This window comes from Exiguobacterium sp. s50, assembly GCF_018618175.1.
Lineage (GTDB): Bacteria > Bacillota > Bacilli > Exiguobacteriales > Exiguobacteriaceae > Exiguobacterium > Exiguobacterium chiriqhucha.
Map to the genome: position 1 here is coordinate 168,011 of NZ_JACSLP010000005.1, position 82,768 is coordinate 250,778.

The 82,768-nt window shown below is 51.8% G+C and carries 77 protein-coding genes and 1 pseudogene (1 of these 78 only partly in view); 33 read left to right on the forward strand and 45 right to left on the reverse strand.

Annotated elements, in window-relative coordinates:
* The 5 genes from KNP68_RS09120 to KNP68_RS09140 form a co-directional block, all read right to left on the reverse strand.
* A protein-coding gene (locus tag KNP68_RS09120; protein WP_214799415.1) for a beta-glucoside-specific PTS transporter subunit IIABC crosses the window boundary here: on the reverse strand, positions 1–1,046 show its 5' portion. It extends 808 nt beyond the left edge of the window; the window shows 1,046 of its 1,854 coding nt (coding positions 1–1,046); it begins with the start codon at positions 1,044–1,046; the stop codon falls past the left edge of the window.
* Between the two features lie 99 nt (positions 1,047–1,145).
* Positions 1,146–1,997 carry a BglG family transcription antiterminator LicT gene (gene licT / locus KNP68_RS09125; RefSeq protein ID WP_021067990.1) on the reverse strand — a complete coding sequence of 284 codons (852 nt, stop codon included), beginning with the start codon at positions 1,995–1,997 and terminating at the stop codon, positions 1,146–1,148.
* A gap of 212 nt (positions 1,998–2,209) precedes the next feature.
* Positions 2,210–2,950, reverse strand: a complete 741-nt coding sequence (locus KNP68_RS09130) for an AAA family ATPase (RefSeq protein WP_029596342.1) — start codon at positions 2,948–2,950, stop codon at positions 2,210–2,212.
* The gene (locus KNP68_RS09135) at positions 2,941–4,209 is read right to left on the reverse strand and encodes a HAMP domain-containing sensor histidine kinase (RefSeq protein ID WP_214799417.1); all 1,269 of its coding nucleotides are present in this window, start codon (positions 4,207–4,209) and stop codon (positions 2,941–2,943) included. Before KNP68_RS09135 ends, KNP68_RS09130 begins: the two co-directional genes overlap by 10 nt.
* Positions 4,206–4,856 (reverse strand): response regulator transcription factor, encoded by a 651-nt coding sequence (locus tag KNP68_RS09140; protein ID WP_131471693.1) that lies wholly within the window; start codon positions 4,854–4,856, stop codon positions 4,206–4,208. The genes KNP68_RS09135 and KNP68_RS09140 overlap by 4 nt, the downstream gene beginning before the upstream one ends.
* Positions 4,857–4,998: 142 nt before the next feature.
* Between KNP68_RS09140 and KNP68_RS09145 the strand changes: the two genes are divergently transcribed.
* Positions 4,999–5,568: a hypothetical protein gene (locus tag KNP68_RS09145; RefSeq protein WP_131471695.1), complete on the forward strand. Its 570-nt coding sequence runs from the start codon at positions 4,999–5,001 to the stop codon at positions 5,566–5,568.
* Between the two features lie 30 nt (positions 5,569–5,598).
* Here KNP68_RS09145 and KNP68_RS09150 read toward each other — a convergent pair whose 3' ends face one another.
* Positions 5,599–6,306, reverse strand: a complete 708-nt coding sequence (locus tag KNP68_RS09150; RefSeq protein ID WP_131471697.1) for a hypothetical protein — start codon at positions 6,304–6,306, stop codon at positions 5,599–5,601.
* A 90-nt stretch (positions 6,307–6,396) separates the two neighbouring features.
* Entirely contained in the window at positions 6,397–8,307 is a 1,911-nt protein-coding gene (locus KNP68_RS09155; protein ID WP_214799419.1) for an endonuclease MutS2, read from the reverse strand.
* Between the two features lie 459 nt (positions 8,308–8,766).
* On the opposite strand from KNP68_RS09155, the gene KNP68_RS09160 reads away from it, so the two are divergent.
* From KNP68_RS09160 to nagE, 3 genes are read left to right on the forward strand one after another with little or no spacing between them, the layout of a single operon-like run.
* Complete coding sequence (locus KNP68_RS09160) at positions 8,767–9,255, forward strand: PTS sugar transporter subunit IIA (RefSeq protein WP_214756441.1); 489 nt, start codon at positions 8,767–8,769, stop codon at positions 9,253–9,255.
* Positions 9,256–9,274: 19 nt separating this feature from the next.
* Positions 9,275–10,123 (forward strand): PRD domain-containing protein, encoded by an 849-nt coding sequence (locus tag KNP68_RS09165; RefSeq protein ID WP_029596349.1) that lies wholly within the window; start codon positions 9,275–9,277, stop codon positions 10,121–10,123.
* Positions 10,120–11,607, forward strand: a complete 1,488-nt coding sequence (gene nagE / locus KNP68_RS09170) for an N-acetylglucosamine-specific PTS transporter subunit IIBC (RefSeq protein ID WP_029596350.1) — start codon at positions 10,120–10,122, stop codon at positions 11,605–11,607. Before KNP68_RS09165 ends, nagE begins: the two co-directional genes overlap by 4 nt.
* Positions 11,608–11,910: 303 nt before the next feature.
* Here the strand turns inward: nagE and htpX are convergent, their stop codons facing one another.
* Positions 11,911–12,792, reverse strand: coding sequence for a zinc metalloprotease HtpX (htpX, locus tag KNP68_RS09175; protein ID WP_034780909.1), 882 nt, complete (start codon positions 12,790–12,792; stop codon positions 11,911–11,913).
* Positions 12,793–12,813: 21 nt separating this feature from the next.
* Positions 12,814–13,362 (reverse strand): LemA family protein, encoded by a 549-nt coding sequence (locus KNP68_RS09180; protein WP_034780526.1) that lies wholly within the window; start codon positions 13,360–13,362, stop codon positions 12,814–12,816.
* A 138-nt stretch (positions 13,363–13,500) separates the two neighbouring features.
* Here KNP68_RS09180 and KNP68_RS09185 point away from each other — a divergent pair, with 138 nt between their 5' ends.
* Both KNP68_RS09185 and KNP68_RS09190 read left to right on the forward strand, forming a co-directional pair.
* Entirely contained in the window at positions 13,501–13,953 is a 453-nt protein-coding gene (locus KNP68_RS09185; protein WP_131471703.1) for an NUDIX hydrolase, read from the forward strand.
* A complete protein-coding gene (locus tag KNP68_RS09190; protein WP_052090255.1) occupies positions 13,944–15,128 on the forward strand; it encodes a M20 metallopeptidase family protein in 1,185 nt (394 codons plus the stop codon). Before KNP68_RS09185 ends, KNP68_RS09190 begins: the two co-directional genes overlap by 10 nt.
* Positions 15,129–15,138: 10 nt before the next feature.
* On the opposite strand, the gene KNP68_RS09195 is transcribed toward KNP68_RS09190, so the two are convergent.
* The 5 genes from KNP68_RS09195 to KNP68_RS09215 all read right to left on the reverse strand — a co-directional run bounded on the left by KNP68_RS09195 (position 15,139) and on the right by KNP68_RS09215 (position 18,917).
* On the reverse strand, positions 15,139–16,464 hold the full coding sequence (locus tag KNP68_RS09195; protein ID WP_131471705.1) for a hemolysin family protein: 1,326 nt from the start codon (positions 16,462–16,464) through the stop codon (positions 15,139–15,141).
* An 87-nt stretch (positions 16,465–16,551) separates the two neighbouring features.
* The gene (locus KNP68_RS09200) at positions 16,552–17,028 is read right to left on the reverse strand and encodes a DMT family transporter (protein ID WP_131471707.1); all 477 of its coding nucleotides are present in this window, start codon (positions 17,026–17,028) and stop codon (positions 16,552–16,554) included.
* 11 nt (positions 17,029–17,039) lie between these two features.
* Positions 17,040–17,711 (reverse strand): Crp/Fnr family transcriptional regulator, encoded by a 672-nt coding sequence (locus tag KNP68_RS09205; RefSeq protein WP_114164987.1) that lies wholly within the window; start codon positions 17,709–17,711, stop codon positions 17,040–17,042.
* An 11-nt stretch (positions 17,712–17,722) separates the two neighbouring features.
* Positions 17,723–18,148 (reverse strand): DMT family transporter, encoded by a 426-nt coding sequence (locus KNP68_RS09210; RefSeq protein WP_131471709.1) that lies wholly within the window; start codon positions 18,146–18,148, stop codon positions 17,723–17,725.
* Between the two features lie 109 nt (positions 18,149–18,257).
* Complete coding sequence (locus KNP68_RS09215; protein ID WP_131471711.1) at positions 18,258–18,917, reverse strand: type 1 glutamine amidotransferase domain-containing protein; 660 nt, start codon at positions 18,915–18,917, stop codon at positions 18,258–18,260.
* A gap of 373 nt (positions 18,918–19,290) precedes the next feature.
* Here KNP68_RS09215 and KNP68_RS09220 point away from each other — a divergent pair, with 373 nt between their 5' ends.
* Positions 19,291–20,397 carry a glycerol dehydrogenase gene (locus KNP68_RS09220; RefSeq protein WP_131471713.1) on the forward strand — a complete coding sequence of 369 codons (1,107 nt, stop codon included), beginning with the start codon at positions 19,291–19,293 and terminating at the stop codon, positions 20,395–20,397.
* A 17-nt stretch (positions 20,398–20,414) separates the two neighbouring features.
* Here KNP68_RS09220 and KNP68_RS09225 read toward each other — a convergent pair whose 3' ends face one another.
* A complete protein-coding gene (locus KNP68_RS09225; protein ID WP_034780511.1) occupies positions 20,415–20,885 on the reverse strand; it encodes a hypothetical protein in 471 nt (156 codons plus the stop codon).
* A 61-nt stretch (positions 20,886–20,946) separates the two neighbouring features.
* Positions 20,947–21,165, reverse strand: a complete 219-nt coding sequence (locus tag KNP68_RS09230) for a hypothetical protein (protein WP_034780509.1) — start codon at positions 21,163–21,165, stop codon at positions 20,947–20,949.
* A 200-nt stretch (positions 21,166–21,365) separates the two neighbouring features.
* Between KNP68_RS09230 and KNP68_RS09235 the strand changes: the two genes are divergently transcribed.
* Both KNP68_RS09235 and KNP68_RS09240 read left to right on the forward strand, forming a co-directional pair.
* Positions 21,366–22,205, forward strand: coding sequence for a M15 family metallopeptidase (locus tag KNP68_RS09235; protein WP_034780507.1), 840 nt, complete (start codon positions 21,366–21,368; stop codon positions 22,203–22,205).
* 78 nt (positions 22,206–22,283) lie between these two features.
* On the forward strand, positions 22,284–22,619 hold the full coding sequence (locus tag KNP68_RS09240) for an antibiotic biosynthesis monooxygenase (RefSeq protein WP_034780505.1): 336 nt from the start codon (positions 22,284–22,286) through the stop codon (positions 22,617–22,619).
* Here KNP68_RS09240 and KNP68_RS09245 read toward each other — a convergent pair.
* Complete coding sequence (locus tag KNP68_RS09245; protein ID WP_131471717.1) at positions 22,602–23,303, reverse strand: CBS domain-containing protein; 702 nt, start codon at positions 23,301–23,303, stop codon at positions 22,602–22,604. The genes KNP68_RS09240 and KNP68_RS09245 overlap by 18 nt on opposite strands.
* A gap of 112 nt (positions 23,304–23,415) precedes the next feature.
* Here KNP68_RS09245 and KNP68_RS09250 point away from each other — a divergent pair, with 112 nt between their 5' ends.
* On the forward strand, positions 23,416–24,144 hold the full coding sequence (locus tag KNP68_RS09250) for an AzlC family ABC transporter permease (protein WP_214756446.1): 729 nt from the start codon (positions 23,416–23,418) through the stop codon (positions 24,142–24,144).
* Positions 24,141–24,443: an AzlD domain-containing protein gene (locus tag KNP68_RS09255; RefSeq protein WP_131471719.1), complete on the forward strand. Its 303-nt coding sequence runs from the start codon at positions 24,141–24,143 to the stop codon at positions 24,441–24,443. The genes KNP68_RS09250 and KNP68_RS09255 overlap by 4 nt, the downstream gene beginning before the upstream one ends.
* Before the next feature lie 38 nt (positions 24,444–24,481).
* Here the strand turns inward: KNP68_RS09255 and KNP68_RS09260 are convergent, their stop codons facing one another.
* Together KNP68_RS09260 and KNP68_RS09265 are read right to left on the reverse strand one after the other, a co-directional pair.
* Entirely contained in the window at positions 24,482–25,960 is a 1,479-nt protein-coding gene (locus KNP68_RS09260) for an HD domain-containing phosphohydrolase (protein WP_214708332.1), read from the reverse strand.
* 113 nt (positions 25,961–26,073) lie between these two features.
* Positions 26,074–27,861, reverse strand: a complete 1,788-nt coding sequence (locus tag KNP68_RS09265; RefSeq protein WP_214799421.1) for a mechanosensitive ion channel — start codon at positions 27,859–27,861, stop codon at positions 26,074–26,076.
* 225 nt (positions 27,862–28,086) lie between these two features.
* Here KNP68_RS09265 and mgsA point away from each other — a divergent pair, with 225 nt between their 5' ends.
* The 4 genes from mgsA (at position 28,087) to KNP68_RS09285 (ending at position 30,816) form a co-directional block, all read left to right on the forward strand.
* Positions 28,087–28,500: a methylglyoxal synthase gene (gene mgsA, locus KNP68_RS09270; RefSeq protein ID WP_214799423.1), complete on the forward strand. Its 414-nt coding sequence runs from the start codon at positions 28,087–28,089 to the stop codon at positions 28,498–28,500.
* Positions 28,501–28,590: 90 nt separating this feature from the next.
* Positions 28,591–29,400 (forward strand): hypothetical protein, encoded by an 810-nt coding sequence (locus tag KNP68_RS09275; protein ID WP_251128711.1) that lies wholly within the window; start codon positions 28,591–28,593, stop codon positions 29,398–29,400.
* Positions 29,401–29,513: 113 nt separating this feature from the next.
* Positions 29,514–30,029, forward strand: coding sequence for a YflT domain-containing protein (locus KNP68_RS09280; RefSeq protein ID WP_029596367.1), 516 nt, complete (start codon positions 29,514–29,516; stop codon positions 30,027–30,029).
* Between the two features lie 13 nt (positions 30,030–30,042).
* A complete protein-coding gene (locus tag KNP68_RS09285; protein WP_214799425.1) occupies positions 30,043–30,816 on the forward strand; it encodes a YflT domain-containing protein in 774 nt (257 codons plus the stop codon).
* A gap of 46 nt (positions 30,817–30,862) precedes the next feature.
* On the opposite strand, the gene KNP68_RS09290 is transcribed toward KNP68_RS09285, so the two are convergent.
* The 3 genes from KNP68_RS09290 to KNP68_RS09300 are packed head-to-tail and all read right to left on the reverse strand — an operon-like array spanning position 30,863 to position 34,149.
* Positions 30,863–31,825, reverse strand: a complete 963-nt coding sequence (locus KNP68_RS09290; protein WP_214799427.1) for a 2-hydroxyacid dehydrogenase — start codon at positions 31,823–31,825, stop codon at positions 30,863–30,865.
* A 50-nt stretch (positions 31,826–31,875) separates the two neighbouring features.
* Positions 31,876–33,018, reverse strand: coding sequence for a YcjF family protein (locus KNP68_RS09295; RefSeq protein WP_214799430.1), 1,143 nt, complete (start codon positions 33,016–33,018; stop codon positions 31,876–31,878).
* 12 nt (positions 33,019–33,030) lie between these two features.
* Complete coding sequence (locus KNP68_RS09300; protein ID WP_214799432.1) at positions 33,031–34,149, reverse strand: GTPase; 1,119 nt, start codon at positions 34,147–34,149, stop codon at positions 33,031–33,033.
* Positions 34,150–34,230: 81 nt separating this feature from the next.
* On the opposite strand from KNP68_RS09300, the gene KNP68_RS09305 reads away from it, so the two are divergent.
* Positions 34,231–34,617: a VOC family protein gene (locus tag KNP68_RS09305; RefSeq protein WP_214799434.1), complete on the forward strand. Its 387-nt coding sequence runs from the start codon at positions 34,231–34,233 to the stop codon at positions 34,615–34,617.
* A 96-nt stretch (positions 34,618–34,713) separates the two neighbouring features.
* On the forward strand, positions 34,714–35,514 hold the full coding sequence (locus tag KNP68_RS09310; RefSeq protein WP_214799436.1) for a formate/nitrite transporter family protein: 801 nt from the start codon (positions 34,714–34,716) through the stop codon (positions 35,512–35,514).
* 51 nt (positions 35,515–35,565) lie between these two features.
* Here KNP68_RS09310 and KNP68_RS09315 read toward each other — a convergent pair whose 3' ends face one another.
* From KNP68_RS09315 to KNP68_RS09375, 13 genes are all read right to left on the reverse strand, one after another.
* Positions 35,566–37,029, reverse strand: a complete 1,464-nt coding sequence (locus KNP68_RS09315; RefSeq protein WP_029596374.1) for an alanine/glycine:cation symporter family protein — start codon at positions 37,027–37,029, stop codon at positions 35,566–35,568.
* A 353-nt stretch (positions 37,030–37,382) separates the two neighbouring features.
* Positions 37,383–37,550: a hypothetical protein gene (locus KNP68_RS09320; RefSeq protein ID WP_021067950.1), complete on the reverse strand. Its 168-nt coding sequence runs from the start codon at positions 37,548–37,550 to the stop codon at positions 37,383–37,385.
* Between the two features lies 1 nt (position 37,551).
* On the reverse strand, positions 37,552–37,755 hold the full coding sequence (locus tag KNP68_RS09325; RefSeq protein WP_021067949.1) for a YwbE family protein: 204 nt from the start codon (positions 37,753–37,755) through the stop codon (positions 37,552–37,554).
* Between the two features lie 64 nt (positions 37,756–37,819).
* A complete protein-coding gene (locus tag KNP68_RS09330; protein WP_131471959.1) occupies positions 37,820–38,152 on the reverse strand; it encodes a hypothetical protein in 333 nt (110 codons plus the stop codon).
* Positions 38,153–38,188: 36 nt separating this feature from the next.
* Positions 38,189–38,548, reverse strand: a complete 360-nt coding sequence (mnhG, locus tag KNP68_RS09335) for a monovalent cation/H(+) antiporter subunit G (RefSeq protein ID WP_131471961.1) — start codon at positions 38,546–38,548, stop codon at positions 38,189–38,191.
* Positions 38,535–38,810 carry a Na(+)/H(+) antiporter subunit F1 gene (locus KNP68_RS09340; protein WP_131471963.1) on the reverse strand — a complete coding sequence of 92 codons (276 nt, stop codon included), beginning with the start codon at positions 38,808–38,810 and terminating at the stop codon, positions 38,535–38,537. Before KNP68_RS09340 ends, mnhG begins: the two co-directional genes overlap by 14 nt.
* Positions 38,810–39,286, reverse strand: a complete 477-nt coding sequence (locus KNP68_RS09345) for a Na+/H+ antiporter subunit E (RefSeq protein ID WP_131471966.1) — start codon at positions 39,284–39,286, stop codon at positions 38,810–38,812. The genes KNP68_RS09340 and KNP68_RS09345 overlap by 1 nt, the downstream gene beginning before the upstream one ends.
* Positions 39,283–40,773 (reverse strand): Na+/H+ antiporter subunit D, encoded by a 1,491-nt coding sequence (locus KNP68_RS09350; protein ID WP_131471968.1) that lies wholly within the window; start codon positions 40,771–40,773, stop codon positions 39,283–39,285. Before KNP68_RS09350 ends, KNP68_RS09345 begins: the two co-directional genes overlap by 4 nt.
* Positions 40,766–41,104, reverse strand: coding sequence for a Na(+)/H(+) antiporter subunit C (locus KNP68_RS09355; protein WP_131471970.1), 339 nt, complete (start codon positions 41,102–41,104; stop codon positions 40,766–40,768). Before KNP68_RS09355 ends, KNP68_RS09350 begins: the two co-directional genes overlap by 8 nt.
* Entirely contained in the window at positions 41,104–41,541 is a 438-nt protein-coding gene (locus KNP68_RS09360) for a Na(+)/H(+) antiporter subunit B (protein WP_214756454.1), read from the reverse strand. The genes KNP68_RS09355 and KNP68_RS09360 overlap by 1 nt, the downstream gene beginning before the upstream one ends.
* Positions 41,538–43,946 (reverse strand): Na+/H+ antiporter subunit A, encoded by a 2,409-nt coding sequence (locus KNP68_RS09365; protein ID WP_131471972.1) that lies wholly within the window; start codon positions 43,944–43,946, stop codon positions 41,538–41,540. Before KNP68_RS09365 ends, KNP68_RS09360 begins: the two co-directional genes overlap by 4 nt.
* Before the next feature lie 430 nt (positions 43,947–44,376).
* Complete coding sequence (locus KNP68_RS09370) at positions 44,377–46,077, reverse strand: glycoside hydrolase family 13 protein (RefSeq protein WP_131471974.1); 1,701 nt, start codon at positions 46,075–46,077, stop codon at positions 44,377–44,379.
* 140 nt (positions 46,078–46,217) lie between these two features.
* Entirely contained in the window at positions 46,218–46,973 is a 756-nt protein-coding gene (locus KNP68_RS09375; RefSeq protein ID WP_021067946.1) for an alpha/beta hydrolase, read from the reverse strand.
* A gap of 388 nt (positions 46,974–47,361) precedes the next feature.
* Here KNP68_RS09375 and KNP68_RS09380 point away from each other — a divergent pair, with 388 nt between their 5' ends.
* From KNP68_RS09380 to guaC, 8 genes are all read left to right on the forward strand, one after another.
* Positions 47,362–50,868 carry a chitobiase/beta-hexosaminidase C-terminal domain-containing protein gene (locus KNP68_RS09380; protein ID WP_214799438.1) on the forward strand — a complete coding sequence of 1,169 codons (3,507 nt, stop codon included), beginning with the start codon at positions 47,362–47,364 and terminating at the stop codon, positions 50,866–50,868.
* A gap of 110 nt (positions 50,869–50,978) precedes the next feature.
* Positions 50,979–52,184, forward strand: coding sequence for an NAD(P)/FAD-dependent oxidoreductase (locus KNP68_RS09385; RefSeq protein WP_214799440.1), 1,206 nt, complete (start codon positions 50,979–50,981; stop codon positions 52,182–52,184).
* Between the two features lie 50 nt (positions 52,185–52,234).
* Positions 52,235–52,897: a hypothetical protein gene (locus tag KNP68_RS09390; RefSeq protein WP_214799442.1), complete on the forward strand. Its 663-nt coding sequence runs from the start codon at positions 52,235–52,237 to the stop codon at positions 52,895–52,897.
* Positions 52,898–53,007: 110 nt separating this feature from the next.
* Positions 53,008–55,092: a heparinase II/III family protein gene (locus KNP68_RS09395; protein ID WP_214799444.1), complete on the forward strand. Its 2,085-nt coding sequence runs from the start codon at positions 53,008–53,010 to the stop codon at positions 55,090–55,092.
* Between the two features lie 109 nt (positions 55,093–55,201).
* The gene (locus KNP68_RS09400) at positions 55,202–57,211 is read left to right on the forward strand and encodes a catalase (protein ID WP_131471982.1); all 2,010 of its coding nucleotides are present in this window, start codon (positions 55,202–55,204) and stop codon (positions 57,209–57,211) included.
* Between the two features lie 145 nt (positions 57,212–57,356).
* Positions 57,357–58,541: an MFS transporter gene (locus tag KNP68_RS09405; RefSeq protein WP_131471984.1), complete on the forward strand. Its 1,185-nt coding sequence runs from the start codon at positions 57,357–57,359 to the stop codon at positions 58,539–58,541.
* A gap of 109 nt (positions 58,542–58,650) precedes the next feature.
* The gene (locus KNP68_RS09410) at positions 58,651–60,708 is read left to right on the forward strand and encodes a PAS domain S-box protein (RefSeq protein WP_214799446.1); all 2,058 of its coding nucleotides are present in this window, start codon (positions 58,651–58,653) and stop codon (positions 60,706–60,708) included.
* 201 nt (positions 60,709–60,909) lie between these two features.
* The gene (gene guaC, locus KNP68_RS09415) at positions 60,910–61,893 is read left to right on the forward strand and encodes a GMP reductase (RefSeq protein WP_029596386.1); all 984 of its coding nucleotides are present in this window, start codon (positions 60,910–60,912) and stop codon (positions 61,891–61,893) included.
* A gap of 28 nt (positions 61,894–61,921) precedes the next feature.
* Here the strand turns inward: guaC and KNP68_RS09420 are convergent, their stop codons facing one another.
* The 3 genes from KNP68_RS09420 to KNP68_RS09430 are packed head-to-tail and all read right to left on the reverse strand — an operon-like array spanning position 61,922 to position 66,437.
* Positions 61,922–62,350, reverse strand: a complete 429-nt coding sequence (locus KNP68_RS09420) for a GNAT family N-acetyltransferase (RefSeq protein WP_051627766.1) — start codon at positions 62,348–62,350, stop codon at positions 61,922–61,924.
* Positions 62,350–63,210 carry an MBL fold metallo-hydrolase gene (locus KNP68_RS09425; RefSeq protein ID WP_131471986.1) on the reverse strand — a complete coding sequence of 287 codons (861 nt, stop codon included), beginning with the start codon at positions 63,208–63,210 and terminating at the stop codon, positions 62,350–62,352. Before KNP68_RS09425 ends, KNP68_RS09420 begins: the two co-directional genes overlap by 1 nt.
* A gap of 44 nt (positions 63,211–63,254) precedes the next feature.
* The gene (locus KNP68_RS09430) at positions 63,255–66,437 is read right to left on the reverse strand and encodes a bifunctional diguanylate cyclase/phosphodiesterase (RefSeq protein WP_214799448.1); all 3,183 of its coding nucleotides are present in this window, start codon (positions 66,435–66,437) and stop codon (positions 63,255–63,257) included.
* 153 nt (positions 66,438–66,590) lie between these two features.
* Here KNP68_RS09430 and KNP68_RS09435 point away from each other — a divergent pair, with 153 nt between their 5' ends.
* Complete coding sequence (locus KNP68_RS09435; RefSeq protein WP_214799450.1) at positions 66,591–66,902, forward strand: hypothetical protein; 312 nt, start codon at positions 66,591–66,593, stop codon at positions 66,900–66,902.
* Positions 66,903–66,945: 43 nt separating this feature from the next.
* Here KNP68_RS09435 and KNP68_RS09440 read toward each other — a convergent pair whose 3' ends face one another.
* Complete coding sequence (locus tag KNP68_RS09440) at positions 66,946–67,938, reverse strand: LLM class flavin-dependent oxidoreductase (RefSeq protein WP_214799452.1); 993 nt, start codon at positions 67,936–67,938, stop codon at positions 66,946–66,948.
* A 166-nt stretch (positions 67,939–68,104) separates the two neighbouring features.
* Between KNP68_RS09440 and KNP68_RS09445 the strand changes: the two are divergent.
* Both KNP68_RS09445 and KNP68_RS09450 read left to right on the forward strand, forming a co-directional pair.
* Positions 68,105–68,842, forward strand: a pseudogene (locus tag KNP68_RS09445) (YjiH family protein); the annotation flags it as partial.
* 72 nt (positions 68,843–68,914) lie between these two features.
* On the forward strand, positions 68,915–69,574 hold the full coding sequence (locus tag KNP68_RS09450; RefSeq protein ID WP_214799454.1) for a C39 family peptidase: 660 nt from the start codon (positions 68,915–68,917) through the stop codon (positions 69,572–69,574).
* On the opposite strand, the gene KNP68_RS09455 is transcribed toward KNP68_RS09450, so the two are convergent.
* Positions 69,562–70,371 (reverse strand): hypothetical protein, encoded by an 810-nt coding sequence (locus KNP68_RS09455; RefSeq protein ID WP_214799455.1) that lies wholly within the window; start codon positions 70,369–70,371, stop codon positions 69,562–69,564. The two genes, KNP68_RS09450 and KNP68_RS09455, sit on opposite strands and share 13 nt — an antisense overlap.
* 95 nt (positions 70,372–70,466) lie before the next feature.
* Between KNP68_RS09455 and rluF the strand changes: the two genes are divergently transcribed.
* The gene (gene rluF, locus KNP68_RS09460; protein ID WP_214799457.1) at positions 70,467–71,177 is read left to right on the forward strand and encodes a 23S rRNA pseudouridine(2604) synthase RluF; all 711 of its coding nucleotides are present in this window, start codon (positions 70,467–70,469) and stop codon (positions 71,175–71,177) included.
* A gap of 28 nt (positions 71,178–71,205) precedes the next feature.
* Here the strand turns inward: rluF and KNP68_RS09465 are convergent, their stop codons facing one another.
* Positions 71,206–71,625, reverse strand: coding sequence for a hypothetical protein (locus tag KNP68_RS09465; protein WP_214799459.1), 420 nt, complete (start codon positions 71,623–71,625; stop codon positions 71,206–71,208).
* Positions 71,626–71,740: 115 nt separating this feature from the next.
* On the opposite strand from KNP68_RS09465, the gene KNP68_RS09470 reads away from it, so the two are divergent.
* Positions 71,741–71,956, forward strand: coding sequence for a hypothetical protein (locus tag KNP68_RS09470; protein ID WP_214799461.1), 216 nt, complete (start codon positions 71,741–71,743; stop codon positions 71,954–71,956).
* Positions 71,957–72,116: 160 nt separating this feature from the next.
* Here KNP68_RS09470 and KNP68_RS09475 read toward each other — a convergent pair whose 3' ends face one another.
* Positions 72,117–74,741, reverse strand: coding sequence for a S8 family peptidase (locus tag KNP68_RS09475; RefSeq protein WP_214799463.1), 2,625 nt, complete (start codon positions 74,739–74,741; stop codon positions 72,117–72,119).
* Positions 74,742–74,961: 220 nt separating this feature from the next.
* Positions 74,962–75,711 (reverse strand): SDR family NAD(P)-dependent oxidoreductase, encoded by a 750-nt coding sequence (locus KNP68_RS09480; protein WP_214708272.1) that lies wholly within the window; start codon positions 75,709–75,711, stop codon positions 74,962–74,964.
* 122 nt (positions 75,712–75,833) lie between these two features.
* Here KNP68_RS09480 and KNP68_RS09485 point away from each other — a divergent pair, with 122 nt between their 5' ends.
* Positions 75,834–76,460 carry a TetR/AcrR family transcriptional regulator gene (locus KNP68_RS09485; protein ID WP_214799465.1) on the forward strand — a complete coding sequence of 209 codons (627 nt, stop codon included), beginning with the start codon at positions 75,834–75,836 and terminating at the stop codon, positions 76,458–76,460.
* 26 nt (positions 76,461–76,486) lie between these two features.
* Here KNP68_RS09485 and gloA2 read toward each other — a convergent pair whose 3' ends face one another.
* Positions 76,487–76,867: an SMU1112c/YaeR family gloxylase I-like metalloprotein gene (gloA2, locus tag KNP68_RS09490; protein WP_214708268.1), complete on the reverse strand. Its 381-nt coding sequence runs from the start codon at positions 76,865–76,867 to the stop codon at positions 76,487–76,489.
* A gap of 279 nt (positions 76,868–77,146) precedes the next feature.
* On the opposite strand from gloA2, the gene htpG reads away from it, so the two are divergent.
* A complete protein-coding gene (gene htpG / locus KNP68_RS09495) occupies positions 77,147–79,012 on the forward strand; it encodes a molecular chaperone HtpG (protein WP_214799467.1) in 1,866 nt (621 codons plus the stop codon).
* A 128-nt stretch (positions 79,013–79,140) separates the two neighbouring features.
* Positions 79,141–80,931 carry a DUF262 domain-containing protein gene (locus tag KNP68_RS09500; RefSeq protein WP_214799469.1) on the forward strand — a complete coding sequence of 597 codons (1,791 nt, stop codon included), beginning with the start codon at positions 79,141–79,143 and terminating at the stop codon, positions 80,929–80,931.
* Positions 80,932–81,229: 298 nt separating this feature from the next.
* Here the strand turns inward: KNP68_RS09500 and KNP68_RS09505 are convergent.
* A protein-coding gene (locus KNP68_RS09505; protein WP_214756773.1) for an IS3 family transposase occupies positions 81,230–82,557 on the reverse strand; the annotation gives its coding sequence in 2 pieces (ribosomal slippage) (positions 81,230–82,188 and positions 82,188–82,557; 1,329 coding nt in all).
* Positions 82,558–82,768 lie beyond the last annotated feature (211 nt).

Here is an 82,768-nt window from a genome sequence, read left to right on the forward strand (position 1 = left end):
CCTTTCGTCTTCGGGTCACGCGCCTTCAATGTGATGGCGAGCGTTGCCCCGACTTGACCGAATGTCGCCATGAGGACTCCGACGACGATCGTGTCCATGCCGACGACTGCCAAGTTGTTGATGATAATCGGCACGAGCCCCCAATGGAGACCGAACATGACGAGCACTTGCCAAAATGCACCGATGAAAGCGATGGCGACGACTGGACTGAGTTCATATAAGAACGAGTAGCCGCCGGCGAGACCTTGACTCGCGTATGTTGCGACCGGACCGATGGCGAGGAACGTGAGCGGGACGACAATCAAGAGTGCCATCATCGGGGTCGTGAAGTTACGGACCGCCTCATGCGTGTGTTTGTTGAAGAACGTTTCGACTTTCGATGACACGTACACCGCCAAGATAATCGGGATGACCGAGGACGCGTAGCTCATCAAGACGACTGGCACCGTGAGGAATGAGAGTGACTCGCCCGCACCTTGTATCGCGACGATAGCCGGATAGACGAGCGCACCCCCGATAATCATCCCAATATACGGATTGCCGCCAAACTTCTTCGCTGCCGAATGGCCGAGGATGACCGGTAAGAAGTAGAAGAGCGCGTCGGCCGCTGCGTTCAAGACGATGTATGTGCCCATGTCTTGTGTCAGTAAGCCGAGGGCGACGAGAATGGCGAGCAACCCTTTCAATAGACCACTACCGGCCATCGGACCGAGAATCGGGGTGAAAATCCCCGCAATCACATCAATCAAACGGTTAAAGACGCCCGTTTTTTCCGTATCGTCGTTCGATGACGTCTGGAATCCACCCGCCTCGACCACGTCTTGATAGACGTATGGGACGTTGTTGCCGATGACGACTTGGAATTGACCGCCGCTTTGGACGACCGTGATGACGCCGTCATGATTTTTTAACGCTTCAGGATTGGCTTTCTGTTCATCTTTCAATTTAAAACGTAGCCGTGTTGCACAATGGAACACGCTTTTGACGTTATCTTTCCCGCCGACGTGACGAATGATGTCCGCGGCGAGCGTTTTTGTTTGGCTCATACTGTTCACTCCTTCAATTTGGGTAAAAAGAAAAACCTAAATGAACGCACACGGGAGGTGCCGTCATTTAGGTTTGGCCTGCATCATCAGTAACCATCCTTAGGATCGTCGTTCTTTCATTAAGTTTTCGATATGAATCATCATATACAACCGCTCATCGGTCGAAACCTCGTAATTGTACTTCGTGGCGATTAGACCGGCGATTTTCTCGACACATTCGTAAGCGTCCGGATAGCGCAGCTTCACCATCTCGAACAGCGTCTCGTCGCCCCCCTGCTTAATCTTCTCACCTGAGGCAAGCCGTTGGACGAAATACTTCAAGTGGGTCAAGAATCGTGAATAGGCGTATGATTCTTCATCCAAATCAATTTGAAAGTGGTACGTGATGATGGTGAGGATTGCTTGTGTGGCGCGTGTCATCTCGGTGACGAGATGCAAATTTTCACCTTTGGCGCCCGACATCGTCGCGTTGACGAGATGGAGCGCGATGGCGACCGCCTCGTCTTCGTCTAATTTGACGTCGTGCCGTTCATTGATGAGGGCGACCGCTTCTTTCCCGATGGTGAACTCGGGTCCGTAAAATCGTTTCACTTCCCAAACGAGCGGGTTCCGAATGATGATTCCATCCCGATACCGACTGAGGGCGAAATGGATGTGGTCGGCGAGGGTCACATATAGCGAATCATGGACCGACTTCTCAAGCCGCGTCTCCGCCAACTTGACGATTTCTTTGACCGTATCCATCTCCGCCGCTGGCATCTCATTCAAAAAATGAACGAACCGTTCGTGGCTCTCTTTACTCTCGAGCGTAAAGACTTTTTCGATCCGCGCTTGATCAATCGCATCACCCGGACGTTTTTGAAACGCAATCCCCCGTCCCATGACGACTTGTTCTTGACCGTTCGCTTGAATGGCCACGACGTTATTGTTGAACACTTTTGAAATCTGCATGGAATCAATTCACCTCCGCTCAAGTTCGAGTGAAAAGAAAAAAACCTAAATTCACACCGGTCCGCCCAAATTTGGATGATCGGCATCAATTTAGGTTTTGCCTGCTTGACCAGTAACAATCCCAAAATGGATTTTCTTCTTCTCGCTACTAGCATACTCCCTTGAAATCTTGACGTCAACATAAAAATAAAACGCTTACACCGTGACCGTTTTCACTCGAACAGGATGCGTTGCATCCGTTCTGGTGCCGCTAGAAAGTCACGCATGACACGGACGTGCTCGAGTTCGTCGAACGTCGTCGGCCGGAGTCCCGTCTCGACTTGGAGTATGTCGGCGTCAGGATACGACATGAGGATTGGTGAATGGGTCGCGATGATGAATTGACTGCCCGATTGGACGAGTTCATGCATCCGCGCGAGCATCGTCAACTGCCGCATCGGGGACAAGGCGGCCTCAGGCTCGTCCAATATATAGAGCCCGCCATCCCGGAAACGATGGAGCATGAGCGACAAGAACGCCTCTCCGTGCGATTGCTCATGGAGCGATCGACCGCCGTAAGACGCATAGAACCGTTCCGGGTCGGGCGACGTTCGTGCAATCTCATCCACATAACTCGACAATTGATATGCCGTCTCGGCCCGGAGGAAAAATCCGTCCTTCGGTCGATAGGCACCCCGAATCGGACGGAGCGCCTCGAACAACGGGCTATGCGTTGCCTCGGTCTCAAAACGGAACGTCGTCGCCCCACCTTCCGGATTGAATCCGGCGGCGATGGCCATCCCTTCGACCAACGTCGATTTTCCACTCCCATTCTCGCCGACCAAGAACGTGACCGGCTTCGTCAGCGTCAGTTCATCAAACCCCTCAAAAATCGGTAGCGAGAACGGATAGCCAGGTGTCTCAATCCGGTCCCGTTCCAAGCGCACACCCCGCAAAAATAAGTTTATTCCCATTCGATCCAAAACAGTGCCCCCTCTCTCGACTCAATCCCGTACGACAGCCCTTGTGCCTCGAGTAACAGCTTATTGATAGCCAGACCAAGCCCGTGCCCGTTCGAACGGTCGCCTTTCACATACATGTCCCAGATGTTGGCACGCATCGATTCTGTGATGCCCGGACCCTTATCCTCGATTTCAAGCCGTCGCTCAGTGAGCCTGATTGTAATCACACCGCCAATCGGACTCGCGTGATATGCGTTCTGAAGAAAGTTCGACAGGATGCGCTCCATCGCCAACCGGTCCGCCTGTACTGTCACATCCTCAAGTTCAAGCGTGACCGTCACTTGCTTGTGCCGGAACCATTCCTCCATCCGCGCGACCGTCGCTTCAATCAATTCATTCATGTGAACAGTTTCAATCGTGAGCGCCAGCTTGCCTGCCGATAGCTTCGAGTATTCGAGCATCTGGGTGACGAGCCGGTCGATGCGATCGACTTCTTCGGTCATGCTACGTCCCGTCGCCGCCACGTCTTCTTGTTTGACGACACCGAGTTCAAGCATTTCGGCCTCGTTCCGGACAATGGCAAGCGGGGTCCGGACATCGTGCGTAACCCCTGAGATGAATGTATTTTGCATCCGTTCTTTCTCTTCGAGTGATGTGTTCATCTGACGGACCGCTTCCGTCAAATCGCCAATCTCGTCGTCGGTGACAGGCGGCAGTGTGATGTCATGCCGGCCCAACATGATGGCTGCGGTCGCCTGCTTCAACTCGACGAGCGGGGACGTCAAACGCCGCCCCATCCAATACGTCACACCGACGGCGACGATGAGCGCGAGCAAGAACCCGCTCCCGAGAATGACGTAGATTTGACGAAACTGCGGATTCGACAGCGGGACGGGTGCGTACGTCACGATTTGCACATCCCCTTCTTCCCGAAGGAACGTCAATAACCGCGCCCCGTTCACACTGACCTCATCTCGTTCAGAAAGTGAGTCTGGATCGAGGGCTGGCGACATATGTCGACGCATCCTGCCCCCACGATCAAGATTGACCGCTTCCCCGTCTTGAAACACGAGAACATCGAGTTGACCCGGTATGCCGCGTCCATCCACAAGCGCCTCATACACGATGTCCGCTTCACGCTCGAGTTGGTCATAGCTCTCCGTCTCCGCGAAACGCCCAATCAAGAGTGATGTCAGACCAAATGTGAGCACCGCCATGACGACGAGAGGGAGGATCGCGGTCCAAAGCAACTTCTTCATCAACCGGCTCATCGGACTTCCTCCAATCGATAACCGACGCGATGCACCGTCTTCAAGTACCGCTTCATCGTCGGCAATTTGTCACGCAACTGTTTGACGTGCGTGTCGACCGTGCGCGTGTCCCCGGCGAACGTATAATCCCACACCTCGTCAAGTAGGCGGTTGCGATCGAGCGCTTCTCCACTATGTTTCAAGAAGAAGAGGAGCAACTCGTATTCTTTATTGGTCATCCGAATCGCTTGGCCGTGATCGGTCACCGTACGGGATCGTGCGTCCACCATCATGTCGCCGAACGAGATCTCGTCCGTCTGTTTGACGAGACGTTTCAGGCGAATTTCGAGTTCTTTTAACACGATCGGTTTGACCAAATAATCGTCGGCCCCGAGCTCGAGGCCGAACACACGGTCATCCGCCTCTCCTCGTGCCGTCGCCAAGATGATGGCCGGTCGCGGCTTGAGCGTCTTCAATTTCGGGATGAGCGTCCAACCTTCCCCGTCCGGCAGACGAACATCGAGCAGGACCGCATCGAACGGTTGCTCGAGCTGCCGCTTCGCTTCGGCGAGTGTGCCGACCACACTGACGTGAAACCCCGCGTACGTTAAAAAGCGGGCGAGCCCGTCCGCTAATTTCGGTTCATCTTCGACTACGAGTACGTTCATCTTTATCGCCTCCAACCCCATTATATCGCATCGCGAAACGAACCCATCATTTCCCAAAGACAATTTGCAGAAACCTTGCAATTCCCTCACAACTTTTGATCACCCACGTCCTACACTTGAGGTAGTAAAGGAGGAGATTGACATGAAGACATCTAAATTAGCCATCACCCTGGCCGGCCTACTTGCCGTCTCAGGAACCGGCGTCTATGCCGCCACGAACGACACGACAACGACCGACGGAACGGAAACGACGACCCAATGCGAACGCGGGGAACGAGGCGAGCGGGGTATGTTCGGTAATCGGGCAGCCGGTCAGGCCGCTTTGCTCGAGGCGCTCGGGTTGACCGAAGCCGACGTGGAAGCAGCGCGCGAAGAAGGACAATCGCTTCCTGAACTCGCGGAAGAAACAGGGATCACCATTGAACAGTTCATCGAGGCGATGATCACTTCTCATGAAGCGAAACTTGAGGCAGCCGTTGAATCAGGTGACTTGACGCAAGATGAGGCCGACGCGATTCTCGCCGACCACGAAGAGCGTTTTGCTGACATCACGAGTTACGACGACTTAGGCGACATGCGCGGCTTTGGCGGTGGACGTCACGGAGGCGGGCATGGCCCTCATCACGGTGGTCTATTCGGTGGCCCGAACCAAGATGAGGACACACCTGCGGCCGACGATAACGTAGACAATCAGAGCACCAATTCACTGTAAGCAAAAAGGCAACCACGATCGGTTGCCTTTTCATATGGCCAATAACAGCAGAGCGTATCCGATAAGCCCAACGGCAAAGGCGCGGAAACTGCTGTCCCGCTCTTCTGGCAGCTCTTCTTTCATGACGTTCAAAATAATCCCCCCGGCCAAGAACGCGACAATCATCGACAGCGTCACTTCATGGAGCGCTGAAAATGCGCCGACGCTCCACCCGGCAAGCACGGCCAACGACAACCACAATCGGCCTCGCCTGTCGTACAACTCCTGATGGTGATGCCTCAGACCCTGGTCGACCGTGATGAAATGAATCCCTAATGCGACAAAGTAGAGTGTCATTGCCCACGCCGTATCGAACTCGCTCTCCGCGAGCACATAGCCGATGCTGAAGTTGTAGACGATGAACAACGCCATGTGAATCCAAAAAACGCTGCCGTTGCCACGCCGTTTCATTTGCGTGGCCAACCGTTCCAAGCCATAAAACACTGCCAGACCCAGCATGCTGACGACGAGGATATGATTCTCGATCGAGGCGAATAGCCCACTCTCGAGATGTCCTTCGAGTTCTTGTTGATATTCGTTCAGTTCAGGCAAGAGATGAAGAAACACATAGGCGACGGCGACTCCGCCGGCGAGTGACAGAAACCGGCTCCGCGGCGTCTCGCGCACGTGAATCAACTGTCCTGAAAAGTAGTGAATCAAGGCAAATCCGATGGCGAACAACAAGCTTAACCAAAACATCCAGTCACCTCCGACACGTTACCCGAAAGCCGAACTGTACGTGATGACTCCCGGTCCTTGTTCCTTACCCGAGTGTCTTCCCGGATACACTCATTTGCTTCGTTCGGCACGTTGCCGCGCCCGAATCTCTTTCTCGACGCGACGGAGCGCCTTCTTCGAACCGCGAGCAAAGTCATGGGCTTCTTTCCGGTCCCGGTAATCGATGAATAACGTTTCCAGGTCATAACCAGCTGGATACAAGTCGAGCGCTTTCGCCTCGCGTCGAACTCGGCGGAGCGGTTGCTCACTGAAGACACCGTCGACATAGACGGTGACTTGGCGCAACGATTCGTCCATCGCATAGACAAGACCGACTTGATCCGTCTCGAGCAGGCGGACCCGGTCCCCTTTTGACAGAACTTGATCTGGTTCGATGACGGATGAGACGACTGCTTGCGTCAGACGTGCCGGATCGACGAGCGACTGGTCGTACGTCTTGTCGTGCATATAGCGGGCCGCCTGCTTCAAAATCGATTCGGGCAATTTCATTTTCCGGGCAATGAACAAGGCGTTGCTGTCGCCGGACTGCCCAATCAACAGCCGATACTTCGGTTCGAGCGTTTCCGGGTCGAACTGCATGGCCGCGTTCATGAAGTCCGGATGCGTCTCGGAGTACGCCTTGATTTCGCCGTAATGGGTCGAGGCGACGACGAGACAGCCTCGTTTATATGCTTCTTCTAAAATTGCGATGGCGAGGGCCGCTCCCTCGTTCGGTTCGGTCCCGCTTCCAATCTCATCGAATAACAGTAACGACCGTTTCCCTGCCTTCTGCATGATGTGCGCCACGTTATGCATATGGGCCGAGAACGTGCTGAGCGCCGAACCCATGTCCTGGTTGTCCCCGATGTCGACGAATACGTCGTCAAACGTCGAGATGTCCGTGTCCGGATGGGCCGGGATATGAAGTCCGCTCATCGTCATCAAACTGAGCAGACCAATCGTCTTCAAGACGACCGTCTTCCCGCCGGCGTTCGGTCCGGTGATGATCAGACCGCGGTACGTGTCCCCGAGCGAGAAGTCGAGAGGGACCGCCCGTTCGAGGAGTGGATGGCGGACTTGTTTCAAACGGATTTTCCCGACCGCGTTCACGCGAGGGGCGATGCCATCGATGGCTTGGCTATACTTCCCTTTCGCGAACACCATATCGTATTGGGCGATGACATCAAGCGTCGCCTCGATGGTCGGCAACGCTTCCGCCACCATGCCGGTGAGCGTGGCGAGAACTTGATAGATTTCGACCGCTTCCTCCGTTCGTTTGACGACGAGTTCCGCGTTCAACTTCGCCACCGCCTCTGGTTCGATGAAGACCGTCGTCCCTCGGCTCGACGTGTCGATGATTGTCCCAGCGACTTTATGTTTATATGACGCTTTGATTGGAATCGTGAATCGATCTTGTTTCTTCGTCACAAAGCCGTCTTGAATCGCTTCCCGGTTTGTGGCGCTCTTCAAGAACTTGCTCAACCGCTCCTCGATCCGTCCTTCGAGAATGTCGATTTGTTTGCGGACGCGTTTCAATTCTTTGGACGCCTCGTCGACGACCCGTCCCCCACGAATCGATTGGACGATGTCTTCCTCGATGCTGCGCCACTCGCTCATCTCTCCCGCGTAAAGGGACAAGAGCGGGGCAAAGAACGCCTGCTCGGCCATGAATCGCTTCAGTTTACGGGCCCCGCGGAAAAATTCGGCGACGGCTTCGAGTTCGCTTGCCTCGAGCTGGATGCCACGGCTGATTTTACCGATGAGCGGTTCCATAGCAGACACCCCGATAAAGGGGACGTGTGACGTCGCGTCGAGAATCGCGCGTGCTTCCGATGTCTCTTGAAGCCGTTTTTTCACCGTTTGCAGATGGCTCGTCGGACGCTGGTTTCGTAACAAGTTGCGTCCGAATCCGCTGATGCAGTATCGTTCGACGTGATGAATCAAGTCGTTGTATTGTAGTTTGTCTAATGTTTGTTCATTCATGATGGAGTCTCCTTATTTTGTGATGGAGATACCGCGCAAACAAAAAGCGTCGGCCGATGACGACCAACGCAAAAAGACAGACCGGTGTCTGGCAGTTTATGAATGGCGGTATCTGTAACAGAACATGAAGGCATGACAAAAAGACGCGTCATCCAACATTTTTCAGTTCGTTAGGCAGATACAACCTCACTCATTAACATGCAACACCTTTCCCATTCAGTTTCGCCCTAACTATACAACAGATTTTCGAAGAAGTAAAATTTCTAGAGAACGCTTTCAAATTAGGTCTTGATATCTATACATCGGCGTGCTATCTTGAGGGTGACGAAACGAATAATGATCACATGTGACTGATTCGATCAGGCATGGGGTAAGACGAAAGGCTCACGCCACCCGTCTATACTCCATGCCTGTTTTGTTTTTTCACAATCATTTTTCAAGCGAAAGGATGAATCGAACATGTTATTGAATAAGTGGATGAAGAGACATACACTGACACTTTACGCACCCGTGGAAGGAGACATCATTCCACTTGAGGAAGTGACCGACCCCGTCTTCAGCGAGAAGATGATGGGCGACGGGATTGCCATCATGCCGACGGACGGAACGGTCGTCGCACCGGTAGATGGAACCATCATCCAAGTCGCACCGACGAAGCACGCGATCGGTATCCGTTCGGGAGACGGAGCTGAAATTTTGATTCATGTCGGACTCGATACGGTCGAACTCGCGGGTAGCCCATTCAACGTCCACGTCAAAGTCGGTGACACGGTCACGACCGGACAGCCACTGTTGACGGCCGACTTGGAACAAATCCAGCGAGCCGGTAAAGACACGGTCACTCCGATGGTCATCACAAACGGGAGCACGTTAGAGCACCCGTATTCGTTCCATGCAGGAGGCCCATCGCTTCCCGGGAAAACCGTCGTCGCTCAAGCGGAACAATGACTCCTCGTTAGGAGGACACATGTTAAAAATTAAAAAGATTTTAAACAACAACGCGGTCATCGTCTCGGACGAGGGCGAAGAGAAGATCGCCATCGGACCAGGCGTCGCGTTCAAGAAGGCTCGCAACGATATCGTCAATCCGCATAAGGTGGAAAAGCTGTTCGTCATGTCGGAGAATGATAAGTTTCAACAACTGCTGACACGGATTCCAATTGAGCACTTCACGATTTCAGAAGAAATCATTTCGCATGCGGAAAAACGGCTCGAGACGACGTTCAACGAACACATCCATATCGTGCTCACCGATCATATCTCGTTTGCCATCGAGCGCGAGCAAGAAGGCATCTCGCTCCGCAACAAGCTGTTGAACGAGATTAAGATTTTATATCGCAACGAATACGAGATCGGGTTATGGGCGCTTCACCTCATCGAGGACAAACTCGGCGTGAAGATGCCGAAAGATGAGGCGGCCTTCATCGCGCTGCACATCCATACATTAAAAGTGAAGGGAGGTGATTTACGCAAGACGGTCAAACAGACGACAATCGTACGTGACATGATTCAATCGATTTCGAGACGGCTCGATCTATCTATAGAAGAAGATGACTTATCCTATCAACGCTTATTAACTCATTTACGATTCGTCATGGATCGAGTCAACCATTACGATCACCATACGATCGACGAAGATATGCTTCAGATGATTCAAACGAAGTTCTCGTCTGCCTATGCATGTGCGTCTGACGTCGCAAACGAAATGGAAGACTTATACGGCATCGTCTTGCCCGAATCAGAGCTTGGTTACATCACGCTCCACATTCAACGCTTGCAAGATCAACACCATCAAAAAGGAGGACATTCACAATGATGAACTTTTTACAACGTCTCGGACGTTCCCTCATGTTGCCGGTTGCCGTACTTCCTGCAGCGGCCATTCTCATGGGGATCGGTTACTGGATCGACCCGGTCGGCTGGGGTTCTGAAAACATCGCCGCCGCATTCTTGATCAAAGCCGGTTCAGCGATCATCGATAACATTCCAATTCTCTTCGCAGTCGGGGTCGCCCTCGGGATGGCGAAAAACCGTGACGGCTCAGCCGCTCTAAGCGGACTTGTCGCCTTCCTCACGGTCACGACACTCTTGTCTTCGGCAACGGTCGCCTTGTTCCAAGGTGTCGACGTCGAAGCCGTCAACCCAGCGTTCGGTAAGATTGCCAACGCGTTCGTCGGTATCTTGTCAGGTATCGTCGCCGCTCAAATGTACAACCGCTTCAGTCATGTGAAGCTACCAGATGCACTCGCCTTCTTTAGTGGGAAGCGTCTCGTGCCAATCATGACGGCATTCTCGATGATCCTCGTCTCGGTCGCCCTTTACTTCGTCTGGCCGGTCGTGTACACAGGACTCGTCGGATTTGGGGAAACGATCTCTAAAATGGGTGCAATCGGGGCAGGCCTTTACGGCTTCTTCAACCGTCTGTTAATCCCAACTGGTCTTCACCACGCCTTGAACTCGGTATTCTGGTTCGATGTGGCCGGCATTAACGATATCGGTAACTTCTGGTCAGGTGAAGGTGTGAAAGGGATTACTGGACGCTATCAAGCCGGGTTCTTCCCGATTATGATGTTCGGTCTTCCGGCAGCAGCCCTCGCCATGTACCATACAGCGAAAACAAAACGTAAAAAACAAGCGGCCTCGCTCCTTCTCGCCGCAGCGTTCGCATCGTTCTTCACAGGTGTCACGGAACCGCTCGAATTCTCGTTCATGTTCCTCGCACCAGTTCTCTACCTCGTCCACGCGGTCTTGACAGGGGTTTCCCTCTTCATCGCGGCGACGTTCCAATGGACGGCCGGATTCGGCTTCAGCGCCGGTCTTGTCGACTTTGTCCTCAGCTCACGGTTACCGCTCGCGAACCAGCCGTACATGTTGCTCGTTCAAGGTCTCGTCTTCGGTGCCATCTACTACGTCATCTTCCGCTTCATGATCGTCAAGCTCAACTTGGCAACGCCAGGCCGTGAGTCAGACGAAGCGGTTGACGCAGTCGCAACGGAAACGACTCCTGAAGGCGAAACGAAGACGGCTCCAGTCGCTGCCGGCGGTCAATATTCAGCGATGGCAGTGATGATTTACGATGGTCTCGGTGGCGATCAAAACGTCACAGGCATCGAGTCATGCGTCACACGTCTCCGCGTCGATGTGAAAGACATGGATACGGTCGACCAAGCCCAAATCAAGAAAGCGGGCATCCCTGGTATCAAGGTTGTCAGCCCGAACCACATTCAAGTCATCGTCGGAACGAACGTCCAATTCGTCCTCGAAGAGATTGAAAAACTCCGGAGCCATCGCGCCGGGTAACTGACGAAAGCCACCTCGCGCACGAGGTGGCTTTTTGCCGTCTTGGCTCATATGTTAATAAAATTGTCGTTCACTCAGCTCTTCTTGGCTGACATCAACATGAGCGAAACCGTGATGGAATAAATCAATAAAAATAGGACAATGCCTAACTCGAGTGCCGACTCAAACATGGAATCTCCTCCATTTCATCCTCTTTTTACTATCATTCCCATTTAATATTGATACAAACTGAATTTGCGAATTAAGTTGATCCTATTCACGTACAAAAAAGCCCTCTTCTAAAAAGAGGACCTTCGTTATAGGCTACATGCTGCGAAGTCTGGCAATCCGTTCAGCCGGGTTCGGGTGCGTCGAGAACAGACCGCTCAGCTTTTTCTTAAGCGGGTCTGAAAAGTAGAGCGACGCCGAGGCGCGAGAGGCTTCCTTCACCGGTGTTTGGATATTCGCGATTTTCTCTAGCGCCGACGCGAGCGCATCCGGATTACGCGTCAACTCGGCCCCGCTCGCATCCGCCAAAAACTCGCGATTTCGCGAGATGGCCAAGTTGACGAGCGTGGCGATGAGCGGCGCAAGAATCAATAACACCAGCCCGACGATCATAAAAATCGGGTTTTGGTTGTTGTCGCGGCGGCCACCGACACTTCGGAAGAAGAGCATCCGTGAGCCGATATCGCTCATGATGGCGATGACCGAGACGAGGGCGAGCGTCACCGTCGCCAATCGCACATCGTAATTTTTAATATGGGCGACTTCATGGGCGATGACGCCTTCGACTTCTTCTCGCGTCAACTGATCGAGCAGTCCGGTCGTCACGGCGACGGCCGCTTTCTCTGGTTTCAGGCCGGTCGCGAACGCATTCGGTGACGCATCGTTGATGATAAAGATGCGCGGCATCGGGACACGCGCGACCATGGCCATGTTCTCAACCGTATGCCACAGAAATCGGTGCTGGTCGACCGAGGTGATTTCTTGGGCATGGTTCATCTTCATGACGATGTTCGTGCTCGACATGATGACAATCCCGATATAAAACAACGAGAACACCGGAGTGAAGATGAGGCCTGGGAGCGGATCACCATAGTTCAAATATGAGATGACCACTCCAACGGCCAAGACGAGAAGGACGAATCCGGCCACGATGAACACGGTCTTGATTTTATTTTTACGAATTTGTTCATACAGGATCATCGTCGCCACCCCAATCCATTAGAATGAGACACGCACGTTTTCGCGTTCTTCCTCACGTGCTTCGAGCATGTCGCGTTTTTCGAAATTATGGACGGAGGCGATGATGTTCGTCGGGACCGATTCGACTTTCGTGTTATATTTCATGACCGTATTGTTATATAACTGCCGTGAATAGGCGACTTTATTCTCCGTCTGCGTCAATTCTTCTTGGAGCATCTTAAAATTCTCGTTCGCTTTCAAATCTGGGTATGCCTCCCGGAGTGCGAACAAATTCTTCAATGCGCCGCTCAATTGATCGTTCACTTCCATCTGTTCTTGACGGCTCGTCTTCGAACCGAGTTGATTCCGTAACTCAACAACTTTTGCGAGCGTCTCTTGCTCATGCTTGGCATAGCCCTTCACCGTTTCGACCAAGTTCGGAATCAAATCGTAACGCCGTTTCAGCTGCACATCAATCTGTGCCCATGCCTCGTCGACCCAGTTCCGATATTTGACGAGTCCGTTGTACATCGAAAAATAGATGAACGCCAAGACAACGATGATACCGATTGCGATAATCCAACCCATTTCGACACCTCATTTCATGATTTTCTCCTGTATTAATTCCCTTTTGTCGTATACCATAAGCATAACTTAGGGAATATGTAGAAAATGATTCATATATGCTGTGGGTTCTCTCACGAATTCATACAAAGGAGTGTCATCATGTCCGTTCCTACCATCGTTGTTGCCGTGAAAGCGGTGATTGTGCAAGACGACCACATTCTCATCATCAAACGAGCTGATGATGACGAGGTCAATCCCGGCACGTGGGAACTCGTCGGAGGTAAACTCGACTTTGGCGAGTCGCTCAAACGCGCTCTTGAACGGGAAGTGTTCGAAGAGGCCGGTTTGCATGTGGCGGTCCAGCAATTGTTGTACGCCACGACGTTTTTGACCGCCCCGGATCGTCAAGTCGTCATCATGACGTATTTAGCTCACCCGGTCGCGACGACCGTCACCCTCTCCGAGGAGCACAGTGATGCCAGATGGGTGACGGCTGACGAAGCGCAAACCTTATTACATCGTCCGATTCTCGACGATTTGAATTCACACGACGTATGGACCTTGCTTCAACCAAAAATGATCAACGGACAGGAGTGTAAATCATGCTTGTGACTGACCTCGATTCACGCTTGACGGAGCTATACGACGAGATGGTGACGCTCCGCCGCCACTTCCATCAACATCCCGAACTTTCATTCGAAGAACGAGAGACACCTCGGACGATTGCAGCTTATTTGCGCGACCTCGGCCTCGATGTGCGCGAACATGTCGGTGGCAACGGTGTTGTCGCACGCATTCATGGCGGCGAAGGCCCGACCATCGCGTTTCGGGCAGACTTTGACGCCTTGCCGATTCAAGATTTAAAGGACGTCCCGTACCGCTCGAAAGTGAATGGCTCGATGCACGCTTGCGGTCATGATGCGCATACGGCGACGTTGCTCGTCCTTGCGAAAGCACTCACGGAAATCGACCTTCCGGGAGATGTCGTCCTCATTCACCAGTTCGCGGAAGAACTCGCGCCAGGTGGGGCCAAACCGATGATCGAAGATGGATGTCTTGACGGTGTCGATTATATTTACGGCTCTCATATTTGGACCCCGCTTCCATACGGGACGATTGGTGTGAAGACGGGACCGATCATGGCCGCGGCTGATCGCTTCGAACTGACCGTCAAAGGCAAAGGTGGTCACGGGGCCATCCCGCAACACACGGTCGATGCCGTCATGGTCGGAACCAATATCGTCAGCCAGTTGCAACAAGTAATCAGTCGTCGCATCGACCCGCTCGAACCGGCCGTCTTAACTGTCGGCACGTTCGTTGCCGGTCAGGCATTCAACGTCATCGCCGATGAAGCGAAGCTGTCTGGCACGGTACGGACGTTCACACCAGAGACGCAAACACGCATCATCGCCGAGATGGAGCGGACTATCACCCATATCTGTTCGGCGAGCGAAGCGCACTACGAGCTCGACTATATCCGGGGCTACCCCGCCGTGATCAACCATCCTATCGAGACCGATCACGTCCGTCGCAGCGCCGCTCGCGTCGTTGGCACCGATGGCGTCATCGAAATGTCCCCGCTCATGGTCGGAGAAGATTTTGCCTATTATATGCAACACGTACCGGGCAGCTTCTTCTTCACCGGAGCCGGTAACCCGGAAGTCGGTGCCGTCTTCCCTCATCATCATCCCCGCTTCGATGTGGACGAACGGGCGATGCTTCATACCGCCCGCGTCCTCATGCAGGCGGCATTCGAGACATGGAACGCGCCTAAAAAAGAAGACTGACGCCGCGGCGTCAGTCTTCTTTTGTTTGTTCAGGCAACATCGATACGAGCACTTGGTCAACACGTTTGCCGTCCATATCGACGACCTCGAATCGAAGACCATATGCTTCGACAACGTCTCCCCGTTTTGGGAAATCGCCGAGCGCATAAATAACAAGTCCGGCAAGAGTATGATACGAGTTACGCCCTTCATCAAAACGATTGTCTCGAATTCCGAACGTCCGCTTCAAATCCTCAACCCCGAGCAAACCATCGGCCAAGTACGAACCGTCTTCACGGCGCACGACTTCCGGTGTTTCTTCTTCAATCATCACTTCGCCGACGATTTCTTCTAGAATATCGAACAATGTGACCATCCCGAGGAATCCGCCGTACTCATCGAGCACGAAGGCGATTTCGACGCCATTCTTTTGCATCATCTGCAACACTTGGCTCGCTTCTCGCTGTTTTGGGACGATGAGTGGTTGTTTGATTCGCTTCAAAATTTGTGAGGGCTCCCGAAGCGTCGATAATGTCAAAATGTCACGGACATCGATATAACCGACGAACTCGTCGAGCGTATCGCGCCCGACCGGGAGTTTATTGTGTTTACTCTCATAAATCGATTTCTTGATATCGTCCATATCGTCTTCAAGGTCGACCCATTCCAGCGTCGTCCGCGGTTGCATCAATTCATAAATCAGCTGGTCATGGAACGCAAACACACGCTCGACCTGTTGCACTTCCTCGTGTGCGAATGCCCCTTGCTGGGCTCCTTCGAACAAGAGTTGCTTGATTTCGAGCTCGGTCTCACCACTCGATTGCTCCGCTTTCAAGCCAAGCAATTTGAAAAGGAAAAGTGTCGACTTCGACAAAATCCAAATAAACGGTCGCATCACTTTACTAAATAAGTCGAGTGCCGGAATGATCGCCATCGTGACTTTTTCCGGAGCCACGAGCGCAATCCGTTTCGGCACGAGCTCACCGATGATGAGCGACAAATACGTAATAATCGTGACGACGACGACGTAACCGACGGTCGGTGCGTACTGGGGACTCATGCCAAGATTGGCGAACACATCGGCGAGCGGCGCCGAGAAACGCGCACCCCCGTAAGCCCCGTTGATGATACCGATCAATGTGATTCCGACTTGGACAGTCGATAACAGGTCGGTCGGATCTTTTGAATACTTGAGTGCGATTTCGGCACTGCGTTTACCACGGCTCGCCTCGACTTCAAGTTTGGCCGGTTTGGACGAGATCAGTGCGATTTCCGTCATCGCGAAAATCCCGTTCAACACAATCAAGAATAAAACGATCAGTAAATCGATCACTATGGAAGAATCCACTGTTTTCATCACCTCTGCGTATATTTCGTACTACAATCTCATCATATCAGAGATTTGTTATTCACCTGTACCCGTTTCACTCGAGAAAAAGCCCCTTCAACGTGAAGTGGCTTCGGGTGCGGCTTCCTGATGCAGGGCCGCCGCTTGAGATTGTTTGAAGACGATGACGCCTAAGAGCAACACCATCAACCCGATGACCTGCCCTGGGGACAGTGACAACTGTTGCATCCCGAACGCTCCCGTTAGGTCGACGGCGAGCGCCCATATCAACTGAGATACGAGAATGATGGACACCGATAGCGTCGGTCCGAGCAATTGAATGCTTCGCATCACACAGAAGACGACACCGACCCCGAGCAACCCGCCGAGCGCGTATATCGGCGAGATTTCGAATACGCCGTGAACATTACCACCGAACAAAGCGAGTGGGACAAGCGATCCAAGCAAGCCGACAATGAAGACGAGCACCGTTGTCGCCCATGCCCCCAGATGGGCGTTCATTTTGGCATTGACTGCAGCTTGTACACTAATAAATGCGCCGGCTACCGCCGAACAGATGATTCCTACTATCATGAGTTGCCTCCTTATTCGTACAACATGCCATTGGCACGTTCTTTTAATCGAGTCGCATCTAAAATCGTTACTTTTGTCCGCGTCTTTTCGACGAGTCCTTCATCCGCGAACGATTGTAACGTCCGATTCAAATGACGATAACTCGTCCCGAGCCATTCCGCCACTTCTTTTCGTTTCAACTGACTCATCTCGTCTTGGAACAAGTCGTTCCCTGATTCGCTGAGCGAGACGAGATATCCCGCTAATCGTTCTTCGAGTGTCGACATGAGATGGTTCGACGAGGCATTCGCCTCGATGAACAGTTTCTCAGATACGCCGCGCAGAAGATGCTCCGTGAACTCGATCGTTCGGTTATGCGTGCGGAGAACATCAAACGGCACGCGCAGACAGGTTACTGCCCCGACGGCCTCGACCGTGTGGAGTACGTTGCGTCCGCTGGCGTATTCGATATCCCCAATCAATGTCGGGGCCATCTTCAAACGGAGCAAGCGCAACTTGCCTTCCTCGCTCAACGTATAGATTTTGACACGCCCTTCTAACACGACGAAGAGAGACTCGATCGGGTTATCGTTCGTGCAGAGCATCGCTCCGGACGGATACGTCACAATCGTCGATGCCTCTAATGTTTGTTCCGAGAACAGGTGGACCCACCCGAGTCGTTCTAGTGCTGCCTCTACTTTCATCCGTCTCCCCCTTACGTGAACGTGTAAATGCCAATCCCGGCGACCATCAAGGCAAGTCCTGTGAGCTGACCTTGGTTGAGCGGTTTCCGTTTCACACCAAACCATCCGTTCACATCAATCAAAAACGCCCCGATCAATTGGGCGACGAGCAAGACGCAGATCGCCCAAGTCACACCGAGCTGTTGAATAGCAGTCAGTTCTCCGAAAACGACAAACACCCCAAACAGACCGCCCAAGCTATAGTACCAAGGTACGCGCCGAAACGCCGTCATGTCTGCATCCCGCTTGAACGCATAAATGAGAAGAGCAAGTACAAGGCCAACGAGGTGAACGACCGTGACCGACACCCAAGCACCGACCGCGTAGCCGAGCTTGGCATTAAAAATCCCTTGCAATGCGATGAACGTGCCTGAAAGCACGGCAAATAACAGACCCATCCGATTTCCTCCTATCTCCTCGTCTGACTTTACGTGAGATGAGAAGGCTTGAAAAGGACATATGTCCGAAAAAAAGACAACTTAGGAGTAACCTAAGCTGTCTGTGGGACTATCCGAGCAATTTGACGATTTCTGCCCCGACTTGTTCTGAAGATTGCGGATTTTGTCCGGTAACGAGACGTTCATCGACCGTTACGTTGACAGCCCAGTTGTCTGCGCCATCAAATTTTCCACCGCGCTCGCGCATCGCCGATTCAAGGAGGAAAGGTACCGCTGAGTCAAGCTGCATCTCGCGTTCCTCGGCATCCGTGAATCCTGTAACGCGCTTGTCTTTGACGAGCGGATCTCCGTTGCTCAAATTAACGTTGACGAGTCCAATCGGTCCATGACAGACGGCCGCGACGACGTTTCCGCCTTCATACGTATCACGGATGACACGCTGTAACGTTTCACTGTTCGGGAAATCAACGACCGTACCGTGTCCTCCCGGAAGGAAGACTGCGTCATACGTGTCATTGGCCACTTGATCGAGTCGCGCCGTATCTTTCAACAGGTGTTTCGTATCCAACACCTCTTGCGGCAAATCGCCTTCTAGGCTGTTCGCATCGATTGGCACGTCTCCACCTTCGATGCTCGCTACTGTGACTTTATAACCTTGTTTCTCGAATTGAAGATACGGTGCAGCAAACTCCTCGAGCCAAAGCCCTGTCGCGTGACCGTTCTCCAGTTGATTCGCAGACGTCGTGACAATCAGTACATGTTTAGACATTGCAAATTCCTCCTTCTAAATTAAGCATACGAAAGAGTTGTTCCCGCTGTGAGTTCATTCAAACCTTGTAACCCTTAACGCTACTCTTTTTTTGACCAGGTCCTATTTTTAGAACGGCAGAAATCAATCCACCGTCTATACTGGTCTCATCAGCTGGCAGGAGGGAATGACCGTGATGAAGCATGTACTCGACTGGGGATTTCTTGCCGTCGTCGCTTTGATAGTGTTACTCGTGATTATTGGCGGGTTGTGAAGAAAGCCCAAAGCAGTTTCACCGAGATGTCACATGTAGGACTGTTTGAAGGAGGGGCTGTATCGGGAACAAACCTACTGTTGTCCTGTCGTCACTGTTACTTTAGAAAGGATGTTGAATATGTCAGAACGCGTATTTATCAGTCCGGCCAAGTACGTGCAAGGAAAAAATACAATCGATCGCATCGGGGAGCACGTTAGCCATTTTGGATCACAGGCTCTCTTGATTGCCGATGACATCGTCTGGCGCTTGATTGGGGAACGGGTGACCGATTCACTCAAGTCGAGCGGCGTGAACGCAGAAAAGGCCGATTTTGTCGGGGAAGCGTCCCGTCACGAGATTGAACGGATCGCCAAAACGGCAGCAGAGAGCCATACTGCTTTCGTCATCGGAATGGGCGGCGGAAAAACGCTCGACACGGCGAAAGCTGTCGCCGACGAACTCGATGCCCGCATCGTCATCGTCCCGACCATCGCCTCAACGGATGCCCCGACGAGCGCCTTGTCCGTCATCTATACGGATGAAGGAAACTTTGAAAGCTATCGCTTCTATAAAAAGAACCCGGATTTGGTCCTCGTCGATACGAAATTGATCGCCGAGGCCCCGGCCCGATTCCTCGCCTCGGGGATTGCCGATGCGCTCGCGACATGGGTCGAAGTCCGGAGCGTCCTCGCCTTCGGTGGCAAAACGATGGCGGGTGGTGTCCCGACGATTGCCGCGGAAGCCATCGCCAAACGCTGCGAAGAGGTGCTATTCGATTACGGAATCCCTGCTTATGAATCGGTGAAGGCCAAAGTCGTCACTCCGGCACTCGAGTCCGTCGTCGAGGCGAACACACTTCTAAGTGGTCTCGGTTTTGAAAGCGGCGGGCTCGCAGCGGCCCACGCCATTCATAACGGCTTCACCGCCCTCCACGGAGACATCCACCATTTGACGCACGGGGAAAAAGTCGCGTTCGGCACACTCGTCCAACTTGCGCTCGAAGGCCGAACGCAGGAAGAGTTCGACCGCTACGTCGCCTTGTATATGGCGCTCGAGTTGCCGGTCACACTCGAAGACGTGAAGTTGAAAGACGCTTCCCGTGAAGACATCCTAAAAGTCGGTCAAGCGGCAACGGCGGAAGGTGAGACGATTCATAGTGGGTTCGATGTGACCGCTGAACAAGTGGCCGATGCCATCATCGCGGCCGACCGGTACGCTCGTCTCTATCAAAACAAATTGCAGTGAACAAGAACGAGGAACGGCTAGTTGAGCCGTTCCTCGTTCGTTTGTTTTCGCGTGACGAAGGAAAACGCTACCCCGATTGCCATGCAACTGACCGTCAAGACGAAAAACGTCAATTGGTTCGCATAAATGATGTTCGTGAACTGGTTCCATCCTGAGGCGTACGCCGCATTCTCAGAAGCACGGATTCCAGCCCGGAGCGAAGCCGCTTGACCGGCGTTGATATATAGACCGATTCCCGCCATCACGAGGCTCCCGGCTAAAAGACCGACTCGTCCCAGGCGATGAACCGATTCGACCGCACGCCGAGCAAGCCGAATCGTAATCCAGATGAACAACAGGACGAACGGCCAACCGATGAGCAAGACGAGCACGTAGGGATTCCCTTCACCCGCCGTTTCTGTATAGGCGGCAGTCATCGTCTCGCCGAGTTTGAATAATACAAACGTTATGAGCGTGATGATGAACCACGCCTTGATCAATTTCTCCATGACAACACCTCACCCCCAGTATAACAAAAAAACACCATGCGCTTTCGCACACGGTGTCAGGTCAGGCTTTCGGACGGACTGCATAGTAGATCAAGATGACGAGCCACGTCCAAACGCCGGTGAAGATTCCGATAATCCCGACGATAAAGAACCCGAGCGGCATCATCGATTTCGTCCGATCATAGTCTTTCCACATGTTCGATAACCCTTTGATGTTGAAATACAAAAAGGCGAAGAACAAGACGAGCAACAATAACGGTAAACCAAAAATGAGTTCCATACGTTCACTCCTTTCTAGTCTCAACCATCCTCTTACATTCAGTGTACTACTTCCCGCTCTCCATCACATCGGGCTCGCGCAGTACAGGAAGCAGGTCAAGAGGCGGAGACAGTCCTGTTCACTATTCCCCAATTTCTCTTCTTTTCATCTCCTTAAAAACCGGGAAAAGAAGACTATCCAGCAAAAAGGGGGTCTTTCCTGTGAAGCTCATCCGTGTACTCCTCGTCCTGTTGCTCATCTTCCCCACCACGTCCACCTTTGCCGCGACGCCTTCACCTCAGCCAGGCTATACCATCAAGACGACGAAATTATATTGGCGGGCGATGCAATCGTCTCCGGTCGCCAAGACGCTTTTGACCAATACGCCTGTCCGCTACACGACCTACAACCGAAGCTGGTCGAATGTCTACATCAATGGCACACGCTACTACACTCCGTCTAGTAATTTGAAAGCCGGGATCCCAACACTTACGGCTACAGAACGGCTTCGACTCGTCAATAAACAACACGGACTATCGAGCACGTATCGCTCTCGTCAACTCGTCACGTTGACCATCCCGACCGTCTATACAAAAGGAAGCGAGCGCACCCTCATGGCCGCTGAAGCCGCTCACGCCCTCGCTCGTCTCTATTATGCCGGGCGAAAAGAAGGACATACGCTGTATGCGCTCAGTGCCTATCGCTCCTATGCCACGCAAAAATCGCTTTACACGTATTGGGTCAATACCCGCGGCACGGCATATGCCTCAAAATATGTCGCCCGTCCCGGCCATAGCGAACATCAGACCGGACTCGCCGTCGATATGACGAGTGCACGGATGCGGATGGGGCTCTATGCCTCGTTCGACCAAACCCCTGAAGGAAAATGGATGCTCCAACAGGCACACCGTTACGGGTTCATCGTTCGCTATCCGAAAGGCAAAGAGAAAATCACCGGCTACAATTATGAACCGTGGCATCTTCGTTATGTCGGTGTAAAAGAAGCGACGATAATCAAACAACAAAACTGGACGTTCGAGGACTGGTGGGCGAAACGTTGACGCGAGCATCTCGAGCGATTCATTGAATGCGTTCAAGGTATAATGGACGCGTACGATATCGCAGAGGAGGACATGTGCATGTGGATTGTCATGAACAAACTAGACGTTGAAAAAGGGAAAGTCGCTGCGGTCACGGCCCGTTTCCAGACGACGAAAGGCATCGAGTCGATGGATGGGTTCGTTCGGATGCAAGTGTTGACCGATACGTCGGACGAGACGAAAGATCAAGTCGTCATCATGACGACTTGGCGCGATGCGGCGAGCTTCGAAAATTGGCGTGATAGCGGAGCGTATAAACATGCCCATAAAAAACGGGACGACGGTACTTCTGAAGTGAAGCCCATCGTCCTTGGAAACACGGTCACCCAATATGAGGTCGCCATCGAGCACGGCGCCTCAACCGATGACGTATAAAATATCTTGCGGCCGGATGATCCCGAGCAAAGGTTCATCTTCTTGTCCTGTCTCAGTGATCAACAACGCATCGAGCCGGACCCCGTCTTTCATGTTGATGAAATGATGGTGTGCCTCGATGACCGATGTCTCTTTCGCGATAAACCGATACCGTCGCAGGTGCGGATCGTGATGGAGCACGTGCTTGACTTGAATGCCTTCGAGTGACACATGCGGCCCGTTGACCGTTTCGGCGAGCCAGCTGGTCACTCCTTTTTTTGTCAATAACCCGCGCCATGACCCGTCATGGTTATAGACCGGGAACTGCGAGTAGTTCTTATCTCGAATCTCACCGAGGACGTCGACCAACGAGTCATCGGCGTCGAACGTCGTCACAATTTTACGAAACAGCGGGATGACTTGACGCGGATGAAGGAGTTCTTTCTCCACCTCGAGAATCAAATTAACGAGCGATTCATGCGGTTCCGCGATGATGAAATCTGGCTCGCGCCGCTCGTGGACGATGGCGTTTCGCAATTGGCTCATTTGATGTAAATCTTCTTTGTAACGTTCAATGATTGGGTTATGTTTGGCAAGACGATTGACCATGTTGCTGAAACTGAAATGCTGGCCGTCCCCCATCTCGCGACTCAAATGATCCTCGATCCGGTGATACGATGCGATAAATTCTTCTGCACGACTCATATATTCACACTCCTTATCGCCTATATATACCCTATTTTTTTCGAGTTCGAGCAGGAAAGCGTGACCCAATCTCGAATCCACAACTAATCATCTCTGAAATGGAGGGGGTCTCATGGCAACTCCGGTCTCACAAATGACACCGATCCCGAATAAGGACGCCTTCCGTTCCGGCATGCGGGCCGGTATACCGGTCGCTGTCGGCTATATCCCGATTGCCATCGCTTTCGGGCTGCTTGCGAAATCATTCGATATGCCAAACGTCATCACGCTCGCCATGTCATTATTCATTTTTGCCGGCGCCAGTCAATTTATTGGCGTCCAACTGATCATGGCCGGTTCGATGTATTGGGAGATTATCTTGACGACGTTCATCCTGAACTTACGGCACTTCCTCATGTCGGCGTCGTTGTCCCAACGTCTCGAGACGACCTCGAATCGATTTCTGGCCGCCATCGCGTTCGGCGTGACCGATGAGACGTTCAGTGTCGCCTCGACGCGTGACGAGTCGACGCGCGGTCACTTTGTGCTCGGGCTAAACCTAATCGCCTTCTTAGCTTGGAACGTCGGAACATGGATTGGCGTCTTTCTCGCCTTCGGCTTGCCCGCCTCGGTCCAAGCGAGTATGGGCATCGCCTTGTACGCCATGTTCATCGGCCTACTCGTCCCATCCCTTACCCGCAAACCGGTCATCGTCGTGGCTGCAATCGCCGTCTTGACTCAAGCCATTCTCTACTTCGGCGTCTCTCCATTCATCCCGCTGTCGTCCGGTTTGAGCATCATCTTGGCCACGATGGTCGCAGCCGGCATCGGCGCTTTGGTATACAAGGAGGATGAGGCATGATCAGTCTGTTTTTGCTCGTCCTGGCCATGGCGTTCGTCACATACATCCCGCGGCTCGTTCCGCTGCTTTGGCTCCGGGACATCAAGTTGCCGCCGTTCTTGAAGCGATTTTTACTGTTCACGCCTTATGCGGTGCTCGCCAGTCTCATTTTCCCGGGCATCCTGCAGGCAACGACCAGTCTTACGTCCGCTTTAGCGGGTGGGGTGGTCGCCGCAACGCTCGCATTCCTTCGGGTCAACTTGATGCTCGTCGTCATCGGCGGCATCGTCGGGGTGTATCTCATTGAAACGTTCCTTTAACAAACAGGTCCGCCCAATTGTGGGGCGGACCTGTTTGTTTAAGCAGAGATGGCCTGACGTCGTAACCTAATGAATACATCGACGAACGCCGGATCCCACTGTGTACCGCGACCACTCTCTAAAATCGATAGAGCCTTCTCGACTGGCATCCCGTCCCGATATGGACGGTCAGAGGTCATAGCGTCATATGCGTCGGCGATTGCCATGATACGACCGAAGAGCGGAATCTCCTCTCCGACCAACCGATCCGGATATCCGCGCCCATCAATCCGTTCATGATGGGACCGGACACCTGCCAATATCGGTTGTAACGCAGCCGGTAGGGAAATTTGATTCAAAATATGAATTCCGATGGTCGGGTGTTCTTGAATTTGCGCGAACTCATGATCCGTCAGCTTCCCTTCCTTCAACAACACATCGTCACGGATACCAATCTTCCCGATATCATGGAGTAGCGCCGATTTGCGGAGCAGCTCGATTTGTCCGGCCGGCAACTGGAGCGCCTGTGCCAACTCGACAGAATAGGCGGCGACTCGCTCGGAATGCCCGGCCGTATACGAATCCCGGGCATCGAGTGTTGCAGCGAACAAGACGAACAGACTGTTCAACAGTTGCTCGTTTTCCGCATCTCGATACGTGACGTTCGTGACCATCTGATTAAAGCCCGTGACGAGTTGGGCGAACTCATCCGAGTAAGGGTTATCAATCTGATTCAATCGTCCGGCATCTAACGCGGCGACCCCTTCGGTTAATGCACTGATTGGACGTTTGATGTTGTCATACAGCAAAAAGCTGCTAAACGTCGCGACCCCGATGATAACGACTAAAATCACAGCCGCCCACTGCCAGTATGCATCGACCTGATTGACAGTCGACAGTTGCACCCCGGACGCGAGGATGAACAATGCGACCGGGAACACACCGATGACGAGCATGCTGATCAATAGTTTCGTCCGGACGCTAATGGAGCGATACGTCGCTTGGAGCGGCCGCCCGTACAAGTTTCCGCTCATCTCCTGCAACTGAAGCAACAACGGTTCAACCGAGCGATAGGTCAAAAAGAATTCAATCAACGCATGCAAGATGGCGATTAAAATAGCACCGAACGCCGCCAAGCCAATCAACCGATACGGCAAGTCAATCCACCCTTGTTCGATGGCGAGTGCCGTCATACTCATCGCCGGCACGGACAAACCGAACAAATGCGGACCGAGAATCCGTTTCACCGTCAACGTAGGAAAGTGACTCGTTTGATCGAACGCCTGTTGAAGCTCCTCATACGTTGGTGTCTCTGTTTGAAACACACGACGGATCGGTCGGATGTGACGTCGATAAAGAAGCAGTTCAAGCCCAATCATCATCATCCCGGACAGCCCCATGATAGCCAAGAGGATGAGCATCTCCGTCTTGGATAAATCGAGCGTCTGAAAAATGAACAGCCCCCCGACACCGAACACGGCGATGCCTGAACCCCATATGTAATTCATGATTAATGTGTGTTGAAATCGTTGGTACATCTTCCCCTCACTCCTGCCTTTTCGTCGACCTCTTTCTTATTATATCGACAAAAGTGACACTTTTTTACAGAAATACAAAAACGGGCCCCTTTTTAGGGACCCGTCCTTCACCGTTACGGACGACGTGGACCTTCGTTGTCATCAAGTGAACGATTGTCTTGATCTGGCGTGACGTTTTCATGGAACGGGTTCGGTTCTGGACCGTCCACGTTCGTCACGTCAGATTGTGAGGCTTGCGGACGATTCGTTTCACGTTTCAACTCTTGTTTCGTTTGATCCGCTTCACGCTTCGACTGCTCCATACCTTGTTTCGCCTGTCGCTTCGCAGCCTCGGCTTCTTGGTTCATTTGGGCTTTCTCTTGCTCGAGACCTTCTTTTGACACTTCTGTCTCATCGATTCGCTTCTCAGCTTTCTTCAAGTAGCGAGCTGCTGTCTCACGTCCGCCGAGACCGAAGGCAAGGCCGAAGGCGAGCGCAACTGCACCGAGGATGAGCAAGAATGCCGTATTGACGATCAATGGCGCAATGCCAAGTTGGCTGATGGCCATGAAGAAGGCGATTCCAAGAATCGCGTACTTCGCGACGTGGCGCAAGACGCTCGGTTGGCCAGCTCCATCTACGAGCACACTGCCGACGAGACGCTCTGCCATGTTCGCGAGCCAGAAACCGACCGCCAAGATGACGATGGCTGCGATGACCATTGGCAAGTAAGCAAAGATTGCTGTTGCGAGTGAAGCCATAAAGTCGAGGTTCGCGACTTGAAGTGCTTCCGATACGAACAACAAGATGATGATGATTTGAACGATTGTACCGATGACTTGTGCAATCGATGTCGATGACGTCGAGCGGCCACCTAGACCCATTTTGCTAGCGAGTGAATTGACGCCCAAGTTCTCAAGGAGAGAAACGACGACACCTTTCAACCACTTGGCAATGAATACACCGGCGAGAATCAAGACGATTGCCACGATGATATTCGGAATCATCGCCAAGACATCATTGAGCATCGAGATGGCCGGATCTGAAATTCCACGAACATCAAGTGCTTCAAGCGCTGAAATCGTGACCGGAATCATAATCAAGATGAAGACGATCGTTCCAACCGCTTTTGCGAGACTTGACCCTTTCACGTAATCAGCCAAGTGAAGTTTCTCGGCGAAGCGGTTAAGACCTGCCGCTTCCAAGAACTTCGTCAAAATATCGCGGACGATTTTCGCAACGACATAACCAATCGCGAAGATAAGGGCTGCAGCGACAAGTTTTGGAATGAAGGCAAGGAAACTGTTCAACAAGTCTTCAAACGGACCGCTGATGCCTCGTAACCCAAGCGCATCGAGTACCGCTGGAAGAGCTAACAATAGGACAAGGTAAAAGACGATATTGGCGACCGTGTCAACCCATTTCGTCTGATTGACACTAGTCGACTCTTGGCCTGTCTTCTCCATCAACTTGTTCAAGTTGAGACGATGACCTGCCATTTGAATCCCTTTTTTCAAGAGCGTGGCGATAATCCATGCGACGAGCAGGATGAGACCTGCTTTAATCACGCCTGTGATCAAGCCAGAGAAGCCGGCATAGATTTGACTGAACGGTTGAGCGACAGCTGGTACGTTCAAGAATTCAAAGATAATTAAGAATGCGAGAAGCAGTACGCCGAAGAAGACGACTTTTGCGATGATGCGTTCAGGCGTCCACCGCTTTTCCTCTCTTCCAGGCTTTCCGGGTTCACCTTCTTGTTTTACCCCTACACGGTCGTCAAGACGTGCTTTGCGAAGCGCTTTGCGCGTCACGTTTTCAAGAACTTTCGCCAAAATGAATCCGACGACAAGAATGACCAAGGCAAGCAAAAGCTCAGGCAGCCATGACATGAACGTGTTGAAGTTATAGGTAGTATTGTTCATTTAACATCTTCCTCCAATCTCTTTTTGAAATGATTTCATTTATTTGACTCTTTGTATAAATACCAACATTTGCAGTTGCCTAAACCTTGCCAGTTCTTATTCCTCTATACATGATTCAAGTCAAAACGTTTTTTTAGAAAGTGATTCTAGTAAGAAAGAAGTCGTGTCTTTCTCAAGTAAATGTGATACGAATTAAAAGAAGAAGTCTTTTGAGGAGGAATCAAGATGAACATCGCCCTGATTGCCCACGATAAGAAAAAAGATGATTTGATCGTGCTCGTAAAAGCGTATGCCCACGTCTTGCAAAAGCATCAATTGTTCGCGACCGGCACAACCGGGAAGCGCGTCGCCGAAGCGACCGGTTTGCCGGTCCATTGTTTTCAATCCGGTCCGCTGGGCGGGGACCAAGAAATCGGCGCCGCCGTCGCCCGCGGCGAGATGGACATGATTATTTTCTTCCGCGACCCGTTGACGGCCCAGCCACACGAGCCCGATGTGAGCGCCTTGATGCGTCTCTGTGACGTGTATTCGATTCCGCTAGCGACGAATATGGGAGGCAGTGAGATTCTCATCCGTAGCATCGAACAAGGTGACTTCGAATCATTGACGCTATCGCATAACGACCCACCCCCGGAATAATCTAACTATGAGAAGAGAGGAATTTTTCTGAAATCACACGTATCGAACGATCCAATCGTTCAACAGTTTTACGATCAAGTCCGAACGCACTTGCACGACCTGCTCAATGATGAGACGAAAGCCGATCGGTTGCTCGACAGTTTAGCGGGCTATATTCGACAGGCGGAAAAGAACGGACAGTCGCTAGAGGGGCTGACCAAGCAAAACCCGAAGGATTATGCCTTATTCTTAATCGAACAACCGACGACGAACGAAGAGTATCGCCGCCGCTACCATACGATGATCGAGGCGTCAGAAGAATTGAAATCGCATGAGAAAACTCAAGCCAATCGGGAATTCGACTGGGCCATCGATCGGCTCAACGACGTCCAGGTCAAGCTTCAAGATGTCGAGATGCGTGACGTCTCCTTTTTGGCCTATACAAAAATCGAGGCCATCAAATCATCGCGTCGCGTCTGGAATCAATTCGGTTGGCTGCTCGGCATGATTTTAGCGTTCGCCTATGCGAATCTGTTGCTCGTTATGGATGACGTGTTCAGTTTGCGCTTGTTCACGGCACCGGCCACGCCTTACCCGCTCGACTACTTCGGATTCGTGCTCCCCGTGTTGTTGACTGGTGCCGTGTTTGGACTTTTGACGCGGTTTCGCCATCACTTTCAGACGTTAGGACGACGGATTCTATTCGCCTTGCTCATCATTGTCGTATACGTCGGGTTCGTTTTATTGACCCAGCCCATCCTGTTCTCGCTCGGATGGTCATTCTTGATTCAATTGACGCCTGTGTATGCGCTCATTCTGCTCGCGATCAGTGGATTCATGGCCATGTGGACACTCGTCGAGTTCGTTTGGAAGAACACGCGATGCCATCTCGGAAACGAAACATTAATGATTTATTATTGATGACGCCATTCTCGTCTTGAGATGGCGTTTTTTGTTTGAACCTTTGTTAGAACGGAAATTACTAATAGCGTGACGTCGATTTAACAAATAAACGATTACGAAGGAGGCACAACATGTCGGATCGCAAAATCATTGGGTTATTCCATAATGAGCAAGAAGTCATGGATAAGGTGAATGAACTCAAGCAAGCTGGGGAAGCAGAGAAAAACATGCACGTCGTAGCCAAGCGGGACGGGGAAATTTCTGCCTTGCGTTACCACACCGATGTGAATGCCGAATCGGGGATTCGTGATGTCAACTGGCTGGACCGTGTGAAAGCGTTCCTTCACGGCAGTGACCGCATTCGTGATGAATTGCGGAACATGGGACTCAGTGATGCGGAGGCTGAAGAGTATTATACGTCGATCGATGCCGGCAAATTATTGCTTTACATCGATAAACACTCATACGAACGCTATCCGAATATGTATAAGAAAGATAGTGAACTCGACCATGATAAAGGGGAAGAAGCGGATGGCATCGCCTTCGACGCGAAGCCATTCAATGATCACGACGAAGAACCACGTGGCACGAAAGAGGACCCGATCGTCCGCGGACATTCTGGCTTAGAAGACCATCGCCGATTATAAGGAGGAAGACACTATGAGTGAGAAACGATTCATCAGCATGTATGACACGCAAGACGCGGCACTCGGCAAAGTCGAGGAGTTGCGTGCGAAAGGCTACAAAGATTCAGATATCTATGTCGTCGCCAAGCATGAGGACAATGTCTCGATTTTGCGTCGTCAGACAGACGTCCATACCGAAGCGTCACACCATACCGGATGGTTCGATAAAGTTCGGGCGTTCTTGAGCGGGCATGAGGATGTCCACGCGGGACTTCGAAATATGGGATTGAGCGAAGAAGAGGTAAATCGCCACTATAGCGATGTCGAGGCTGGAAAGATTTTAATCTATGTGGATGAAGATTTCGAGCGTCGTCATAATGAAGGGCTGACGATCGATTCGTCACCTTATACCGACTCGAGACACGATACGAGTCACCAAGGCCACCATACGGCCGATGGGCTTGAAATCGATTCGACGCCGTATAATGATCCGAAATCTGACACGACCCGTTCGACCCGCTCAGATCATCACACGTCCGATGGTGTGGAGATTGATTCGGAGCCATATAATGACCCGAAACATCGTGACGCGAACCGGGACGATCGCCATACGTCTGATGGTGTAGAAATCGATTCGAAACCGTTCAACGAATCGACGGCCGACAATCCAAACCGGGCCGTCGACCCCGAGCAGGACATATTGGATAAAAAATCTGAGTTGACTGACCGTGAGAACAAGTTGCGTGGACTCGATGATCGGGCCCTCCGAAACGATTACGAAGATCCAGACAATATCCGCCGTTTCTAACCAAGATGCAACAAGGACCTGACCACAACCCGGTCAGGTCCTTGTTTTACGTTAATCGGTTTTTCGGCTCTTCTCCTTCGAGCACGTTCACGATGGCTTCCCGATTGAGCGCCATCATGGCAAGCCTTGTCTTGATGGAGGCGCTGCCGATATGCGGCAACGTCGTCACGTTCGGGAGCGTCAAGAGTGGATGGTCCATCGCCACCGGTTCTTTAGCGAACACATCAAGTCCCGCCGCCCAAATCCGCCGTTCCTTCAGTGCTTCATAGAGCGCCGTCTCATCGATAATCTCGCCACGGGCGACGTTGATGAAGATGGACGTCGATTTCATTTTAGCGAACTGTTCCGCCCCTAACATCCCACGTGTTTCCTCGGTGAGGGGCGCAAGGACGACGACGAAATCGGATTGTTCGAGCAGTTCATCGAGTTCCGCGTAGACGAACCCATACATCGATTCCGATTCATGCCGTCGCGTCCGATTATGATACAACACGTCCATGTCGAAGCCACGGGCCCGGCGTGCGACCGCCTCGCCGATACGTCCCATTCCAATAATCCCGAGCTTGGCCCGATACAAGTCCATGCCGACGTACCCCATCGGCGTCCACGACTTCCACTCCCCGGCCCGTAAATCACGTTCCGCTTCCCCAAGCCGGCGTGCCGTCATCATCATCAGTCCGAAGGCGAGGTCGGCCGTCGTCTCGGTCAACACGTCTGGCGTGTTCGTCACGATGATGCCACGTTCTTTCGCCGCCTCGATATCGATATTGTTATAGCCGACCGCCAAGTTCGAGATGACTTCGAGCTGTGGGGCTTGCTCAATCAGTTCCCGGTCGATCGTGTCACTGAGCATCGTCCAAAGCGCATGTGCCGACGCCGCTTCTTCCACTAACACGTCACGCGGGACACTCTTCGCTTCTTCTTCCCACATGCGGACCTCGTACTTGTCCCGTAGCGGTGCCACAGCCTCTTCCGGTAATCGTCTCGTGATGTAAATTCGTTTCTTCATATCGTTTCCCCCTTTTGTCTCGTCTCGACCAGTGTATCAAACCGGTTCGATCAAGACTTCTTTTTCGTCACTGGATTTTGTTCCATGAACTTTTCGAACAACGAGCCAAAGTCACTGTCAAGCAGTTGCTCAATCGTCTTCGATGAGTCCATCGCGTTCCGGTACGCGACTTCGTTGATGGCGAGGCCGATCGCCCACGTGATGCCTGATGCGACAGTCGCATTGATGACGCTCGCCGCCGCGTTCGCCCCCGGGAAGAATTTCATGACGTTCAGTAAAATCGTCTTCGAGAGCGCCCGTCCGATTTGCGGGATGATGGTGCTGCCGATCAGCGTCTTCAGCATATCGTCGTTCGCTTTCACGCCCCAGTAGCGGAACAAGTGAACGCTCATCGTCACTTGAATCGGTGTGAGCGCGATCGCATCAGCGAACGGAAGCGGAACGGCGGCCGCCGTTCCGGCACTGGCGACATAACCCGAGATGATGCGGTTCGCCTTCTTCCGCTTCAATTTGAGCATCGCCTCACTCTCGGCATGAATCTCCATGAGCAACCCTTCTTGGAGCGAGTGGTCGAGCTGTTCGACCGACCACGTGACAAGACGTTCCCAATCGAGATGGGCCCGTAATTCCGGGTCATTCAACAGCTCGGCGGCGACGCTGACTTGGAACACGGCCTCTTCCGGTACCACATCCATTAATTCCTGTCGGAGGGCCGTGAGCTCATCTACATCGACTTGGTCGATTTGTGTCAACAGGACGGCGACCGACGTCGCTTCGTTTAACTGCTTGATGAGCGCCCGGTCGAGCGGGGTGACCCGTTTCATCGAGGCGTTGATGACGTACCAGACGAGATGAATCTGTTCGGCCGCCCCTTTCGTCTGCGCCCGCTCAACGAAACCGATGACTTCATCGGCATACGCCTGTTGCCGGGCGCTCCCGATTTCATATCCTTCACTGTCGTAGAGCACGATGGCGATCTCATCACTCATGAACTGATGAATCCCTCGTGTCACCGGTTCACCGGCGGCCACTTTTGTCAAGTCGCGACCGAACACGTGGTTGACGACGGAACTCTTGCCTGATCCGGTCGCTCCCGCGATTAAGATATTCGGTTTTTTGACTTTCCCTCGCAATCGGTCGAGCTCTTCCTTCAAATCGTACGTATCAAAATTGAATGGGGTCTGTTTATCCATGTCCGTTCCTCCTCATTGATTGAGCGTCCGGCCGAGCCGTCGCATCTCTTCCTCGAATCCGCGGTGCACGTCCAGCTCGATTGTCTGTTTGACCAGCTCGTATTGTTGATTGACGGCTTTCTTGATGCCGCGCTCCGCCGTTCGCCGTTTGAACGCCCAATAAATGAAATGGACGCCCGGAATCATGCCGAGCACCATCTTTCGGACGGTCCGGTTAAACGAATAATCAAACCCGAGCTCGACCCGACGCGTTTTAAAGACAAGGTCGGACGGGGCACCGACGAGCGGGTAGCGTTCCATCAATTGAATATAATGCCGAACGCCTTGGGCCATCGCCGCCTCTGTCGTCTCAGCGGCCGCTTCGAGCGTTCGTTCCAAGTCTTTTTCGATTTGCCGGGCTTTCCAGCTGATCATCACTTGCGGGGTGATCATGCGAATCGTCTCAGCCGAACGATAGCTCCGGGCGCGCCACGCCTCTAACTCGGTCAATAAATGACGCGTCAAGTTATGCGGTAGCTTTCGTTCGATGTCTTTCCAGAGGTTGGTCCGATTACGTTGCCACACCGCCTCATAGCCGATATGCGGCACGACTTGTCCGCCGAGCAATTTCTTTTCGACACTGTTGACGCGAATCATCGCATCTCGTGAAATTCCGAGTTCGCGTATGAGCACGTCCTCCATCGCTTCCGCCTTCTCGACGTTCATCGCACTGTCTGGGTTATAGTTCGTCAAGATGATTGTGACATTGCTTCGCTTCGCGTAGAGCGGTTTGAGAATCGATTCGAGTTCGTACGCCTCGACGCGCCCCGAGTTGATCGAGAGTAAATAATAGATGGTATGGAACCAGTCGGCGATATCGAGCGCACCTTCTCGCTTGTTGACGATGGAGAGGACCGCTTCATGCCATTCGTCGGATCGGTCCGCCTCGAGTCCCCACGTATCGAAGAAACGGAACAGGATACCGCGCTCGAGATCGTAGTACTCGTATTCGTGAAGTCCTTCGGCCGTCACCGGGCTGCCGGCACGTGACTCAGCAACGTCACGCCCATAAATGTAATTTAAAAAAGCGCTCTTCCCGACCCCGGTCTTCCCCGCGATCAATATGTTCGAGACAAGCCCCGTGTTGTCCATATGGTTCCCCCTGCATTCGTTATATAATAACCATTATACTAAACGGACACATTTGAAACGTCCGACGGAAGGATGAGACCGATGCTGCACCATGTCGAACTGTACGTTTCGGATTTAACGAAGAGCCTCAACGCTTGGGACTGGCTTCTCACCGAACTCGGCTATACCGTCTATCAACAATGGGACGAAGGGCGAAGTTATCGCTTCGGCGCCACGTATCTCGTCTTCGTCCAAACTGAGGCCGACCACCTTGAACCGCCCTATCACCGTAAACGGACTGGATTGAACCATCTCGCCTTTCATGCCGATTCGCTCGACCAACTCGAGCGGTTGCGTCCAGAACTCCCACGCCACGGCTTCAAGGAGCTGTACGCCGACCGCTTCCCTTATGCCGGTGGTCCAAATTATATCGCTTTGTATTTTGAAGACCCAGACCGGATGAAAGTCGGACTCGTGGCAACGATGTGAACAGTTGAAACGGCTTTCAAAAAAAGTTTGTGAAAACAATTGCAAACTTTTGTTGGACCTCCTAGACTTAAGTTGTCTAAAGGAGGCCGTGTTCAAATGGAAAAACAAGCTGTCGAATATATGGAAGAAGCCGCCTATAAAAAAGCGACGCTATTGCGTCATGCATTCGGTCACTACGCACTCCGTTCCATCGTCGCTGGTTTTCTAATCGGGATTGGGGTCGTCTTTGCCTTTTCGGTCGGTAACATGTTCATCGACGTACCAGGGACGATGTTGTTTGCCGGAATGAGTTTCTCGGTCGCGCTCGTCTTCATCGTCTGGATGGGCGGCGAGCTGTTCACGAGCAACACGATGTATCTGTATACGGGTGCGAAACGCGGACGTGTCGACTGGCGCGATTTGACGGCCGTCTGGGGTATCAGCTGGTTCGGTAACCTCGTCGGTGCACTGATTCTCGTCGGGCTCGTCATCGGGGCCCACAGCATGGGTGACGTCGACACGGATCATCTCTTGTCCGTCGTCGCTGCGAAAAAGATGGGCGGCGAGGCGCTCGCGATTTTCTTAAAAGGGATTTTGTGTAACATCCTCGTCTGTATCGCTATCTTCATGCCACTGAAAACGAAGAATGATGTCGCCAAAATCATGCTGACGATGCTCCCGGTCGTCGTCTTTTTCGCCGCCGGCTTCGAGCACTCGATTGCCAATATGGGCATCTTCGGGCTCGCGCTCTATTATGTGCCGTCCGAGGCGATTAACATCGGTCTCGCACTGCATAACCTCGTCTTTGCCACACTCGGCAATATCGTGGGTGGCGCCTTGTTCGTCGCCGGGACGTACGTCCATTTGAACGCCAAGCCAGCCGATACGAAAATCGAATCTATCCGTCAACAAGCATAAAAAGACAGGGGCCCCGATGCGCAGGGCCCCTGTTGTTGCATATTGAACGAATTAACCTTTTGTCGTATCGGCAGCAGCCGCTTGGACTGCACCTTGTGCGACTTCTTCTTCTTCGACGTCCCAACATTCCGTGTTCTCGATGCCGAGTTTACGGGCCGAGAAGCGTGGGTTGAGCCCTTGGGCACGCTGCTCTTCGTAGTCGCGAAGGACTTTGAAGGCGACGCCACCAAGCAATGTGATGGCTGCAATGTTGATTAACGTCATCCCTGCCATGAACAAGTCAGCCAAGCTCCAGACGAAGCCGAGGCTTGCGACCGCTCCGATGAAGACGAACGCCATTGTCGCAAGGCGGAAACCAAGAACTGCGTTTTTGCTCTTCTTGATGAACTCGATGTTTGTTTCACCGTAGTAGTAGCTACCTGCGATTGAACTGAAGGCGAACAAGAAGACACTGACAGCTACGAACGCTGGCGCCCACGATCCGATTTGTTCGCTCAATGCATTTTGAAGCATGACGATTCCTTCTCCGTTACCGGCAGCATAGCTGTCTGAGAGGAGGATGATGGCCGCTGTTGCCGTACAGACGATCAACGTGTCCAAGAAGACGCCGAGCGCTTGAAGGAAACCTTGTTTCGCTGGGTGTGAAACTTCAGCAGCTGCTGCCGCGTTTGGTGCCGAACCCATACCTGCTTCGTTCGAGAAGAGACCGCGACGTACACCCATCGAGATGGCTGCTCCGACCGATCCACCGAACGCTTGCTCAAGACCGAATGCGCTCTGGAAGATCATCGCGAACACGCCTGGGATTTCTGTGATGTTGACGACGACGACATAAGCGGCGATGGCCAAGTACAATCCAGCCATAATCGGTACAACGATTGCCGAGAAGTTGGCGACACGGTGTACACCACCGAAGATGACCAATCCAGTCAAGACGACGAGGATGGCTCCACCGACGACGGCATCGATGCCGAACGCGTTATCAAACGCGGCCGCGATCGTGTTCGATTGCACTGAGTTGAAGATGAGACCGAACGTCACCGCGATTAAGACGGCGAAGACGATACCAAGGGCCCGGTTGTTGAGTCCTTTTTCAATGTAGTATGCTGGACCGCCGCGGTACGCGACGTCATCTTTTACTTTATAGACTTGTGCGAGCGTGCTCTCAATCATCGCTGTCGCTCCACCGAGAAGCGCGACAATCCACATCCAGAAGACCGCTCCTGGTCCACCTACCGTCACGGCGACGGTGACACCAGCCAAGTTACCCGTCCCGATTCGTGTGGCTGCTCCGATGAAGAACGATTTCATTGAACTGATGCTCTTGCTGTCTGTGACCTCCGGTTTTTCAGCGACGACCCGGAACATCTCTTTTAAGTAACGGAACTGCATAAAGCGTGTCCTCACTGTAAAGTAAATCCCGGCTCCGACGAGCGCGACGATCAGAACATAAGTCCATAAGATGTTGTTCATGTAATCGACGCTTCCTTGTAACATGCTTTGCACGGCTTCCATAAGTAAGTTCCTCCCTGTTGTGTGAATCTAAAGTTGTTTAAAATTTTTATGATGTCTTAGTTCTGAATTATACAAAGATTCTGACAATTAGCAATAATTTTTTTATAGGTCAGTTCACACAATTTTCATATGTTATATAACAAAAGTTGAGCAATAGCTTTATTTAAAGCGCTTACAAAGTTATCTGAAAGAAATAATAAATCTTTATTTCCCTACTTTTTTTTGACGTCCTCATTCAACTTGTTTCAAACTATTCGCTTTGTAAATAGATTTGAATGTATAGAAAATACCAGCTTCCTTTCATTATTCATTTGGGAAATAAAAAAAGCAGACGCTCATTGAGCGGCTGCTTGTTAAACGCCTGTCCGTTTCTTCTGGTTGTTCGGCTTCTTCGTCAACTGGTTCGTCAACGGTTTCTGCTTCGTCCCACGAAGTCCTGTCGGCACTTTCGTCTCGTTTTGTTTCTTTTCAGCGAGTTTTTGCTTCATCGCCTCTTGAAAACTTAATTTCTTTTCAGTCATGTTATTCACCTCCAGCTTCGATCACTTTCACCCGACCGACCTGTCCATCGCTTAAGCGTACTTTAATGCCGTGCGGGTGACGCGGCGAGTTCGTCAAAATGTCTTTGACGACGCCTGACGTCAACTTCCCACTCCGCTGATCTTGTTTTAGGACAATCTGGACGTGGAGCCCTGGGCGAATGTCCGCGCGTTTCGTGCCATCCATACCCGACACCCCTTTCCGTATAGTCAACCTCTATCATATGCTCTTTTCCCGCGTTTGTCACAATCTATTCCACGATCCCGATTTGAGCAAGCACAGGTGTCATATAACTTTGATCGGTCGTAAGCGTTCGGATACCAGCGTCTCCGATCAGCTGAACATCGACGTGACCACCGAGGTATTCGATGTTCAATACTTCTTCGCCTTGGACGTTCAAGAGCTGAGCCACCCCACTCAATCGCCGATGGGCCGTAGTGAGGTCGCGCGCAAAGGAAATATAGTTCGCCGTCGTCACCACCTCGCGCCGACCATGAACATCGAGGATAAGGAAGGCCCGGTCGGCCTCGACAATCGTCACTCGATACGAAACACTTTCATTTTCAACTTGAATTTGATGCATGGCGCGCCTCCTCAGCAATTCGGTTTCTGACAAGGTCTACTTTACATCTTTTTGGGCATCGGGGTACTTTTTCTTCAAATCATCTTGCGTCGTAAGTTCAGACAACGGAACTCCGGTTAAATAGGCTGCCCGAGACATCATGAGTGCAGCAAGCGGCGCCGTCAAAAAGACGAACAAAATCGTCAATAAAATCTTCCCGGAGAACATGCCTTCTATAACCAAAAAGTAGAGGAATGTCCCCGTCATGACGGTCATGACACCGAGCGTTGCACTTTTCGCAGCCGCATGGGTCCTACCGTACACGTCCGGGAAACGAATAAGTCCGATTCCGCCCATGAAGCTGAGAAAGCCGCCAATCAAACATAAAATCGCAATCAACCATTCAATCGCGGTCAAAGATATTCCCCCTCTCTATGAATTTCGATAAGGCAATCGTCCCGACAAACGCCAAAATACCAATCATCAAAATGACTTCCGCGTATGCAATCGTCTTTTGGAGAATCATTAGAATCCCAATCATCCCAATCAAGGTGATCCCAATCGAATCGAGGGCGACGATGCGATCTGGAAGGGATGGTCCCTTGATGATTCGAGCAAACGAAATAACGAGCGCGAATGACATGAGGATCAACGAGATCATGAGCAACACGTTAAACATCAATGTGTCACCTCCATGATGGCTTTTTCAAACGTTTCATGGATTTCTCGGATCATCTCTTCTTTATCCGGTACATGGATCGAATGGACAAAGAGCGATTTATTGTCTTCCGAAAAGTCCATGACAATCGTACCAGGTGTCAAACTGATGAGGGAAACGAGCAGTGTCAGCTCCCAGCCACTCTTTAGTTCTGTCGACACTTCAATAATCCCAGGCTCAATCTCAAACTTTGGACTGAGCAACACTTTCACGACGTCGATATTGGATAGAATCAACTCTTTAATGAACAGGGCGAGTAGTTTAAATGCGGCAATCACCCGGCGCATATAAAAATCAAAGTGGAGGAAGTGCCGGAGGACATATAAGATGAAAACCCCGACGAGATAACCGAGCAGGAAATCGACTCCGGTATAACTGTTCCAAAGCACCGCCCACAAAATGGCGATGGCCGTGTTCAATACGATTTGAAACGTCATGCTCCCCCTCCTCTCAAGACCGAATCAATATAAATCGACGGGTCCAACAACTGATTTGATGCATCAAGGAAGAACGAGAGGATCGGTTGCGCCGCAATCCCGAGCACCGTCGTCAAAATGACGAGCGGGACGGCCGGGAGCAACAACGCTCCGACTTTCGTCTTCCCTTGGGCTGTCGTGTGCTTTTGCTCACCCCAGAACACGTACATGAAAATCTTGATCATCGAGAAGAGCGTCAGCATCCCGACGGCGAGTGCAATCCCGCCGACGAGATATTGCTCTGTCTCAAAACTAGAAACGATGAGTGACAACTTGCTGATGAACCCACTGAACGGCGGTATTCCCGCAATGGCGATTCCGGTGATGAAGAACATCCACCCGAGGAGCGGGTGCGTCTTCAACAATCCACCCATTTGCTTCAAATCGGTCGTACCCGTAATCCGCTGCGCCGTCCCTGCGTACAGGAAAAGTGCCGTCTTCACGATGATATTGTGGACGATATAGTAAATCGCCGCAGCAATCGCAAGGCTCGTGTATAGCCCGAGACCGATGACCATATAACCGACCTGCGATACGATATGGTACGACAAGATCCGCTTGAAGTCGAAGTTCGAGACCGCTCCGAGACCGCCGATGACAATCGTGATGGCCCCGACCCAGATGAGGATTGGTTGGGTGAACTCTTGATTGTGCGGGAAGATGAGCGTGAACGTCCGGATAATCGCGTAAATCCCAACCTTCGTCAACAGTCCGCCGAACAATGCGGCGACCGCTGCGGGTGGCCCGAAGTATGAACGCGGTAACCAGAAGTAGAGGGGGAAGAGCGCGCCTTTCATCCCGAAGACGATGAAGTAAAACATCGCAATCACATTCAACACCCCGACTTGTTCGAGCTCAGCCACGCGCTCAGCGAGTTGCGCCATATTCAGCGTACCCGTCACGGCATAGGTGAAGGCCATTGTCGCGACGAACAAGATGGACGCGAAGATATTCATGACGACGTATTTGAGAGATTCACGTAACTGGTACTTCGTCCCGCCCATCACAATCAAGACGTAAGACGAGATCAGCATGACTTCGAAGAAGACAAACAAGTTGAAGATGTCTCCCGTCAAGAACGCTCCGTTCACACCCGTTAATAGGAAAAAGTAAAACGGGTAGAAGAAGAATTTCTCACGTTCCGGCGCGATTGTCCGAAACGCGAACAAGAGACAGAGGAGACCGACGATAGCCGACATGAGCACCATCGTCACCGCAAACAAATCAGCGACAAGGACGATTCCAAACGGTGCGGACCAATCACCAACTTCTAACACGACAATCCCTTCTGTCATGACGACGCGAACCAAGTAGATGGCGACGCCGAGCATGGACAGGGCGGTCAGTCCACTCAAAACGCGCTGTAGACCGATGTTCTTAGAAAACAGAATCATGACCGCTCCCATCACAAACGGGATAAGAAATGGAAGTACGAGTAGATTACTCATCAGGCGACCCCCTTAACTGATCTAAGTCGTCTGTCCGAAACACTTTGTATGTCCGATAAGACAGGACAAGTAAAAAGGACGTCATTCCAAAACTAATCACGATTGCCGTTAGCACCAACGCTTGTGGCAAAGGATCGGTGAACGTCTCCACGTTCAAATTCAAGAGCGGTGGACCGCCCGTTTGTAGCCCGCCCATCGTCAGAAGCAAGAAGTGTGCGCCATGCGACAATATGATGAGGGCGAGTACAATTCGTAATAAACTTTTCGACAGTAACAGGTAAGTGCCGATCATAAAGAGGACACCAACCGTAATTGACATGAGTATCTCCATTACGCATCATCCTCCGCAATCGCTAAAATAATCGTTAATGCCATACCAACGACGACTAAATAAATACCTAAATCAAACGGTAGCGAAGTCGCTACCCCCGTCTCCCCGAGTACAGGCAACTGCACGTACTCATAAAACTGGCTCAAAAACGGATGGCCGAAAAACATGCTCGACACACTCGTCGCTAGCGCGACTAGCAAACCGACAGCAATGATCGTCGTGAAATCAAAAGGCACAGCCTTTTTAATCCGTCTCATGCTAAATCCTAAATAGAGAAGGAGAAGTGCGCTTGCCGTCATCAATCCACCAATAAAGCCTCCACCGGGATTATTATGCCCGGCGAAGAACAAGTAAATCGAGAACGTAAACAAGATGAATGTGACCACTCGAGTAACGTTGCGAAGCATCAAGTTATTCGGTTTCACTTGCTTATTCATACATCTTCTCCTCCTTTCAAGCGCAGTTTAATCAATGTGACGACTCCAAGCGCGGCCACGGCGAGTACGAGTACCTCAAGTAGTGTATCGAGACCTCGGAAGTCGACGAGAATGACGTTGACGACGTTATAGCCTCCAGCGAGCTCTTTTGCATTTTCTAGGAAATACTCAGAAATCGAAACGTACCCTGACGAATTACCAAGCGCCATCGAACTGAAAGCGACGAGCGTCATCATGACACCGACACTCACCGAGATGAGCATGTTACTAATGTTCAAGCGCGGTGTGAACTTTTCTTTGCGCAACTCTGGCAAGTGATAGAACGCGAGCATGAAGATGACGAGGGTGACCGTCTCAACGAGCAACTTTGTGAGCGCGAGGTCTGGCGCCCGGAACACGATGAGCAAAAGTGCTAGCAAGAAACCGACGACCCCGACGACGATGACCGCGGTGATTCGATGATTCAAGAACGGGATGCTAATCACTGCCGCCATGAGCAGTGGAATCAAAATCCACATGAACGGCTCAATCACGCTCGTGTTCGACGTATCGATGGCGAATGCGTCGAAGCGCCAGAACGTATACCCGACGAGAAGCAACATGAACGTGAAGATATAGGCGAAGTAATCCCGCAACCGCCCTGTCATTTGGAGACGCGTGATCCACTGCGAGCCGGATGTGAGTCCTGTAAGCGCATTGTCGTAGAGCCAGTTGAGCGGGTCACGCTCGCGGTTATAGATCGCGAGTTTCGTCCAACGCCCCATCACATAGAACAACAGAGAAGCAACCAAGACGACACCAAGCGTCATCAAAAGCTCTGTGTTAATGCCATGCCATAGTTTAATGTTGACGACGAACTGTTCCCCTTCCGGCAAGTAAGTCGGTAAGATGGCTTGTTTAGCCGGCTCAATGATCGAGTACGACAACAAGTTCGGGAACAAACCGAAGACGATCACGAGGACGACGAGAATGATTGGACTAATCAACATCCCGAGTGGTGCCTCGTGCACGGTCCGCTCATAGTTACTCGGTTCAAACTTCCCACGGAACGTGCGGAAGAACATAATCAAACTGTAGAGGAACGTGAAGATACTCGCGATCCAGGCGATGATCGGGAACATTATCCCAAACGAACCGACATCAAACGCCTCGAAGTCACGAACGCTGAGCATCGCCGTGAAGAACTTTTCTTTACTCAAGAAACCGTTGAACGGTGGAAGTCCTGCCATCGAAGCGAGACCGATGAGCGAGACTGTGAAGGTGATCGGCATCACTGTCATCAATCCACCGAGCTTTCGAATGTCGCGTGTCCCGGTCTCGTGGTCGATAATACCGACCGCCATGAACAGCGCCCCTTTAAACGTCGCGTGGTTGAACAAGTGGAAGACTGCGACGAGAATCGCTTGTGTATACATCGGGTCGTCTGCCCCGTCCGTGAGCGCAGCCGAGCCGACGCCGAGGAGCGACATGATGAGCCCGAGTTGGCTGACCGTCGAGAAGGCGAGAATCCCTTTTAAATCCTTTTGACGGACAGCTGAGATCGAGCCCCATAACAGTGTAAAGAGTCCGACGAGCGAGAGCGTCCAAAACCAGACGTTCGAACCGCCGAACACTGGCGTCATCCGGGCGACGAGATAGATTCCTGCTTTGACCATCGTTGCCGAGTGAAGATAGGCGCTGACCGGCGTTGGTGCCTCCATCGCGTCCGGCAACCAGATGTGGAACGGGAACTGCGCCGACTTCGTGAATGCGCCGAGCAAGATTAAGAGCATCGCTGGAATGAAGAGCGGACTTGCTTGAACGGCATCGACGTTCGCGATAATTTCACGGATGCTGAACGTACCTGTCATTTGGAACAGTAAAATGAATCCTCCGAGCATGGCCAATCCGCCCGCTACGGTGATCAACATCGACTTTTGAGCACCTTTCGTCGACTTGTCCTTGTGGAACCAGTAACTGATCAATAGCGCCGATGCGATGCTCGTCACTTCCCAAAACACATAAAGGACGATCAAGTTATCCGATAAGACGACACCGAGCATCGCTCCCATGAAGAGCATCAAATAGAGGTAGAAGTTACCGAGTCGCTCTTGTTTCGACAAGTAGAAAATGGAGTACAGGACGACGAGCGATCCGATTCCCGTAATCAACAACACGAACAACATGCTCAAACCGTCTAAATACGCTGTAAATTCAATCCCTAACTCAGGAATCCAGCTGACGCTCTCACTGACGACTTCTCCAGATGAGATTGCCGGTAATCGATTCATGAAGTAAATGAAGAGTGCCGTCGGCAACAGCCAGACAAACCAACCCACATGGATTTTTGGTACATACTTAAACAACAACGGTATGATGAGCCCGAATAGAAATGGGGATAAGATCACCCAGTGCAATACAGACAATGTGTTCCCTCCTTTGCTTCTTAACCGCCCCTAAAAAGTAAAATATTTACAATTATGATTGTTGATTCCTTTTGTAGGAGTAGGTAGCTTTTTAGTGTCTGATTCCCTTCGTTTTATCAACAAACGAAACCGAGTAAAATATTTTTATTGCCAGGACGATTCTTTGTTAATTCTAAGTATAAAGCAATTTATAGAGACTTTCACGTCTCGATACTTGCCTTTTTTAGATTCAACTGAATCTATTAAGAAGAAACGTGAATTTTTCATATTTTTTTCACATTCATTCAGTGACTTTTAAAGTAAATATTTTTCCTTTTAATGACATTTTTAATTTTTATTCTCTTTTATTTTCAAACATATCACTACCTAATACTTTCCATTAATGACAAAAAAGCATTCTTCTGTCATAAGCAGAAAAATGCTTTCGGTTTTATGAGCAACGATATAGTCTTGCTTCGAACGGCCGCAGCATAAACGTGTCCGTCTCGATCGTCTCAGGGTCCATCTCGTTCGTCAATACGAGCGTCGCCTTGTCGAGACCAGGCAGCGTCGTCTCGGCAGGGTTCGCCGTCAAGTTGACGATGACATAAAACGTCTGTTGTTCGAACGTGCGCTCATAGGCGAAAACTTGCAGATGTTCTGGCAACAAATCGCGGTAACTGCCGTATGTGAACGTGTCTTCCGTCCGACGGAGACGGATCATCGCCTTATAGAACGACAGAATCGAATGGGCATCCTTCGATTGAGCGTCGACGTTGAGCGTCTCATACTCCTCATGGATCGGCATCCATGGCGTCGCCGTCGAGAAACCAGCGTGCGGTGACGCATCCCATTGAATCGGGGTGCGGACGTTATCGCGTGACGTCCCCCACACTTGTTGCATCGAATCGTTTTCACTCATTCCGTTGGCGATCCGTTCGAAGTATTCATTTTTCGTCGCCACGTCGTCATAGTCATGAATCGATGGCAACGGCACGTTCTTCATGCCAATTTCCTGTCCTTGATAGATGAACGGTGTCCCGTGCATGAAGAAATACATCATGCCGAGGGCGGTCGCGCTTTCGCGCCAGTAATGGTTCTCATCCCCGACGAGCGAGACGGCGCGCACCATGTCGTGATTCTCGATATAGAGAGCGTTCCATCCCGTCTCGAGCAGGCCTTGTTGCCACTTGTCAAAGATTCGTTTCAATTCGACGACATCGAGCGGTGCCAGGCGTGACTTGCGCATGATGTCGACATGGTCAAAGTGGAATGCCATGTTCATCGCCCCGTTGTCCGGCCCCATCCATAAGTCGGCCGCTTGCGGTTCAATCCCGTTCGTTTCGCCGACCGTCATGATGTCGTAATTGGCGAACGTCGCTTGTTTCATCTCTTGAAGATAATCGTGGATGCCGTCGATATTCGAATACATCGAGAACGCCGTGACGTACGATTTGCCGTCTGGAGACGGCAACATCGTCTCAGTTGGCATCTTCTTGATGTGGCTGATCGCGTCGACTCGGAAACCATCGATTCCTTTGTCGAGCCACCAGTTGATCATATCGTAGACGGCATCACGTACGTCTTTGTTTTCCCAGTTCAAATCTGGCTGTTTTTTAGAGAAGACGTGCAAATAGTATTGCTTGGTCGTCTCATCGTATTCCCACGCCGAGCCCCCAAAGATACTCGCCCAGTTGTTCGGAGGTGCCTCATCCGTTCCGTCACGCCAGATGTACCAGTCCCGCTTCGGGTCGTGTCTCGAACTTTTTGATTCGACGAACCATGGATGCTCGTCAGAGGTATGGTTGACGACAAGGTCTAACAGTAATTTCATTCCACGGGCATGGACGGCCTTGAGCAAGGCGTCAAAGTCTTCCATCGTCCCAAACTCTTGCATGATGTCTTGATAGTCCGAGATATCATATCCGTTATCATCGTTCGGGGACTTATACATCGGACAAATCCAAATCACATCGATCCCCAGGTCTTCTAAGTAATCCAGCTTGTCAATGATACCGCGGAGATCCCCAATCCCGTCTCCGTTCGAATCTTTAAAGCTACGCGGGTAAATCTGATACGCGATTGCTTCTTTCCACCACGTGCGGGTAACCGTTTTTTTCGCCACTTGTTCTCTGCTGACCATTGACTCCATACGCCGCTTGCCTCCTACATCTCATCATTTATATTTTATATACTTGAACAGCAATACCTGTTTTAGGATGAATCTAATCCTAGAATAGCACTTGTGCAAGCGTTTGCAAATAATGAGATATAAAAAATGTAGTCCGGAGACTACATTTTCGGGGCTGTCGCAACTTGTTCACAGAATGCGCCGATGACGTCCGCTAACCGCTCCCGGTCATGGTCCATCGTCGCCACATGGTACGACTGTTCGAGCACCTCTCGTTGCTTTGGAGCTTGAACAGTCTCGTACAACCACATCGAGTCCTCGGGCGGCACGACATTATCGATGGCCGAATGGATGACGCACGTCGGTACGGTCACCTCGGCCGCCATCGGTCGCACTTCCTCGATGAGCGCGAGTAATTCTCGAATGGCTGACGTCGGCACTTTGTCGTAGACAATCTCGTACACGCCTGGTGCACAGATATCCGGTTCGTCTTCATCAATGAAACGACAGACATCGTCCGTGGCGTGACAGGCATAGCCTGGCACGGACAACGCCGCATTGATGGTGACGATCGCATCGGCCTGTCCGGCCAAAGCGGCCTTCATCGCCAGCGTCCCGCCCATTGACTGCCCGACAACGATGACGTGTCGACATCGCTCACGCAAGAGACGGATACCGGCTTCCATCGACTCATACCAGCAGCGGCGTGTCGATTGCCGAAACTCTTCCGGATCCGTCCCATGTCCTTTGAGCCGCGGTGCGAAGACGGTGAATCCTTTCTCCATCAAGGCGATTCCGACGTCACGCACACTTTGAGGCGTCCCGTTAAAGCCATGGCATAACAAGATGCCGATATCATTTCCTTCATAATAAAACGCGCCCGCTCCCGGGATGACCGGATAAGTAATTGTCGTCATTCGTTTCCTCCCCATTTAATCCACAGTTAACCGATACACTTAATTGTATTAATGAATTGTAAGAGTTGGGGGGCGTCCCGTCAACCCGATTGCCTACTTGCTCAGTTCTCTTCAAGTCTGTAATCAAACTGTAATATGAACTTCGCAATAAGTGGATTGAGTTCTGACGTCTGCTTGGTTATGTTTAACATGTAGTTGAAAAGTTGGTAAATGATAGTGAAATCCGTCAATCGATGGAGGGAGTACGAACGCAACTTCCTTACGTCAAGTCGAGTAATGTAAGCGCTATCATTTCGTTTTGGCCTAAAGAGGGCATCCGCTCAAGCAAGTGACCACACGAACTGGGACATCGTATCGGCTATCTACATAATCAAAGGGAGACTAACACATGGGGAAACCACAAGCACGTTCATTCAAACAAATGACCGGACTCGCCTTATCAGCCGGACTCATCGTCAGCAGCATGACGCCAATCGCGGCAAACGTACACGCAGAGACGCTGAACGCTTCAGACCTGTTCATCTCGGAATACGTTGAAGGCTCGAGCAACAATAAAGCGATTGAACTGTTCAATGGAACGAATGCGGCCATCGACCTCTCGGCCTATAAACTTGAACTGTATTCAAACGGCGGTACGGCTCCAGGCACGACCCTCAACTTGACAGGTACGCTCGAGCCAGGTGGCACGTATGTCATCGTCAACGCCAGCGCGAGTGATGCCTTGAAAGCGAAGTCGAACACGACAAGCGGTGTGACGAACTTTAACGGCGACGACACGCTCGTCTTGAAAAAAGGGGACACGGTGCTCGACGTCTTCGGTCAAGTCGGATTCGATCCGGGTACGAAATGGGGAACGACGGTCGCCACGGCTGACCAGTCGTTGGTTCGGAAAGATACGGTCACGACAGGGGATGCGAACGGCGCGGATGCGTTCGACCCGGCCACTGAATGGAACACACAACCAATCGATACGTTCACGAACCTCGGATCACACACGTTCCAAGGCGTCGACTACGGCGATGGCGGTACGGTAGAACCACCGGCGCCGGTCACTCCGATTTCAATCAGTGACGCCCGTACGAAAGCCGAAGGTGAAACGGTCACGATTAAAGGAGTCGTCACGGCGAAACTGGCCAACACGATTTCGATTCAAGATGCGACAGGCGGACTCTCGGTCCGTCCGACGTCACTTGCCGTCAACGTCGGTGATGAAGTCGTCGTCACGGGTGCCATCGGTTCGTATCGTGAATTGCTTCAATTGAACAGCGCCGTCGTCGTGTCAAAACAAGCGGCGAGCGTCCCAGCTGCGCAAGTCCTCACTGGCGAACAAATCAATGAGGACGTCGAGTCTGAACTCGTCACCGTCAATAACGTCACCCTCTCAGGTAGCGGGCAAAACTTGACGGCGACGGATGGAACGAAAGAGTTCGTCGTGCGTGATGAGCGTGGCATTCTCGATTTACAGACGGACGTCAACTACTCGTCGATCACGGGTATCGTGCAACAGTTCGATAATACGTATCAAATCATTCCGCGCGACGTATCTGACACAGTCATCGACGCATCGGTACTCCGTCCGGCGACAGCGAAGCCAGGTGCGGGCACGTTCGTCGGTCCACAAGACGTGACACTTTCGACGACGACAGCGGGCGCTGACATCTATTACACGCTCGACGGGTCGGACCCGAAAGTGAACGGTACCCTTTATACGTCACCAGTCCGCATCGAGGAGACGAAAACGCTCAAAGTTGCCGTCAAATCGGGTGATGCGTTCAGCGCCGTGACGACGTTCGACTATAAAATCACGGACAAAATCCGCATCCATGACATCCAAGGCGCAAGCCACACGTCACCGATGAACGGACAGACTGTTGAAGGCGTCGAAGGCGTCGTCACGTACTCGTTCGTCTCGATGGGTACGACGTATTACTATATCCAAACGCCTGACATGGAAGCCGACCAAGATGCACGCACGTCAGAAGGGATCATCTTGTATGGTGGCCGTTCGATCGCGGGCATCCAAGTCGGTGACCTTGTCAACGTGAAAGGTCTCGTCAGCGAGTACGCCATCGAAGGCTACAGCGACCGTCAACAGACGGATATGAAGATGACGCAAATCGATACACGCAACGGAAGTGTCAACGTCGTCAAGAGCGGTGTCACACTCCCGACGCCGGTGAAAATCGACGCGTCGAACTTGCCGACCGAGTTCATCGACAGCGATGCCCTCGCCGTCTTCAATCCGGAAAAAGATGCCATCGACTTCTGGGAGAGCCTTGAAGGGATGCGCGTCGAGACGGGCAACCTCAAATCGGTATCACCGCAACAGAACGGCGACCTCGTGACCGTGTTCGAAGCAACACCGACCGAGACGTTCAACGGTGGTATTCTGTTGAAAAAAGATGATGCCAACCCGGAACGGATTCAATTCCGTCTCGAACCGAATGCCGACGCTCGTGATTTCGATGTCGCGACCGGTGACCGCTTCAATGGCCCGATCGTCGGTGTCGTTGGATACTCGTACGGCAACTATAAGATTCAAGCAGGTCTTGATGAGATGAAGGCTGCCTTCATCAAAGGTGACGCCAAGCGTGAGACGACGTTCATCGAAGCTGAAGAGGACAAATTGACGATCGCCTCTTACAACCTCGAGAACTTCTCGAACAACGTCAAAGAGACGTCGGACGAGAAAGCCCTCAAACTCGCGAAAGCGTTCGTCGAGGAGTTGAACAGCCCGGACATCATCGGTGTGACCGAAGTCCAAGATAACAACGGGGAAGGCACAGGCAATTCTGCGGCCGACCAAAGCTACCAACGCTTGATCGACAATATCGTCTCGATTGGCGGCAAATCGTACAAGTACGTCAACATCGATCCTGAGTACAATAAAGACGGCGGCGCACCAAATGCCAACATCCGTGTCGGCTTCTTGTATGACCCGGAACGTGTCTCGCTCACAGAAGGCATCCCTGCCGGTGACGCAACGACAGCTGTCGGTTATGAAAACGGCAAGTTGACGCACAACCCGGGCCGCATCGACCCGCTCAACCCGGCGTTCAACAGCTCACGTAAACCGCTCGCGGCCCAGTTCGACTTCCAAGGCGAGAACGTCGTCGTCATCGCCAACCACTGGAACTCGAAAGGTGGCGACACGGGCGTCTTCGGCTCAAAACAGCCGGTCGTGCTCGGTAGTGAAGTCCAACGGAAACAAATCGCTCAAATCGTCCATGATTTCGTCGCTGACGTGAAGACGGACAATCCAGAAGCGAACGTCGTCGCCCTCGGTGACTTCAACGACTTCGAGTTCTCGGATGCGATGCAAATCTTCAAAGGCGACTTGATGACGAACATGGTCGAGAAAGTCCCGGCCGTCGACCGTTACTCGTACGTCTATCAAGGGAACTCGCAAGTGCTCGACCATATCCTCGTGTCGAACCATTTAGCGGCGACGACCGAAATCGATATGATTCACGTCAACGCTGACTTCACGGAGATGTCGGGCCGCGCCAGTGACCACGACCCGGTTCTCGCACAAATCGATCTCACTCCGGAGCCAGAAGTGGAATTGACGCGTTACACAGTCGAGAACAACAAGGCTGCACGCCTCGTCCTCCAAGATGACTTCATCGGCGTGACGATCGGCAAAGGCACGAACTTCAAGAACGGCATCTTCGTACGCGGCGCCTACACGGAATTGACAGGTGACCCGCTTAAAAACATCGTCGTTCAAGTGAAACCGAAAGAAGCCGGTGCCATCATCGACTTCGACGGCGCAACTGTCAAAGAAGTAATTGTCGATGGAACGAACCTTGCGGAAATCCGCGGGGCAGAGAATGTGAAACGGATCAGCTACACGAAAGGCGCATCCGCGAACACGGTCGTCATCAAAAAATAACGATCGAATCGAATACGCAAGCCGCAGACAGATTGTCTGCGGCCTTTTGCGTTTTCATTCGTGAAATTCGGGGATTAAGTAGAAGATGCTGATTATCGGAGGATGACGTCATGGAGATGCACAACGGGAACTTATATTGGCCGACCACAGAATCGGAACAGATCGTCTTACAAAAACCAATCAAGAAAGAGCGCTACGACGTACTCGTCATCGGAGCGGGCATGTCGGGAACGCTGACAGCCTATACGCTTTACAAGGACGGTGTCGATTTCGCCGTCATCGACCAAGGGAAAGTCGGAGCCGGGAGTACGGCAGCGAACACAGGGCTCATTCAATACTCGAACGACATCATGTTGCACGAACTGGCCGAACAAATCGGTGAAGCGGACGCGGTCCGCTTCTATCAACTGTGTGCCGAGGCGGTCGATGCGCTCGACGAGGTCGCCGGGACGGTTGACGCCAAGGACGTCTATATCCGGCGTGACAGTCTCTGTTTCGCCAGCAGCGAGGCAGATGTCTCCAAATTGAAACAGGAGTATGAGATGCTGACGAAACACGGACTCGCGGCCGAATGGCTCGACCGGGAGGCGTTACAGGAACGCTATCCGTTCGATAAACCGGCCGGCTTGATCACGAACGGCGATGCCGAGGTCAATCCGCTCACGCTCAGCCGTCAGGTCGTCCGCTACTTGTCGACCCAAAACGTGCCGATCTTCGAAGAGACGGACGTCACAGAAGTCGTCGCCGACGGCGACGACTGGCTCGTTTTGACGCCATCAGGGACGTTCAAAGCGGGCCACGTCATCTTTGCGACCGGCTATCGCCCGGCCCCGCTCCTCGACACCCATCGGATCGAACTCAACCGCTCCTATGCGATTGCGACGAATCCTGTCCCTGATTTCGCTGACTGGGAAGGTCAGGCGCTCATCTGGGAGACGAAACGACCGTACCTCTATTTACGGACGACCGTGGACGGTCGCATTATCGCCGGCGGACTCGATGAAGAAAAGGCAGAGACCCCGCATAGCGAGGCGCTCATTCAAAAGCGGGCCGAGCGGTTGCGCCAAGAAGTCGAGGCTTTGTTCCCGATGTACAAGTTGACAGTTGAATACGCCTGGGTGGCCCTGTTCGGTGAGTCAATCGACCAACTACCCTTCATCGGGGAACATCCGGATCGTCCCAACCTCTACTATTTGCTCGGGTACGGGGGCAATGGCACGGTCTACAGCATGTTAGGTTCTAAAATCTTGAGTGCGTTGGTACGCGGTATCGATCATCCAGATGCTCGGATCGTACGGCTAGATCGGACACGTTAATCCCCTGACATCAGGGGATTTTTTCATACATATGCATTGGAGTGAGTGAAATGACAACAAAACAAAAACCAAAATGGGTATATCGTCTGAGGCGCGGCCTTCTCTTCATCCCCGCCATCGCCTTGACCGCCTACGTCTGGCCGCATGAGTCGACCGAAAAAACGACTGATGAAACCGTCACGCAAGCAGATGCGACTGACGACGCAGGACGTTACACGATTGAAACGAGACAGGCCGTGAAAGAAGATGAGGCCGTCCGCTATACGTATGACATCATTGTCCACGGACAACCTGACGTCGAGACGCTCCAATCCATCAGTCAAGATGTCATGGACGAGGTGACGGCGCGCGATACGTTCCAAGCTGCCCTTCTCCGCTTCTATGATCACGAAGCTTATATCGGTACCGAATCTCCACTCGGCGAAGCCGTGTTTGCTCCCGAGGGCGATTGGAGTTTAGCGGATACGGTGCAGCCCGGAGCCTATGAGGAGATGACATTCGGCTGGCAATTGAAAGAGAAGGAATGGGATGCGCAACTGTCAGACGAGGAAGCGCGCGTCTGGCAAGTCTGGAATCGCGTCTACGAGGCCGAGCAATCGGACGACCCTGACTTGAAAGCGAAAGTGACCCGAACCGTTTCAACGAAATATGATCTCAATCCCGAAACGGTCCAACGTATCGTCTTGAAGCAGAGTGTCTGGGCCGCGTTATAACCTGATTCATCCAAAAAGATAGTTCGAATTTTCCTTTCTTTGGCTAAATATATAATTGTATACTAATTGTATACATGTAACCGTTGAACGGTCGGAGAAAGGAAGACGTTATGAAACGATGGATGCTTTTATGCCTACTTCTGGTTATGATCGGTGCCACTTTGACGCCGCGACAGGTCGACGCCGCATCAATTTCACCTTATGAGGTGAGTGCGCCTACCGGCACGACGCTTTATCAATTTGTCGGAAAGACGCTCAAGCCGAAAGGAACGTTGCGCGCGGCAAAGCGGTTCAAGGCGCTCAGTACGTCCGGTCACTATTATAAGATTCAAGACGGAAGAACCATCTACTACGTAAAAAAGCAAGCCGTCACACTAGTGGCGACGAACTTGTCGCTGACGACGTTTTCCGGTTCGACCTACTCACGGCTGACTCACGAGTATATGCGCTCGCTCACCCGGGGACAGACGCCTTACTATTACGATGAGTTGACCGCCAAAACGGCCATCGCCCGGGCCGACGCAGCCATGAAGGGGAACTGGTATATCCCGTCCCCGCCCTATCAGTTGCGTGTCCCGAACATCGATACATACCGTTTTGATGTCAGCGTCCCTGCGGTCGATTCGACGTCATTCAAGTTTCAAATCCATTATTTCACGACGTTGAACCAGTTGACGCAAGCGTATGCCGCCACCGGACGAGACGATTATCTCCGCTACGGGAAGCGAATCGTCACGAGTTGGACCAAGCAATACCCGGCCGCGAACTATACACGCTACCGCTGGCCGTATCACGACCATGGCACCGCCATCCGGACGTTCCATTTGCTCAATTTCTGGAATGAATTCCGCTCGTCCGCAGTGAACACCGATCCGGCGTTCTCGCAGCTGTTCGCCAAGACACTGTATGAACACGCGACACTGCTGGCGACGCCAAGCTTTTATAAACCGAACAACAATCACGGCATGTTCCAAGATATGGCCTTAACCGCCGTCGCGGAGACACATCGGAGCTTTTATCGTTCCTCGGCCTGGCGCTCTCTCGCGACGAACCGGCTCACCCAGCAGTTGAACCACAGCTTGAGCACGGACGGCGTCCATCTCGAGCACTCGCCGTTCTATCAAATCTATCTGTACGACACGCTCGCCCGTTTCAACGACTGGGCGGCAGCCAACCGCTTCGCCCTATCGAGCCGGATGCGTGACGTCAAAGATATGCCGAGCGCGCTGACGTATATGTTGAAACCGAACGGGACACTGCCGATGTTTGGCGACACCCCGTCCATCACGCACCGCACGGACGCGATTCCGTATATCAATCGCTATCCACACTTGAATTACGCGATGACACAAGGGAAATCGGGAACCCAACCGTCGACACGGGTCGGTAAGCTATCAAACCAGTACGCCTTCTTCCGTCAACATTGGGGCGGGGCTTCTGGTCCGTTCCGGGACGCGGTCCAAGTAATGATGACGGCAGGCTATCATAGCAATATCCATAAGCACGCCGACGATTTGTCGATCGATCTGTACGGCTATGGGCGTGACTTCCTCGTCGAGAGCGGACGCTACGCCTATACGAACCGTCCCGAGCGCAGCGTCGTCATGCAGGCTGCGGCCCACAACACCGTCCATGTGGCGGGTAAGAGTTTCAACTTGACGCCGAGCAACTTGCGGCGAAGCCAAATCACATCGGTCGGTGCTGCATCGACGCAATGGACGGCCGCGGGAACGAGCGGGCTACTTGGTAACGGGATGACGCACACCCGTCGTCTCGCCTACGACCGTGATGGGACCGTGCTCGTCTATGACGACATCACCAGCCCGACCACGACCTCGTTCGTCCAGCGATTCCATCTCGGGACCGGTTTGAATCGCGTCTCGAGCGGCAGCCGTCATGCCATGTATAAAGACAACGAGAACCGCTCGATCCATCTGTTACAACTCGAGGTCGGCACGACGCCGAAAGTCGCCGTCGGTGCGAGTTATGTGTCGTATCGGGACTACGACTGGCAACGCCGCAATCAAGTCGTGACGACAAAGCGTGGCAAGCAAGTCGAGTATTTGACGCTGATTCATATCGGCGAGAAGACAACCAAAATCACGTCCGCCACGGTCCAGACGACGTCACGCCACTATGTCGTGCGCTACAAACTGTCGGACGGCAAGACGAAAACCTTATCGATGTTACGCTAACCTCCATTTCAAAAATGGGGGTTTTTTCTTGAAGTGTTAGGGAACATTCGTAAAGTAGGCCAAAATGTGGCTTACGGCGTGGACGTATACTTAAAGGGGAGGCACGAATATGGGGAACAAGAAAGAAGAGCAGTTAAAACAACATATGATCGATAACGAGCAACAAGCCGGGCTCACGACGAACCAAGGATTGAAGATGGCGGAGGATGAATTCTCGCTCAAAGCCGGACGTCGCGGACCGACATTGATCGAGGATTTCCATTTCCGCGAAAAGATGACGCACTTCGACCACGAACGGATTCCTGAACGTATCGTGCACGCACGAGGCGTCGGGGCGCATGGGGAGTTTCAGGTTTATGAGTCGCTCGCCGAGTATACGAAAGCCGACTTCTTGAATGACCCGTCGAAAGTGACGCCGGTGTTCGTCCGTTTCTCGACGGTTCAAGGTTCGCGTGGGTCTGGGGACACCGTGCGCGACGTCCGTGGCTTTGCGACCAAGTTCTATACCGACGAAGGCAACTATGACCTTGTCGGGAACAACATGCCGGTCTTCTTCATCCAAGACGCCATCAAATTCCCGGACCTCGTCCACGCCGTGAAACCGGAGCCGCACACGGAAGTACCTCAAGGCGGCAGCGCCCACGACACGTTCTGGGACTTCGTCGGACAAAACCATGAGACGGCCCATATGATCATGTGGGCGATGAGCGACCGGGGCATCCCGCGTAGCCTTCGCATGATGGAAGGGTTCGGTGTGCACACGTTCCGTCTCGTCAACAAAGAAGGCAAGGCACACTTCGTCAAGTTCCATTGGAAACCAAAACTCGGTGTTCATTCACAAGTCTGGGACGAAGCGCAGAAAGCGCTCGGTAAGAACGCTGACTTCCACCGCGTCGACTTGTACGAGGCGATCGATAAAGGCGATTATCCGGAATGGGAGCTCGGGCTTCAAGTCATCGCCGAAGAAGACGAGTTCAAGTTCGACTTCGATATTCTCGATCCGACGAAACTTTGGCCGGAAGAAGATGTGCCCGTCAAACTTGTCGGGAAGATGATGCTTAACCGCAACGTCGACAACTTCTTCGCTGAGACCGAGCAAGTCGCGTTCCACCCTGGTCATCTCGTTCCGGGAATCGACTTCTCGAACGACCCGCTCCTGCAAGGGCGCCTGTTCTCGTACACCGATACGCAACTGTCACGTCTCGGGGGACCGAACTTCCATCAAATCCCGATCAACAAACCGGTCTGTCCGTTCCACAATAACCAGCGCGACGGCATGCATCAGATGGCTGTCCATAAAGGACAGACGAGCTACCATAAAAACGCGCTTAACAACAATCAGCCGGAGCCCGTCCCAGCCGACCAAGGCGGGTTCGAGCACTATCAAGAGAAAGTCGACGGTCATAAGATTCGAGGCCGGAGCGACAGCTTCCTCGACTTCTACTCACAAGCGAAGATGTTTTATAACAGCATGACCGACGTCGAAAAGCAACACATCCAAGATGCCTGCAGCTTCGAGCTCGGTAAATGTGAGTCGGACATGGTCAAAGAGAATGCCGTCGACCTGTTGAATCGAATCGACCGTCACCTCGCCTCGGTCGTCGCTGACAACCTCGGGGTCGACCTCCCGGCCGAGAACAACGAAGTCGTCTCAGACAAAGCCTCACCGGCGCTCAGCATGGCCAATACGATTGCGAAGCCGGACACGAAGAGCGTCGCCGTCCTCTTGGCCGGAGACGTCGATGCCGCGCAAGTGAAGGCGTGGGTGCAAGCGCTCGCCGATCATAAGGTCAATTACAGCCTCGTCGGCAAGAAATCATATACGCTCGGCGATCTTAAAGTGAAAGAGACATACGACACGGTCGACTCGAGCCTGTTCGATGCGGCTTTCCTCGTCAGCACCGCGACCTCGGTCGAAGACGACGTGCTCGAGTTCATCGAGAACACGTATAAACACTTCAAACCGCTCGCGTTGCATCTGCATCATGATGAAGTGCTCGACCGTTGCCGCGTGAAGACGGACCAGCCAGGTGTATACACGTTCAAACAACATAGCCTCGATGGCTTCGATACGTTTATCGACGGCATCGCAAAGGGCCGGTTCTGGGACCGCCAATAAATGCTTGACGTAACCGATTCGCTTCAGCGAATCGGTTTTTTGATTAGAATGCGTCTGTTCGGACAAACCCCTCTTCGTTTGTTATACTGCTTTAGTTATGTTTATTAACTATTTATAATCAAATGAAACAGGAGGCGGGTGGCAGATGCATTTAACCGCACAAAAACTATGGACGAAAGACTTCCTCATCATCTCTCTCGTCAACTTCTTCTTAACGCTCATCTTTTTCTTATTGATGGTGACGATTGGTGTCCACGCCGTCTCGGCATATGGGGCTTCGACGAGCGAGGCTGGCCTTGTCACCGGCATCTTCATTATCGGGACCCTCGTCGGGCGACTCTTTATCGGGCGCTTGATCGATTCGATTGGACGTCGCAAGACGCTCCTAATCGGCCTCACGTTCTTCACCGCTACGATTTTGCTCTATTTCCTCGACTTTGGCATCGGCTTCTTACTGTTCACCCGCTTTGTCCACGGTCTCGGGATGGGACTGTCGAGCACGGCGACGGGAACGATTGTCGCCCAAGTCATTCCCGGCTCCCGAAAAGGTGAAGGCATCGGCTATTACAGCATGAGTTCGACGCTCGCCACCGCCATCGGACCGTTCGTCGGTTTGATGATGAGCCAATACACGAGTTTCTCGGTCATCTTTCTCACCTGTCTCATCGTCGGTCTCATCAGTCTCGGGAGCGCCTTGTTCGTGAAGGTGCCTGAAGCTGAGAATCCGCAAGTCATCCGAGGGTTTTCGCTCGGTGCATTTGTCGAACCGAAGGCGTTACCGATCGCGCTGATCATCGGCGTCGCCGCCCTCAGCTACTCGAGCGTGCTATCCTATATTAATTTCTATGCGAGCGAGCTCGACCTTGTCGAAGCCGCGAGTATCTTCTTCCTCGTCTATTCGATTGCCGTCCTCATCTCGCGCCCGATCACGGGTCGTCTGATGGATGCACGCGGCGCCAATGTCGTCATGTATCCGGCTATCGTCCTGTTCGCCATCGGCATGCTCGTCTTGAGTCAAGCGAACAACGCCGTCATGCTGTTACTCGCTGGGGCATTGATCGGACTCGGCTTCGGCAACATCCAGTCCGGCACGCAGGCGATCGCCGTCAAGGCTGCGGACCCCCATCGGATGGGCATGGCCACGTCGACGTTCTTTATCGCGCTCGACGCAGGCCTTGGATTCGGCCCTTACTTGATCGGATTGCTCATTCCGTTGACCGGTTTCTCAACGCTGTATCTGTTGCTTTCCGGTGTGGCCTGCTTCACCGTGCTCCTCTACTACTTGATGAACGGCCGCCGCGAGCGGACCGAAATGAAACGAGCAGCCTGACAGGACTTTTCACAGTCCTGTCTTTTTGGAATGTTCACACATTTTGTCTCAACTTGCGGTAATATGAAAATGACGCGCCGAAAAGTTTTTGATTGAAATGAGGGACATGATGCACGCCGACCAGACCATCCAACACTATTCCTCCGTCCTGCTCCGTACGTTCGACAAAATTTCAGATTTTGTCTTCTTTATGGAAGTGGACGGTTCAACTTATCGCTACTTATTTGTAAATGAACCGGGACGACAGGCGATTGGCTGGACAGATGCCGATATCGGGAAACGTGTCGAGGACATGGTTCCGCCCGAGACGGCCACTCTCGTCACACGCCATTATGACCAGGCCGTCCGCGAACGAAAAAGTCTCGTCTTCGAGGACTATCGCTTGGCCGAACCGTCTTATACGACATCGTCCGTCTCACACGAGATTCGCTTGCCGGTTCATTACTATGAATCCGAGGTGACGCCGGTCTTCGATGAGTCGGGTGCCTGCACGCACGTCATCTCGGTTGTCCGAGAAGTGACGGACCGGAAACGTCGTGAACTCGAGCTGTCTATCTTGAAAGACCAACACGAATCGCTCCAACGCTATTCACCTCACGGCATCTTCGTTCTTGACGACGCATTACGTGTCCAATCGGTCAATCCTGCCGTCACGCAAATCACTGGCTACGAGGAAGCCGACTTGTTGGGGCAGTCTTTTCTGTCATGGCTACCCGAGTCGGAACGGGACCTTGTCGATGAGGGCCTCCGCTTCGCCTTGTCCGGAACGCCGCATAAATACGGCATGACCGCACCTCAAAAGACGGGCGACTGGCTTGATTTGGCCATCTTGAACATCCCGATCGAGGTCGGGGGACACATCACGGGACTGTTCGCCATCATTATCGACCATACGCCGGAGAAGAATGCCGAACGGGCGACCCAGGAGAGCGAACGTCGTTATCGCCAATTGATTGAAACGATTCCTGAAGGCATTATTGTCCATAAAGACGGTGTGATTCTATATGCCAACGCCTTGGCGCTAGAAACGATTGGCGAGAGGTATATCGAGAATGAATCGATTTTCACGTTCGTCGCCACGGAATATCATGAGACGACCAAGGCACGCCTTCATGCGTTGCGCCAAGGCGATCCGGTCCAAGACACCGAGGTCGTGCTCGTCACCCCGGCTGGACGAAAGCTGCATATGGATATCGGCAGCCTGTTAATCAATTATGAAGGAAGGACTGCCGTCATGACCTTGTTGCGCGACGTGACTGAGAAGCGTGAGATGGAGCGGGCGCTTCATCAGAGCGAGACGCAATATCGTCTCATCACGGAGAACATGAGCGACCTCGTCTGTATTCTCGAGCGTGACGGACAAGTTCGCTACGCCTCGCCATCCCATCAAACCGTGCTCGGATATGCCCCTTCTTTCTATGATGGCAAGAACACGCTCGACTTCATCCATCCGAACGACGTCGAACCGGTTAGACAACAACTTCGGATGATGACGGCGACGAGCGAGCCACTCACGCTCGAATTCCGACATCTGCATCAAGATGGCCGTTGGATTTGGCTCGAGACGAAGATTCAAGCGATTTATGACGACAGCGGGCAACTACTTCATTATTTGACCGTCACGCGTGAAATCATGAAACGAAAAGTGCTCGAGAAGCAGCTTAAGCATTTGGCTTATCATGATACGTTGACCGACTTGCCGAATCGGCGCTACTTCCTTACCTATTTAGAAGAGACGTTAGCACGGTTCACAGAAGAAGACGAGGCACTCGCCATCTTGTCGCTCGACATCGATCGGTTCAAACAAATCAATGATACGCTCGGTCACGACATCGGTGACGAGTTGCTGCGCCAATTCTCCGCTCGTTTGACCGACGTGTTGCGCAACCAAGATGTGATCGCCCGCTTCGGCGGTGACGAATTCTCAGTGCTCATCCGCTACACAGAAGCAGACGCACCAAAACGGGTGGCCGAAAAACTGATCACCGCCCTACAACACCCATGGCAACTAGAAAACCATTCGTTCGTCACGACTTCAAGCATCGGTGTGGCCCCGTACCGTGCTGGCATGTCGACGAAATTGTTGCTTAAACAGGCAGACTTGGCCCTTTATCAGGCGAAAGCCAACGGGCGCAATCAATACGTTGTGTATGAAGACCGCTCTTAAAGCGGTCTTTTTTCACGTGAAACATTTTAAATTATCATCTAAACACGAACATTAAATACAATTAAACGAAAATCATAAAGAATTTTTACCTTCTATCACCATATTCCTTTGACATATATCTCGATTTAAGTTACATTACCGAATGGGCGAAGTATTTACCAATCAACAAATCAAATTGTTCGTAAATAGGGGTGTGACAACATGGATAAAGTATTTGATTATGAAGATATTCAATTAATTCCCGCAAAATGTGTCGTTGATAGCAGATCTGAATGTGATGCGAGCGTGACGCTCGGAGGCTTCACGTTCCGACTGCCGGTCGTTCCAGCCAACATGCAAACGATCATCGATGAGAAAGTGGCGTTATCACTCGCCGAGAACGGCTATTTCTATATCATGCATCGCTTTAACCCGGAGACGCGACTTCAGTTCATTGAAGATATGCATGGACGCGGTTTGTATGCATCGATCAGTGTCGGTGTGAAAGAGGACGAATATCGCTTCGTCGAGATGCTCGCGGAAGCCGGACATACGCCGGAATTCATCACAATCGATATCGCCCACGGCCACTCGAATGCGGTCATCCGGATGATTCAACATATCAAACACCATCTTCCAGGTTCGTTCGTGATCGCCGGGAATGTCGGGACACCAGAAGCGGTCCGAGAACTCGAACATGCCGGGGCGGATGCGACGAAGGTCGGCATCGGACCAGGTAAAGTCTGTATCACGAAAATCAAGACGGGCTTCGGCACTGGCGGGTGGCAACTCGCCGCGCTCCGTTGGTGTGCCAAGGCGGCGACAAAGCCGATTATCGCGGATGGGGGCATCCGGACACATGGAGACATCGCCAAATCGATTCGCTTCGGGGCATCGATGGTCATGATCGGTTCGCTGTTCGCCGGACACGACGAGTCTCCGGGTGAGGCGTTCGAACAAGACGGAAAATTGCTCAAAGAATACTTCGGGTCGGCTTCTGAATTCCAAAAAGGGGAACGGAAAAACGTCGAAGGCAAGAAAGTGTTCGTCGAGCATAAAGGGGCGCTCCAAGACACGTTGACCGAGATGGAACAAGACCTCCAATCGGCCATCTCTTACTCGGGTGGGGACAATCTCGATGCATTGCGCACTGTCGATTACGTCATGGTGAAAAACTCAATCTTTAACGGGGATAAAGTATATTGAAAAAGGCGACTCGCGCGAGTCGCCTTTTTTATAACCGTTTCGTCATCATATAGTAGTCCGAACCCGGCGGATAATCACGGAGCACACCGGCGACTTCATAGCCGAAGCGTTCATAAAATGCCTTCGCCTGAAACGAGAATGTCGTCAACTTGACACGCGTCGCTCCGAGGTCACGGGCAAACCGCTCCCCTTCCTCGAGCAGACGGCTCCCTAGGCCGGTCCCCGTATGTTCTGACGCGACCCAGAGCCGGTCCAAGTCGAACCAGCCCCAATAGACGCTCCCGAACAATCCTGCGATTACGTCCCCGTCCTGTTCCACTTTCAGCTGGACGACCGGCACGTCCGCGTTGCGGATCTCACGATGGTGCACCGAGTGGGTGTCATTGAACATCCGCAATCGACTCGTCAAAAACTGTTGAAATGCTTCGGCCTCGTCGTGAATCCGTATGATGTCCATCACCGTCCCTCGCTCGAACCGTTCACGAAGAACGAGATCAGCTCTTGCACTTCCTCGTCGACGGCCCGACCTGTCAAACGCTCGTACTGAGCGGTTATCGCTTCTTTATTTCCTGGGAAATTAGTGGTGATTCGGGCCAAATGGCGTAAAACGTCTCGGTCTTTCTCATATTCGGGACGGGTCACGACTTGGCCATGCGACCAGACGTACGCCTCGGCCTCAAACTGATCGAGTAGTTCTAAGAGACGCAATGTCCGTGCCGGGGTCATCCTCCAAGACGGCGCGTACAAGTTCGCATAGAGGGCATCCCCTAAAAACAGCACCTTTTCCTCTGGCACATAAGCGACGACCGCATCAGCAGCGTGATCTCCACCAACGTGCTTCAGAATGACGTGTACCCCGCCGAGGTCGAGGGTGAGCGTATCATCGAACGTCAGCGTCGGTAAGACGACGCGCATCGACCGCTCCGCACCATATTCGAGTTTGATCGCTTCCGCACAAAACGCAATCTCTCGTCCGTCTTCGACCCGGTCGGCTAAGGAAGCATCGTCCCACGCATAGGGCAGCAACCGTTCCATCCCGGCTTTTGTCGCCGTGCTTGCGACGGAGACAATGTCGGTTAGCGCCGACAATCCAAAGATATGATCCCAATGCCAATGCGTCAACGTGACGATTGACGGTCGTTTGATGCCCCGTTCGGTCAAGGCGTCTAGAAATAAATTCGTGTGCGCCTCAGAGTTCCCCGCATCAATCATGAGCGTATGGGCGTCGCCGACGACAGCCCCTAAAATGGGACGGTCGGTCTCCGCGACCGGGTCCATATACCAAAATCGGTCCGAATGCTGTTTAAGTGACTGCATGATTGGCCCCCTCCTTCATCTGTAATACTTTAAATGCCTCCGTATCAATTTTCTTGATGTGAGTCGTACACGTAATAGCCATCTCCCCCGCATTTTTTGGCGACATACATCGCCGCATCCGAGTGATGGATCATCGCATCGAGCGAAGCGTGGTCTTGTGAGCAAGCGACGCCGATACTGGCCGACAACCGCAAGGACAAGCCATCTCCGACGTTCATTTCCTGGGAAATGAGGCGATTCAACTCGTCAAAACGGTCTGTGGCAATCCCTTCTTGCTCGGCATCGATGACGATTAAAAACTCGTCGCCTGCGAAGCGATACGCCTTCCCGTCATGCATTTGACTGAACGAGCGAATGCGTCGTGCCGTCTCGATGAGCACTTCGTCCCCAATCAGATGACCGTAGGAATCGTTCACTTGTTTGAAGTCATCCAAATCGATGAACAACAGCACGACCGATTGCTTCCGGTTCATCTTTTGTCGCAAGTCGGTCATGAACGAGTGACGGTTCGCCAGTTTCGTCAGACTGTCTTGCGTGATGAGTTCGATGACTTCTTGATGCTTCCGCTCGCGCCGAATCTCGTTCTCCATCCACCGGGTCACGAGCAAAACCGTATCCGTCATCTCGTTGATTGTCGCGGTGTCGACCACGTCGTTCAAGCTGCCCTGTTCAGCCAAGAACACGACCCAGCCGAACGTCTTGCCATCATTGGACAACGGCAGACTGATCATCGAGCTAAACTCGATTCCATCGATCACAAGTTCGGCACGACCTAATTTTTGGTGCCCGATTGTCGTCAAAGCATGAAGTTGTTGCAGGGCATCACTCGTCCAGTCGAGCTTGCCTTCCCCGTCCTCGGATAAGACGCGATGTTTCGACTCCGTCGAGAAGACGACGGCATGGGAATAGCCGATCCAGCCGCGGAGCACCGTCTGAATCCGTTTTAGTTTATTGCCGAACGGTTCATGAAGTGCCGTCACCTCATAAAGTGACTCGAGCGTCTGTTGACGTTGGGCCTGGGCCCGTGTCTGTTCCGTCAATTCGATTTCAGCCATGACCCAACGCGCGAAATCTTCAAGCGACTGCAACGCTGCCTCGTCAAACGTGCGAGCTCGTTCGTCCGTCACACAAAGCGTGCCGATGACATGTCCGCTTCGCGTCGTGAGCGGAACACCGGCATAAAAACCGAGGTTTTCAAGCAACGGATTGTTTGTCCCGGCCTCAGACGTCTGCACATCCTCGATGACAACCGACGATTGGCCAGTCACGACTCGATCACACAGCGTCCATTCCCGGTCCACGTGTGGGCTCTCAAGCAAGGGACCCGCACAGGACTTGAACCATTGTTGGTCTGTCGTCAAAATCGAGATGAGCGCGACCGGCATGTTCAGCGTGCGCGCGACAAGTCGCGTAATCCGATCATAGCGCTCCTCTCGCGGAGTGTTTAAAATCTCAAGGCGCAGAATCGTCTTCAATCGCTCAGCTTCTTGTTCATCAAGTACCGTCGACGGAGAAGTCGTGGCCAACTCGAGTTGCCGTAGCGCCGCATGTTGATAGACGAGCGCATCGAGTGCCTGTTGGAGCTCATTCAGCGGGAGCGGACGACTGAAGAAATACCCCTGAATCTCATCACACCCGAGCTGTTCCATCACCCGATACTGTGCTTCCGTCTCGACCCCCTCGGCCGTGACCTCTAAATTCAATTTTTTAGCGAGTGAGACAATCAATTTGACGATTTCATATTCTTTCAGGCCGTTGTCTTTATCTAATTGACTGATGAATGAGCGGTCGATTTTAATGCCGTCAATCTCAAACATCTTCAAGTAATTGAGGGAAGAGTAGCTGACGCCGAAGTCGTCAATCAACACGCGAAAGCCTTTCGTTTTCAAATAGTCGACCGTCTGAATGCCAAGGAGCGGTTCTTGCATAAGCGTATGTTCCGTGATCTCAAACTCGAACTGTTCTGGTCTCAACCCGTATGTCGCGAGCACCTGTAATAACTGTTTGATATAGTCTTGCCGAAACAACACCGGGGATACGTTGACCGCGACACGTCGCCCTGCAAACAGGTCCGGTTGCTCGATCATGTCACGACAGACGCGGTCAAAAACGAACCCGGTAATGTCTTCAATCAAGAGCGACGTTTCGGCAATCTTAATAAACGTTTCCGGTGAGACGTTACCGAGCGCCGCACTATGCCACCGCACGAGCGCCTCAAAATGAACCATCCCGTCCTGACAGCCAACTTTCGGTTGATAGACGACGCTCAGTTCATCTGCTTTCAGTCCCTTGATGAGTTCCATCTCAATCGTCATCTCATCGATATAATGTTGGACATAATCGTCCTTTTCGTACACTTTGATAATTTGCTTGCCCGCTTGTCTCGCTTCGAGGAGCGCCGTTGACGCATTCATGATGACCCGGTCGGCGTCCTCGCTCCCCGCGCTGATTCCGAGACAACCGGATAAAGCGAACTCGGTCTCGGCCACTTGGTACGTGTATGCCGCGATAGCGGCAAGCAATCGTTCCCCATGTATCGTCGCTGTCTCGATTGAGGTGTGGGGCAGCACAGCGATAAAATCTTCACCGTCTACGCGTCCGATAATCGATCCTTTCGGCAACAGGTCCGATAAGTGCCGCGTCATCTCTTTAATCAGGCGATGGGACTGTTCCACACCTTGAAGAGATAAGATGATTTTAAAGCGATTGATGTGCAAGCGCATGACACTCGTCGCTTCCGCGGCCTCTTGTTGCACGAACAGTTTCTCAAGTTCGAGCTTCACTTTCATCAAGTTTGGCATCCCGGTCAAATAATCGATGTTCTCGATGCTACTCAATAGCTTCATTTCTGCCTCTTCCGACAAATCGGTCGTCAGCCCTAATACATAGCGCACGTTACCCGCCTCATCTTCAAGCGGCATGAGAACCGAGGAAGCAAAACGGGCGGTATTGGTCTCGATATTCATTTGTGACATGAAATAGACCGGTGCGTGCGTCGCGACGACTTCGTCATAATGCACGATTAACTCGTTGGCGACATCGACCGCATACATATCATGTAAATACAAGCCACTCACATCGTCCGGGAGCGAGGACGCCAGTTTCCCCTGTTCACTGACGCGTGCGTAACGATATCCCTCAGGCATCACTTCCATCAAAAACACCATCCGGTATAAGTGAACGAACACATCAAACAAATAGTGCGGGTCGATCTTCATCTGCTGCATACTGTACCTCCAGGCAATCTCCGTTTCTTCTAGTTTAGTGGTTTTAGCCGGTCTTGTTCACGAAACCGTTTAAAAAAAGGGAAAGATATTTTCAATGAGCCGGCCATAACCGGGTATAGATAAGTAAAAGTCGCAAAAGCGAGGTGAACCATCATGCTTAGTCGAAACGTCACTCCACAGACACGACCAGGGAAATGGTCGGTCGTCTTGTTGCTTGCAGTGTTCTTGCTCTTACTCGTGTCTGCCCTCATCGTCCAATCCGCTCAACCGTTCAACTTCGACACGTTATTCGACAACACGTGGGCAGCCGTCGTCTCGATGTTGGCCATCGCCGCCGCACTCGGTGCGTTCGTCGTGGGGCTGTATACCATCTTACGCAATCACGAACGCTCGGCCGCTGTCTTCGTTACCGTCTCCCTCGGTGGGCTTGTCGCTTTGTTCGTACTCATGCAACTGTTCCTCTAATCAAAAACTGCACCGGTCCCCGTTAGGACCGGTGCAGTGTTCGTCATAGAAGTTCTTTGGCGAGCAACCGATAGACGTTCAAGCGGCTCTCTTGTGTATGCTGGATGCTGCAAATCATCGCCTCGTCAAATCCATAATGGGCCGATTCTTCCTGCAGTTGCGTCGCAATCTGCTTCGGTGTCCCGACGAGATGGATTTTCCGGTTGTTGGCGATTTGAATCTTGTCGATTTCGGTGAGCGGATAGTCGTGTGCTGCCTCCGGACTCATCAATTGGCGGAGCTGGCCTTTCATCAAGAACAGGCGCGATAGATCGGATGGACGTGCCAAATACTCGGCCTCTTCTTCCGTCTCGGCCGTCGTGACGAGATACGTGACGCTGATGTCCGGCTTCTCCATGAAAGCGGACGGGGTGAAGTGCTGACGATACGCGTCGAGCGCAGCGACACTCAGTTCCCCATTGAAGAATTGGGCGAACGAGTAGCCGAGCCCCATCCGTCCTGCTTGGATGGCGCTGTTCCCACTCGACCCGAGGAGCCACGCCTCAGGCAACGTCACACCAGTCGGGGCGGCCGGCGTATTTTTATACCACCGTTCCTCTGGCGTCTCATCATTGATGAGTTGGAGTGTCGTCCCGAGCTTTTCATACAGGCCGTCCATCATCGGTTTTTGGCCTTGTGACATCGCGTAGATGGCGTTGGCGTCCCCGCCCGGTGCCCGGCCGACCCCGAAATCGATGCGTCCCGGCGCGAGCGCACTGAGCGTCTTGAACACCTCGGCCATTTTAAGCGGGGAATAGTGCATCATCATGATTCCACCTGACCCGAGACGAATCCGTTCTGTTTTCGCCGCAATGTAAGCCGCGACGACTTCCGGGGCCGAGCTGGCGAACGACATGCCACCGTGGTGTTCGGCCATCCACATCCGGTAATAGCCGAGCTCTTCTGCCAGTTGGGCCAGTTCGACCGCACTTTGTAACGCATGTTCTGACGTATGTCCGGATGTCACCGGCGCTTGATCCAATACACTTAATCTCATCTGTATCGCTCCGTTCCTAAAGTATATATGGTGAATATCTCGATTTTGTAAGACTCGCCGTCATCATACTAAAGTGAGCCGGAGAATACGAATAGTTCGCTCTTGATAACGCTCTCTTTTTTCAGAAAATTACAACGAGTTATTGCCTGCTCGACGTTCCCTTCTCTATAATGAACGAGAAGCCTCGATTATCGCCTCGACGTTCTCTGTCGTCTCGATCACGTTCACGATTGTCATCTTGTCGTACATGGAGCTCGACGCCTACTTCCCGCATTATTACGGAACTATCATCCTATCCGGCATCGTCGCCGCGCTCATCATGCCGCGCATCTATCCGTTGTCTCGCAAGCCTGACACGGCGTATGAGAAGACGGAGTTGAAACCGGAAGAACCGGTGCCGGCGAACGTCCCGATGCGCGTCTGGGCACTGCGTCAAGCGTTGCTCAAATCAAAATCGAGTAAAGGCGCCGGCGCCACGTTCAAGGACGGGTTCCAAAACGTGCTCGACATGTGGCTCGGCATTTTGCCGGTCGTCATGGCCGTCGGAACGATTGCGCTCGTCATCGCCGAACACACGTCGTTGTTCACGATTCTCGGCAAACCGTTCGAACCGATTCTCATGCTGTTGCAAGTGCCAGAAGCAGAGGCCGCGGCCCAAACGATGGTCGTCGGATTCGCCGATATGTTCTTACCAGCCGTGCTCGGCAGCGGCATCGAGAGTGAGTTGACGCGATTCGTCATCGCCTGTGTGTCCGTCACCCAGCTCATCTTCATGTCTGAGGTCGGTGGATTGTTGCTCGGCTCAAAATTGCCAATCTCGTTCTTCGATCTCGTTCTCATCTTCTTGTTGCGGACGATCATCACGTTACCGATTATCGTCGGGATCGCCCATCTCATCTTTTGACGACGACACGCCCGTTCTCTCATTCCAGAGGACGGGCGTTGTTTGTATAATAAAGAAAAAGGGAGGTGCGTCATGGACGAACATTACGCCGGACAGCTCGAAGTAGCGAAGAAAGGCTACGCTGGAATCATCGACCCTGAGGCCTACGTGAACGACCGCTATCATGGCCATTGGACGATCAAAACCGAGAAGCGCATCAGCAGGGTTCCAGTGTTGCTTCAAAAAGCGTTCAACGGCGGCAAGAACAATTGTACGCTCACCTCGATGACGGCCATTTTCCGCTATTACCATGACCTTGGCTATGAGCGCATCCCAGAGGACGTAATCGAGATTCAACGAGACGCTCGTGAGATTGCGCTCGCCCATCAGTTCAAAGACGAGAAAGGCACACCGCCGACTCGAATCAGTACAATCGTCACGAAACTATGGGCCCATTACGGCTACAAAGGGCACAGCAGCTCACGTTATCTATGGAAATGGTCGACGTTCGAGCGCGAACTCGCGGCCGACCGCCCTTTCATCTTGAATATGGCGAACGGGTTCTATAAAAATCACTCCGTGACCGGAATCGGGTACATCATCTTCCGCAAACCCGGCTTTCCCGACGTCATCTTGCTCGAGGTGCTTGATAATCGGGTACGTGACGTCCGTTATATCGACTTCAACGAGTTCAACTTTTGGGGCAGCATCACGCGCGTCCATCCGCCAAAGCTTGACGTTCAGGCAAAATAACGACGAGCGCTCGTCTCGATGGCTGCCCCGATTCGAATCAGATGGTCTCGCTTCGCGTACGAACCGTGATGGAGTCCGAATACGTCTCGACCGTTCCCGAGACCGACGAACACTTCGGACGGTTTGAAATGCAGTCCGACCATCGGGACACCGAGCGTCGTATGATAACCGAGCTCGAACCGGGCACTCGGATACGCCTCGATCCGTTCACTGTAAGTGAATCCTTCAAACGACGCGCAGTTGTCTCGCCCAAGGACAATCAGACGCGACGGAGTCACATAACGGATCGTCCGTTGCAGCAAATCGAGTGACGTCGGTTGCTCCATCCATTGTCGTCCCGTCCGCAACCGGCCCATCTGACGCCACGTCGCATATTTGAAGAAGTCGACATGGAGCGCGGACCCGTCGTAGAACGAGCGTCCCATGCCCTCAAGCAACGCTTCCAGTTTCGCCCCACCCCGCTTGCCGAACCAACTCGTCGTCGCTCGTCCGGCCTCAAAATAGGCCGCGGCGTGTTCAAGCGTCGCTTCGTGCGCCCTTTCGTCTTGAAGATAGGCATCGAGTGATTGGTCACGCCAATAGAATTTTTGCGACTCCTCCCTTCTGACGGTACCGTCCCGTTCGAAAAACTCGCCGCGCGACGGGTTCGTCCCGATGGTGAGCCATTGCTCCTCCGTCGGTCGCCCGTACCATAGAACCGGGGACGCCCCATCAATCAGCTCTGCCTGAAACGACGACGTCATGAGCGCTTGTTGAAATCGTATCGCGTCTTGCAATAGCAAACGTGCCTGCTCCATCGTGCCACATCCTCTCTACTCGGTCGTTTCCCGCTTTCAGGCACCTCTAAAATGCGTTATAGTGAGAGGACGAAGCCAAAAAAGGACGTGGATCTATGCGTATCAACAAATTTATCAGTGAATCCGGCAAGGCGTCCCGCCGCCAAGCCGACCGCCTCATCGAAGAAGGACGGGTAACCATCAACGGGAAGAAAGCGAAAATCGGCGACCAAGTGAACCAAGGAGACGAAGTGCTCGTCAACGGTTCGGCCGCCCGTGTCGCACGAAACAACGTCTATATCGCCGTCCATAAACCGGTCGGCATCACGAGCACGACCGAGAAGAAGGTTAAAGGCAACTTGGTCGACCTCGTCAACCACCCGCTTCGCATCTTCAATATCGGCCGTCTCGATAAAGACTCGGAAGGACTCATCTTGATGACGAACGACGGTGATATCGTCAACGAGATCCTTCGCGCAGAGGGTGAGCACGAGAAAGAATACATCGTCTCGGTCGATAAGCCGATCACCCCGGAGTTCGTCGAACAGATGGAAGCCGGCGTGAAAATCCTCGGGCAGAAGACGTTGCCGTGTAAAGTCCACCAACTGTCGAAGTTCGATTTCAACATCACGCTTACGCAAGGACTCAACCGCCAAATCCGTCGCATGTGTGAGGCGCTCGGCTACGAGGTATACCGTCTTCAGCGCGTACGTGTCATGAACATCACGCTCGGCAAGCTCCCGCCCGGACAATGGCGCGACCTGTCGAAGAAAGAGCGCGAGCAGTTGTTCCGCGAATTGAATTACGAACCGAAAGAATGGTATTGAAAAGCAGCCTGAGACGTCTCAGGCTGCTTTATTCTTGTCGGAGCGAGTCGACATGGTCGGTCTCACGACGGATGAAACGTTTGAGTTGAGCGCTCAGATCATCGAGCTGCCCCATCGTCGTCTCGAACGAAAAGGCCGCCTGCATATCCCCGCCATCGCCTTTCATTTGTTCGACCACGGCGTTGACTTGCACGGTCCCTCTCGCATTCGCCAGTTCGAACGTCAAGGAGACGTGGACGAGCGGAACATCGAGTCTCCACGTCTGGGGCGACTTCCCGTTTCGTGCATTGAACGCGGATAACGTAGAGACGAGCGCTTCGATATCGGATGCGGTGACATACTCGTCCACCGTGACCTCGCACCATTTTGCTTTTAACGTCAATGCCACATTCATCTCGAGCGCATCCTCCCAAACGCGTCTCATCTTGAACTGTTCGACCATAGCCATCCCTCACTCTCTCATTTCGACTATATCATGTCGTTTCAACGAAATCCGTCGACATTTCGCCAAAACGGGAATAGTCCTATACAGATGATTTCGTAATGAAAAGAGGTGAATCGTCATGAATGGCGCCTTGTTCCCACGCACCTCGGTCGGCAAGTGGTCGATTATCCTCATCGGCTTGTTCCTCGCCATGTACGTGCCGTTCCTCCTGCTCGATAACTTCGATACGACCTTCCACTCGACGCTTTGGAGCGACAACGCCGCGAACATGCTACGGCTCAGCTACATGACCACATTCTTCGTCCTTGGGCTCGGAGCGTTCGTGACCGGATGATGGGCCATCTTGAAACAAAAAGAGTACGCCGTGCTCGTCTTCTTCGCGGCCGTTCTCGGCTCCGGACTGTTCGTTTTATTGGTCATGGAGCTCCTCGGTATCCTCGAGTAGAAGGCAAAACAAGGAGTTCGCCGCAGCGAACTCCTTGTTTCATGTGTCTTTATTTGACGACGACGTGTTTCATCTGACTCGCGCGACCTTTCGCGTCCTCGATGTGGATCGAGAGGCGCTCCCCTTTTTTAAGGGTGCGTGTCTTCGTGACGAACGTTCCCGTGAGGCCGGTCGTCCCTTTTCCGATGACGCGGCGCTTCGCGTCTCGGACGATGACCGTCATTCCCGCATCCGCGCGACCCGATACTTGCTTCGCGTTCGCACGTGGTGTCGAGACGGTCGGTTGTTTCGCACGGGCACCTTTCACAACGAGAAGGCGTTCGCTCGAGACGAGCTTCCCGTTGCTATAGACGACCCGGAGAACCGTGCCTGCTTTTTGAGCTCCGATATTCAATGCGACACGAGCTTGTTTCGATGTTCCGGTCGCGAGACGTTTCTCGCCGTTATACACCGTCACTGTCGTCCCGCTCTGCACGCTAGCAGCAAACACCGTCGAATTGTCACGGACGACGCCTGGTTTGGCGTAGAGACGTAGCATCGAAGCTGCATGGTGCACGTTGACCTTGCCATAGCCGCTGATGTAGTCATAGTTGAACGGAAGTTCTTCTTCCGAGTCTTCCATGAAATAATCGAGGCCGTCTTCATAGCTCATTCCACCTGTCGCATCCCCGCCAGAGAAAGCAAGCGGCTCTGCCGTACGATGGAGCAACTGACGAATCTCTTCGACTTTGAGTGCCGGACGTGTCGATAGCAGTAATCCAACGACAGCCGAGACGTGTGGCGTCGCCATACTCGTTCCGTCCATATAGACGACGTTACCGTTCGGGACGAGGCTCGCGACTTTCGTGCCCGGTGCCACGACATCGACCCCATAGCCATAGTTCGAGTAATCCGAGACGATGCCGAACGTGTTCGTCGCACCTACCGAGATCGTATACTTCGATGAAGCTGGGTACGACAGGCTTGAATCGCCATCATTCCCCGTTGCCGCCACGACGACGACACCGCGGTCATAGGCGTACTTCAACATGTAGCCGATCGTCCGGCTCTCGCTGCCGCCAAGGCTCATGTTGATGACTTTCGCACCGGCATCGACAGCATATTTGATTCCGAGCGCGATTTGTTCCGTATCCCCAGAACCGCTCGCGTCGAGCACTTTGACCGGGAGAATCGAAACAGCAGGCATCATCCCGCGCATCGATGTCCCGTTATTTTGAATCGCACCGATGACGCCGGCCACGTGTGTCCCGTGTCCGTGATCGTCAAGCGCGCTGCCTTCCCCGTTCGGGTCGACAAAGTTCTTCTCGTTGGCGATGTCGACCCGTCCTTTGAAATCAAGGAGGCGATAATCGACACCCGTATCGAGGACGGCGACTTTCACCGAACGGACAGGTAATTTGAGGGCCTCATACGCATCGAGTCCGATTCCAGCTTCCTGGAACGGCTGCAACACCGATTTCGAGTTGAGTGACCATTGGTAGTCGTAACTCGTGTCGGCCATGAACGCTTGATACGTCTGGACTGGCTCGATGAACTCGACGTTCGTGTCACGCTCGAGCGTCGTCTTGGCCGTCGCCTGCGTTTTCGTGCTCGCCGACTCGACATCGACGACCGCGAAGTGGTCACCTGGGCGACCGAGATCGATCTGTTCTGCCGAGACGTTCGACAATGCGTTCATCTTCCCGATCGACTTGCTCGGTGACGACTTGTATTTGACGATATAACGCGGGGCATCATCAATTTCAATCGATACTCCGAATTTGACCATCACATCTTGAAGCGGTGTCCCGGCAAGTGTACCTGTGCCGAGTGTGGCTGCTACTTTGTTTACTTCTTCCTGTAACGCGGTCGGGACGTTTGTCGTCACGAAGGCCTGCAAGCTCTTGATGGCAGCCTCATCTGCTTTCGTGAGCGTGTACGCCTTGCGGTCGACGAGCGCGTTCATGAGTGGCTGCAGCGCCTTCAAATCATTGTACGCTTGTTGACGTTTCGCTCCGTCTTTCACAATCGCTTTGATCAAGTACGGAGACGTGCGATAGTACAAGGCGGCCAAATCGTTCCCGGCCTCAGACTGCGACAACACTTCCGTCTGAATGCGACGGATGAGCTTCAACATCGAGTCGCGCTCCGGTGTCGGATTCAGAATCGACTCGACGGCACACATGCCGGCCTCAGTCTCGATGTTCTCATATTTGACCGGCAATTTGACCGGGTTGTAGACGAGCTTGATGTCAGACGCAGCGGCCTCCTCCGCGTCTTCTGTCATTGGAAGGTACTCCACTTTGATGTAGTACGGGCCTTCCCATGCATACGGGAGACGAAGCGTCGCCGCCTGTTGTTCTTCCTCTTGTGTCGCGCTCGAACGATATTGCTCGAACGTCTCATCTTTCGCTGCCATGTCGGCGCTCGGATAGACCGAGATGTTTGCGAGTTTTGTTGACTCGAACTGGATTTCCATATGTGTCATCGATGACGGGGCACCCCGCTCCATCTTGAACCAATATGTATTCGTTGCGTCCGTCCCGGTCTCAAACGCGACCTCCACTCCCGGGCTGAGCGTCTTCGCATCTTGCATGCCTGCTCCTGCGTCTGCACTTGCTCGTGGTGGGATTAATGCCAAGACGAGCATGAGCACCGTGACGAATGATAATACTTGTTTCCATGTTGCTTTCATCTGTTTTCCTCATTTCTACATGTCCATAGCTACGACCGACGGATCCGTCAATTCATGTATACGAGATAATGGCTTGAAGGTTCCAACAATTAACTCCAAAAAATCACTTCATTTCATTATTTTAGGAAACGCTCAATTTGTCTATCTCTAATATGGTTTTTTCGAAAAATAATATGAAAAAGGCCAGAGGGATTCCTCTGACCTGGACAAATGATTTTTCTTATTTGGCCGTGACACCACCGTCGACGGGTAGTTCGATTCCGGTGATGTGGTTCGCCTCGTCCGATGCAAGGAACAAGACAGCCGCAGCCACTTCCCCCGCCTGACCGAGATTCGGCAAAGCGATTTGATTCAGGAAATGCTGTTTATAGTCCGGGTGCTCCATGTGCGGCGCGCTCATCGGCGTCACGATATAGCCCGGATGGACCGAGTTGACGCGAATATTGTGCTTCCCGTAATCGACGGCCGCAGCCTTCGTAAGTGAGCGAACGGCCCCTTTTGAAGCCGTATAGGCACCTGCCCCGGCCATACCGGTGAGCGCCGAGATTGACGAGATGTTGACGATTGAACCGCCGCCATTTTGCTCCATGAGCGGGATGGCATACTGCGTCCCGAGCATGACGCCATCGATATTGATTCGATACGTCCGTGACCAGTCGTCCTCGGTCTGTTCCAAGAACGGTTTTGCAAGCGCGATGCCCGCATTGTTGACGAGAATATCGAGCTTCCCGCACACCGATTGCACTTCATCATAAATTCTTTCCCAATCACTGCGCGAAGTGACGTCGTGCTGAAGCGCGAGCGCCTCTCCTCCGTTCGCCCGGATCGTTTCGACGACACGTGTCACCGCGTCAACATTGATGTCTGTCGCGACGACGGTCGCTCCTTCGCGTGCGAACAGTCTGGCCGTCTCCTCACCCATACCACTGCCTGCCCCCGTAATGACCGCTACTTTCCCCGTTAACCGCATGATTCCAGCTCCAGTCTTAAATTATGATAGTCTAACTATCACAATAGTAGTCGATGCACATTCGATTCTCAACGAAACTGCTTCAAAGCGTTATAATGACAAGAGAACAAAGAGGTGATGATATGAGTAAACGTCAACAAAACAAAGAAGAACGGTTAAATCGGATCATCAGTCAGGCTGAAATCCTGTTTCTAAAAGACGGGTTCGAGCGCGTCCAAATGCAGGACATCGCTGACGCCGCCGAAATCGGGGTCGCGACACTGTTTCGCTATTTCCCGAAAAAAGATCAATTGATTGTCGCCGCGGCTGTCCGTAACTTGGCACCGACGCTCGACGCGTTCAAGGAATTGACGAGCCGGACGGGAGATGCGTACTCGCGACTCGAGGCGATCATTGACTACTTGCTCGACCAACAAATGAAACGGACGAGTCACTCTCGCTTCCGTGAGGCGTTCGAGAGTTATGCCTCGTTCGTCGTAAGTCCCCTTCCCGGAATCGATAACTACATCGGACTACAGCGCGAGATCATGGAGACGCTCGAACCGCTCATTGAGCATGGGAAGACGGACGGCTCGCTTCGAGGCGACATCGATGTGAAAACGACCGTCGTCACCATCATCAACGCGTTCGGGACGTTCGGCAACAATATCATTTTGAAGTCTCACATCAGTTATTTAGAGGACGATATCGAGCCATTGATCCAACAACGGGTGTTGCGAGAGATGCTCTTGTCGTATGTGCGCTCATAACAAAAGCCCCTTCGCGTGAAGGGGCTTTATTCATGTAGCTCGAGTGGCAGACCGTCTGGGTCGAAGAAGAACGTCATCTTCTCGCCCGTGAACGTGTCATGCCGAATCGGTTCCGTCGTGACACCGTGCGTATTCAGTTCAGCGACGACCGACTCGATGTCGTCGACTTTAAAGGCGAGATGACGGAGCCCACACGCCTCCGGGAAGCTCGGCCGTTTCGGACTGTCCGGTTTGATGAACAGCTCGAGCTCGTACGCGCCGAGCCGCAGGTCGATCTTGTGATCGCCCTTGTCCGGACGATGATGCTCGCGGATGACGTCGAAACCGAGGATATCGATGTAGAACCGTTTCGCCTCGTCATAATTTGAGGCGATAATCGCCACGTGATGGATGGTATGCAGTTGCATCATAATCCCCCATATACAAAAAAATGAGCACCTCTCACTAGAGGTGCTCTCGAAAAGTCTACCGCGTCGAACCACGCTCCACAACGTGCTCCCGAAGGAATGTCCGCCGTCTTACATAGACCAGCTCATCGCATGTACTCAACTATAGGTGAATCTGAGCCCCGCGTCAACGTTTTGTTTGAATCGGGTTGACATCTTCCTAAAAATTAGGATAATCAATAGTGTTAGCACTCTTATCATCAGAGTGCCAAAATCGAACAAATAAAAAGGAGAACGATCATGACAAAGAAACAGTTTCAAGCCGAATCGAAACGAATTTTAGAGTTGATGGTCCACTCAATCTATACGCATAAGGACATCTTCCTCCGTGAGCTCATCTCGAACGCGAGTGACGCCATCGACAAAATGTATTACCGGGCCTTGTCGGATGAGGCAATCGACTTCAACAAGGACGACTACTTCATTAAAGTCGAGCTCGACAAAGACGCCCGCACAATCACCATCCGTGACACCGGAATCGGGATGACGGCCGATGAGCTCGAATCGAACCTCGGGATCATCGCCAAGAGCGGCTCGCTCGCGATGAAGCAGGCGACGAAGATGGAAGAAGACCACAGCCTCATCGGCCAATTCGGTGTCGGCTTCTACTCGGCGTTCATGGTGGCAGACCGTGTGACGGTCCGCACCCGCTCGGTCGACAGTGAACAAGGCTATTTGTGGGAGTCGGAAGGCACAGACGGTTACACGATCGAGCCGACAGATAAGACCGACATCGGGACTGAGATCACGTTGCACGTGAAAGCTGACACGGACGACGAGACGTACTCATCGTTCCTCGAAGAGTACGAGATCCGTTCGCTCATCAAGAAGCATTCGGACTTCATCCGCTATCCGATTAAGCTCGACGTGACGAAGCACCGTCAAAAAGAAGACTCGGACGAGTACGAGGATTACGTCGAAGAAGAGACGGTCAACAGCATGGTGCCGATTTGGCGCAAACGGAAGAGCGAGCTTTCGGAGGAGGACTACAAGGCGTTCTATCACGAGAAACGCTACGGCTTCGATGAGCCGCTCAAACACCTTCACTTGAACGTCGACGGCTCGATCCGGTATCAGTCGATTCTCTACATCCCATCGACGGTCCCGTTCGACTATTACACGAAAGAGTTCGAGAAAGGGCTCGAGCTGTACTCGAACGGTGTCTTGATCATGGAGAAGTCGCCTGACCTGCTCCCGGACTATTTCGGTTTCGTCAAAGGGATGGTCGACTCGGAAGACCTGTCGCTCAACATTTCCCGGGAGATGCTGCAACAGGACCGCCAACTCCGCGTCATCGCCAAGAACGTGAAGTCGAAAATCAAAGGCATGCTCGAGAAGATGCTCCAAAACGAGCGCGAGGATTACGAGACGTTCTTCGAGTCGTTCGGCCGTCAAATCAAGTTCGGCGTCTACGACCAGTTCGGCGCTGCCAAGGACGAGTTGAAAGACTTGCTCCTGTTCCACTCGTCGAACGAGAACAAGCTCGTCACGCTCAAAGAATACGTCGAGCGCATGAAAGACGATCAAAAGTACATCTATTACGCGACGGGTGAATCGATTCATCGGATCGACCTCCTCCCACAGGCGGAACGCTTGAAAGAGGAAGGGTTCGAGATTCTCTACTTCACAGAAGAAATCGACGAGTTCGCCATCAAGATGCTTCAGTCGTATGATGACAAAGAGTTCAAGTCGATCGCGAGCGGGGACCTCGGGCTCGATGACGAGGCGGCTAATTCGCTCAACGAGGACAACAAGGACTTGTTCGCTTTCATGAAACAAGAACTGGGCGACCGTGTTAAAGAAGTGCGCGCATCGACACGCCTCAAGTCACATCCGGTCTGCTTGACGGTCGCCGGCGACGTCTCGATCGAGATGGAGAAGATTTTGAACACGATGCCGAACGGCGGCGGCATGAAAGCGGAAAAAGTGCTTGAAGTGAACGCCGATCACGCTATCTTCCAGACGTTACAGCGCATCTATAAGGAAGATGAAGCGAAAGCGAAACAGTATACCGATTTGCTCTATCAGCAAGCGCTCCTTATCGAAGGGCTACCGATTGAAGACCCGGTCGCCTATTCGAATGCGGTGTGCGCGTTGATGGCGTAGTGAGAAAAGATAATAACTTTTAAGGGAGTAATGATTTTGTTACTCCCTTTTTCAAGTAATTAATTTGTAGATCTAGTAAACTAAAATAATTAAGATAAATATATCTTCATTTCTTAGGAGGTTTAGCAATGAAATACAAAACTGATAGAATGCTCTTTAAAGAATTGGAGGGATCTGTGGAATTACCTTCTTTTCAAAGAAGGTTGGTATGGTCACAGAAAGAAAAAAAAGCATTCATTGAAACATTACATAAAGGATATCCGTTCGGAGCAATTTTAATATATAAATACGAAGATAGAGAGAAAAATTCTCTTATCGATGGTCTTCAAAGGTACACTACTATGAAAGACTTTAAAGAAAATCCAGGAAAATATATTGATTTCTCAATTGAAGTCAATGACACTCTTAAAATATTTGGTATCGATAATATCCCATTAAAAACTCTTAAAGAAATGCAAAAAGAAATTTATTCTACAATTCAAAACTTGGTAGAAAGTGATCAAATAGCTGAAAGTAATTCTTTATACTCAGTGCTACAAGAAAATCCTCTGATTTCAGATTCAATAAGTGATAGTACTATTATTCCTTTAGGTAAGCTACAAGACAAAATTCGCAAAAAACTATCTGATTATTTAGATGTTTCAAAAATTGAAATTCCAACAATAACTTTTTTAGGCAATGAAAATGAATTAGCATCCGTGTTTGAAAATTTGAATAGGGGCGGTAAGAAACTTTCAAAATATCAAGTTTTCGCAGCACAATGGAGTAGTTCAGAAGTAAAACTTTCAGATGAACTCTTAAATCAAAAATTGTTAGAATTAAATATTGAACGATATAATCATTTAACTTCTGAACGTGAAATTGAAATCACTAACTTTAATGAAAAAGACCTCAGAGAAAGTATGCAAATCAACTTTTCAGAATTTTGTTATGCTTTTGGTAAACTTATTATTGAAAAAATGCCAGTGTTTTGGAATGATCCATCTGAAGATTTAATTAATGAAATAGGCTATTCTTCTTTGGCTATTTCTTTAGGTATTGAAAATAAAAATTTAAGTCACATTATTGATTACAAAGAAATATACACCCCTGAATTTATCGAAGAATATATCAATAAAGTTCTTTCTATTTATTCTGACATAAACAATCGCTTTCAAAAGCCGCTAAAAATGCCTGGAAATAAAAAAACTGTCTATCAAAGTAAAAACGCTACTAATTTCCAACTATTGTCTTTTTTTGGTTCTTTGTGGATTACTAAGTACAAAATAAATACAACAAATAGAAAAATTGAAACTTTACCTAAATATAAAAATGAGTATGATAGTATTTTAAAAAATATTCTTGGTTACTACATTTACGATATTGTAACTTCTCGATGGTCTGGGAGTGGGGACAGCAAACTAGATGAAATCGTAATTAAAAAATCAAAACGGTATTCTATCCCTCTCGAAAAAGATACATTAGAAACAGCTTTGCTTTCGTGGATTGATGAAAAAAACTCAAAATACAATGTTTTGTTTGATAACGCTACAAAATCTATTTGTACGATCATTTTTTCTTTTGACTCTGATAAACTCACGGATAATAATTATGACTTTGAACATATAATTCCGAGAGCATTTTTAAACAAAATCGATAAGTCAAAAGTCGTATCGGGTGGATCTTTAGGTAATATAATGTTGCTAGGTTCAAAATATAATCGATCTAAACAAGAGTTAAGTCTTTACGAAGTTTTGAAAGAGGGACAAACTTTAGAAAAAAAATTTTTGGATTTTCACCTATATCCGTCTGAGAATAAATTAAACGAAATAAAAAAAGAAATACTTCAAGGAAACAAAGAGTATAATATTCTACAACGGATGATTGTTACTAGAAGTAAAGAATTGATAAACATTCTAATTACAAAACTGTACCAATAAAAATTAAAGTCACTATTCTGATTAAAATAAATCTCATAAATAAACTCTTAGTTGCGATATCCAAACTTTAAAGTATTCATTAGTCCGCAGATTCCTAGACCAATAATTGTATATTTCTTTAGAATACACTTCTAGCGCTCGACCAAAGTTAGAGCTGTGATTTGGTCCGATCACTATTTTTAGATGTCGCCTCTACCTTGCTTATACCTATTAAATTTAGATTATATAAAAAGACCACCTGGCCCAAATCTGAACTGAGCCCCGTAAAATGGACAGTTTAATAAAAAACCCACGTTTTCTATGCTGCGATCAGATGGCCCCGATATTGCTCCGGGGTCATCTTTTTTAGGTTCCATTGACCGCGTTCGCAGTTGTAATAGCTTATGTAGTCCCCGACCATCTCTCGGACTTCATCGACTGACCCGCACGAACGGTTGGTGACATAGTCCTTCAAATGACCGAAGAACGATTCGATCGGTGCGTTGTCGAGACAGTTGCCCCGACGTGACATGGACTGGATCAGTCCGAGGTCGCCAACGAGTTGCTGGTAGTCCGGATGGGTGTAGTGAAAGCCTTGATCCGAATGGATCATCGCCTCGGGATGCAGGTTCCCTTGGAGGTGATTTTCAAGTTTTTCCATCGTCTGAAAGACGAGGTCCATGTGAAGGCTTGTGGACAGCTTGTGCGCCACGATCTCGCGTGTGGCCACGTCCTTGACGCATGACAGATAGACGTTCTCGCCGGAGGCGATCGGGAGATAGGTGATGTCGGTCACGAATACCTTTCCGGGCTCGCTCTGTCGAAACTGACGGTTCAACAGATTCGGCACGACGCGATGCTCGTGCGTCGCCTTAGAGAGCTTCCGATAAGGATTCATCTTCCGGATTTTGGTGACGATGTTATACTTGCGCATCAGTCGGAGAATACGCTTATGGTTGATCCGGACGCCGAGGGTAGCGAGCACCTCCATGTACAGCCCCCGATAACCGATTTTGCCTTTATGGCTGTCATGGATTTTCTTGAGGAGTGTCGCATCTAGGTAATCACGCTCTTCCCGGAGGGACTCCGCCTCGGCACGGTTCAACCAGGCGTAATAGCCACTGCGGCTCACTCCGGCGATCTCACATAGTGGGCGGACGAGATTCTTCAGCTGTGCGATGCGGATGACGGTGTTGATGGCCTGATATTTCTCTGCTGGTGTCAGTTCGTATGTTTCGCCTGCCCTTCTAACTTCTCTAGCTTTTTTAAGAGCTCGTTCTCTGCCGTCAGGTATTTGATTCGTGCCTCTGCCTTCGCCAACCGTTTCTCCATGGACTCGTCTGTTTTCGGGCGTCCGCCTCCCGTAGCCTTTCCACGTTTATCGTTCCGGAGACCCTCTTCTCCGTCTTTCCGGAACGTTTGGCGCCAGCGATTCAACGAGGACTGCGCTTTTCGTTTCCCGATCACCGTCAGGTCGAATCCGGCCTCCGTGAAGATTTGTTGAGGTCCCTTTCCCTCCATATTCTCACGTACGGCCTTGACCTTGAACTCGGCGGTGTACTGGATCGAGCGTTCTGATACCGAAGCGACGTTCGGATTTTCTTCGAGCTGGTTGATTTGAGTCATATTGAAGGTGATTTTACTCATGGTTGTTTCTCCCGTCTGAATGAATAGGTTCATTATAGCGATTCGTATCCACACGAAAAACCCCGAATGATACACTTTTTTTCAAGTGTCTATCATTCGGGGTTCAGTTCAATCTATCACGCCTGTGTAATGCAAAATAGGAGTGCAGAAGTGTGCAACGGAAACGTACACAACTCTGCACTCCTATTTTAGAAAAGAAAAAGGACTTGCC

What these genes read in the sequence shown, in the direction of transcription:
- KNP68_RS09330 (WP_131471959.1), bottom strand. Translation starts at nt 38,152, where the DNA reads ATGCATCAAATTCAAGTTGAAAATGAAAGTGTTTCGTATCGAGTGACG.
- KNP68_RS09320 (WP_021067950.1), bottom strand. Translation starts at nt 37,550, where the DNA reads ATGACTGAAAAGAAATTAAGTTTTCAAGAGGCGATGAAGCAAAAACTC.
- KNP68_RS09265 (WP_214799421.1), bottom strand. Translation starts at nt 27,861, where the DNA reads ATGAACAATACTACCTATAACTTCAACACGTTCATGTCATGGCTGCCT.
- KNP68_RS09190 (WP_052090255.1), top strand. Translation starts at nt 13,944, where the DNA reads ATGCTTGTGACTGACCTCGATTCACGCTTGACGGAGCTATACGACGAG.
- KNP68_RS09470 (WP_214799461.1), top strand. Translation starts at nt 71,741, where the DNA reads ATGAATGGCGCCTTGTTCCCACGCACCTCGGTCGGCAAGTGGTCGATT.
- KNP68_RS09410 (WP_214799446.1), top strand. Translation starts at nt 58,651, where the DNA reads ATGCACGCCGACCAGACCATCCAACACTATTCCTCCGTCCTGCTCCGT.
- guaC (WP_029596386.1), top strand. Translation starts at nt 60,910, where the DNA reads ATGGATAAAGTATTTGATTATGAAGATATTCAATTAATTCCCGCAAAA.
- gloA2 (WP_214708268.1), bottom strand. Translation starts at nt 76,867, where the DNA reads ATGCAACTGCATACCATCCATCACGTGGCGATTATCGCCTCAAATTAT.
- KNP68_RS09395 (WP_214799444.1), top strand. Translation starts at nt 53,008, where the DNA reads ATGAAACGATGGATGCTTTTATGCCTACTTCTGGTTATGATCGGTGCC.
- KNP68_RS09375 (WP_021067946.1), bottom strand. Translation starts at nt 46,973, where the DNA reads ATGACGACAATTACTTATCCGGTCATCCCGGGAGCGGGCGCGTTTTAT.
- KNP68_RS09400 (WP_131471982.1), top strand. Translation starts at nt 55,202, where the DNA reads ATGGGGAACAAGAAAGAAGAGCAGTTAAAACAACATATGATCGATAAC.
- KNP68_RS09325 (WP_021067949.1), bottom strand. Translation starts at nt 37,755, where the DNA reads ATGGATGGCACGAAACGCGCGGACATTCGCCCAGGGCTCCACGTCCAG.
- KNP68_RS09240 (WP_034780505.1), top strand. Translation starts at nt 22,284, where the DNA reads ATGTGGATTGTCATGAACAAACTAGACGTTGAAAAAGGGAAAGTCGCT.
- KNP68_RS09430 (WP_214799448.1), bottom strand. Translation starts at nt 66,437, where the DNA reads ATGCAGCAGATGAAGATCGACCCGCACTATTTGTTTGATGTGTTCGTT.
- KNP68_RS09455 (WP_214799455.1), bottom strand. Translation starts at nt 70,371, where the DNA reads ATGGAGCAGGCACGTTTGCTATTGCAAGACGCGATACGATTTCAACAA.
- KNP68_RS09435 (WP_214799450.1), top strand. Translation starts at nt 66,591, where the DNA reads ATGCTTAGTCGAAACGTCACTCCACAGACACGACCAGGGAAATGGTCG.
- KNP68_RS09230 (WP_034780509.1), bottom strand. Translation starts at nt 21,165, where the DNA reads ATGGAACTCATTTTTGGTTTACCGTTATTGTTGCTCGTCTTGTTCTTC.
- KNP68_RS09305 (WP_214799434.1), top strand. Translation starts at nt 34,231, where the DNA reads ATGCTGCACCATGTCGAACTGTACGTTTCGGATTTAACGAAGAGCCTC.
- htpG (WP_214799467.1), top strand. Translation starts at nt 77,147, where the DNA reads ATGACAAAGAAACAGTTTCAAGCCGAATCGAAACGAATTTTAGAGTTG.
- KNP68_RS09295 (WP_214799430.1), bottom strand. Translation starts at nt 33,018, where the DNA reads ATGGATAAACAGACCCCATTCAATTTTGATACGTACGATTTGAAGGAA.
- KNP68_RS09195 (WP_131471705.1), bottom strand. Translation starts at nt 16,464, where the DNA reads ATGAAAACAGTGGATTCTTCCATAGTGATCGATTTACTGATCGTTTTA.
- nagE (WP_029596350.1), top strand. Translation starts at nt 10,120, where the DNA reads ATGATGAACTTTTTACAACGTCTCGGACGTTCCCTCATGTTGCCGGTT.
- KNP68_RS09150 (WP_131471697.1), bottom strand. Translation starts at nt 6,306, where the DNA reads ATGTTTTGGTTAAGCTTGTTGTTCGCCATCGGATTTGCCTTGATTCAC.
- KNP68_RS09145 (WP_131471695.1), top strand. Translation starts at nt 4,999, where the DNA reads ATGAAGACATCTAAATTAGCCATCACCCTGGCCGGCCTACTTGCCGTC.
- KNP68_RS09205 (WP_114164987.1), bottom strand. Translation starts at nt 17,711, where the DNA reads ATGAAAGTAGAGGCAGCACTAGAACGACTCGGGTGGGTCCACCTGTTC.
- KNP68_RS09475 (WP_214799463.1), bottom strand. Translation starts at nt 74,741, where the DNA reads ATGAAAGCAACATGGAAACAAGTATTATCATTCGTCACGGTGCTCATG.
- KNP68_RS09215 (WP_131471711.1), bottom strand. Translation starts at nt 18,917, where the DNA reads ATGTCTAAACATGTACTGATTGTCACGACGTCTGCGAATCAACTGGAG.
- KNP68_RS09260 (WP_214708332.1), bottom strand. Translation starts at nt 25,960, where the DNA reads ATGTACCAACGATTTCAACACACATTAATCATGAATTACATATGGGGT.
- KNP68_RS09210 (WP_131471709.1), bottom strand. Translation starts at nt 18,148, where the DNA reads ATGGGTCTGTTATTTGCCGTGCTTTCAGGCACGTTCATCGCATTGCAA.
- KNP68_RS09405 (WP_131471984.1), top strand. Translation starts at nt 57,357, where the DNA reads ATGCATTTAACCGCACAAAAACTATGGACGAAAGACTTCCTCATCATC.
- KNP68_RS09465 (WP_214799459.1), bottom strand. Translation starts at nt 71,625, where the DNA reads ATGGCTATGGTCGAACAGTTCAAGATGAGACGCGTTTGGGAGGATGCG.
- KNP68_RS09385 (WP_214799440.1), top strand. Translation starts at nt 50,979, where the DNA reads ATGGAGATGCACAACGGGAACTTATATTGGCCGACCACAGAATCGGAA.
- licT (WP_021067990.1), bottom strand. Translation starts at nt 1,997, where the DNA reads ATGCAGATTTCAAAAGTGTTCAACAATAACGTCGTGGCCATTCAAGCG.
- KNP68_RS09285 (WP_214799425.1), top strand. Translation starts at nt 30,043, where the DNA reads ATGAGTGAGAAACGATTCATCAGCATGTATGACACGCAAGACGCGGCA.
- KNP68_RS09185 (WP_131471703.1), top strand. Translation starts at nt 13,501, where the DNA reads ATGTCCGTTCCTACCATCGTTGTTGCCGTGAAAGCGGTGATTGTGCAA.
- KNP68_RS09140 (WP_131471693.1), bottom strand. Translation starts at nt 4,856, where the DNA reads ATGAACGTACTCGTAGTCGAAGATGAACCGAAATTAGCGGACGGGCTC.
- KNP68_RS09180 (WP_034780526.1), bottom strand. Translation starts at nt 13,362, where the DNA reads ATGGGTTGGATTATCGCAATCGGTATCATCGTTGTCTTGGCGTTCATC.
- KNP68_RS09220 (WP_131471713.1), top strand. Translation starts at nt 19,291, where the DNA reads ATGTCAGAACGCGTATTTATCAGTCCGGCCAAGTACGTGCAAGGAAAA.
- KNP68_RS09440 (WP_214799452.1), bottom strand. Translation starts at nt 67,938, where the DNA reads ATGAGATTAAGTGTATTGGATCAAGCGCCGGTGACATCCGGACATACG.
- KNP68_RS09290 (WP_214799427.1), bottom strand. Translation starts at nt 31,825, where the DNA reads ATGAAGAAACGAATTTACATCACGAGACGATTACCGGAAGAGGCTGTG.
- KNP68_RS09450 (WP_214799454.1), top strand. Translation starts at nt 68,915, where the DNA reads ATGGACGAACATTACGCCGGACAGCTCGAAGTAGCGAAGAAAGGCTAC.
- KNP68_RS09380 (WP_214799438.1), top strand. Translation starts at nt 47,362, where the DNA reads ATGGGGAAACCACAAGCACGTTCATTCAAACAAATGACCGGACTCGCC.
- KNP68_RS09500 (WP_214799469.1), top strand. Translation starts at nt 79,141, where the DNA reads ATGAAATACAAAACTGATAGAATGCTCTTTAAAGAATTGGAGGGATCT.
- KNP68_RS09420 (WP_051627766.1), bottom strand. Translation starts at nt 62,350, where the DNA reads ATGGACATCATACGGATTCACGACGAGGCCGAAGCATTTCAACAGTTT.
- KNP68_RS09315 (WP_029596374.1), bottom strand. Translation starts at nt 37,029, where the DNA reads ATGGAAGCCGTGCAAAGCATGTTACAAGGAAGCGTCGATTACATGAAC.
- KNP68_RS09280 (WP_029596367.1), top strand. Translation starts at nt 29,514, where the DNA reads ATGTCGGATCGCAAAATCATTGGGTTATTCCATAATGAGCAAGAAGTC.
- KNP68_RS09485 (WP_214799465.1), top strand. Translation starts at nt 75,834, where the DNA reads ATGAGTAAACGTCAACAAAACAAAGAAGAACGGTTAAATCGGATCATC.
- KNP68_RS09130 (WP_029596342.1), bottom strand. Translation starts at nt 2,950, where the DNA reads ATGGGAATAAACTTATTTTTGCGGGGTGTGCGCTTGGAACGGGACCGG.
- KNP68_RS09245 (WP_131471717.1), bottom strand. Translation starts at nt 23,303, where the DNA reads ATGAGTCGTGCAGAAGAATTTATCGCATCGTATCACCGGATCGAGGAT.
- KNP68_RS09370 (WP_131471974.1), bottom strand. Translation starts at nt 46,077, where the DNA reads ATGGAGTCAATGGTCAGCAGAGAACAAGTGGCGAAAAAAACGGTTACC.
- KNP68_RS09300 (WP_214799432.1), bottom strand. Translation starts at nt 34,149, where the DNA reads ATGGACAACACGGGGCTTGTCTCGAACATATTGATCGCGGGGAAGACC.
- KNP68_RS09160 (WP_214756441.1), top strand. Translation starts at nt 8,767, where the DNA reads ATGTTATTGAATAAGTGGATGAAGAGACATACACTGACACTTTACGCA.
- KNP68_RS09200 (WP_131471707.1), bottom strand. Translation starts at nt 17,028, where the DNA reads ATGATAGTAGGAATCATCTGTTCGGCGGTAGCCGGCGCATTTATTAGT.
- KNP68_RS09390 (WP_214799442.1), top strand. Translation starts at nt 52,235, where the DNA reads ATGACAACAAAACAAAAACCAAAATGGGTATATCGTCTGAGGCGCGGC.
- KNP68_RS09345 (WP_131471966.1), bottom strand. Translation starts at nt 39,286, where the DNA reads ATGACGTTTCAAATCGTATTGAACACGGCCATCGCCATTTTGTGGGCG.
- KNP68_RS09340 (WP_131471963.1), bottom strand. Translation starts at nt 38,810, where the DNA reads ATGTTTAACGTGTTGCTCATGATCTCGTTGATCCTCATGTCATTCGCG.
- KNP68_RS09255 (WP_131471719.1), top strand. Translation starts at nt 24,141, where the DNA reads ATGATCAGTCTGTTTTTGCTCGTCCTGGCCATGGCGTTCGTCACATAC.
- KNP68_RS09480 (WP_214708272.1), bottom strand. Translation starts at nt 75,711, where the DNA reads ATGCGGTTAACGGGGAAAGTAGCGGTCATTACGGGGGCAGGCAGTGGT.
- KNP68_RS09225 (WP_034780511.1), bottom strand. Translation starts at nt 20,885, where the DNA reads ATGGAGAAATTGATCAAGGCGTGGTTCATCATCACGCTCATAACGTTT.
- KNP68_RS09425 (WP_131471986.1), bottom strand. Translation starts at nt 63,210, where the DNA reads ATGCAGTCACTTAAACAGCATTCGGACCGATTTTGGTATATGGACCCG.
- rluF (WP_214799457.1), top strand. Translation starts at nt 70,467, where the DNA reads ATGCGTATCAACAAATTTATCAGTGAATCCGGCAAGGCGTCCCGCCGC.
- mgsA (WP_214799423.1), top strand. Translation starts at nt 28,087, where the DNA reads ATGAACATCGCCCTGATTGCCCACGATAAGAAAAAAGATGATTTGATC.
- KNP68_RS09360 (WP_214756454.1), bottom strand. Translation starts at nt 41,541, where the DNA reads ATGAATAAGCAAGTGAAACCGAATAACTTGATGCTTCGCAACGTTACT.
- KNP68_RS09355 (WP_131471970.1), bottom strand. Translation starts at nt 41,104, where the DNA reads ATGGAGATACTCATGTCAATTACGGTTGGTGTCCTCTTTATGATCGGC.
- KNP68_RS09350 (WP_131471968.1), bottom strand. Translation starts at nt 40,773, where the DNA reads ATGAGTAATCTACTCGTACTTCCATTTCTTATCCCGTTTGTGATGGGA.
- KNP68_RS09155 (WP_214799419.1), bottom strand. Translation starts at nt 8,307, where the DNA reads ATGAATGAACAAACATTAGACAAACTACAATACAACGACTTGATTCAT.
- KNP68_RS09310 (WP_214799436.1), top strand. Translation starts at nt 34,714, where the DNA reads ATGGAAAAACAAGCTGTCGAATATATGGAAGAAGCCGCCTATAAAAAA.
- KNP68_RS09135 (WP_214799417.1), bottom strand. Translation starts at nt 4,209, where the DNA reads ATGAGCCGGTTGATGAAGAAGTTGCTTTGGACCGCGATCCTCCCTCTC.
- KNP68_RS09250 (WP_214756446.1), top strand. Translation starts at nt 23,416, where the DNA reads ATGGCAACTCCGGTCTCACAAATGACACCGATCCCGAATAAGGACGCC.
- KNP68_RS09165 (WP_029596349.1), top strand. Translation starts at nt 9,275, where the DNA reads ATGTTAAAAATTAAAAAGATTTTAAACAACAACGCGGTCATCGTCTCG.